The organism is Leptospira perdikensis (genome assembly GCF_004769575.1).
GTDB classification, from domain to species: domain Bacteria; phylum Spirochaetota; class Leptospiria; order Leptospirales; family Leptospiraceae; genus Leptospira_A; species Leptospira_A perdikensis.
Window position 1 is genome coordinate 1 of sequence record NZ_RQGA01000001.1, and the last position, 115,343, is coordinate 115,343.

Sequence of the window (115,343 nt, forward strand, 5' to 3'; positions counted from 1 at the left end):
AATATTACCACCATTTAGAATGTATTTGATATTGTATTTATCCGAGAAATTATAAAGCACTGCCCCGAAAGCATGGTCCTGAGGAATATCTATATGAGGCACTCCCGACTTAAACCAAGCCAGTTGAAAGTCTCTCATTTCATTCCAATTGATTACTTCCGTGAATAGATCTAAGTTTAACTTGTCTACAAGCTTACTTATATTATTTACAGCCATTTCGGAATTCCATCCTCCGTCGACATGGAAGACAAGTGGCCTTAATCCAAATTCTTTGACCATAGTATGAAGCATATAAGAACTATCAACTCCACCGCTAAGGCCAAGAATACAATCAAAGTCTTTGTTTTTATTCTGCTTCTTAATCTTAAAAGCAACAGACTCAAGGTATTTTTTTCCAGCTTCATCCGGGAACCAATTCGGTTTCACATGATTTTCAAAATCCCAATATATGTTCGAAATACCATTTTCATCAAAGGTAACATCTGGAAGAGTTGAATCGATTACTGTTTTTGAGCAAATTTTATAATTAGAGTTCATGTATTGTTTTATTTATAGAGAATCTATTTCCTGTTATTTTTCTTTAAATTCATTCACAATGTGTTCCAAAAATTGAAACGTCTCTTCCGAGCATTTATTCCATGTATATTTTAAAGCTAACTGTTTCGCTTTCTTCCCAACATTCAATCTTAATTTATCATTTTGAATGAGCCGCTCTATTGCAGAATATATTGATTCTACAGATTTAGGGTCGAAATAAATACCTGCATCTTCCAAAACTTCAGGCATCGGTCCTTGATTTGAACAAACAATCGGTAAACCCATAAGCATTGACTCCATCAGCGTAATGGGCATATTCTCTACACCTGAAGCAAATACAACCACATCCGACTTAGACTGAATTTGAGGTAAATCATTATGTTCGACTTTTCCAAGAATGAAAATGAATTCCTGATTTGGATCATATTCTTTTGCTTTCTCTATAATTAATTTACCAAATTCTGATGAACTATCCCCAACTAAGGTAATGCCAATTTTGAATCCTTTTTTACGCAAGAGATAGATTGCTTCTAAAACTTGAAAATGATTCTTATACTCCAAAATTGGAGAAATATATATACAGTTAATTTCATTATTCTTTAGCGATTTCTTTTGAACTAAATTTTTATTAAATTTTGAATCAATTCCATGATGAATGATTTTTATACGAGGTAATCTTCCCGTATGTTTTTGGATTATTTCACTTGAATAATTTGTTAAAAAGATAACTCCATTAGCATTTAGAAAAGAAACTTTCTGCACATAATAGAGAACCTTAAGGCGAAGCCAGGCAAATCCAATTCGATACGAGCGAGTCGAACCTTCTTCAAAATTCAATAAATCCTGGCTCATTGAAACATATGGTTTAAATGCCGAAATCGATCCTGCATCAGAATCAAACATCAAATCACATCCGAAACGATGTGCTTCCCTTATTAGGGAAAATCTTTGCCATACTAATTGGAATAAAAGAGATCTCTTTAAAACCGGTGGGGAATGTTTTATTAACCACGGGAATTCAGGAATATTATCTAACAATTCTGGGTAAGACCAAAGGTGTATTCGCTCAATTCCATGTTTTTTGAAATTGAAATGAGTTAAAATTCCAATGATATGATTTACTGCCCCTCCTGAACGGTTTCGAGAAGCATCGATACCTATAATCATACTAACGACAATCCATATATATTAACAAATTTTAAAGTTATCAAATTTATTTCTCGTAACAACCAAGCCAACTTTCTCCACCAATTTTAGAAATTGTGGCAGAATATTTCTGATTGCGATTCAATGGAATTCTGGTCTCCTTGGAAATCCCCAACTTTGATTCTAAAATCATCGAGTCATCAACCAAAAACCGGTTACTATAATTAGCATCCCTAACCAAAAAATACTTTACTCCTTTTTCTCGCAAATAAGTGGTAAAGTAAGTAAACCCGTCACAAGAATCAGCAAAACGCATCCAGTCGTCAGAAAATGGTCTTCTCTTCGAAAATACTAACGAAGTATGATTAAATAAAAGCTTAGAATTATCGGGCATACTTTCATACGACATCTCAGACAATCCATAACCAAATGCATTTTCCCTCATCATATTTTTCCGATTTGATAACGAGAACAATCCAGTTACTAAATTAATACCAAAATATAAAGAAATAAGTAACACAATCAATCCTTGAAAAAAAATCGGAACTTGAATGAATCTAATTAATTTTTGATTCTTATCCGAATGTGAGATACTTAATAAATATATAGAAAGTAAAACATAACTCTCTAAATAAAAACGTGAACTTTGCTGCAAAAAAAATCGAGTTAAGAGGAGATCCAACAAAAAAAGCAGAAACAATCCATGTATTCTTTTATTTTTGAGAATATCAAAAACTAAAAGCAAAACTAAAAGAGATGCGCCGATAAAGGTTGTTCCAGGCGATTTGTAATTTGGAAAAAACAAAAAAAAAGGAAATCCAAGAGAGGTATCCTGATAGGATTTCAAATAATCTTTAAATTTCCCTAAACCAGGGATGGTTCCATTTAAAGGATCAATCGCACTATAGAATACACTTACCCCTAAGTATCTCACCCGATAATAAGCAAACGGTAAAATAATGAGCAGATATATTAAAAGGAAAAAAAACGAAACTAAAAGGAAATGTTTTTTCGATTTTAAATTAAATACTAAAAACAAAAATATAACTGCAGCATAAATCATAAAGGAAAACTTTAATGATATCGAATAAACAACTGGAACTAGTAATATTAAAAGGATTAAACTATTTTTGCTTTTTAGCTTTTGATATCGATATATAGATACGAGTCCATAAGACATGATTCCAAGTGGAAACATTTGCATTTTTGAAGAAGATACAAGAAAAATCAAAACAGGAATACTTAAAAAACTTACCTTGATTAACTTCAAAACTTCTCTATTTAATTGCCCCAAGTTTGCAAATCCTCTTAGAATTAAGAGAATCCCCACAAACTGAAGTAAACTTGAAAATTGTTCGGCCCCAAGATTTAAATAAACTAATCCAAAAATCTCTCCAGAACCTAACAAACGCTCATGGAAAAACCCTAAGTCTGGAACTATATTATTTTCATTTAAGAAAATTAAAGGAACCGATAAATGATAGTTCAGGGAATCCGCATCCGTCGGAGGTGAAATAGCTAATAAAAAATAACCAATCAAAATGCCATAAATTAAAACATCAAAGCGCTCAAAGTTACGAATTTTTTTAAGATAAAACTTTCTAAGTTCATACAACTTTTTAAGAAGTATGGGTAAATATACAAATCCAAACAAACAGGTAAATAAACCAATTAACTTTACCTGCGCCGGACGAATCACCTCAAACAGAATGAAATAATTCACTAATATCGATAGAAAGATAAACCCAAAAACAAGTTGATTTAGAAACCTTTTCGTTAGATTAGAAAAACAGCCTTTTTTGTAGATTTTTCCTAGAAGAAAAAACAAAACTAAACCAAAAGCGGCAACACCAATTAACAAAACTACCGACGTTAAAAATGATATAAAGGGGTGAATTATCAAATCGTTTAAATTTTTGTACATAAATTCTTATTGGATAATTTGTTTATGGGGACAAAAGAAAGACGGACTGATTCAGAATTAATTATACTGACTTCAATTTAGTGATTTAAAATCAGAAGAGACTTCATGGCTTATTTAATTAAACTGAGATTCTGCACTCCAACCGTTGAAATCGCTGCTACACCTATCATCACAACGCCAATAGCCCAAAGAGAAAAACGTTCGAGGTTGGTGATATGTTTTTTACCTCGAAACAAGATAAAGATAGCGATTGGCGCTATTGGTAAAAAAATTCTCGGGTAAATTGCTGCGATCCAAAATGTTGTATTGTAAGAAACCAGAAAAAGAAAATATACAAAGCCAAATACCAGTTCCACACGATAGGCTTTTAGGTCCCTATTGTTTTTATGATTCACAAGCAAATAAATTAAAGGGACAAGTGAAACCAGAAAATATGCCCAAAGTTTTACTTTATTTAACAAACCAGTATCCAATGAAACTAAACCTTTCAGAAGTATAAAAAATGGGAAGGAGACGGGTAACCGAGAATCCCAATCTTTTTTCTGATAGTTATTGTAATTAGCAAAAGAATCACCTAACATTAGATTTAAATATAAATGATAAGCAAAAAAAACTAAACAAAAAGAAAGAGTTATAAAAAAGATTTCTTTAATCTTTCGATTCAACAATAAATCTAATCCAATTGCAAACAGGAGAAAAATACCCAAGGGTCTTACAGTATAAGATAAACCAATCAAGAAACCAATTAAATATAGATTATAATTTCTACGATAAAGGAATATAGAAAGAAAAACGAATAATAAAAACGTCGGTTCACTGCCACCAATTAATACTCTTTGAATCCAATCGATAGAATATATATTAAAACAAATGGCTACAAATTCATTGTATAAATTCTTCAGAATTGAGAACAACAATCCCGCGGAAATCAAATTTACAAATATTAACGATAAATCAAAATTTACAGTTGTGACAGTTGAAAAAAATAAACATATGATCGGATAACCCCAAAAAACAACAACATCCTTAACTTCTATAAAACTCCCAGATAATATCGCATTAAAAATTTTACTAAAGGGTGAGTTGTCGCCGAACCGCTCCATTTCATAAAAAAAACTCTCCCCCCAGGCCCTATATAATATAAAATAATATAAAAAAACGGCTGCGGCTACTAAAACAAAGAAGGTAAGTTTACTTTTAAATTTCATGTTTATATACTTTTAAAATCCGACTTTTATCAATCTTATCAACAATCTACGACAAATGTAAAAAATGCAAAAAAACCAGGACGATTAACTTAACAAAAAAAATAGGTTTTCTAACAAAAAGACTAACCAACTCCATCAACGGAATATGTCTTCCTTTAACAATAAACTGCTTAAAGAGCAAATATTTTCTAACTAAAATCAAATTTTGGATTAGGTGTTTTTGTTTTTTATAAAAATCCCTTTTCTCTAAAGTTCTTTCCATTACCTTGATCTCTCTAAGTAACTCTAAACTTTTCTTTGAAGAAAGATTATTTTCATGAATGCGATAATATGCCAAAGTCCGACTATCATAATATATTTTATTATCTTCAGATAGTCGTAAAAATAAATCAAAGTCACCAACATGGTTAAAATTTTCGGAAAATGGCTTTTCCTCTGATTTCAGTAATTTTCGATCCAAAACGACAGTGAGAATTCCTATATAATAATCATTTATTAATTCTCCAGTGATATGACCGGATTTTTTGTTAAACCGTATTGCCCTTTTTAATATCTTGGACTGGCGATTAATCAAATAATAATTCGAACTTACTAAAGAGTATTCCTTCTTGTTTAAAATTGCAATGTTCTCATTAAGTTTGTCTGGATGCCAAACGTCATCGGTATCCAAAAATGCAATATACCTACCATTAATCTTCTCTAAAGCTAAATTTCGACCGGGATATAATTTTGTATGTATAGGCGAATAATAATATTTAATCCTATTATCTGAATAGGATTTTACTATCTTTGAGCTTTCATCGGTAGACTGATTATCCCAAAATATAAGTTCCCAATGAGGATAAGTTTGGTTTATTACGCTATCAATTGCCTCTCTTAAATACTCCTGACCATTGTAGCAGTTCATTATAACGCTTACTACAGCGTTTTCATTATGTTGGCTAAGCATTTTTATAAAACTGAATTGTTTCCTTTAATCCTTCATCTAAAGAAACTTTGGGCTCCCAATTTAGAATTTCCTTTGCCTTGGTGATATCTGCATAGAGTTCCATATTTTCTCCCACTCGATAAGGAACTTGTCCATAGATCGGCTTACCTTTGCCAACTAACTGTACAATTTTATCAATCATACTTCGTATGGAGATTTTCCTTCCTGATGCTAAATTGAAAATCTCTCCAACAGCCTCATCCGAATCCAACATACTAAAAATACCATCCACTGTATCTTGAATGTAACAAAAATCGCGAAGTTGTTCACCATAAGATGTTGGAAATTCTTCATCCTTTAAACATCCTTTAATGATCATCGGTAGAAATCGATTATCATCTTGTCCGGGCCCGTAGGTTAAAAATAATCTGGCAATGGTTGCAGGAAAGTTTTCACTTTTATGGAGCATTTGCAAAAAATGGGAACCTGCAGTTTTGGCAAACGAATAAGGGGAAATCGGTTTTTCCCTTATAGATTCCATCTGCGGAGCTTTTGCGTTCCCATACTCATCACTACTTCCTAAAAAGATAAACCTTTTTAGTTTGGTTCTATCTAAATTTGAAACTATCGAATATAAGGAATTTAAGTGTTGTTGAATGACCTTTTCTCCACCATTTTTATAATGAGTATGGTCAATATATCCTCCCGCATGAATGATATACTCAAATGATTCTTTTGACAGTATCGATTTGATTGACTCCGTTGAATTCAGGTCTGCGAGAATAGACGATAAATGTTCGTTAGTTTGGATTTTTTTCTTATGGGATACACATGTGACATGAAGGCCTCTTTTAACACCTTCAGTTACAATATGGGATCCGATAAAGCCGGTCCCACCAAAAACTAAGAGTTTAGGATTGTCCAAGGAGCCTTTCCATCTTGGTATAATTTTTCTAAATGATCTTTGTCTCTTTTCGTATCCATACATTGCCAAAAGCCATCATGTTTGAATGCCATTAGTTCATTATTTTTTGCAACAGTCTCTAATGGTTTTTTTTCAAGAATAGTTTGATCATTTTCAATAAGATTCAAAAACGCCGGTTCCATTACAAAGAAACCGCCATTAATCCAACCCTGAGTTGTTTGCGGTTTTTCCTGAAAACTTTTCACGCTACCGTCATGAATCTCCAATTCGCCGAATCGCGCGCCAGGATGGACTGCAGTTACTGTTACCATCTTCTTATGAGATTTATGATAATCTTGGAGGTTCTGCAGGTTAACATTTGATAAACCATCCCCATAGGTAACCATAAAAGTTTCATTGCCAATTATATCTTTCATTCTCAGCAACCGACCACCTGTCATTGACTCTTGTCCTGTATCAACAAGAGTCACATTCCAATCAACGGCTGGTGAATTGTAATGTGTGATTTTTCCAGTTTCTAAATTTACAGAAAAATCTGAATTTAAGGAGCGGTAGTTGAGGAAATACTCTTTTACAACTTCAGCTTTATATCCAAGAGCTAAATAAAAATCTTTAAAACCATATAAAGCAAAATGGTTCATTATATGCCAGAGAATCGGCTTTCCGCCAATAGGAACCATCGGTTTCGGAATCACGTCAGTATATTCTGACAATCGTGTTCCAAAACCACCTGCAAGGATAATTACTTTCATTCGTTTACCAACTATAGTTAATTTTTGAGAGATCTAATCTGTCAGCTTCCAAAGGATCGTGCAGAATACTAGAGATGTTTAAAACTAAATTCTTTGGTGAATCAATTCCTTGAAACCCAAACCAAATACCAGTTGGAACAGTAATTCGGGAATAATTACTTTCCCCAATGGTTTCAGAAACAAACTCTTCAGAGTCTGAATTATAAAAAACAAATTTTACATTCCCTATTGGAACAATCAAATTCATAATCATCTGATTGTGACGTTTCCATGCTTTAATCGCACCAGCTTCAATCCAGGAAAAATAAGCTTCCCCAAATCCAAAAAAACTTGGATCTGAATTTTTTAAACCATGGAGAACATTACCACCTGCGGTCGGAATTTCTTTTAAAGTTGTAACTTGAATTTCAGATAAATTCACGTAGCCCACTCTAAACCCTTATTTTTCGCAAACTCTTGGTACTGTTTAATTTGTTCCACTGTAGTATCGATAATGTTATCTGGTTTACTGTAATAAGTTTTGTACCACTCAGCAGTAAACTTAACTGTATCTTCGAAACCCATAACTGCAGTCCAATTTAACAAAGCTAAAGCTTTATCACAGTTCAACTTTAAAAGCCCTGACTCATATGGACCTTTAAACTGGCTGGAAACATCATTCCACTTAACTAAATCCCAATGCAAAGCCATCTTTTTCACTAACGTAATTACGCTATGATTTTGATTCGATAAAGGACCAAAATTAAACGGTTCACCATGTAACTCTGAATTTGAATATAAATATGCACCTAACGTTAAATAACCGCTAAGCGGTTCCAGAACATGTTGCCACGGTCTTGTGGCATTCGGATTTCTTAAGTCAACTGTCTTCTTCTGAGCCCACGCAGTAACACAATCCGGAATAATTCTATCCTCTGCCCAATCTCCACCACCAATCACATTTCCTGCTCTTGCGGAAGCAATCCTTACCTTACTTGATGATTTTGGAAAATACGACTTTATATGAGATTTGATTGCTAATTCGGCTGCTCCCTTTGAAGCACTATAAGGATCTGGTCCACCTAAGGCATCGTTTTCCCTATAACCCCAAATCCATTCCACATTATCATAACATTTATCACTAGTTATAATTACAGCAGCACATGGACTATCATACTTCCGTAACGCTTCTAATACATGAAGGGTTCCTTGAACATTTGTATTCCAAGTTTCCATCGGATCATTGTACGATTTTCTTACAAGAGACTGAGCAGCAAGATGAAATAGATAATCAGGTTTAAAATCAAGAATTGCTTTTTCAATAGCCGAGCGATCCCTAATATCTATCCTTAAATCGGTAATTGATTCTCCAATATGCCCTACTTCAAAATGGGAAGGTGACGAAACTGGATCAAGTCCTATTCCACAAACCTCTGCACCCATTAATTTTAACCATGTAGTTAGCCACGCACCTTTAAAACCGGTGTGACCAGTTACAATAACTCTTTTGTTTTCATAATGTGATTTTATATTCATATTCAATTTATAACAGATTTAGAGCTCTCTCCTAATTCAAATGTATTGATTATCATTTTTTCCGTCGGTTCACAAAAAAAATCGGATCTTACTTTTTGTATCATTTTGATTCTTTCTTTCGAATTTGATTTTACCTGTCGTAAAAGCCTTTCCTTTGCTTCAATAAAACTATTAACATCATAAGCAACATCCCAAAGTATTCCCTTACAGAATTCAGGAAGGTAGGTATAATCAACGAACCCATTTTCGGCAGCTACAATTACCGAAAGTCCACATGCTACTGCCTCAACTAAGGATCCTGATGAGGAACCAATCACCAAGCCGAAATGAGGGAACAAATCATATAGATTCTCGTAAGTAATATAATGCGGTTCAGGGAGCAAGTTTTCAAATTCTTTAACATTAGTTGAAGGATGGAATTTTAAAGCCCATTTATCATTTTCTTCAATGGGTATTTCTTTCAACAATTCAAGAATGAAAGAATTACTGTCAGGAAAATAGGAAAATAATGTTAATACTTTAGTGTTTGCAGAAGGAAGAATCCCTAAACTAAATAGCTTAGCGTATCTCAAAGAAGCTCCAACTTTAAATAAAGATTGATGATCCAAATAAAACTTTCCATTGACCAAAATTTGGTCCGCCAAATGTTCTTTTATTTCGTTCGGATCAAAATATATATTCAATAACTCAGGAGGATAAAGGAATAACTGACAGCCATAAATTCTAACTTCAGCTTTTGACTCTCTCAGTGCCCTATTGATACATTTTTCGTATGGTTGGCCTTCATTCCATTGAATGAGTTTAGATCCCGGAGTGATTATTTTAGCTAATTTTTTCCCAAATAAATAACGAACCGTTCCAAAAAAATTTGAACCATTCAAATCAGACCAAAAAAAAAATCTTGTCGTTTGATCCGTTTCTTTACCCAACTTACTGAAATATAAAAAATAAAACATATAAAATGGGTAAAAGAGTAAAGAGCAAAACAATTTTATAAAATCGAAAAACCCCAATAGTTGAAATTCTGTTAGAATATTCTCTTCAGACTTATCGAGTGTATTAAAAACTTTCCAATACAATGTAGGACTAAAAGAACCATAGAATCTTGGTATGATTACATATTGAATGTTTTTGGATTCAAAATGTTGTAATAAATTTGGGAAATAATCCGAGAGGATTTTTTGTCCTTTTTCAACATTTGCCAAAACAACATAAGAATCAATGTATACTGTCTTTAGATTTGTAATTTCAAATCGTAAACTAGATAATAAATGGACGAACTTAAGAAGAAGAAAGGCTAGAAAATAAAATCCAACAACTAGGTAGTATTTTATTATTTTTATAACGAGACCAAAGGAAGATATTCTTTGCCCAGAACTAAATTTGAGTTTGGATTCATAGGCACCTATTTTAGAAAAAAAGAATGACGTAGAAAAAATCCATGACCTTTTGCAAAAAACAGATAATTTACTTAGATTTTTAAATACTTCTTCTAGGTGCGACGGAATCAAATCAGAATTCATAACTTTAAAAATGCTTATAAAACGAAATCCAGCCGGAATTTTTTTTAAGAATCATAAAACAATTCCTAACAACTGGATTTTATAGTTCGATTAAATTTATTTTAGAATTCGGAAACTATCATAGCGATGTTCCAACTCCTTCATTTTCTCCATTCCCAAAGAATTCATAATCGCTCGATCGTTGGAAAAATAATTCCAAAAAATGTCTTCCTTAAAAGTTTCCTTATAAGAATCCTTTATCTTAGATGACTTCGGAAACTGATCCTTAATGATCGACTCAGCCAAAACATAATAACATTCGCCTAAGTTCTCCGCAGGCTCTCCAACTGGAGGTAAACCTAGTTTCTTTCGAAAAACATTAATATATGCAATGTTCTTGTGGCGATATCGATAGTTAGCATCGTCTAGTGCAAAAATCGCCTTATCATTAACTAATTTTAATGCAGATTCCAATTCAGGAACTAAAACATCCGAAGTATGTTCAGAATCGAAGAAACCAAAATCGATCGATTCTTTTTTTTCGGCGAGCATTGGTATTCCCAATTCGTTTGACGTACTCAAATATCCGATATAAATCCAGTTGTCGTGTAATGCTTTCTGAAAAATCCGCTGATGCGTATCGCATATAATAGATCGAATATAAGAAAGTTTGTTTTGGTTCGTATCCCAAGTATACAGCTTCTTATTGTACTTTAAAGCAAAATAAGATAAAACGATTGTACTTGCACCACAACCAGTTTCCACTATAACACCCGTTGATTCTGACCTAACAATATTAGATGAATTCAAATCATCGTATATTGCCAAAAATTCCGAATCTGGAATTGAATTGCACCAGCGTGGCATCATCCTTTTAACCGTTAAAAGGTAGTTTTTCTCATCGCTGAAAATTTGTTCTTTTTCTCCAAAATAAAAGTCGTACATAGTATCCCCTATTAAATAAAATCTCCACCGTCAATTTTTATGTTTTCGCCTGTTACAAAATCGTTCTCAAAAGCTAAATTATAAATTACTCTTGCAACGTCCTCCGGAGTCCCGATCCGCCCAAGTCGTACAGACTTAGCTCGTTCTTCCATTTCAACTTCAGTTTTCTTTAGCACCTGCGTATGAAACTTCGATCGAATAAATCCTGGAGAAACACTATTAGTAAGTATATTTTTATGAGTATAATACTTCGCAAGATGTTTCACTAAATAAAGAATTCCATGTTTTGCCAGTCCATAAGAAAAACTATTTTTTCCACCACCATATCCAGCGGAGGCCGTCGACATCAAAACAATCCGACCGTAACCTTGAGATTCCATATTTGGCAGTATCGCCTTTAAAACAAAGGCTACTGATGTTAAATTGATTTCGAGAGTTTCACTAAAATCTTTATCAGTAATTTTCTGAATACTATCTTCAGAGTATGCGAATCCATGAAATTGAATGAAATGTGTGATTCCCTCGCCGGCAATTACATCATTAATTTCGCTTAACGATGAGTGATTTAGAAAATTAACGGAGTGAACCTTTACTTTTTCATTACTACTTCGATAATCAGTGTGTGTAAGTAAATGTAGACTTTTTAAGTTAGGAATTTTTAAAACTTTTTCAATGAATGCCTGTGCCAAATCACTATTTGCTCCACTGATCAGTACATGATAACTATCCATAGTATAAACTCAAACTTTTAAAGGCAGAAGCTAAGTATTCTTTTTTTTCAATCTGCATAGGATTTATGATTTCACCAGCAACGAACCCATCGTATTTTTTACGTTTTAATACATCGGAAATTTTTTTATGAGTTTCACTATATTGGTTTGATGGTATTAGCAAACCAGGATCACTTACCTGGCAATGGCTTATGTATGAATAAAAATCCTCAACCAAATCCGATGGTTCATCATTTTCAATAAAACTTCTAACATCTAACTGAATTTTGATGTTTTCAAAATTGTTTTTTTCTAATAAAGATAATACTTCAGTAAAATAATTCAAATATTCACATGAACTTGGATGTAATGGCTCTACACTTATATTAACTCCAGGTGAGTAGGAGTCAATTTCACTTAAAAACTCTAAGAAAATCTGATTGCAGTCTTCCTTTTTTTTTCCGTTTTTTTTTCTCGCCTTGGGAGATCCTAATACTATATCCTTGCAACCTAAACCAACTGCTAAGTCTATATACTTTTTAAGATAATCCAACATCTCTGCTCTTTTTGCTTCTGATCCAAATAACTCTAAATCTTCCCGCGTAAAAGTAAGCGAATGTAAGGCGGAAACTCGCAAAGAGTTGACCTTAAGCAAATCATTCAACCAATCAAGTTTCGCCTTAGAGACAGTAGTAGGTTCCTCCCAGAAACAATTTAATGCTAACTCCACACCTCTAAAACCTAGTTTGGGCAATTCGCTTAAAAATTCTCCAAGAAATTCCTCGCCCTTAGGCCAGATAATATTTGAAATCGATAAGTTCACGAGTTTTAAACTACTGCACAACCTTTACACGGATGAACTAATTGACGATTTCCACTTTTATGAGCACTGCGTAGGTTCTCGTATCTTTCCATTCTCCATAACTGCGAAATGTTATGATCTGGAAATTTTCCAACTTGAAGATTCGATTTATAATCACTATCACATGGATTAGTCAATCCATCCTGCCATATAAACATTCGGCGAAATAAATCAGAACATGCTTTGGTCTGGCCATTGGGTTTCGCCTCATAAATATTCTCCCAAGGATTATAGTTTACAAATGCTACTTGATCAACAAGGCCACCCCAAACTCTTTCCATAGAGTCAATATCTTGTTTTTCCGTCACCTTTACACCGGATACACGGGTAATAACAGGTAAATCAGAATAATCTTTTTGTCGAATTGATTGAAACATTTCGATATTTTTTAAAACCTTATCAAGTTTTCCATTCACTCGTAGTTGGCTATACAGCGGTTCCTCTGCGGCATCTGCTGAAAATACAACTGTTTTAACCCCTCCTGACAAAAGAGCATGAACCTTTGATTCAGTTAAAAGAGAAGCATTTGTATTCACTTTAAGGTTTAAAAATTTTCCCTTAACGTATTGTAACATTCCTTCTATTTCTTTTGCTAAAAGTGGCTCACCTCGTGAGGCAAGAGAAAGAAATTCGATATTCCCATATGCTTCATCAACAATTTGCCGAAACAACTCGAGCGACATTTGGCCCATCCCTGGAGTTGTTTTTTTAAAAAAATTAACATCTGTTTGATAACAGAAAACACAACGATAATTACAAATAGAAGATGGTTCGATTTGTAAATAAGGTGGGTAATTATCAATTCGTTCTAATTGAGGGAATACATCATAACGATAACGGTGATAAAAGAATCGCAACAGTTCTTCATCACTGTATGTATACATTTCTTCCGCAATGAACGGAGTAATTTTAAAAAGAACATCATCTAAATCTGATTTTAGATCAACTAAAACAAGATTTAAAACCTCTACAAAATTTTCCTTTTTGTGAACCGAGTGGGTTGTATTTAACTTCCCTTCCGACCACTCACTGAGAACTCGAACAGCTCGCGTTTTTTGGTAGTCGATGATACCTGTTTTATGACTTTTAAAGTCTTGAAAGCTATGATGTTTTTTGTAAATCTTTGGGTCTATCTCTTTCATATTATTTAATTAAACTCCCCATACTTCTTTAACCACCATTCAACAACAGGAATCTGCCACTCATAATCCACATCACAACCCGCTTCTTGATAAAGAGGCAAAATCTTTTGACCCATCCATTTTTGTGGCAACATTCCATCTTCCAGATTGATTAGATTTTTAGGTCTAACAATCGACAAACCCATATCGGCAAACAATACATCACCTTGGGAGTCTCTATCACAATTTAAAGTTTTAGGATCACCAAAAGTTTCGAACGGAACAAAAGGCTGAAGAAAACCATGATCATCTTTTTTTCTCGCTCTTAAAGGAGACCACATATTATACTTTGAAACTGTAACCGCAGAATCAGCAGAACTATTTTCTCTGAGTGCTTTAATCCCCTCAGCGACTGTTTTAGATGTTAATGTTGCTGCATTGCAAAAAAGCAAAACAACAAGTTCAATAGTTATACCGGGATTTCGTTCTTTAATCACTTCGAATCCGTGTTGGTATGCATGTTCCCCTAAGGCCTCTTTGGTTGCTAAGTGCGGTGGCCTTTCGATAACCTCAACGTTTTCCTCGCGGGCAATTTTCATAAGTTCGGGATCATCTGTTGAAAGATAAATTTTATCAATTTCTTTTGTATTTTTTGCAACATTCATAGGATACCAAGCCAAAGGTTTCCCATTGATTGGATAAGTGTTTTTTCCAGGAAATCCGATACTTCCCTTTCGACCGAGTAATAAAGCTACTATCATAACATTCCCTTAAAATTCCTAATTCTTATTCCTGTATATTTTTTCGAAAATCCTGACTCTTCTGCATTATCTACAAAAATGAAGTTACTTCCGCTAATTTCTGCTGCTTTGAAATCAGATTCGCTATCTCCTATCAATAACGTATCCTGCGGTAAAGTTTTCCAGTCGCTTAATGTGAGTTGAATGGCTCTATCCTTTTCTGTTGGCGCACCATAAACTCTATCAAATAAATCTATAATATCTAATCTTTTTAGAATCACATCAATTTCTTCTTGCGGAGTGCCAGTAACAATAACAAATAACTGGTTCTCTTTTTTACTACGAAGTATAAGTTCAACACCTTCTATCCATGCTGAATCGATTACAGCTTGAATTACAGACTCAGCAAATCTACTTTGATAGACTTCAATAGTATTTTGGTCGCATGGAAGGGAATTCCAATCCAAATACAATGGTATTTTTTTGAATCTGGACATCCCTCCATTTTCTAAATGATGATTTTCAATTTTTTGCAAAATTTCCTGATTTGCATCTGGAAATAAACTCTTATAAGCGGTCAATTTGACTCTTACTGAGTCTTTGATGACTCCATCGAAGTCCCAAAAAATAATTTTATACTTAGAAAAAGTATTCAGGTTCATATTATAAAGATTTCAGAGTAAACAAATGCACACTCTAAAGGGTTTAATCTGGTTTCATATCCGGTAGTAGATTAAACTTTTTTGGTATCCTTTAGATCTTGGTTCTGCTTTACCTCTTCAATCAATTGTAACAGCCCTTGACCTAAATCCATATGAAGAGGTGGGATGTATTTACGTCCAATTTTTGGTAAGTATGCATAAGGAGTTCGTATGTAATGACCCACTTGGTCTTTCTCACTAAACTCAACGGATTCCGGTTTACCTAATATTTCGGCCAACATTTTTAGCAGATCCAAAACCCTCATTGGTTCTTGGCCTGTAAACACGACACTTTCGTTTCGGAAGTCTTCACCCATTGCCACTACACTAGCCCTGGCCGCATCTTCGACATGAATGTATTCTCGTAAACTATCAGGACTACCCTCATAACAGATCTTTTCAGACTCAAGGGCATTTTTAACAATCCGATACAATCCATTCGAATCATCTGATCGCGGTCCATAGAGCGAACCGTAACGCAAAATGGTATAATCTAATCCATAAACCTTTTTATATTCTTCAATATAACTTTCGGATGCTTGTTTACTACACCTGTAAAAACCACCTTCCCTACTATAAACATAAACTGTGCTTGCATACATAAATCTTTTAATCTTATGTTTTCTGCATGCTTCCAAAATATGCGCATTACCTAATATATTAATACGAACAGTATCTAACGGTTTATCCAATGCCTGGTTTAAATCAGCTAGAGCTGCAAAATTATATACAACATCAAAACCTTTAATCGAATCATTTACTGCATCGGCCAACAACAAATCGCCAACGATCATTTTCTGATCCGATCGCAACCAAGGAGAATTAACTTGATCAAATATTGTCACCTCATGACCTGCTATACTCAAAGCATCAGACACATGAGAACCAAGAAAACCAGAACCACCAAATACAATTATCTTCATATTAATCCAGAGAATAAAAAATCTTTGTACTAAACCTTCCCTTCACTTTCGATGCAGGAAGATCCGTATTTTGTTTAAGTTTTTCGATCACATCTTTTTTCGATTCACCAGAGGCAAGATAAACAATGTGACTCGACCGATTGATACAATTTACAGACAACGAAATACGTTCCAAGGGCAACTTTGGAGAATTGAATACCGGAATTACATCTACAGAATTTGTGGAATCTCCAAGGTCATTACCAGGAAATAAACTTGCTGTGTGACCGTCTTCGCCAATGCCGAGAATAGAAAGATCAAAGTGAGAAACCGATTGAATTTCCTGCTGGTAAAATGCAGTCATTTTTAGCGGTTCTTCTCCCGCCATCGAATGAAAAGTGATTTTAGAAAGTAAATCCTTTCCTAATGCATTCTTAATCACAACATCATTTCTATCTAAGTGATTCTCAGGAAAACATCTCTCATCAGCTTGCCATAAATGAATTTGTTGCCAAGGAAATGGCAATTCATGAAATCTTTTATAGATTCCAATCGGAGTGGTTCCGCCAGAAACTAAAATATTTAGTATTTGGTTTCCATTTTTTTGACCGACTCGCAACTGATCAGAAATTGTTTTGGATATATAATCCAAAACCGTATCCGTCCATTCTTCTTTTTTACAGACAACCAAATCAAAAGACATTTAACTACTACACCCTAAATTCGTTTAAGAAAATATTCCACGAATAATCATTCTCTGAATCTAAAGTTTTTATGAATGAATCTTTGTATTTTGTATAATCCAGTGGTTTGTTTATTAATTTATAAAAATCAAATTGGCTTAAATCAGACTCGAGCCCTATTTCAACAGAATTTGCGTTATGCCACTCAGCAAACAGATTCGTCATCTGTTTGTATCTATCAGTCATAGTAGACGTATAAAAGAATATTGCCGGTTTTTGATACAAATTCACAAAATTAATACTTGTACTAGAATGTAAAAGAGCAAAGGATGATGATTGAATCAAATCATTTGTCCTTCCTCTTATCACAATAAATTCCTTAAAATGATCTTTATCGGTATATTCAGAACGCGGGTGTGCAGCAACTACGACCTTTTTCTGAAAAATAGTTTCTAGATGGGCAAAGAACTTCTCAAGGGTAGGATAATAAGTCTCAGGTTTATCAGCATAAGCAATTCCAAAAAATGCGTTATCAGGATGGTATGGAGAATACTCATCTAAAAATACAATCGCATCAGAAATACTTTCTACAGGATATTTTTTTCCGTAAATATCATAGAAATCGGGGGTTGGCCCTATTTCTTTACCGCGGAGATACTGATCATAATCTAAACTATGCGCCCATACGATTTTTGCACTCTTACGAATTTTTTCAGATAACGATAGTATTGAATACTTTCCGCCAGCAATAACGTATTTAGGATTTAAAATTCCTTTTTTTATTCTATTTTTTATGAAATTAAGCGCAAATAACGGAACCTTAAACACTGCTCCTATAAATCCATTTTCACTCAGAAAAACTTTTATTTTATCTGCCACTGACAGATCTGATTTCACAGACACAGAAGGAATCTGATTAGTAAAATGCAAAGAATAATCAACTGATATTTGATTTAATAATTTAAGTAAAACTAAATATTGAGTCATGAGAAGGATAACAATTTTTTCAGTTTTACCACTGGTAAGAGCTTTCCGAAGATCTGCTAAGTTAGAAAAATCATAAACAAGTTTCTGATCGTTATTATCAATTTCGCGATCCTTATATTCTTCTTTATGAAAAATCTGAGATAATTGATAAACAACTACCTCTAAACCGTTAGATCGTATCTCTGCAATTCCAAAACGCTCCTCATCCCGCTTAGTAAATGGAGTTTCAACTAAGAATACAATAGTCTTATATTTATACATTTACGAAACGAGTTAGACTCTTTTGAGTATATTACGTAACTTCTCTAAATTTCTTTCAATGATTTCACTATCGTGTTTAACCATGATAGGAATTGCAATACTTCGATCTAATTGGTTTGCAGACGGTTCTGTAAATCGAATCAACTCATCTTTAGTTTTTCCGAATGCTACTGCCATGTGATCCCAATATTTAGCAAAATGCCATTCGATAGCATCAGGCACATTTTTAGTTCCCAATCCTTCTTTAGCCATTTCTGCAACGATCTTATGAGCTCGTTCACGACTTTCTACTTGGAAAATTAGACAATCACATAAAGGTTTGCTTAAAGCTGGAATTTTTCTAAACTGAATTCCTTTTATCTCTTTAAGGCCATCATACCAAATCCCATAATTTTCCCTATTCTTCTGAACTATAAAATCTAATTTTTTCAATTGGGCCAAGCCAACGGCTGCCTGCAATTCAGACATCCTATAATTAAAGCCGTAAATTCTTCTAGTATCTCTTCCTCTAGGGAAAGCTGGATTACTTTCATGGCCATGGTCATGGTATTCTTTTGCAAATTTGTAAATATCTTCACTGTTTGTTGTAACCATTCCACCTTCGCCGGTAATGATTACTTTGCCCGCATCAAAACTCCATGCACAAACATCAGATTTTGTACCAAGATAACTGCCATCCCATTCTGCTCCCAAAGACTCACAATTATCCTCAACAATAAGTATATTATGTTTTTTTGCAATTTCCGAAATTTTATCCATCTCGCAAGCAACACCTAACATATGCACAGGAATTACTGCTTTTGTTTTTGGAGTAATTGCTTTTTCGAATTCTACTGGATCAAGGTTTAATGTCTCGTTTATATTTACAAGCACTGGCTTTGCACCTAAGTCAATGATTGCTTCGACAGTTGCTATAAATGTAAATGTTTGTGTGATCACTTCGTCACCAGGACGTATTCCCGCAGCAAACAGAGCAACTTTTAATGCCGCAGTACCTGATGAAACAGCTTGAGCATATTTTACACCGACTTTTTCTGCAAAAGCCTTTTCAAACTCTCTTACACGATACCTTCCATTACGAAGAGCATCAAAACCGTGAGCAAATAATATTCCACCATCATCAAATAATTCATTAACAGAATCTCTTTCTTCTTTTCCTACTAATTCGAATCCAGGCACAATAATCTCCTATTTTTACAAAAATATATCCGTGATTTAGAATCTATTTTTTTCTACAAAACTCTTAGCGAACATATCAGCAAGTAACACAACCGATGAATGAATATTACTCGCAACATAACGGTCAAAGATACTAGCATCACAGACATATAATCTTTTAATGTTTTTAACTTCAAAATTCGAATCGATGTCATCCTGCAAACCGCCAATCAAATGATGACCACTATACATCAACTCTTGAATGTATTTTTCTGGATCGTTTAAAATTGTTTCCTCATCATCAATTTTCAAAACATAATCACTCAGTGGTTGTGATTTTAGCAAATCAACACAATACTTAAGTGCCAATTTTAATATTTCGATGTCTTTTTTTGAGGAAAGAAAATTAGGATCTACAATAACTTTTTCACCATTAAGTTGAATGGAACCGGTAGACTCCGGATGTATTGCATTAATTGAAATAGAAAAACCTGGTTTAGAACTCTTAAAAACGGAACCTTTACTTCCATGACGACCGGCTTCAGAGAACTGCAAAATTTGAATTCTCGTATCAATATCACCGTCTTTGTCTAAATCAAGGTAAGCCCCCGATGTAGCACCTGTGCCTCTCATCACGGTCGGGATTCCTAGGAAATGTTTAATCCCCAAGAACAACTTTTTAAAAACACTGCTATAAACTTCATTCAAAGAGTTAAGAGGTTTATTGGCAGAAACATTCACTCTTAAATTTGTATGATCCTGAATTTTTTTACCAACACTTAAACTTGAGAATCTACCCGAAGTATCCTTGTTTTTTTGATTCAAAATAAGGCTACAACTACCAATGACACCCGCTGACAATATAACATAATCAGCATTTCGGATCCCCTTATTTGTTCTGACCCCGGTAACTTCACCCTCATCGTTAAGTATAAACGAATCAACTTTTTCATTAATAAAAACATCAAACCGGCGTTTCTTCAGAATTGACAGTACCGATGTCCGAAAGTATTTCCTAACCGTATTCTGAATTGCCCCACATGCTTGTTTCTCAGAATGGCTCATATCATCAACATTGATGTTTTGTTTCTGGAGGGTTTCTATAAAGGCATTATCTACTTCATTCAGTTTAGCATTGGCTAATGTAATTTTATTTTTTTCATTTCGATCAAACGAATATATTTTATCATTACTTTCATTCAAATCCTCTATCGAGAATTTAAATTTATCCAAAATCAACTTCCACTTAGACTTAAATCCAAAAACATGAACGGCACCATTCATAACAGATGCCCCACCAAGTAAATTCGATTCATAAAATGGAATAGTTCGCCCATTTTTTAGAAGGAATTCTGTTTTATTTATATACTTAGTTTTTTTTCTTCGGAACAAAATACCAATAAGCAACGGCACTTTAAAAATAAGGGGATACTTATTGTTTTTACTCTTTTCAATAACCGAAACTTGGAAATAATCCTGCAAATAGTTTGCGATTGTTATTCCTGCAGTTCCACCGCCGATGATAATTACTTTTTTTCTTTGATTCATTTGAGTTTTCTATTTTAAGGAAATTTTAACCATTTCCCGTTTTTCTCATTATGTTAACTTTTTCAGAGCCTTTCGGTATTCTTCCCACTCACCTACATCAATCCAAGAGTTCTCACTAATAGGATACACTCCTACTTTCAGTCCTCTTTTTTGACCTTCAGCAATTAAATCCGTCATATGGAACATTGTATTCTTGGGAATTAATTGAATCATATCGGGATTGACAATATACATCCCAGTGTTGATTAGAAAATTAAACTCTGGTTTTTCTTTCATACCAACAAGATTTGCATTGGAATCTATTTCACAAACACCGTAAGGAATTTTATAATTTTTCATCGAGGTTACCATCGTAATTTGATTTTTTAACTCGATATGATGGTTCAGAATATCCGAATAATCAGCTTCAATAATTATATCACAATTTGTTAAGATGATCGGGTCAGTAAATTTCCCCTCAATCAGTTTTAACGAACCCGCTGTGCCAGTAAACTCTTGTTCATCTACATAATGAACATTATAAAGCTTCTTTAATTCATCAAAATACGATTTTATAAAACCAGCCTTATGATTAACGGTAAAATAAAAATCTTTTACTTCATAATCCAAAAAACGATCAATGATAATTTCGAGTATAGTTTTTTCACCTATAGGTATAAGCGGTTTGGGCAGAATTTTTGTGAAGGGATCTAGTCTTGTTCCTTTTCCTCCCGCCATAATGACAACGGGATTGGTGATTTGATTTTTTACTTTTTTTTTGAATTTTCCTTCAAAAAACTGATCCCAAATTAGAAATTCCTGAATTTTTTTATCTGCACTCAATACAGGGACTATGTTGATCTTTCGAGCAACCATTTCTTTTTTCACTTCTTCAGGATTATATTTCAACTCAACACTATAACAATGAATATTTCCAATTTCAACTAACGAACCATCAATTTTGCCAGTTTGAAGAATCCACCTGCGTATATCACCATCTGACAATGAACCAACCAATTTTTCATCTTCATCAACGACAAAGAGAATCTTTTCAGCAGTTTCATCCAATTGTTTCATAGCAGCACGAATCGACTGATTGGATGCAATTTGGAGTGTATTTAGATTTTTTATCATAGTCTGTCTGTTTACCGCTCAATCATTCATATGATTTAATAACACGAAATGCTTCTGCATATTTACAATTTGATTGTGAGCCTCTCAATATAGCAAGTGCTCGTATTGATTCCAAACTTCTTGGAAAAGGATGTTCTCCTATTTCACCATTAAACTTAGATAAGATCTCAACTTTCTTTTCAAAAAAATCTGAAATATCTACGAATAGATTAGGCTGGATTGAATCAAAAACTCCGAAATTAGTTTCAGATAATATTTCCATTTCCAATATTTGTTTAATAAAAGGATTTCTAAATTTTTTTGATACAGAGATACCTACTTGATAGGCTATTTTATGATCGGAATGTGGATCATTATCGGACGGTAACAAAATTATTTCCGGCTCTTCAGTTTTGATAATTTTATTGATAGGAGTTAAAAGTTCCGATAAAGAATATTTATCAAGACCTGTCGGTTCCAATTCTAGATTATAAACTTTATCGAAGGGATATAATTTTGATACTTCGTCAATTTCTTGATTTCGCTTATCGACCTGCTCTGGTGTCCAACCGAACTCCTTTTTCATATTGGTCAGTATTAACCAAATAATCTGGTAACCCTCTTGTTTCTTTTTTAAAAGAAATCCTCCAGCGCCTAATGTTTCATCATCAGGGTGTGGAGTAAAAACCAAAACTTTTTTACTCATATAAAATAACTGCCTACAGAAATATTATTAGAAAAATCATGTTCTTCAATTAAAACTGCATCCGTTGATAGACCACATTTAACTAAATACTTATTTTCATTAGCGGCCAAAACCTTACCAGGTTCTAGATTCACTAAACTTGTTTCAGCTATAGAAACTTTCCATACGACAAATTCGTTACCATCCGAAACAACAGTAGCCCCTGGATAAGGTTTCGTCAAAGCACGAACTAGATTGTAAATGCTTCTTGAAGACATACGAAAATCAATTTTTCCATCGACCTTGGAGCGTTTTCTCCAAACGTTGGAAGCCGAATGATCTTGTTTGATTGGAACCAAAGAGTTATCAATTAACTGATTGGTAAACATGATGACTTGTGATTTGGACGATTCAATTAATTTATCGTAGAGCGTTGCTGAACTATCTTCCTCTAATATAGGAATTTTGTTCTGAGAAACAATATCACCATCGTCAGCACCTTCCCCAATCATAAAAAAAGTAGATGCTGTTTCTTTTAATCCCAAAACCAAAGCCCAAATGATCGGATGCCTACCCCTATTTTGCGGAAGACTTGCTGGATGGTATCCAATCACTCCACGAGGGATCAAACTAATAAAATCAGAACCAATTAAACTGTTCCAACCAAAACAGTAGGTAACATCTGCATTTAAAGATTTTACCCAACTTAAGATATGTTCTTCGTTTACATTCTTTGTTTTTAGAAATGGGATATTGTTTTTCAGGGCGATAGAGGATATATCGAAATAGTCAGCATTAAACCCAGTATCATCCTTAGTTAACACACCAACTATTTCGTAGTTCTCATTTAGCAAATGTTCAAGTATAACTTTTGAATAAACTACACATCCAATAAACAGTATTCTCATATAAATAATAGTAGATCTCTAAATGGTTTTTTTACGGAAATTTTCTGAAAATCAATACCTTGAAGAATTTTAAATATTTCTGCCGAAGCCCCACCATTGCCATAAGGGCTAGTTACCTGTTTTAACTTGTTTTGAAATTCAACACTATAGAGAGTTTCAACAGCCTTACTAATGGAAATTTCATCGCTTTCACACTGAATCACACTTTCAGCCATTACCCTCCCTTTTTGACGTTCCCCTACATTAATCGTTCCTTTTTGAAAACTCGGAACCTCTAACAAACCACTAGATGAATTTCCCAACACTCCATCAATGTATTGTAAAACAGAAAGATACCTCAAAGCTCCTAATGATTCAAATGCTACACAATTCCCGTTATTTGAGACAAATTCATCAATGATTTTATTAATGATACGGCCATCGGTATCTGAATTAGCCTTTGTAAAAATAACTCCATTACCTTTACTAACGTAATTAGAAAGGACTTTGCATATTTCTTTGAACTGAAATTCGGAAGTATTATTCTCCAAGGTCACCGGATGAAATGTAACCAAAAGGTTTTTGTTTTTAAATTGAAAATTTAATGACTTCTCTAGTTCATCCTTTTTCATCAAATTAATGTTTTTTATTAAATCTACCCCGAGACCACCACAATTAAACACCCGTTCCTCATCTTCACCAAGCTGAACCACTCTCTTTCGATATTCTTCTGTAGCAACAAAGTGAAGTAATGACATTTTGGTGACTGAATGTCTAATTGCTTCATCAATCAAACCTTCAGTTCGTTCTCCACCGTGTAAATGTGCGATGGGAATTCTTGCAATCATAGCGCAAGAGGCACAGGCAAAGATTTCAAAACGATCGCCTAACAAAATCAATAAATCTGGTTTTAATTGTTCGAGCGCTTCAGAAATGGATATCATTGCCAAACCCATCGACTTCGAAATTGAAGTGGGTGAATCAGAACTTAATAAAATTTCAATTTTTCGATCAATATTAAAACCATCTTTCTCAATTTCTTTATATGTAAGTCCAAACTCAGGAGAAAGATGCATTCCAGTTGCAATGACTTGTAAATTAAAAGAAGAAGAACTTTGCAGTAACTTCATTAGTCCCTTAAGAAGTCCATATTCTGCACGAGTTCCAGTAATAACGCAGATTTTTGTCATATTAAATTTCGATGATATCATCCATTTTAAAAGCTTTGTTTGCAGTTCTTCCCATAACGTCATTCCATCTCATTGGACTGATTCCTTCAGCAGGCCTTTTGACCGTGCAATTTTCTTCAGAAAAAATTTCACCTGCTCGAATATCTCTTAAAGCAATGATCGATTTTCTTACAATTGGTATATTTTTTACTTCTGACTTAGATGGTCTTTTAATTCCATCACCAAGAGAAAGTTCTACGTTTCGAATTGATTCTATCAAACGAGTTAATTCACCGGGATCAAGACTTGCCTTATGATCAGGGCCTGGTAAATTTTTATCTAAAGTAAAATGTTTTTCAATAACCGTTGCACCTAAAGCAACTGCAGCGATGGATATCTCAATCCCAGAAGTATGGTCAGAATAACCAATTTTTGTTCCAAAAGCATCCCTAATGGAGAGCATAGCTCTTAAGTTAACATCCTCAAAAGGAGTAGGATATTCAGTATTACAATGAAGTACGGTAATATCGGATCTGACTAAACCATTGGAAGTCAATACATCAAGAGCTTGTTCGATATCACTTAAATTTGCCATTCCTGTAGAAAGTATAATTTCTTTCTTAAAAGTCGAAATCATTTTTAAGTAAGGGTAATTCGTGATTTCACCAGAAGGGATCTTAAATAAATCCAGGTCTAAAGTTTTTAAAAAATCCAAACTTTCCAAATCAAATGCGGTAGAAAGAAATTTTATTTTCTTTTGTTTAGCATAGTCTATTAATTTGTAATGAGCCTCTTTTGATAACTCAAGTTTTTTCAACATATCAAGTTGCGATTCTTCTGAATCCGTTGTTACTTTTTGGTATGCAGCTTTCTTAGCAATTTTACTACTCAACTTTTCAGAATTGAATGTCTGAAATTTCACATAATCTGCACCTGCTTCCGATGCAACATCAATCAATTGGAATGCTTTCTCAATAACTCCGTTGTGATTCACACCGGCTTCAGCAATAATGGTAGTTTTAGTATTCATTTATATATTTGATTTGCCTTTAAAAAATAATGACTTGGGATTTTTGCCCCCTGAACAACAACAGATCCACTTCCAATAAATACGTCATTTTCTATGGTAACATTTCCGTTCACAATAGCACCAGTCGATATATGACAGAAATTTCCTATTTTTACATCATGTTCAATTAAAGAATGATTATTCAGAATTGTAAAATCACCAATCGTTGCATCTGCATTAATTGTAACATTATGCATGATCACAGATCCTACTCCAAGGTTTGCGTATCTTGAAATATGTGCTTTAGGTGAAATGATATTTGGAAATTTTGCTCCAAGTGAAATCATTTGATTGGCAATTTTATTTCGAATAGGACTAGATCCAATTTGGCCAACAGTGATATGAAAGTTTTTAAACCGACTAGCTAAGTCCGGCAACAGAGAATCATTCCCTAAAACCTTTACATCTAAAACAAATTCACCAACAGCAATCATGGGATCGACAATTCCAATTATATTATATCTTCCTTGCTCACGGATGACATCGATAACAGATTTACAATGTCCACCACCACCAATTAGAATTAATTCTTCCATTTAACTCCGCTGGGAATATTTACAAGACGATCTGCTAAATACTTAGAATGAGATAATGAGTCCGAAATACAGTGTTCAAACATTGGCGAAGTGTTTAATAAGTTCCAAGCAGGTCTTGTCATTACTTTCATATCATTAGTTTGCTTCAAAAACTCATCACGTTCTGTTTTATCTTTTAAACAAATAGTATTAAGCCAATAATTTGATTTTGTTTCCGAAATCTCTTCTTGAAACTTTATATGTGAATTCTTAAAAAAACCAATGTATTTGTTCGACAATTCTCTTTTTTCAGAAAGAAAGGAATCCAATTGCTCTAGTTGTGCACATGCTAACGCTGCATTGAGATTGGGCATTCGGTAATTAAAACCCAATTCATCATGCGAATACTCCCACGGATGTGGCACCTTCGCAGTAGTCGTTATATGTTTAATCCTTTTTCCTAATTCGATATCGTCCGTCACAACGGCACCGCCACCGCCACAAGTAACCGTTTTATTTCCGTTGAAACTAAAAACACCTAACTTTCCAAAGGTTCCGGTATGCCTTTTTTTAACATAGCTACCTAGAGACTCAGCAGAATCTTCGATTACGGGTAATTGGAACTGGTTTGCAATAGCAACGATTTCCTCGATCCTAGACGGATTTCCAAAAGTATGCATAGGAACAATTGCCTTAATTTTTTTCCCAGAAACTTTATTGTATACAATTCCGTCTCGGACTTCGCAGGAAGATTCCAAAAAATTGAGTAATGCTGACGGTGAAAGACCCATTGAGTCTAAGTCAACGTCTACAAATACCGGATCTGCTCCAGTGTAACGAATGGCATTGGCCGTCGCCACAAAACTAAGGGCCTGGGTGATTACCTCATCTCCAAATGTAACACCAATGGAGTGAAGGGCAATGTGCAGAGCAGCAGTTCCATTAACGGTGGCAACTGCATATTTAGCGCCAGTTAAATCCACCATTACCTTTTCAAACTGATCAACAAAAGCTCCGACCGAGGACACAAAAGTAGATTGGATGGTCTCGGTAACGTATTTTAATTCGTTACCTTTAAAGACAGGTGCATGGAGCGGAATAAACTCGCTCGGCGAATCATAATGTTTTCTTACCAGCTCAATAAAATCGTTAATCATTTGTAAGTTAAATTATAATTTCCGTGAAAATCATTATCTTTCTCTAAATTGTTAAAGAGATTCAATTTAAATGCCTCGATTAATTCAACAACACCATCTTCCACAGAATACTTAGGCTCAAAACCTAATACTGATTTTACTTTCGAAAAGTTAACTTTATAATTTCTTGGATCGGTTCCGTGTTCTTTAAAATTAATTTTGGAATTAGGCAAGTATTTCAAAATTGTATCAAGAATTCCTTGTTTGGTAAAATTATTAATCTCTCCGCCGGCATTAAAAACCTGTTTATTGACTACGTTTTTTGGCGCATTAAATACTATTTCAATCAATCTAGCGAAATCTTTTACGTGACAATAAGGTCGCCAAGTGTGTGCGTCATAGACCAACAATTCTTTTCCCAAAACTAGATCTTTCGTAAATTCGCTTACGGTTAAATCAAATCTCATTCTTGGCGACAAACCAAAGGCAGTAGCAAACCTCAATACAACAGGTGAAAAATCAAATTGATTGTCGTTAGAGAGTAAACTTTTTTCGGCTGCCACTTTTGCTTTTGCATAAAGAGACAATGGTGAAAGTTCAAAATTCTCATCAGCTAACTCATCATTTTTAATGAGCCCATAATTGGAACACGTAGAAACAAAAACAACTTTATCCAAACCTTTTCCATTTAACGACTTAAACAAATTCAACATTCCTTCATCGTTAATAAGCCTTGATTCATCTGGATATTTTTTTGTAATGGGATCTCCAACAAGACCCGCGAGTATCACAACATCTGTAATACCATTTAGAGCTGAGTTTAGTTGATCTTGCTTACAAAAATCGCCATATATAAACTTATAGTTTTCATTCAGAATATAAGGCATTACTGTTCTTTGATTGTCATATAGAAAATAATCTAAACAGGTAACTTTATAATTATTCCTTAGTAGAAAGTCGGTAATCACCGATCCTACGTAACCTGCCCCACCGATCAAAAGTACATTCTTCATTTATCTTCCTTCTTTTTTAATATTGATTCTGCGATTTCCAAATCTTCAATTTCATCGATATCGATAGAATATTTTAATTTGGACTCAAATAAAAACGTTTCACCTTCTCTTACAAAAGCCCGTTTTTCCTTTAAAAAACTCAAACTAGCGATGTAAAAGGAGCCATCCAAAAAGTAATACTTACCAGTATAACTTTGCCTACCACTTACTTCCTGCTTAGGCTTCGCCAAAAATGACCATCCTGATGTATCAGATTCAATACATTCAAATGGATGTTCTCTCATCACAGTAACACTTACGAGACTAGAAAGTTTTTCTTTTTCAAAAAAAAGAATCGCCTCTTTTAATTCTTCCAATTTTCGTATCGGTGAAGTTGGCTGGAGTAGTAATACAGCATCTATAGCTGTTTTATTCTCCCTTTCATACCAATCGACACCATGTAAAACTGCGTCTAAAGTTGATGATGTGTCCGTTGCCAAAATCTCTGGTCTCAGATATTCATCTGTTAATCCCAAAGAGTTAGCATATTCTTTAATTTTTTTGTCATCAGTGGATAGAAAAGGCAAAACAAGATCACCCAACTGTTTGGCGATATCAATCGTATAGTACAATAAAGGCTTTCCTGCAACAGGATGCAGGTTTTTACCGATAATTCCTTTTGATCCACCCCTTGCAGGAATAAAGGCTAAGATTTTCATATTTTAATACTCATACGATCAAAAATAATTTCCCGGTTTTCTTTTTGACCTGATAGTTCGAGAAATACTTACTTCAAGGAATCTATTTTCAACTATTATGCCTAACAGAGTTTGTATCCTTGATTACCTAAAAAACATGAGTGTTTTGTATACGATTACGTGAATGATTCCGTAGAGAGAATATCCTTAATCACCGAATGCACTCGCGACTTTACATTTCCATCAGCGTAGTTTCCGTAAAGTTGGTTCGAAATCGTTTTGATTTCAGAGAGGATTGTTCGTTCTTTTTTTAGTATTCTTTTAGAACGAGTCAAAAGCTCTTCATAATTTTTGCAAAGAATTTCACTACCATGATAACCGTAAGTATCTGCGATAATGGTTTTTGAATTATGTGTAAAATCGTAAAACAATACGGGTTTACCGAATGACAAAACTTCATCACCGAGCGACGTATGTTTTGCAATCACTAGATCAACGTTTTTTGCAAGTGAATAACTAAAAAACGGAATCGAATACTCCGAAGATATCTCAATATTCTTTATAGAATTAATCTTCGATACTACTTCGGAAAAAAAATGAAGTTTTAGCCAATCCAAGTTTTTATATCTTAAAATCAAAATAGAATCATTCAGTTCTTTACTTAACCGAAGGATGTCTTCAAGAAAAGCCAAATGAGCTTTCCAATTCAAAAGCGGATCAACCTGTTCATCTTCCCAAGAATCGTGTGTATGATATCCAAGAAAAAGAATACTAAACTTATAACCATTTTTCCTCATCCTCTCTTGAAGTTTTAGCTCATTTTTATAATTGGAATAGAGTGCATCTGTCCGGTATTGGCCGACAGGAATTATATGGTTAACTAGATAATTCTTTGACTTTTTTAAAAGATTTACAACTTCAGCTGACGCAACTAAATAATAATCCAGTATCACTGCGATTGATTTATAATTTGCATAAACAAATCTTTCCTGAACGGCTAAAGTTTTTACTCCCTTCGATTCAAATGCAAATAACAAGGCCTTCGGGCAGAGTATTTCATAATCAATTAAAGCAAGTTTCAGATTCGGAAACGACTTTAAGTCCAATAAATAAGCGTCAAATTTTAATTTTAAAATAACAATCAACAAAAAACAAACCAAACGGCTTGGGCTCAGCAATAACCGCCAATTACTAAGTGTTAATTGAATGAAAACAAGTAGAATCCGAGTTACTTTTAACGACTTAGCCGATCTAAATTGCCACCAAGGAATGTGTGGCCCAGGAGATGGAATTCCAGAATAATCATAATGAACAACATTCTCAATTTTAAAAATCGGATCTTTCTCACTGTGATACAATTTTTTTTCAAATAAACTGCCGTAAGATAATCCGGCATGGGTCACGTAACCCAACTTGAAACCAGCCCAATCGAATTTCGGTGATAAATCGGCTGTTACCCTGGGTAGACTTTCTAATTTTTTAGCCTTAAGAGAAAAAATTTGTTTAAAACGATTGATGACGTTAAACACTCCACGAACCAATACGCCAAAAAATGAAATAGGAAGAATGATTCGCACGCAGTTCTTTGGCACCAATGGAACCGCAATATCATCCATTCTAAAACTTAGATAAATGATTTTTTTATTATTATTGTTCTCTGACCAAAAAGTTAACTTACTCGCTATGAGTGATTGTTTCAGAGAAAAATTATCTAAAAGATACAAACGAATTTTTTGATTCAGATCACGAACATTTGGAAACAATGATCTCAAGGAATCGAAATTTACACCTTTTAGATGTTTATGGACCCACTGCCATGTATACTCTTTTGGGTCGCTATCAGCATCTGCGAAAGAAGATATAGAAGGTAAGTCTGCTATGGGAAGTGGTTTGATGTTTTTTCTTTGAAGAACCACCACCCTGTCGTTTGTTTTAGCACCGATTAATTTAAGATAATAGACTTCTCTGAAAATAAAACTTGTAAGTATAGCAAACTTGTCACTTATCTCTGATAATTCACCAAAAATAAGCACGACCGGAATTCGAAACATTCTATTTATAATATCCCTTACCTATTAGAATGTATTTTTGATCCTGATATTCGGGTCGTTTATTCTTTGTCAAAACAAACTCACACTTCGATTCGTGATTCTTTAACCTAACCTGATCAACACCTTCGTTGTCTTTATCGCTAAAAAAAACATTTTCTCGGGGTGCCCAATCCCAATTCTGGTTTCTATACCAAATTTTTTTGTTTCGATGTTGATCTAATATAAAATGGAATCCATTTTCTGTCATTCCGATCCAATCTAAAAAGAGTTTTAGATTTTTGGGTTTCTCTTCACTAAACTTTTTTACTAGTTCAATTCCTTCTTCCCGAGTCATCCTCTTTAAACGAATTTCCCGACAAACATGATCCGTGACCTTTCCGTATCCATGTTTTATAAATTTAATATAATCATGAACGTCTGAATAATTAAAACAATCAACATCGTTATAAGTATCGAATGTTCTAGTTTGAAGAGAGGTTTCATAATCGAAATCACGAATCATTGATTCATGTTGAGCTTTACTATCCCATCGAATATAGTTATTTAAATATATTCCTCTTACTCCTACTCGTTCCAATTCTTTATCATCTGGGTAACGATATTGCACAACGTCATCTTCGCTAATATCATCGAATTCATCGATTAAGTCTTCTGCTTCAATACCCATCAAATCATGTTCTTTTCTATATTTACGAGTCATCTCTACCTCGTTTAGATGAGAGAACATACCCACTTGATCAATTCCCTGGTGTGCACCCCAAATGATTAGAGGGATTTTGAATTTCACGGCAACTTGTACAGGATATACTGTTTGGCCAGCAAGACAATGCCAATAAAGGCTACCTAGTTTCCTTAATGTAGCCCGCGTAACTTTTTTTACCGTTTCAGGATTTACGGTCAAAGTCATGATATCGCAATTAAATCGAATCCGTAAATTTGCTAAATTTCTAATCCCGAGATCGGTATTGTATTGTTTATTATATGTAACCAGTAGAGGGTTCATACCTAAAACATTTTTTACAGTATGAACAATGTAATACGAGTCCCTTGCCCCACTGACTGGAATGATGCAGTCATAATTATTCCCTGAAGTATTTCTATAAGATTCCAATATCTTCTTTAGTTTATCTAATCGGAACTGCCAATCCAGAATGTCTTTTTCTTCATGAACTCGACAACCACTACAGACACCTTCCCCATCAAATGTGATGTTCAATGGATGTAGTTCCGAGTATAAACAGCGTTTACAATATTTCATATAACTTCTTTCTCTATTCTCAAATAGAGCATCTCTTCTAAGATTTTGTCTTCTTTCTTTAAAAGTCTTAGGTCCTGATCAAAATTCGACTCTTTGTAATCCGCATGTGTCTCAACACGGATATCAGTAACTTTAGAGACAATAGATTTAGTGATGTTTACGCTATGTTCGGTAAAATGGAAAAAATTGGCTGCGGCAGCCGCAGAGACCTTTGATTCCGAAAAGATTTGAACAAAGTCATTTGCATTTTTTGCTCCCCCACAACAAATTACAGGGATAGCAACATTTTCACAAATTGATTGAATCAATTTTGTATCAAATCCTGAATACTTTCCATCTCGATCGACAGAATTGATAAAAATTTCACCTGCTCCCTCTTCGCTGAGAGTTTTAGCAAACTCACTTGGTAAAAGTTTAGTAGTTTTTCTTTCAACGTAATCGTAAACCCGGTAACCATCATCCGTAAGAATTGCATCAACCGAAACAACAACAGATTGGTTTCCAAATATATGCGCCGTTTTCGAAATTAACGTTAGATCTTTTAGGCAGGCTTGGTTCAACGAAACCTTATCTGCTCCAACATGCATTAACTGAGTCACTTCATCAATATTTGTAATACCACCGCCAACAGTTAACGGCACATAACATTTTTTAGATGCTTTCCGAATCATCTCATAATTTGGTGGGAGTTGATTCTTGGTTGCTGAAATATCCAAAATTATGATTTCGTCAATACCCCAGGAAGTTAAATACTCCAAAGCAATCTCCGGCTTACCGATCGGTAGGTATTTTTCGAAACCTATACTTTGGACGACTAGTCCGTCTTTTAAAATGACTACGGCTACGATTCTTTTCTTTAACATAGTTTATATTGAACTAAAAAAACTTCTAAACAGTTTTAATCCGCTAATATGGCTTTTTTCGGGATGGAACTGAACACCAAAAATATTTTCCTTTTGCACCGATGCTGTGACTCTAATTCCGTAATCACACCAGGAAGATATAAACTTTGATTCACATTCAAAATGATAACTATGATCAAAATAAAAATTTACATGGTTCGAATTTCTTTTAAAAATGGGTTCCGAATGATCGACTGTAACATCATTCCAGCCAACATGAGGAACTGGTAAATGATTTTGTGTTACTATTTTTTTAACAGTTCCAGGTATCCAATTCAAACCTTCATGATTGCCATTTTCTTCAGAAACCGAAGCCAATAGTTGCATCCCTAAACAAATCCCAAGTATCGGTTTCTTTTTCACCAATACTTCTTCGCCAAGAATACGATCTAAATTTCTATCTCGTAAATTTTTAGCAGCGTTATCAAAAGCTCCTACACCTGGAAGGATATATGCTTGTGAGGATTTAATTTCAGACTCAGAAGAAGATATCTTAACTTTTGAATATCCTAAATAAGATAACGCATTCATTATAGAATGTGTGTTACCCACTCCATAGTCCACAATGCATATATTTAGTTTATTACTCAAAGTCCTATACCCACTTCAAATTTAGGGATATACTCCCCTAATTTTTTCTTTTCAAACAGTTCCGTATTTACCGATTGATCAACTTGCAACCAAAACTCTTCGACTGTAATACCGATGTAATTGGAAAATTTTTCAATATATTTAGGAGAACATGTTCCGTCGAATTTTTTTACGAGATCTATACCTTCCTCTCTCGTGATCAAACCATTACGTAAATCTTCATTTACATAATCAGTAATTCTGCCGAACCCGTATTTCAAGTATTTGATCATTTGATTGAAAGTGACGAAATCCTCATCAAGAGAAGTAATCCCAAGTGGATCTCCGATCTCCCATGGTTTTTCATTGCGAATCTCAAGCCCACGTAAGATCGAAAATACTCCATTGTTGACAAGAGACCAATCTTTCCAAAAATAACCAAGGAATGTAATTCGTAAATTTGCCTGATCCATTTCTTCAGGGGATGGATAACAGTATTGTAATACTTGATTTTTTTTAACTTCGTCGCTAAGTAACCAAGTAATATCACCACCGTTCAATGTGTTCATTTTACGAAGATTATTTCCATCACTACCAGTTTTCCCCATTACACTTGACTCACCTACTTGTAATGCAGAATTTTCCCCCCACCATATCAGTGGGATCTGGTAAGCAATCGCTAGTTTGGGAACACTACTAAACAATGCAAGTTCAGTGGACCGGAAACTATTTGTGTATTGTAAAAAACCTTTTTTTTTCAATGATTTCCAAATGGCCGGTGCTGGATTCACTGTAATACAATCAAAACCTTGATTGATCATATTAGAAAGATTGTCTACTCCACGTTCTGTTACTTGTTCTGGTGGATAACTCAAACAAACCAAAAGTGGTTTCATCTTAAGTCTTTCTTTCACAAAAAGAGCCTGTCTTAAACTATCTTTCCCACCACTTACACCAATAATACAATCATATCCAGAACGATTGTTAGCTTTGCCAAATTCGACAATTGCCGTTAGCTCTTTTTGCCTTTCTTCCCAATCCACATATTTCAGCGATTCATGGTATTTACATGCCGGACAGATTCCATCAGAATGAAATACCGTATTGGGTCTTGTATCAGGTTGAAGGCAAGATTTACAAAATTTCATATAGAGTGATATTTTTCTTTCATTAAAACTTCAGCAACTTTGAAATCGATTACTGAATTGATATCGTGACCAGAGATAGAATCTGTAACATAAGCATATGAATCGTCAGTAAATATGGATCCATTTTTCACAAAACAGTCCCACTCAATCACCGAAGTTGATCCGCTTGGTTGGAAATAAGTAGGTAATTCTTGTCGGTTTTTTAACTTCACATCCTCGGAAAGAAAATTTGCTAAAGAATTATCCGCTGGAATCATATTACAATGGAGAGGACTTGTTTTTGCTTCAATCATTGTTACATATGCTTTAGCATTAGGATTAGCCGCTAAACTCTCTATAACTAGGTCTAGTTCGATTTCATCACGTAATGGGTGGGTAGGAGTGAGGATAACAATATAGTCATATTTAATACCTTCTTGTTTTTCCAAATATTCCATTGTATGAAAAATTGCATCTTCCTGTTTGGCTTTATCTCCTGAAATACTATCAGGCCGTTTAAATGGTGCATCAGCTCCAAACTCTTTCGAAACTTTTATAATTTCTTCGGAATCCGTAGTTACAATCACTCGATCAATGTACTTCGATCTTTTAGCAGCTTCCACTGTCCAAGCAATCAAAGGTTTTCCTTGTATTAATTTTATATTTTTACCAGGAACTTCCTTCGAACCACCTCTGGCTGTGATGATACAAACAATTGATTTATTATTTATCATACTTCAATCTAAACTTTTTCTTATTTTTCTCATCAATCGTATAATAAACAAGATTTTCCAGATAACTTGAAACCTTTTCATTATATTTACTTAATCTCGGACATACTTCTTCAAGAACTACGTCTATATGATACTGGTCAAGATCCAGAAAAACCCAACTCAAAGTGTTGTCTAATTTATCTAGCGCCTTAAATAACAACAGGTCTGGCGAATAAAACTCAATTTGATCATAAAATTCTTTTCGATAAACTTTGTCTTTTTCTCGTTTTCTATCAATGGAAATTGTTTGAATTTTTTTTAAATTCTCAGAACTAATTTCTAAACCATCTTGAATTTGTAATTCAATTACATTGTGGCTTAACCCAAACAAAACTTCTTCAATCGTTGGTTTTGATAACAATGCAACATAGGACATTGTTACACGAAGTGGGTGATTCATATAATTCTGATAAGGTTCATTAGTTAATTTTGCATCTATGGAACCAATCAACTCATCTAATAAATCAAGTTTTGTTAACCCAAACTTCAGTAATTCAGCCTTTAGTGACCCATAATATTCATGTGTATCAAAACTTGCTGAATGAAATTTATATTCAATTTCTTCATCAAAAGGACGGAATTGGAAAAAACTATTTCTATGATCTACCATAGATATCAGTGACTTCTTAAAAGTCCCCCATCAATGGGAAGGCTCAATCCATTCAGGAAACCAGAGTTGGCTGAAGTTAAAAAAGCAATGATTTGGCCAAACTCATCCGGTTTAGGAAAATAACCGGTTGGGAAAAGTTGATTTGAATGATTAATAATTTCTTCAACTGCTACGTTTTTCTCGAGGGCTTCCTTCTTAGATAGTTCAAAAGTACGATCAGTTAAAACTCCACCAGTAAGTATGGAATTACTAGTGATTCCATACTTTCCGTATTCTCTAGATACCGTCTTACTATAAGCACCGACAGCAGCTCTAGTTAAATTTGAAAGGATCATACCCTCTTCCGGTTCTTTTGCTGTTGTAGAAGTTAAGTGTATCAACCTACCCCACTTTTTTTTAACCATAAATGGCAAAGCTAGTTGTGACGTTAAAATCTGAGCTTTTAAATTCACATCCAACGAACCCTGAAGGTTTGCCTCAGAAAGTTGATCGCAATGAATCGGAGCTGGACCTGGTGAATTGGTAACCAAAATATCCACTCCATCTAAGGAATTGAATAAATCAGAAACTTTCTTTAAATATTCATCTAATTTTTTAGCATCAGCTTCTAACAAAGTTGGTTTTACTTTTGTTTTAGAAAAAATCTCATCGGAAGCAATTTGTAAATTTCCTAGATTCGAAGATGAGATGATTACATTAGCGCCTTCCGCGGCCAAAGCTGTTGCAATCCCTTTACCGATTCCTTTGCTTGAGGACATAACAAAACACTTTTTATTCTTTAAACCAAGATCCATTAACAAAACATCCTTTTAAATTCAATTAGATTAGAAAATTTCTTATTTAAGTCATACATGTATCTTCGATCATTCTTTAGAAAATAATATTCTGTTATTAAAATTAAATCGAAATAGATCCTTGCGATACCATAACTATTAAAATCCGGCAAAACCTTTCGAGAGAATTCATGTTGTTCCAAAATTGGTTGAATCTTACTCACAAATTGTTGTTTGAATTCCCTTAAGTTCATTTGTTTTGTAAAAATACTGTGCCGGCAAATTTTAAAGATACAATGAGATATGGAAATGCCCAGGTTCGAAAAACAAAGATCTTCAAGATCTAGAAATTTAACGTAATCTCCGTCAATTACCAAGTTAGAATGGTTTAAATCTGCATGAACCAAAGCATCAGAAGAAAACATATTCCTATTTTCAATTATACTTTCCAACTCTTGAATGATTTCATTATAGTATGTTTTTATATAAGTGAATATCGGAGTTGATACTTCGCCAGAAATTTTATCTATAAAAAAACTTTTGTCTTTCCAAAGAGTAAGAACGTCTTTATTCCAAGTCGAATAATCGATTCTATTTAAATCGGTATCTAAGTTTTGTTGGCCCAATAACTCCAATAGATTCATTGCAGAACTAATAATTGTAGTTATTTTTTCGGGATTCCCATCAAATGGTTGTCCGTCCAAGTATGGGTACGTGATAAAACTAAGATCAGAAGCATTATAAACATAATTACTTTGGCCTAAGAGTAACTTTGGCCGGATCATAACTTCCTCAGGCAAGAGATTTAACAGCCGGGACCTGTTCTCGACAGTTTTTGAATCAGCCGATGAAAAAGCGCGAAGAACATACTTTTGTTTTTTTTGTTCTAGAATGTAGATGGCACTTTCTTGATTCTTTTTAGAAACCTTCTTAACAGAAAAAACATCTTCCGGTAAATATTTTTTTACAACATTGGTAAACTGCGATTCGTTCTCTACACTAGTCTCCGCAAAACTCAAATTGGTTTCTTCGGAAAAAACGACACCGTCAAATAACTCCAAACCGATCCGTTTCCTCAAAAGGCCAAAAATATCATTCTCGAAAATTAGCCTGATAAAACAGTTTCGCAACAATTCTGCATCATACAAAGCATTATGTTTTTTACCCACTTTATCCAACATTGCATATTTCTCTTTATCAAAAGAGGAAATGGGAATCCCTGTAGCCACTAACAGAGTACAAAAATCAATATGTTCAGCGTGATTTAAATAAAAAGGAAGATCATAAAGAAAATGAAATTGAGAAGGATCCTCTTTGAAATTTTTCCAGAGATCATACAATAAAATAATATCATTTGCCTTCCCAAAAGAAACAAGGGAAATCTTTTCATCACCAGCTTGGCCGTCTAACCAGTCCCGAACATTTTCTGCGACTATTTTACTAGATAAACTTTTCGAACTATCGATCATCGATAGGACATTTTCTTTTAGCCAATCGGTAACTTGAGACTCATCAAAATCATTTAGAGTATAATATACACTTTCACCTGAAAGCGCCACCAATCCGATAGACACTAAAGTCGTATCGGATCTTTCTCCTGTAAATTCTGTATCGAGAAAAATCAACTTCACAAAAACTTATTTCAGATACTTTAGGGATTCTTTTTGCAACTCATCGAAGCCATCAAACTTCATTTCACCAATATTAACAATGGGGCAAGATTCCTTTAAAATGGAATTGCCAGGTGTAAACATTATATCCATAGACATTCTGTAATTCTCTTCAGTGGCATACATTCTATGTAGCCCACTTCCACCATCAAAAACATAAACAGTACCTTTCGGACCGACACAATGTGTTAGCTCATAATTTGTTTCAACGTATTCTTCACTGGCAATTCGGTAGTGTAATCCAAAATGTTTTTGTTTAGACTTTCTGGCATACAACATATGCGGGTCATCCATACCTACATCTTTCAACAAGATATGATACTGTCTCAGGTTTGGGGTATCTAAATGATAAAAGTTTGCAAACCCACCATCTCGATACTTGGTTTCACCAATATTTTTAGAAGTAATGTCTGCAAATCCCGGATAGGTAATATTTAATCCTGGTGATGCACGAAGATATTGCTGAGACTCACTATATTCACATAACAATTGCAAGAGATTAGAATCAAGCACTCTTCTAAACAAATCTTCCTTAATAGAAAGGGAAAAAATTCTTTTATAGTCTTTATCATCTTTCTTAATATCTTTAAAAAAATAATCATATTCTTTCAAAAGTTCATCGGCCTCTTGAGCAAAATAAGAATCGATAACGATGATCCCATTGGCCTTAAATTCAGCTAAATATTTATTATATTGTTCACTAGTCAGTTTTGCATTTAATGGAACTTTCCTAAAAGCCTTTCTTTGGGAATACCTTAGGTGGATTTTATAGAATTCCTTTTTTAACAAATCCAAAAGAAAAATTTCGAATCTATTTCCTGCACCGGCCAAAAAGTCCCCGTAAAAAAGTTTAGTATCCTTTTTTCGGAAATAGTTGTTTATAAAATCGACAATCTTTCTCTTCATATTACCCCAAACTCGCATCCAATATATTCTTCATTAACCTATCATATCCCAATGCAAACCAGTTCCGCGTGATATATCCTGGTTCACTCTTTTGCCTAAAACCTTATCATAAAATTTAGGTGGCATACCCAATCCAGGCCTTATACTTTTTATATTTTTATCAGTAATCACGTCCCCGGCTTTCATATCCGCAACCACATACAGTGATCTTCTAAACACTAGAGAAGCTTTTTCTTTTTCTGTTGGGCCGTAAGAGATTTTACCTAACGCCTGCCATGCTCTCTCCGTTTCAATTACGAGTGCTTTCAACTCTGCAGGCTCCATCGAAAAACTGGAATCCACCCCACCATCTTCACGATTTAAAGTGAAATGTTTTTCGATAACGGTTGCACCAAGGACTATACTTGCTACTGAGACACCAATTCCCATTGTATGATCCGATAACCCTACTTCACATCCAAAGGTTTGTCCCAAATGAGGAATGGTAAGGATATTTGTATTTTCTGGGGACGCAGGGTATGTACTCGTACATTTCAACAAAATCACTTGTTCATTTCCTGTAGAACGAATTGTTTCTACTGCTTCCGAGATCTCTTGGATGTTTGCCATACCCGTGGATACGATTACGGGTTTTCCTGTTAACGCAACTTTTCTAATGAGTGGTAAATCTATATTTTCGAACGAAGCAATCTTATAAGCAGGAACATTTAATTCTTCTAAAAAATCTACTGCAGTAAAATCAAAAGGACTACTAAAACAAATTATCCCTTTTTCTTTACACCTGTCCATAATCGGTTTATGCCATTCCCAGGGAGTATATGCTTGTTTGTATAAGTTATAAAGTGTTTCACCCTTCCAAAGGCTCTTTGCATCCGATATAAAAAACTCACCATCAGATTTGTCGATGGTGATGGTATCAGCCGTGTAAGTTTGTAACTTAAGGGCATGTGCACCAGCTTCCGCAGCTGCATCAACAATTTCCAAAGCCCTCTCCAAGGAATGATTATGATTCCCTGACATTTCTGCGATGATAAATGGTTTATGATTTTTGGATATGACAGCATTAGCAATTTTAATCATTATTTATAACCTTTCTAAAAACATAAGACTCTAAATCGTGCTCATCCTGACTAAACCCATTGCTAGCAAAACACTTGATAGAGGCTAGATTATTTTTTTTTACAAATCCCAGGATGGTTGTTTCCCTTTCTAGTTCTAAAGAAATATGATTCAAAGCTAGAGAAATGATTTCTTTCCCTAGTCCTTTTCCTCTCCACCTTTCATCAATACTATAATTTACTTTTAACTGATCCTGGTTTTTATCAAAACGAATGATGCCGACAGGTATCTCATTAATTTCAGCAATAAACCAATCGATTTTTTCTTCTATTTTCTGATGAAACCAACTTCTATGTTGTTCATAAGGAATCAGATTCGATGAATAGGATTGGTTTCTTGTATCTGGATCATTTGCCCATTGGAATACTAAATCAATATCCTGAGGAATCACATTCCGAAGTTTCATATAATACGAAGAATACCTTTCGAAAATTCGAATTTTGCGTAGAATTTCCTGATTTCATGTCTTTTCTTTATATCTTTATATTCTTCAATGAATTTCGGTAGATCGAAAATTTGTTTAGCCGTATTCATCACACGACAACCTTCTTTCCAGAACCTTACATTTTCGTTTTGATTATCAGCAGTTTGTATGACAATCATAGGTACACCGCATTTAGCAAGTTCGTATGTAGTCTGTCCCCCTGCGGTAATTGCCAAATCTACATTTAACATCAAGTCTTTCATTGAAGTGGCATCTAGGTTCTTATGTAAGTTGCTGTTTTGATCTACTTTGGTTTTAATTTCTTCAAAATTTTGAAATGCAGGACCAACAACCACTTCTTTGGTTGCGTTTGGGAAAACATCGGAAAGGATTCCGATAATTGAGGGAGTTAAATTTAACAAATCCGCTCCACCCATAGAAATAAAGATGGACTTTATTTCAGATTCTAAGTCTGAAATTTTTAAATCGCCACGAAAAGGTTTCCTAAGCAGAACGAATTCGGACCCAGTGAAAACAGGATTTCTCGTTTGATCATAATCTAAAAAAATGCCACCCAAACCAGGATTCAAGATACTTGCTCCCTGCGGGTAATTCATTCTTTTGTTATCATCAATACAAATGAGCTGATTAGCAGAATTATTTAGAATTTCATAAATGGATGAATCTGCTAAATAAGAATCTACGATCGTTACATCCGGTTTTCGCAAGTCCAGATAAGTAACTAATTTGGATTCTTCTTTCCAATTTAAGGCAATGACTGGCAATTCCGTTTGAATTAATGGAATTGAGCCATCTTCATCCAGGACTAAAGTAACCGCATGTTTCTCTGACAAAATCTCGGCTAAAGCTATACACCGGCCAAGGTGCCCCAGTCCCGTGGAACTTAAAACTTCAGTGAAAATAGTAACATTCAATATAATCTAATGTCCGTTACAAAAAATTTGTTTATACACAATTCAGATAATTTAAGTCGTAGATGATTTTGACTGATTCAGTAGTTTGTATAAGACCTCAGCCCTATCCCAATCTTCCAAGGTATCGATATCTTGAACTCTCCAACGAGGAAGATCTACAATTGTCGAACCGATATCAAATATTTTCTTTCCACTAAGCCAAGCATCAGGTTTCCCAAAGTAAAACTGGCCTGCATCATGATAAGCTTCCGGCAGATCTTGTGAGCGAGTATTAAAATGTTCAGGATAAAACATTTCGATACTTCCATCCGTGTTTTTCTTAATGGATCTAAAAATTGGGAATCCAAAGGTAGTTGCAGAAAACACATATTCCCAATTCCCTGAATGAAAAATTTTCTCCGCCTGAACGAGATCACTAACCTGAATGAAGGGTGCCGTTGCGTAAATACAACAGACTGCTTTAATATCTAAATCGGTATTTCTTAACCAGTTAATGGAATGAGAGATTACGTCGGTTGTATTTGTATAATCGTCAGATAACTCCGCCGGACGTATAAAAGGAACTTCTGCTCCAAACTCTTTAGCAACAGAGGTAATTTCTGGATCATCTGTCGAAACAATCACACGATCAAATATACCTGAACCAATGGCACTGAGAATAGAATGACCAATCATAGGTCTCCCTGCAAAAATTTTTATATTTTTCCTGGGGATCCGTTTACTTCCCCCTCTCGCAGGAATAATACAAACATTTTTCAAAATAAAACCTGGTGACCAATCGGTTTTGACATAGCATCTTTCACTCGATCCTGATCTTCCTGATTCAGTTCTGGATAAATGGGAATACTGATCGTATTGGAATAGTATTTCTCTGCTTCAGGGAAATCAGAGTATTTGAATCCATATTTTTTTTGATAATACGGCTGGCGATAAATTGGAATATAATGAACGTTAACTAAAATACCTGAGACTCGAAGTCTTTCAAATATTTCTTTTCTATCGGCATTCATTTCTTTTTCTATTACCTGAATTACATATAAATGTAGGGATGATTTTGCATAATCCATTTGTTCCGGTAATACAACGCCTACATCTTTCAAAATTTTATCATAATACTCTCTAACTTTGTGCCTTTTTTCAACAATTGTATCAAGGCGTTTGAGTTGCGAAACCCCAAGTGCGGCCTGAATATCATTCATCCGATAGTTAAAACCCAAATCAATTTGTTGATAATACCACGGTCCATCCGGTTGTTCTGTCATTTCCTTTGGATTTCTTGTGATCCCATGACTACGGAGCCTATAAATTAAATTTGCAATTTCTGAATCATTTGTAGTACACATACCACCTTCGCCGGTAGTAATTATTTTTACTGGATGAAAACTAAAAATAGTTACATCGCTATATTTACAATTACCTACTTTTTCATTCAAATAGGATCCACCAATTGCATGAGAGGCATCTTCAATGACTCGGAAATTGTATTCCTTTGCAAGTGCAGCGATTTTTTCCATATCGCAACTTTGACCAGAAAAATGAACAGGAATGACAACCTTAGGAAGTTTGTTTTCAGCTTTTGCTTTTTCTAACTTTTCCCTCAATCTATCTACGGACATATTATAGGATTTGGAATCGATATCGACGAAATCAACATCCGCACCACAATACAAAGCACAATTTGAACTAGCCACAAATGAAATTGGACTGGTCCAAACATAATCACCTTTGCCTACTCCGAGAGCAATACATGCCAAATGTAAAGCAGAGGTTGCGCTATTGACTGCAATTGCATGTTTAGCAGATACATATTCGCAAACTGCTTTTTCAAATGCAGGAACTTGAGGACCTTGGGTTAAGAAGTCAGAATTTAAAACTTCCAAAACACTATCGATGTCTGTTTGGTCGATGAAATGTCTACCATAAGGAATCTGTTTCATTATTTTTTTATCCTTATACTACCGTTATTTAGTTCTAGAATTTGGTCGCACATTTCAACAGTGGAAAGTCTGTGTGCAACGATAAAGAGAGTGATTGATTTGTCTAAAGATTCAATTGACTGGATGATTTCTCTTTCTGTTTCGTTATCTAACGCACTTGTTGCTTCATCAAGAAATATCACCGATGAATTTCGATATAGTGCTCGAGCAATGCCTATTCGTTGTCTCTGCCCTCCAGACAACTTCACTCCACGTTCGCCAACAAACGTGTCATATTTTTCATCTAACGATTCTATATGCTCAGCAATTTTTGCTTTTTCAGCTGCCTGTTTCACCCGTTCTATATCAATCTTTGATTTATCAATACCAAAAGCAATGTTCTCGATTATTGATGAGTCAGAGAGATAGATATTTTGTGGGACATGGGCAATCATATTCTGCCACCGAGGGACATTTAGTTCATCGATAATTTGTCCATCAACAGACAACGTACCACTAGTAGGCGAAAAAAGACCCATAAGGAGATCCATAAATGTACTTTTTCCGTTCCCCGTCTTACCAATGATACCAACCCTAGAACCCTTTGAAATCCGAAGGTTTATATCCGATAAAATGAATGGGCCATCTGGATTGTATCTGAAATTGACAGATTTTAGATCGATATGATGTTCGAAGGAAATCGGATCTGTGATGGCACTCCCTGAGTTGATATCTATAGGCTGGTTTAACAAATCCAAAACGAGAAGTAAGTTCTCTTGGCCAGCTTTGATATTAGTCCATCCGGTATAACCTTGTTGTAAGATTGGCAAAACTCTCTGTGCAGCAATGGCAAGTGAACCTAATACTGGGACCGCAGAAACGATAGATTCATTGGACCTTCCAATATAAAATGCAAACAGCCCCAATGCAACCATTCCTAAAGATTCCATGATATAACGAGGACTAGCTCCTATATAATAATTCTCTGCGGCTGATTTCCGATAGGCAGAATCTGAATCTCTATATATAGCTAAAAAATAATTCTGTAGATTATTCAAAAGAATATCACGAACGCCACCAAGACCTTCTTGTAAGGTTTTCTGTACAATCGTGAGGTTTTTCGTTAAAATTTTCCCATTTCTAAAAAGTTTTCCTTTATAATAGGAAGCGACAATTATATATAACGACAAAAACAACAAGAAGGATGTGAGAGTAACAGTAACATCAACTAACAGCAAACTAACCAAAATTAATAATAGTATAATTAAAGAAGACGTAATGGTAAGAATGGGAGTCAGGATTTGTGTCACAACACTACTGGCGTGAGAGGTAATCCCACTTATCACCTCAGCACTGTTTCTATTTATATGAACCGAATATGGCTGAAACAAAGTTCTTCGATAAATTTCAAAACTAATATCTGCTCCTGCAGCAAAAGCAAGCCTTGTCATTGCGTAAATCAAAAGTAAACGCATTGCTCCGGATACTAGTGAAGCAACAACAAAACAAATGGTAACAAAAGGAAGAATTTCTGAAGATGAATGAATCGAAAGTATATTCCAAAGAAAAACGAGTTCCGGAATTTGATACACTTTATCGGGATTTGTCAAAACAGCAAGGAAAGGAAAAATCGCACCAATACTAAAGATCTCAGCAAGGGAAGCACCCAATGTCAAAAGTATTAAAAGAAAAAATTGATTTTTCCTTCTTCGTGAAATGGAATTCCATAATCTCTTATAAGGTAAGGGGATTTGTTTATAAAAAAACTTAATCAATGACTACTCCATCATTCCAACAACTTCTTCAGCGATCGCTGGGGCCGAAGTTAGTCCAGGGCTTTCAATTCCCAATAAATGGATCCAATTTGATTGTTTAAGGATTGTAAAATCCTTAATAGCAGCACCTTTATAAAACAATCTAGGCCGAAGTCCTACATAACCTTCGCTCAGATCCTCTTCTTTATAAAAATTTAGAATTTTTCTCAACGATTCAAAATATTCAGAACGTGGTGTTTGCATCTTATAATCTTCTTTGGATTCAGCCCAATTAGAGTTTGGACCTGCATAAGCATCTCCAGCAAGATGAAAGGTATAGTGAACACCAAGTGCGGTAGATGTTTTCATAGGGAGAGGATAAATTAATGTTTCATACGGAAGTGTTTTCTTTAGTCGAAAGTATTCTCCTTTGTTAGGACGAATTTCATAGTCCTCACTTCCGGCCTGCTTTATCAATTCATCCGAATACAATCCGCCTGCATTGATAAAGTGGTCTGCTTCAATCTCTTCTCTCACTTGAGTGGTCTCATCAATAGAAAATACAGATCCTTGGTCGATGACAATTTTCTTATTTTTTAAGAATTGAACTCCCTCTTCTTCACATGCTCTCCAAAGCATTTTGAGGTAAGTAGGTACATCCACAACACCTGTTTTCGGAACCCATAACGCTGAGTTTCCTTCCACATGTTTCCAGTGGTTGCCCGGATTTTGTTTGATTTCTAAATCGGGGATTCCTATATTTTTTCCATTCTCTAATAACTTTTCAATTTCAATTTGTTTCTCAGTTTCTTCTTCTTTAGAATTAGATAAACCTGAAGTAATCACTTTTCCACAAAGTAAAAAAGGAACCTGATGTTTCTGAAAAAAGGAAATCGCAAGTTCATAACCTCGAAGACAAAGTTTAGATTTTAGTGAGTTTGGATCGTAATAGATACCAGAATGTAATACACCAGAATTTCTGCCACTGATGCCATCACCCGCATTTTCTGATTTTTCAATTACATACACTTCTTCGCCAGCTTTCGCAAGCTGATATGCAATCCATGATCCAATAATTCCTGAACCTACTACAACTTTCATAAAAAATATCTAAAAGAAACGATGACCCGAATCTTCAGTAAAACTGAATAAAATTAGTTAAAAACAGCAAATGGAATATGCCGAGAAAAACCCTCACACAACTCTCTCGATTTTTTCCTCTTTCCAAAAACCAACAACATTTTCCGCCGCTTCTCTTTCCATGTCTTCTCTACAATCATTGGAACAAGACCCCATATGTTGTGTTAATATCACATTTTGTAATTCACACAATGGTCCGTGATACGGTTCTTCTTCAAATACGTCCATTGCCGCACACCCCAGTGGTGCGCTTTTCAAATATTCAAATAAATCTTTTTCATTAACGATTTCACCTCTGGCTGTGTTCACAAGAACTGCCTTAGGTTTCATTAAGGAAAACTTTGAATGGTCTAATAAATTTCTCGTTTGGGTTGTAAGGGGAACGTGCAGGGTAATCGCATCAGAGTTTTTGAGAAGTGTTTCGAAACTCACTTGTTTAATGGATGTGGAACTCCAATTTTTTCCCAATGTATCATTTACATTTTTAATGGAATGAGCAAGACCTGAAAGGGAGGCAATGGCTTCCGTTTGATCCATTAAATCGCAAACTAAAATTTCTTTCGGTAGATAACCCAATAAGTGGGATGCGACTCTTTTCCCAATACGTCCAAAACCGACAATACCAATCGTAGCACCACCAATACGTTCTCCGTATGGCCTTGTCCACTCACCCTTTCGAATTTCAAGGTCCGCATAACTCACTTTCCGCATCCCATCAACGATAAGACAAACGGCAAGTTCAGAAACCGCAGGAGAAACCGCATCGGGAGTGTAAGCCACTGCGATTCCTTTTTCTTTACAAAGGTCCAGTGGAACACTGTCAAGCCCCACTCCCACTCGAGAGATTATTTTTAAATGATTGGTTTTGGTTACTAGTTCTGTTAAATCTTCTGTTCCAGCAATGAGCGCATCAAAATCTTTTGCATGACTGGCAACTTCCTCAGGTTTCATCTTTCGACCAAGAGGATTTACTGTCACCTTATGCCCGTTAGATTCAAGTAAATCCAATGCAACTTTGCTAGTTCGACAAAAAGGGAATGTGGATACAAAAACATTTGCCATAATCGTTTTTTTAATGACTCGCACGGTTGAGATCGACAAAATCTCGGTAGGCCGCTTCAACTCCAACCTTCAATTCCACTTCATGTTTCCAGCCCATTTTATGAAGTTTAGAAACATCCAAAAGTTTTCTAGGAGTCCCATCTGGTTTTGTTAGGTCAAAAATAAGATTACCTTTAAACCCAACTACTTCCTTTACCGTCTCCGCAAGTTCTTTGATACTGACTTCAATTCCGGACCCAACGTTGACATGATCCCCACCTCTTGGGTCACCAGTGACATCATAATTCTGCATTAAAAAAACGCAGGCCCTTGCCATATCTTCTGAGTATAAAAATTCCCTTAGCGGTTTTCCGGTTCCCCAAATGACAACTTCAGCTTGGTTTGTCAGTTTTGCTTCATGAAAACGACGAATGAGTGCAGGTAAAACATGAGAGTTTTCTGGATGATAATTATCACCAGGTCCATATAAATTAGTAGGCATAACAGAAATAAAATTCGTACCGTATTGGCGATTGTATGACTGACACATAACAATGCCGGCAATTTTAGCAACCGCATACGGTTCGTTTGTTGGCTCCAACTTCCCATCCAACAGTTGTCCTTCGTCCATAGGTTGTTTAGCAAATTTTGGATAGATACAAGAAGATCCTAAAAAACAAAGTTTTTTAACCCCATAACGGTAGGATGCATCAATGATATTATTTTGAATTTGTAAGTTAGAAAATATAAATTCAGCAGGGTAACTATTGTTTGCATGAATCCCGCCAACCTTAGCCGCAGCTAGGAAAACATATTCCGGTTTTTCTTTTGAGAAAAAATCCAAAACCATTGTTTGGTTTGCTAGATCCATCTCAGCATGTGATTTTCCGATTATATTTTGGAACCCAGCTTGGTTTAGAGTTTTTACCAAAGCTGAACCAACTAGTCCCTTGTGACCCGCGACATAAATTTTAGATTGTTTATCCATTATATGTATTTCCGAAAATTTATTTCAAAATTTCTTTAGGAGAGATTTTAATATAGACTAAGTAAACTCTTCCGCTATATCACCTAACTTCTCAACTTCGGTTCGTAAAGCTTCGTATTCTCTTTTTTTGATTTCAAAAAAATGGAGAGTCATTCTTGCTTTTTCTTCAATGCCCTGAGGTGTGAGTAAGTAAGTATAAGAAAGTTTATTTTTATTATTACGAAAGTTATTCATTTTGATCAGGCCTTTGTCGAGGAAGGCTTTCAAAATATAGTTCACCTTACCAAGACTCAAACCCAGAACATCCGATGCATCCCTTTGGGACAAATGTGGGTTCTCTTCTAAGAGTTGCAGAAGTTTGAGATGGTGGTCGTTGTATTGGAAGTTTTCTTTCATGACAAAAGGTCCCGAAGGGGAGCGCGTAGATAGGTCAGGCATAGCTTCGCCCCCTGAGTCCCATACTTTTTACAAAATGTGTTCAGTCTTTGAACGAAGTAAAGAAATTTTTGTTCAAAATTTGAACAAAAAAACGCAGTAACCCAAATCACTTAAATCGGAGCAAATACCCTACTCCTTGACCTAACAACGAAACTGACTAAACGAAAGCCCAAACCACAGGAAATACATAAAGTAACAAATACAGCAACTCCAATTGGGTTTCGATACAATCGGTTTCCGATTCATATATAAGTACAAATCGTACGGTTTTAACAAAGGAACCAGATATTTTCCGACAAACCATTCAATTCATTTTTTATGATTATCCTCTGTCGGTTCAAAAACAGCAAATTTAGGTGTGATATGACTGGTTTGCCACTGCTGATATCGATACAGATTAGAATCTAAAGCGAAAAGATAAATTTCTGAATTCGGATCTTCTTCTTTTTTCAAAGGAAGGAATACATAGGAAGAGGTGTGGCAATTGTCCCGTCTCTTATCGTCTTTTTATTTTCTAGAATCATAACAATATCTTTCTTAAAAAAAGAAAACGGAAAAGGTTGTAAGAATGAAAATGGTCCATTTTGATTGGAATCCTTTCAAAAGATAAGATAAATAAATCACCAATCCTTGATAGAACCAAGTGACTCCAAGAGCCAGAGGAAATTTGAAGTTCTTCCAAAGCCAAATGGAAAGAGAGATCCATGCTCCCAGTAAAATACAATCCCAATAACCTGAAAGAAAAAGAACTTGTTCAAGTCATGAACAAAGCTACAAGCCCGTTCAGAAGGAAAGGAATACCAAAAGATTTCAAATCAGTTTCCAATTGACTTAGAAGTCACCTAGAGAGATACCATTCGCAATGAAACCAAAAAAGCGTACGGTTCTCTATGACTTCCTTATCAAATTAGTGAGCCTGACCAAGGGAATGGTTTTCCATTCTATCGAAGAGAATTTTTCCGATACAAACGAACATTTAGAAACACCCTACCCTTCTGCCATACTTTGTAATCATGTCTCTGAAGCAGATATCGTTTCTCTTTCTCTTGTATATCCAAGACTAAAACCGAAAATAAAAATGATCATCCCTGCCAGAGAGGACATTTTAAAACCCGCATTTTTACAAAAAGAATTCCGAGCCAAAGGAATCATCAAATGGATTTTTCAATTCATTGATGCAACAAAAATCATCCCATTTTTATTACGTTATATCGGAGCCGTTCCCATCAAACGACCGTTTCGTGACAATGCGAGAGAGTTAATTAAAAAAGGAGAACTACGCGAAAAAGTAGATAGCGAATGGACAGAACTTGTTGCTAACATCAAAAGAGGAAGAAACTTATTTATGTTTCCTGAAGGGACTTACAACCATGACGGTTTTCTAAATCAAATCAAACGAGGTGCCTTCTATATCAAATCAAAGATAAACAGCCTTCATTTTAATAGTTTCACTTTAACCTACGACCACCTTTCCTATCAAAAAACAAAGTTATACATCAAATATGGGAAACCATTTCAATTTGATTCAGATCTTACTGCCGATCAGGTAGTACGTCTTGTCGGTGAAAAATTAGGTAAGAACTATACAGTCACCCTCGGGAATTTAACATCCTTTCTGTTATTAAAATTTGGTAAAGAAACCAAAATAAAAAAACACCAATTAGTGGAACTGGTTCTCAAATTCAAAAAACAAATAGAACTAACATTCCCAGATATTACAATTGCATCTGAACTGAGAAAAGAAAACTTCCATCCCCAATTAGAATCGATCTTTCTAAAACTAAAACAATTCAAACTTATCGATTGGGAAGACCAAACCATTCACACCAAAGAGTTACTGTATCACATACCAAAGTCCTTACACAATTTAAAAAAATCAAATATTGTCCTATATCATAGAAATCAACTCACAGCCCACTTAAACCATTTAGAAGATATCTGGAATAGTCAGTTTTCAAACCCAGGAGTCACCAATGAAACAACTTAAACCGATTCGTATTGTTTTATTTTTTAGCTTATTTTTGGTAGGTTGCGGAACCATTTCCCGGGGTTGTGCCAAATACTTTGGATATGACGAGGTTTGTGTGGACGGAGTGAAATACATCCAATTTACATCGGGGGCCAGCGTAAAATACAATCCGGATGGAACGATTGCTACTTGTCGTTAAATCAAAGTTTAACGAGAATTGTCATCTAATTTCTTTGCGACTTCCCAAAGTAAAATAGAACCGGCACAAGAAACGTTTAAAGAATTCACTACTCCAAACATAGGGATATTGACAATCGAGTCACAAAGGGACTGTAAATGAACACTCATTCCTTTAGCTTCGTTTCCCAAGATAACAAGAATGGGAACATTTAAAGTTTGACCTCTTAAGGAATGGGGTCCATTGGAGTCAGTTCCCACAACCTTTAACCCACACCTTTTTTTTTCTTTATTTAGAAAAGCTTCTAAATGAGAAAGTGATTCCAGAAAAATCAATTTTGTATGAAATACACTCCCAAGACTTGCTCGGATCACCTTAGGGTCATAAACATCAATGGAATGTCCTAAAATAAAAACTGCATCCACACGGAAGGCATCAGCGGAACGTAAAATAGATCCAAAATTTCCTAAATCACTCGGACGATCAAAAAGTAGATAAAATGGATTTGGTGGACTTATAAGATCATTAAAACTTCGCGAGATTGTTTTTGCCGTTACAATTAATTCAGAAGGGTTTTCTTTTTCCGAAAGTTCTGCATACAAATCGGGAGAGACTTCGATTTGTTTAGCTTTGGTAAATTTTTTAAGAACTGACTCTCCCCATTGGGATAACGAACCTCCATCGCGATAAAGGATACGAGTGATTTCCCAGCCGGCCTCTATCAGTTGTTTGATTCCTTCCGTTCCTTCCACAAACACTTCCTTTTCTTGACTGCGTTTGGAACGGTTGGTTCGTAAAGCTAACAGAATTTGAAATTCTGCATTCTTAACACTGATTTTTAGAGGCCTTTTTGATCCCATAACAAAGGCTAAATGGTTACAGCAAGCCTAGTGCCTTGATCAATCGCTCTTTTGGCATCGAGTTCAGAAGCTAAGTCAGCACCACCAATCAAATGAACGGGAATTTTTGCTTGTTGTAATGGTTCAAGTAAAGTTCGATTTGGATCTTGACCTGCACATACGACGACAGTATCGCAAGGAATTTTTTTAGTTTCTCCCTTTACTTCGATGAGAATTCCATCGGCTTCAATGGCTTTGTATGTCACACCGGAGATTTGAGTTACCTTACGATCTTCCAACGACGTTTTATGAATCCAACCAGTTGTTTTCCCAAGAGTGGCTCCAAATTTACTATTGGATCTTTTGAGCATCGTCACTTCCCGGCCAGAATGTGGAGTGTCTTTGGTTCCGAGTCCCCCATCCTTTGCAATCAATTGATTGATCCCCCATTCCTTTAAGTAGTTTTCTTTGGTGAAAGAATGGCCTGCATCAGTCAGTAATAAACTCACATCAAATCCAATTCCGCCAGCTCCCATCACAACGGCTCGTTTACCGACAGGTTTTCCTTTGAGGACTACATCCACATAACTTAGGACATTTTCGCCGTTAATTCCAGGAATTTCGGGAGTTCTTGGTGTGACACCAGTAGCAAGAACAACTTCGTCAAACCCTTGTTTAATGAGGTCTTCTGCAGAAACATAGGTATTCAATTTTAAGTCCACACCATGTTTTTTAACCATCTCTCCAAAATAACGAATGGTTTCTTTAAATTCTTCTTTTCCTGGAATCCGGCGAGCTATGTTTAATTGACCACCAAGTTCAGCACCTGCATCAAACAATGTTACAGAATGTCCGCGTTCGGCAAGGGTTGTGGAACAAGCCATCCCTCCAGGACCTGCACCCACAACGGCTACTTTTTTTGGTTGATTCGTTTTTTCTATGATTAAATCCGTTTCATGACAAGCTCTTGGATTCACCAAACAACTACAAATTTTTCCCTGGAAGATATGATCCAAACATGCTTGGTTACAAGCGATACATGTATTGATCTCTTGTGATTTGCCTGCAGCCGCTTTATTCACAAATGCGGAATCTGCAAGGAACGGTCTTGCCATAGAAACCAAATCCGCATCACCAGAAGCAAGAACAGATTCAGCAATCTCCGGTGTATTGATTCGATTGGAAGTCACAAGTGGAATGTTCACATGACCCTTTACTTTGGCAGTCACCCAAGTAAAAGCAGCTCTTGGAACCATCATAGCAATGGTTGGAATTCGTGCTTCATGCCAACCAATTCCTGTATTGATGATCGTTGCCCCAGCTTTTTCTATTTCTTTAGCAAGGATAAGGACTTCGTCTATATTACCACCATCTTCTACAAGGTCTAACATAGAAAGGCGGTAGATGATGATAAAATCAGTCCCCACTCGTTTTCTTACAGCTTTTATGATTTCGATTGGAAACTTAATACGATTTTCAAAACTTCCACCCCAACCATCTGTTCGGTTATTGGTTCGTTTTGCGATGAATTGGTTGATGAGATAACCCTCACTCCCCATAATTTCTACACCATCATATCCAGCTAACTTTGCAAGTTCCGAACAACGTGCAAAGTCTTCAATCGTTTGCAGAATTTCTTCTTCTGTTAAAGGATGAGGTTTAAACATATTGATAGGAGCTCGTAGATTGGATGCTCCTACAATTTTATCGTGATATCCATACCTTCCTGTATGGAGAATCTGCAAGGCAATTTTTCCACCTTCTTTGTGTACAGCCTCAGTCACGATTCGGTGATGTTTGGCTTCCTCTTCGGTGTCCATGACACCCCCACCTCTCGAAACACGTCCTGCTTCGTTGGGTGCAATGCCGCCGGTGACAATGAGTGCCACGCCTCCCTTGGCTCTTTCCCCATAAAAGGCAGCCATTCGTTCATATCCATTGGGAGCTTCTTCAAGGCCTGTGTGCATGGAGCCCATAATGGTTCTATTTCTGAGTGTAGTGAATCCTAAAGATAAAGGAGACAAAAGATTTGGATAGGGTGTCATATGCTACAAGAAAAGAAAATATAAGATTTTGGCAAGATTTACTTGCAATCCATTAGCGAACATGTATAACAATCTCCTGTGGGAATTGTGACTGAGAATAAGAATACGGAAACGAAGAATGCAATTCTATTTGTCGATGATGAATCGATAATATTAATGAGTATGAAATCCCAAGTAAGACACCACTTCGGAGAACAATACAAATATCTAACCGCAGAAAATGCCAGAGAAGCTTGGGAATTACTTCTGGAATTAGAAGAAGAAGGAAACACTGTATCTATCATCATTTCCGACTGGTCTATGCCAGGAATGAATGGAGACGAATTTTTAAAAAAGGTACACTACACCTACCCTGATATTGAAAAAGTGATTGTTACAGGTTTTGCTGACCAAAAATCCATTGAAGACCTTAAATCAGAAATTGGTCCTATTGTATTTTTAAAAAAACCTTGGGATGAAAGAGAACTGATTTCCACCATATCCCATGCCATGTCAGATTAATTGTTTTTCGGAAGATAAATAAAAAAGATCGTTTCGCCGGGAACAGAAGAAAGTTCGATCCTTCCTCCATGTCGTTTTACAATTTTGCTTACGATATCAAGACCGAGCCCGCTCCCTTCTCCAGGGGGTTTGGTTGTAAAAAATGGTTCAAAAATTTTGGATTGAATGTCTAGAGGAATGCCTGGACCAGAATCCTTTAAAGATACTAAAATTTCATCTTCACAGTCCTTCACAACAATTTCTAATTCGCCAACAAAGGACATCGCTTGCAAAGAATTATAAATAAGATTTGTCCATACATGCAACAAATCATCCGGATAACACTCAATTGGTGGCACAGAATCAAACTTTTTCACTAGATTGATTCCACGTTTCAATTGGTTTTGATAGATTGTGAGCACAGTTTCAATGGTATCAGGAATTGAGGCTTTGTTTTTTTTGCCCGAAACATCTAAACGAGAAAAATTCTTCAGTGCATACATGATTTTAGAAATTCGATCCACTGCAAGTTGGATGGAACGAGTGTTCCTTCTGAATTGGATTTCCAAAGACAAATAATCTAAAAAAACTTTTATATAATGCGATTGGAATAATGGCAAATAACTAGGATCAATTTCCCCAATCCCAAGCTCCACCCAAATCTCTGCAAACTCCTCTGCCACAGCTGGCGAAAATTGATGTGTCAAAAAAACTTCTTTATTTCGTTTTTTACGAAGACGTTCTTCCTTTCCGGTATAAAATTCAATGGGTTGGTCTAAGTTGGCAAGGATCGTTTTTACAATCTTTTGTTCTGCAATCGACACAGAAAGAATTGCTTCCCGATACAGTTGTGAAGCAAGCCCATACCTTTTTTGCCAATCCATCATATTTTGATTGGATGCTTTGACAGCCCCAATCGGATTATTGATTTCATGTGCGATTCCCGCAATTAACTGACCTAAAGCCGCTAATTTTTCGGATTGAATTAATTGGTCTTGAGTTCGTTTTAAATTTTCAAACGCCATTTCCAATTCCAATTTTTGCCTTTCAATTAAACGGTTTTTATCTCGAATTTCTGAATTGATGAGGCGGAGTTCCTCAACTTCTTTCAAGGGACTCAAATCAAAAATACTATAAGCAATGGAATTGGTTTCTTTGTATAAAAAACGTTTTATGGAAACAAGTGCAGGAAACAAATCTCCATTTTTCTTTTTACAAACGATTTCGAGAGAACCAGTGAGACTAGAGCCAATTTTTTCCCGAATTTTTCGAAGTGATCCAGTTGTGAGAAGGTTTCGAATTTTTAAATTTGGTGTGTCTTCTAACTCAAAGCCAAATAACTTTTGGAAAGCAAAATTAGAATCCTTGGCGGTGAGCCCATTGGCATCAAAAATCAAAAAAGCTTCTGTAGAGAATTGATAAAAAGTTTCAAAACGTTCATCAGATTTCCGAAGAGCCTCTTCACTTAACTTTACTTCGGTGACATCTAAAACGGTTCCTAATAGTTTTAATGGTTTTCCAAGAGAATCCCTGATGATATTCCCTCGCGACTCAATCCAATGAATTTTTCCATCTGAATGGTGAATTCGATTTTGCATACGATAAGCAGAACGTGTATGATCTTCCATCAATATCTGTATTTCTTTACCAACTAGTTCCAAATCCTCTTGATGAGTCAGCGCTATGAATTTTTCTACGGAAATTTCAAAATCTGTATGTGAATATCCATAAATACTATATGTTTGAGGAGACCAATAAATTTCTCTAGTTTCGATATCCCAACTCCAAATACCCATCTTCACAGCATCCAGTGCCATAACAAGTCGTGACTCTGATTCTCGAAGTGCAATATTTGCTTTCATTTGTTCGGTTCGGTTGATCATGGCACCAAACATACGATAACTTCTATTATTACTATCGTATAAAAAGATACCGTTATCTTCTATATAAACATAGTTACCTGACTTAGTTTTATATCGATATTCTGCAGAAAATTTTTTATGATTTTCAGAGGATTCTAGAAAGAGTTTAGCTGCGTTCTCTCTATCATCAGGATGGATCGCACTGAGCCACTCTTCGTAACCAACTTTCTGGAATTCTTCAGCAGAGTATCCTGTAATTTCTTGAATGGCACCACCCCAAATATTTTCTCCGGTTTTGATGTCCATATCATAAACCATACTTAACGAAAGTTCGGTGATCGTACGATATTTCGATTCATTGTATTCTAAAGCTTTCTGTTTTAGAACGTTTTCAGAAATGTCTGTAATGAGAAATACGAGAAAGGATAATTCTCCTTTTTTGTCGAAAACAGGAGAACCATTAACAGAGAGATACTTTTTATTTCCTGCTGAATCTTCTATAGCATGCCGAATATCTGTGACCGGTTTTTTGGTTTTTAAGACAATATTGAATGGTTGGTCTTCTGCTTTCCAAGGACCTCCATCAAGAGAAGTATTTTTCCATTCCGGTGCATTATACTTTCGAGAAAGGATGTCGTTGAGTTTGATCCCGAGAACAGATTCGGAAGCTGGATTGGCATAAAGAATTTGTCCTTCCGGATTTAAGACTGTCATGGCTGTGGAGCTGACATTCATAATCGTTGTCAAAAGCTCTGCTTCGACAAACTTTTCATCAGCGGAGAGACGTCCTTCGACCTTCTCTCCTTTTGATTCCTCACTCTGTGACACCCTAGAATCCACTCCCTTGTAGACTTACTTTTTCAAGGATTCCAATTTTTTTGCTTCGATTTTTTGATACACCGGTAGAATAAAAAACAAAAACCTGTCGAGCACTTGGATAAAACGAAAGAGTAAGGATGGATACACTTCTTTGGCACCAGACTCGATTCCCCTTACCACTTTCTTTGCGACGGTTTCGGGAGATTGACTCGGAAAAGGAACCGGGACTTTTTTTCCGGCAGCATCAAAGAACTTCGTTCTTGTGGCAATCGGATACACCACCATCACTTGATTTCCCGGTTTTAATTCATACCGGTAGGCATCGATAAACGAACGTACAGCAGCTTTTGTAGAAGAGTACTGAGCATATCCGGGAAGCGCTAGGTGGCTCATAGCCGATGCTGTAACAATGAATAAAAACGGAGATTTTCGAGTAAGATTTAGTGCAATCAAACAATACAAAGGCGAAAATACATTGGTACTGAAGATACGATCGATTCGATCCCAGTCAGCACTCGGAACCACCTCATAGTAAGCAAAACCAGCGTTGGCATAAAATATATCGATTCCACCCAATTTTTTATCCGCATCTTTCAATAATTTATCCAAATTTTCCTTTTTGGATACGTCGCATTTGTAAGGAATCACATTGGGATGGACAAGAATGTTTTTTTCATTCAAATCGCAGGCGAGAACTTTTACACCTTCATGCTTTAACACTTGCAAAACGGTCTCTTTGCCGATTCCAGAGCCTGCTCCGGTAATCACGATTCTTTTGTTTTTTAGTTCCATATGGCTGAAACCTATACAGGAGAGATTCCGAATAAAGTTCTTTTTAATAAGACATCTAACTTTTTTATAACAATTCTATAAAAAATCTTTACTAAGTGATTTTTATCACTAACTTTTGTTTTCCTTGAGGAATCCGTATGAGTATCTTTTTTGATCGTATTTTCAAATTCTTCTACAAATACATTTCCTATAGCTTTGCGATCGTCTTTTTCTCTCTTTTGGGTGCTTTTTTTGGGGCTTTTTATGCTTACTTTTTCGGATCTGCACTCATCCCTGACTTCACTGCCGTGAACCACCCAGAAGTCGTTTTGGTTTTTGTCATTGCTACTTTATTTGCTGCCCTTGGGCACAGTGTCGAGTTTGGAGTCCTTGCCCCTTTAGGATACCAAGGCCTTCGGCCCGATACCAAAAAACTAAACAAAACTCTAAGACCGAACGAAACCATCCGGCACAAAGATATTTTGGAATTGGAAAGTATCTTAAATTCTATCATTGATTTTCCAAAAGAGAACATGTTCGCGGCTTTGCGTTATGCCTCCTTAGTTTTTATTTCTGTATCCATCACTCATATCATTTACAAACACCCGTTTTATGAATTGGCTCTGATTTTTATCGGTTGGCTTGCTGCTGTTTTTGTTTATGGAGGATTTTCTTATATTATCTCCGATTATTTTACGGGAGCCAAACGAGTAGAGATCAAAAAAATTCTAGCCTATCGAGATGTAACCATCCATAAAAACCACGGGATCATGAGCCTTAAAGGTAAATTTATTTTTTTACTGATCCTTATTTTGTTATCACTCAGTGTTCTTGCCGTATTTATATCTTTTGAAAATGCAAGCCTTGTTAAAATTTCCGCCTTCATCACAATGACTTTTTTTGAAGCAGTGATTTTAATATTTATGTTTTTCCAATCGATCAATTTAACTTTAGAACAAATCAATGAATCCGCAAATAGTTTGGCGAGTGGCGGTCGAGGTGCCCTTCCCATTCTTTCTATTGATAAAGAATTCATTCAGTTCGCAGAAAATTTTGAAAAAGCAACGAGAGAAGTCGGAAGGATCCGCGAGAACTTACAAGAATTAGTTGAAGCAAAAACCTCGGAACTAAGAAACAGTTTGGAAACGGTAGAACATCTAAAAAAACAACAAGACGGAGATTATTTCCTAACCTCTTTACTCATCAAACCTCTCAGTTTAAATAAAACCCTTGGAACCAATGTAAAAACAGATTTTTTTATCAAACAAAAGAAAACCTTTACCTTTCATGGAAGAGAAAATGAAATTGGGGGAGATATTTGTATCACACGAACAGTTTCCCTACGTGGCAAAGAATACACATTCTTTCTCAATGCGGATGCTATGGGGAAATCCTTACAAGGGGCCGGTGGGGTTCTTGTACTGGGAGCGGCCGTTCAGTCCATTTTAGAACGTTCTCTTGCCGTCCAGTCAGTTAAACTTCTTTATGCAGAAAGATGGATCAAAAATGCCTATCAGGAACTTCATCATATTTTTGAAAGTTTCGACTGCTCCATGTTAGTTTCTATGGTTATGGGTCTTATTGATGACGAAACAGGTCTCGTTTATTATGTAAATGCAGAACATCCATGGTCTGTTCTATTTCGAAACGAAAAAGCGGAATTCATCAAAAACAATTCGGAACTTCGAAAATTGGGTACTCCCGTAAAAGAAAACGCTTTGGAAATAGCAACTTTACAACTGCAACCCGGTGATATTTTGGTTTTGGGTTCTGATGGTCGGGATGATATCGAATTTGTAACTGGGGCCGATTTAAGAAAAATCAACCATGACGAAGAATTATTTTTACATCATGTAGAATCTGGGAAAGGAGATCTAAAATCAATTTACCATTCCATTTTAGAAACTGGGGAGCTCACCGATGATTTGAGTTTGATGCGGATTTCTTTCAAGGAACACCAATCCCTCCCTCCAAGATCGATCAGAAAAGAATCCTATGAACTGATGCGAAAGGCAAGATCCAATATAAAAGAAAATCTATTGGAAGAAGCAAAAGAAAATTTAATTGAAGCAAATAAAATCAATCCAGAAAACCAAGAAATTCTAAGGGCCCTTCTTCGGCTTTTGGTTCGAATGAAAGACTACACGCAGGCTTCTGAAAAATTCAATGCCTACATAGAAGAATTTCCTGGAGATACCGATCTCATTTATTTGGCATCCTTTACATACAAACAAACAAAAGAATACGGAAAAGCCATTGATATGGGGGAGAGGATCCGGCTTAGAAACCCAGGCCACTTATCCAATCTGTTACGACTTGTACAACTGTATCTATTAGTAGGCAATTTGCCTAAGGCTGAAAAAACTTTGGGACTGGCTTCTTTCCTCACCGCTGATTCCAAACGTGTAGAAAGTTTCAAAACACAGATTGAAGACTTACGAAAGAAAGTTCTTGATTAAATCCCTAAGGAATTGGAGGAAGGATCATCCTTCCCTTTCGAGTTTTCATGGAATCAAGAACCATAAGAACAATCTGTATTTTTCTGGTTCTATCTTTGTCATTTTTTTGTCAAAGGTCAAAGTTTAATAACCTCTGTGATCCCAAATCAGAGGATTACCTCGAAAGTTTGATCGTTCGGTATATTAACTTTGATGAGACACCCCATTGCGGAGTTGTCTTAAAAGTAGATCCTCCTACCTTTTTAATTTGTCCCCCGATCATTCCCAAGGTGAACGGAAGTTTTTTTCTGGAAGGGTTTGAAACGGACGGAACACGTTTGAGTTTTTCTTCCTCACCCCCGCTTCCCCAAGGAATCTCCTTTTCTCCTTTTTCCAATTCCCTCCAAGGAAGTTATTCCGGCTGGAAGGCAAATAGGCAGTCCTATACGATTACGGCAAACAACACCAAAGGGAGTGCTAGTTGTACTTACAAACCAGGTTGGATGGGAAAATTACCCATAAAAACCAACATCACAACTTGTTATGATGGGGCCAATGCACTAGATCCCACCTGCACGAGCATTCCCGGACAAGATGGTCATTTACAAAGAGGCCTTTCCCAAAGTTTCCTTGGCCCAAATACAGTCGCAGGTGTAGACATTACAACCGACCTAAATACCGGCCTTGTCTGGACCAGTTGCCAAAGAGGAAAAACGGGAGGTGGATGTTCTACAGTTGGAACAATCAACTTTTCTCTTTCCACAGCACAAGCCGACTGTACAAGTCTTAATGTTGGATCTGGATTTGCCAATCGTACCGATTGGAGAGTCCCGGAAATAGAAGAATACTTAAGTACCTTTGATTACTCCCTATCCAATCCGTCCATCAACCAAACTTATTTTCCTGCCTCAGATAGTTTTAATTATAAAACGAATACTTACTCTACCAATGCAACCAATACTTTCTACCCAACTTTTATTGAATCTTCGATAGGCGCCGGTAATGTGGGTGACGGACACCGATTGCGTTGTGTCTCCAATTCCCCTCCGACAAGTGCCAAACGATTCATTAACAATGGGGATGGAACTATCCTTGATTTGGATACTTCGCTTGTCTGGCAAAGGTGTACTGCCGGTCAAACGAACCTAACAACCTGCACCGGAGGAACAGATCTTATCACCACTTGGGCCAGTGCCATAAGTTATTGCCAATCCTTAAGTCTTGCGGGCAAAACTTGGCGTTTGCCGAATGCAAATGAACTACGCAGTCTTCTCGACTTTTACTTTACCCTCGGGACTCCCGGTTTTGATCCTATTTACTATCCGAATACGGCTTCCTCCAATTATTGGACATCGACAACAAGACTATTAGCTCTTGGGGAAGCTTTTATCGTCCATTTCGGAAGCTCTAGTGGTGGCCCCGATCTAAAATCCAACAATACAACCAACCGCACTCGTTGTGTTTCTGATTTTTAAAGTTTGTCGAGAAAACGAACCAAAAGAAAATAGAACTCTCTTCTCAAATGTTAAAAACGATTCCTTATCTTCTACTCCTACTTGTTTTTCAATGTACAACAATAGGATTCCATGAAACAAAAATTCGGGAAGGGATGTCATTTGGTGAACCTGCGAGTTTTCGTGTTTGTATTCTTCATGAACCAAACATTACCCAAGAAGAAATTCAAAATTTGTTTGTTGCTTGGAATGAAGAACTTTCCCTTTACAACCTAAAAGCCGAGGTTTTGGTGTTGGAGGAAATGGAAAGACCAGGGTTTTGGGGAACAGATATTCTCAGTTATTTAATGACTTTACCCCTAACAAAAGAATGTGATCGTCTTTTGTATCTAAAAGGAAGGACTTGGGGAGACATTGCCTTTGAAGTCCTAACCCTTGGAATCTTTGTCGGAGTGGGTTTAAAACTAGAAGTCCAAGGTGCGGTAGAAGGAAGGTCCAATACCAGAGGGTATATCAAAGCTAAATACCAATCCACCATTCAGATTCTATTTACAAGTCCCAAATCAACTCTCATTCACGAAGGATACCACCTGCTTGGTTGTGGGCACCAACTCTTTATGAAAGAATGTTATGAAAAAATTAGAGATGTGAAACTTCTACTCACAGATCCAAACCGCGATCCCAATTTTTTTCCCAATATGACAACATCTGGTAAAAAAATACTGAACCGCACCCAGGTTCCAACCTACTCCCAGCAAAATTAGTTTTTATTCATACGGTTTGGAACAAGTTTTAGACTGAAAAAAACAATGGACTCTTTTTTTATTGGGAAAAATCATTTGGCGGTCTCCGCTTCCCCTCCAGTTCACAATACGAACTCCGCCTCGGTCCCACTGTTCTTCGTCTTCACCAATGGTCCAAGTTTGTCCTTCCGATTGAATTTGATAAGCAGCTGACTTCAAAAGAAAAACAGATTCCATCTGATCTTTGTTAGAAGATCCAACAAATCCACCCTCATACAAGCCACTTAACCCTGAAAAATCATACACTTGGTTTCTCATCATACAAGGAATGTCTGCGAACTCAATGATCGCTGCCGGATCTTTCGGGACGACGACAGATGTCGAATCACAATGATTCGGAAGTTCTCTTATTTTCTTTTGTAGTTTCGGTTTTCCAATCATCCGCCAAACAATGAATTGGTTTTCGAATCCCGATTGATTTTTCTGAAAATAATCATACATCTCTGTTGTTGCTTTTTCCATAGAAAGGCCAAATACCATTTCAAAGGAAGAGTCTGTCGATTTTCCAAAACAAGTCTCTTCATAAAATGTACGGATCTTCTCGTTTCCGTAAACAAGAGAGAGGTATTCCAAAAACATGGTTCCAACCAAACGGTAATCTGGAAGTTTCGGATTGTTTCCCTCTTTCAGAGAAGTGCGTTTACGGAGAAACTTTTGAAAAAACCTTTCATATGTATTGGCTTTATGTTCCGGATCTGTTTGGATGACTGCTAACTCGGCAATACCTTCCAAAAACCAAGGTTCCGTTAAACCTGAGGATGACCCACCCAACTGTTCACACCGCTGGGATTGAATGTAGTGGAGAGTGTCATGTTTCCAAGCACGTAGGTCATAATTCTTTTTTAAGAAGGAATCATAAATGGGATTTCCTTTTGATTCTAGAATGATTCCCATCAGGGGACAGAGTGTAAAAAAACTACCATTGGAGAACCCAGTACAATCTTCTTTTGTTTGCGAATCCTTTCCGGCATAAATCCAAAATTTTTCTTTTGATTCATGAAGGACTACTTTGATTCGTTCGGTATGAAACCCAAATTGTTCTTCGTTATATTTTAAAAACTCAGAGATCCGATTGTTTTCACGCAATGATTCAACCACCATATTCCAATTAGGTGAGTAAGTAATATCAAAAACACCAATTTGTGTTTTTTCCATTCCCCAATCTTTGGGGTGAACCATATCAAAGTAGATAAAACTACCACCGCGGTTCTTTCTTTTATAACTGTATTGGAAAGAATTAGTTTTAGGAATTTTGTGTTTTGTGACCGTGGATCCGTCGGGGAACTGGACGGAATAAAAAGATTCCCATAAGGCATGAGAACCCTTCGCCGAACGGACAGTATGTGTGTTATTTTTCCACTCCCAATCCCCATCCCTTTGTATAAATACAGAACCATTGTTTAGTTCCCATTGGTAATTCTTCGCCGATTGGACCATAAGCCTACCGCCGTCAGGAGCTGTAGACTCACCGACCGGTGTCTTCTCCGGCAAACGAAAGTCCCTATCAGTCGGAACCTCCATCGATTCCCATTCTAAATACGTTTGGGGAGCAGAATCCGGAAATTTAAATTCATAACCAAACCGGGCTTTTGCGTCCGAATCCTTTACCTCTTTTGCAGCAAGCCCGCCAAAAGAGAACAGTAGAAAACCAAACAAAACATAAATATACATCACTGCACCTACTTAAGGACGGTTCATTAGAAATCGTTTTGGGAATGGGTCAATTGCGAAACCTAAGAATATGATTATTTTCAAGTTTATTTCGAACCAAGTTCAGATGGTAAACTAGACAGAAATTAAAAAAACATAACAATCGCTATTGATAGACACATTCATGAAACCCACAAGTCCCGGCCTTATTTGTATGGTAATAGTCTTAAAAAGCGATCGGTACGTGGGTATCTTCTGTTCGGAAGTACCTTAATTGAGAAGCAACTTGTGTCTGTTTCGAAAGGAATGAACACAAGTTGTACTAAAATAATTTTTTTACCAATTGGTTCGTGATTCATTCATAAGGACTGATTGGTAAAAATGTAACCCCCCGGTTTTCGCTACGGATTTTACCGTATTATTGCAAAATATCTTTCTCGCTTGCTTCTGCAGTCTCGTTTTCCATACCATGCTTACTTAAACCTTTATGAACCGTTTTCTTTTTTCGTGTTTTGTTTTTTCCTTAATGTTTTCTTGTGCGGAACCCAAAGCAGATAATGCTTGTGACTTAGAAGATTCTATTTTTCTACCCAACATTTTTTACAGACTTGTTACAAAGGATAAAAGTAACCAATGCGGGTACAATCTATCCGCCAAACTACCAGCCTGTGAACTTTCCTACGAAGAAACCCATTTGGCTGAAAATTGGGCGCAAGTCAAAACTGAGATGGAAACACAATTCGCACTTGGATCCGGTGCAAACGAATCCATATCACAGTATAACTTAGCTACAGTCGGTACAGTAACAGGAAATAGTACAACAGCCTTTCAAGGGGCTCTCAATGCACCCAATGGACAGATCTATTTTCTGCCTTATGACTCTACGATGTTTTTATCAATTAATCCTTTTACCAAAACTTATGCAAACGCAGGTTCAGCAGGTGGCGCGGTCGAATTCATCGGGGGCTCTCTTGGACCATCAGGAATCATCTATCTTTCACCTCACCAATCCAACAATTTTCTTTCCATTGATACCACAAATGTGAACCAACAAAAAACAGTTGGAAATCAGTCAATGGGAGGCGCTGCCTATAACGGAGCCATATATGCGCCTAACGGTAAAATTTATTTTGTACCCAGTAGCCAAACAATCATTCGTTATTATGATACAATAAACAAAACTCTTGGATCTGTTGCTTCACCGACCTCAGGAGGTTTTTCTTCTGCCGTCCTAACGCCAGATGGTAAAATTTATTTCATTCCATTCACAACAACCACTATGTACATTCTAGATACCAATAATGATTCTGTGACAACACATCCCCATGTATTTGTGTTATCAGGAGGTAATGGCTATATCGCAGGGATTCTAACCCCCAATGGCAGGATTTACATGATTCCATTTAACAACTTACCGCCCATTTATTTAGATACGGCATCAGGGCAAATTGTACCACTTTCTAATATCCCTTCTGCAGGATCTGCTATGTTCAATGGGGCTGTATTAGCACCAAATGGTAAGATCTATCCAGTTCCTTTTGCTTATAACAACTTCATTTCAATTGATACGAAAGATAATACCATTTCTACCCTTTTTGCAAATCCAGGTGGCACAACTGCCTATCGTGGCGGTGCACTCAGTGCTGATGGAGATATTTACTTAGCGCCACATGGAGCCAACAGGTTCGATCTCATTCATACAAATTCAATTGGAAAATTCTGCAATTCCCTCCGTCTTTCTCCCTATTGGAACAAATTATAAACAAACCAACTGACATAATTTAGAAATTTTTATCGTCAAATAGGGAGCAGGAGTTCTACTCCGAGTAAGATTCAACGTTTAATGGATTCTCTAACCCCTAAACTACCTGCGACCTTTGTTCAATTTGCAAACCAACTCCCCTTTGCCGTTTTTGTCTTCCAGTCTCCGATAAATGAACTCAGCCTAGATAGTAAACTCATCTACAAAAACCAACTTGCGGACGCACTTGTCGATGAGAAAACCCAAATGGATCATCCTCCCACCCTACAGGACTTGTTTCCAACAATCAAAGAAGACGGTTTTTTCCGCCAAATCCTCTCTTCACTCCAAGAGGGGAAATCGTCTCGTATTGTAATCAACGGTGGCACAATTTCGAACAGACAATTAGATAGTAAAAAAATCTTTTCACTCCAAACCTCAGATCTATCCTCTAATCAGTTTTCTTTTCTTTTAGAGGATATCACAGATGAAGTTGAGTCCTCACAAAACACGGACAAGATGTTACATTTTACAGGACTTCAGAACAGCCGCTTACAAAACTTTGCCTATATAGTTTCCCATAACATGCGCCAACATTCGACTAACTTTAAATCTCTCGTTAGTTTATTAGAAGAAAATCCTACCGACGAAGAAAAAAAAAGTATCATGCATATGTTACATACTTCTGCGGATAAACTGAACGAAACAATCATCCATTTAAACGATATTGTTTCCATCGGACAGATGTTAAACAAACCTGTGGAGGTTTGTTGTTTGGAAGGTGAAGTTCAAAAAACTTTAAACATCCTGAGTGGGTTTATCGAATCAAGAAACATTCAAGTATTTTTAGAAATAGAAAAAAACTTAAAACTGACAATCATTCCTGTATATTTAGAAAGTATTCTACTCAACCTAATCTCCAATGCAGTGAAGTATGTACGTTTAAAAACGGGTGCTTTCCTTCGTGTCACGGCGAAAAAAATAGAAAACCAAGTGACACTGACAGTGGAGGACAATGGTCTCGGAATCAATTTGGAAAAACATGGCGAAAAAATCTTTGGTATGTTTAAAACCTTTCATAAAAACGAAGATGCAAGGGGTATTGGACTTTTTATTACAAAATCCCAAGTAGAGGTCCTCGGAGGAACCATTACCGTTCAAAGCACGGAGGGAAAAGGATCCGTGTTTACCGTCTTACTTCCTGACAGTTCCGAAGACTCCTTCTCTATCTAGTTCCCAATTGTTCTTTTTCTGTACAATGAAGAAAGCCTCCTGTTGTCAGAGTTTGAACCGTTAGAACCTTCCATTCGGTCTTGACAATCTCCCCCAACCCCTGAGGCTTACCCTAGTGATCCGTCGGCATGCCCAACGGACGTACCAATGACATAAGGAAATCCATGAAAGTCCACGAATACCAGGCCAAAGAAATCCTACGTAGACACAATGCCAACGTTCCCTTCGGAAAGGTCATCGACATAGTCGGTGATTTCGAAAAGGCATATAGCGAAGTTGTCCAAAAATCACCCGTAGTGGTGGTAAAAGCCCAAATCCACGCTGGTGGACGAGGAAAAGGTGGCGGTGTCAAAGTTGCCAAAACCAAAGAAGACGCCAAAGCGGCAGCTGAGAGAATTCTCGGAATGCAACTCATCACCCCTCAAACCGGTGAAGAAGGAAAAAAAGTTCTGAAAATTTATTTGGAACAAGGTCTTGAAATCGCAAAGGAATACTACCTTTCCATCCTACTCGATCGTGCTTTCCGCAAAACCATCATTATGGCTTCTACCGAAGGTGGAATGGAAATCGAAGAAGTTGCAGAGACTCACCCAGAAAAAATCATCAAAATTCAAATTGATCCAGGTATCGGTATCCAAGGTTCTCAAGTGCGTGAACTCGCATTTGCTCTAGGAATCCCGGCTGAAGCACAAAAGTCCTTCACGGCTCTAGTGAACTCAGTTTACAATGCATACATAAAAGAGGATGCGGCGCTCCTCGAGATCAACCCCCTCATCCTGACCAAACAAAACGAAATCGTAGCAGGTGACTGCAAGATGGACCTGGATGAAAACGCTCTTTACCGCCATCCAGAAAACGAAGCTCTTCGTGATATTTCCGAAGAAGATCCGTATGAAGTAAAAGCAAAAGAATACAACCTCAACTACGTTAAGTTAGATGGAAACATCGGTTGTATGGTAAATGGTGCCGGTCTTGCGATGGCAACTATGGACATCGTTAAGCTCGCTGGTGCAGAACCTGCAAACTTTTTGGACGTCGGAGGTGGAGCGAACCCTACTACAGTAGAAAATGGTTTTAGACTCATCCTCTCAGATCCAAACGTAAAAGGAATCTTTGTAAACGTGTTTGGTGGAATCGTTCGTTGTGACCGAGTTGCAGTTGGTATTATCGAAGCAACAAAAAAGGTAAACGTATCCGTTCCAGTAGTGGTTCGTTTGAAAGGAACCAATGCGGAAGAAGGAAAAAAAATCCTGAACGAATCCGGTATGAACATTGTGGGAGTGGAAGGACTCCGTGACGCGGCAGACAAAATCGTCTCCCTAATCAAAAAATAGGAATTAAACATGACTGTATTAGTTGATGCAAACACAAGAGTAGTCGTCCAAGGGATCACCGGTAAGGAAGGATCCTTTCATGCGACTCAAATGTTAGAATATGGTACAAAAGTAGTTGCTGGTGTGACTCCAGGCAAAGGTGGACAAATCTGGACTTCCGAGTTTGGAAAAACAGCTCCGGTTCGTAACACAATCAAAGATGCAATGATCCAAGATGGTGCAAACGCTGCCGTGATTTTTGTTCCACCTCCATTTGCAGCAGATGCCATTTTGGAAGGAATCTTTGCGGAGATCCCACTTGTGGTTTGTATCACAGAAGGAATCCCAACTCACGATATGCTAAAAGTATATAGTGTACTTCGTAATTCCAAAACGAAACTCGTAGGACCAAACTGCCCAGGTGTCATCAACCCTCTTCACAAAGTAAAAATGGGAATTATGCCAGGTTTCATCCACACTCCGGGAAAAATCGGAATCGTTTCTCGATCCGGAACTTTGACTTACGAATCGGTTGCATCTCTCACTGCGGCAGGCCTTGGCCAGTCCACTTGTATTGGAATCGGGGGAGATCCAGTTCCTGGTATGAACCACGTAGAAGCGGTTCGTCTTCTCAATGAAGATCCAGACACAGAAGGAATTGTAATGATTGGTGAGATTGGTGGAACTTCGGAAGAAGAAGCTGCGGCTTACATCAAAGCTCATGTCAAAAAACCAGTAGTTGGTTTCATTGCAGGACAAACAGCTCCTCCTGGAAAACGTATGGGCCATGCCGGTGCGATCATTTCCGGGGGAATGGGAACTGCCACTTCTAAAATTGCTGCAATGCAAGATGCTGGTGTCAGCATTTGCGCGCATATTGGCGAAGTTGGTGATAAAATGAAGGCTGCCCTTAAAAAATAAGGGCCAGCTTTAAAAAAAAAACAGCTATTCAAGGGGAATGAGGAGTCTGAATTAAGAGTATGGAACAACGTTCATGGGTTTCAAGTACATTGATTCTCCTCGTTTCCGTGGGCCTTTTGGCTGCGGAATCTGGAGATAAGGGATTTACACTTAGCTTACAAGACGCAGTCAAGTATGCCATTGAAAACAATCGCGAGGTCATGCAGGCCCGCCTGGAGCTCGCAAAAGCAGACTCGAACCTCATGAAGTTTGAGGGAAAGTATTCTTGGCGCGCTTTATCCAAAGCGGAATTGGATCAAAAAAAATTCCCATTTAACCAAAACAATATCTTCACGGGAACCAAAACCCAAACCACGACTTACAGTGCTGGTTTAGAAAAACTATTCACAACTGGAACTTACTTCAAATTAGAAGCGAAGTCACAACGTTTTGACTCGAATGCTTTTGAAAATCCAAATCAAACCCCAGCTGGGTTTACAGCTCTTGGACTTCCTCCATTATATACAGATACCCTTTCTGTAACCATAGCCCAGGATTTACTAAAAAATGCCTTTGGTGCTAACGAAAGGAATATGGAAAAAATCCTGGAAAACCAGACAGAAATCATGCGAGAGCAAATGGAAGACCAAGTCGCAAGCAAAGTGGTTGCCACTCTTGTTGACTATTGGAATTACTCTGTAAAAGAATCTGGGCACCAAACATTCGAACAACTTTTAAAAAACACAAAAAATGTTCGCGACCTAACCATTCGTAAACAAGGACTCGGACTTTCTGAAAGTTTTGAAGTCAACCAATGGAATGCCCTTCTCTCCCAAGTGGAAGGACAGATGGCTCAGGCCGTTGCAGAAAAAGAAGAAGCACGAAGAAAACTCATTCGTTCTTTAAACCTACCAGAAGATACCGTTTTCCAAAAAACAACTCCTCTTTCGGAAACCCTTCCTACAAAACTCGATTACCAAGCGGATATCGACTATGCTTACAAACATAGAGCTGACTTTAAAGCCATTGTTCGTAAAAAAGAAAATGCAGAACTCTCAATGAGAACTGCGAAAAACGAAGCACTTCCCTCTCTGAAAGCAGCGGGAACTTATGGTTACCAAGCACAAAATACCATCAGCCCTCAAAACAATTATGCAGACAAAGGTGCGGGAGTTTTTTCTTACCAATACCCTGTGATGCAAGGTTCCCTTGACCTAAGTTACCCAATTATGGACAAAGGTGTGAAGGCAGGAATCCGTGATGCGGAAATCCAAAAACGCCAAGTTTCTTTAGAGGAAGCTGATCTTACAAAAGCAGTCTCTGATGATGTCAAAACAAGAATCGATATTCTAAAAGCATCTTTCCAAGTGATGGAAAATGCAAAACGAACAGAAGAAGAATCTAAAAAGTATTACAATGGGGTTTTACGATCGTTCCAACAAGGACGGTTCAATGCACTAGCAGTCAAAAACGCTTTGGACACTCATGTGCAAGACCAATTGTCACTTGTTCGTGCTAAAGTTGATTACAACATCAATTTACATAGATATTATGTGGCTAAGAATGCTTTGTTTGAAGAATACGGAGTGGACAGGTCCAAACTCCTACCTGAAAATCTCTAATCCAAAAACGGGAGAATCTTTTTGATACGCTCCCGTGTATTTCTAGTTCTTGGTTTCATTTTTCTTTTCATCACCTTGATTACCTATGCCTTTGTGGACTTTCGAGAGAGAGAGGACAAAGCGTATGATCTCTATCAATCGGAAGCCTATCTCAAAGTCCTAAGTCTTTATACAGATACAGAAATTCCCTCTGGCGAATTAGAACTAACCATTCTTTCCCAAACGATTTCCCAACTAGAAAAAAAACTGAATGGAAAGGAAACTTCCAAGGATATTCTCTCCTTCTTTCAGTCTCGCAAAGGATCCAAACTCACAGAATGGGAAACCACAAGGGGAACATACTACCATATAGAAGATCCCTATTTATCCCATTTAAAAAAACATGGTGATGGTTATAAAAGAGCACTCATCACCAAAATTGGAACCTTAAACAAACCCATTCCCAAATCAGAAGTCACAAACCTACTCCTGAAACTAATTTTGGAAGATCCGCGCGGTATGGAAGATAGTTTTAGCCGTGCTCTGGCAAATCTACTGAGTTTCCCCTTTGAATCCATTGGAGAAATTGAATCTGAATTTTTATTACAAAGTTTGCATTTTTTAGCGAACACTACGAACACAAGTCTCTTTCATCAAACAGCCATTATACGTGGGAAAAATGTAAACCTCCGGAGTGGCCCAGGTCGCGAGAACTCTGAAGTGGGAAAAATCAGTGAACCGGAATCTACCATTTGTTTGGAGGAAGATTCAGGAACAGAAACCATTGCCGGAAGTTCTGGACACTGGAAACGATGTTATTTCCCAACTTTACAAAAGTCTGCCTGGATCTTTTCCGGTTTTTTAACTGAGACACCACCAAATTCCAACCTCATTGCTGAATTTGAAAAACGTTTTAAGTCTGTGGACAATGAAATTCGAATCGATTTTGAAGGTTGGAATGGGAACCAAATCCCAACCACTTTCTTTGGAACCTACATTCCCAGAGACTCGATTCGTGTCTCTGGGGAAACGGGATTTCCCATTTATGGATTGGCCAAAAATTCGAAAGTCATCCAAAGGATTTGTAAAAAACTTTCCGGTGACAAAAACTATTTTGAGTTTTCCTTCCAACCCACAGACTCCGACCTTCCGATTTCCTTTTTAGAACTCCATTTAAACTACGACAATCAGGAACACCTAGCCTATTCCATTTCCCTCGACAAAGAATCCATTTGGGTAAATAAAAATCGATATGTCCTCGACGGAGAAAAAAGGAGAGAAAACCTGTCCTTACACATTGGATCCCGCGAAGGGGACAAATGGAACGCAAGCCTTTGGAGGCGAAATACAGGACTCATTCAGTCCATTCGTTCCTTATCCTTGGATGAATCAACCCTCCAATCAGGAAGGTATTCCTGGGAAATCTGTCTTCCTTTGGCAAAAGAACCAAATCGGGAACAAGTGTTACTCTTTGAAATTAGAACGGGAATCCATTAGAGGGACACCATGGCAACATACGATTACCACTGTAATACATGCGACAAAGACTTCGAACATGTTCAGTCTATGAAAGATGATGCACTCACCCAGTGCCTCTGTGGAAAAAACGGATCAGTCGAACGCAGGATTTCTGCGAGTGCAGGGATCATTTTTAAAGGATCTGGATTTTACGTAACGGATTATAAAAAAACCGGATCCACACCTACATCTGGCAGTTCTGATTCAGGAACTACTTAAGGTCTCCATTGGCACCGAAAGGCCGATTAGCCATTATCGCTGGTGGTGGGGAACTTCCCCACATTGGAATGAAAGAAGCACTTCTTGCAGGTGAGGATGCATTGTTTCTTGGACTTATCGAGTCTGACTTTACTCCGAGAGAGCACAGTGCACGGACGATTCCCGTTCATATCACACAAGTTGGTAAAATCCTAAAACTCATCCAAAAAGAAAAAATCACTCGGATTCTGATGCTTGGGAAAGTTAGAAAAGACCTACTCTTTCAAAAACTCAAATTTGATCTCAAAGCTCTCGCAATCCTTGCACGCACCATCAACCGTAATGACTATCCTATTTTCCTTGCGATCGCTGATGAATTCGAAGCCATGGGTGTTAAAGTCATTTCCCAAAAGATCTATTTACAATCTTTACTCCTTCCCGAAGGACGTTACACTCCTAAAAAATTTAACTCCCAGGAACTTAAAGATATCGACTTCGGGATGTTCTACGCAGAAAAGATGGCCGATTTAGACATTGGGCAAATGGTTGTGGTCTGTGATGAATCCGTCATTGCGGTAGAAGCTGTGGAAGGAACGGATGAAACCATCAAACGTGGCGGTTTGTATACCAAAAAGAAGGGAGATGCGGTTGTTTGTAAAAGCCCCAAAGCAAAACAAGACAACCGTTTTGACTTACCCACGATAGGAATCCATACATTCCAAATGATACTCGAAAGTGGGTGCAAAACACTTTGTATTCGAGAGGGAGAAACCTTGGTGGTGGATCCAAAAGCAGCAATTGAATTTGCCACAAAACATAAGTTAAACTTTTGTGTTCTAGGAAAAGGCGGAAGTAAGGTTCTCAATGGTAACCAAAAAAAAATCCCATCTACATGAGTCTGACAAAAATATTTTAGTCATTGCCGGCGAACATTCTGGAGATCTGCTGGGAGCTGATCTTTTACAAGAGTTAGCCATTTTAGAGCCAGAATATAAGTTCTATGGAATAGGTGGAGAGGGTATGATTGGTCATGGACTTGAATCCATGGAAGAGTTGGAACAACTCAGTGTGATCGGATTTTCCGAAGCCCTTAAAAAATATAGTTTCTTAAAAAAGATTTTCTACAAAGTTTTAGATGAAACAACTCGTAGACCCACAAAACTTGCCATTCTAATTGATTATCCAGGTTTTAACCTTCGTTTAGCGAAAGAATTAAAACAGAGAGGAATTCCTACTGTTTTCTATGTATCACCGCAGATTTGGGCGTGGAAATTCAACCGCATTTATTTTATCAAAGAACAAATTGCACTAATGCTTACCCTCTTCCGATTCGAAGAAGAGATTTATACCGAGTATGGAGTAAATGCAAAATTTGTAGGCCATCCGATTACCAAACGAATTCCTGAAAAATTAAAAAAGGAACCGGCAATCACAGAAAAACTCCCCGATTCCCACCATGGGTATACGGTAGGACTTCTTCCTGGTTCCAGAAAAGGGGAAATCCGTAGACTCATAGACCCAATTCTTGGCACTGCTGCCCTTCTTCACGAACAGTGCAAACTAGAGAAAAAGAAAGTTGTTTTCCTACTTCCCAATATCAATGCTAAAGAAGAATCTTTTATCTTAGAAAAACTGGAAACCCTAAAACAAATCCATCCTGATATCCAAATTCATTATCTTTGGAATGCATCTCTTCGAGTGATGGAAACCAGTGACCTCCTCCTGATTGCGTCTGGGACTGCCACCTTGGAAGGATTGTATTTTGAAACACCGATGGTGATTTTGTATAAGGTAAGTTTGTTTACTTACTTACTTGGATCTTTGCTCATGAGGTCCAAATTTATAGGTCTTGCAAATATTTTGTCAGGCCAAGAAGTTTGTCGGGAAATTACTCAAAACGAATGCCAGCCAAAATACATTTTCCAAGAGGCATGGAAGATTTTATCCAATACAAGACTAAAAAATAAAATAAAAGGGATTCTTAGGGATGCAAAAGAAAGGGAACTAGGAACGACCAATGCATCTAAAAAAGCTGCAAAGGAAATCCAATCACTCCTTAGAACTTTTTCGAATTAAACGGACCACTCGGTTGTCCCAAGTCCCAATCCAAGACTTGGGTTTTAAATCGGAATATAAAAAATAACCTTTGATCGTCTCTTCATCACTTGGACGAATCCGGATGCCTACAGAATCCAGTTCCATACTGAGATCCCCAGATCCGTTCCAAAGAACCTTGTTTTCTTCTGGCTGGATGTTTATCGAATGGCTTTTGTTTTCCCATTCCAAAACCCACTCTCCACCAAACGCTGGTAAACTTGCAATTTCCGGAGCAATGTCAGCAGGATTTTTCTTTTCTGTACAAAAACCAAATAACAATACAAGGGAAAACAAACTAAAACTAACTATTTGAGAACGCATTTATTTTCCTCTTCAGTAAGACTGAAAGTCCCTCTCGATTCTCCAACAAGTCCATAAGTTGTGAATGCATAGTTCCCATTTTTGTTATTTCCGTATCCCTTTAAATCCAAAGATTCACTGGAAATCACTAAATTAGAAATATAATCCATATCGGAATACCGACTCAAATCAAATTCCATCTGAAAAGGTTTTTTCAAAGGATTTAAATCCATTTCTAATTTAGAAACCAAATCTGCTTCCTTAAGGCTCACACCAAAAAGTTTTAGAAAATACGAAGTACGAGCATCTTTATGAAGAGTGTAATAATCACTCCCCATACTATTAAAACTATAATCCAAACTGACGTGAGTTGGTTTTAATTCCGCACCACATAAATGCATCCAAGGATCAGACCATGGATATTCGTTTAAAACCAAACTAAAACCAAAGTTGGGTGTTTTACTCGCATAATAAGAAACCATAGAAACCTTAGAATTGGAATTTCCTAAATTCAAACCCAGATTCATCCTTCCGTCTTTCACCTGTAGGTTTCCTTTAGATTCTCCCAGTGAGTTTGCTCCGGCAAAAGGATAATAATTGGAAATTTGAATTCCGAAATCCAAATTCATTGATTCCAAAAAGTATTTGTAAACCTTAGTTTGATAAAAATATTCTTCTGGAATTAGTTTTTCTTGTCTCTCCCTGATTTCTTCCAAGGTTTCCCGATTCCAATCCTCATACAAAGGTTTCCAATCACTTCCCGTTAAATCCGGTGTTTGGAAACTCAATTTAGTTTTGGAACTTAGTGGATAATAGAAGGAACCGTCTGTTTTTTTGGAACGACCCCAAACATTGGTTCCACCCCCACCAAGGTGGGAAGGTTTTCCAAAAAGTAATGAATCAAATTTCAAATTCCACTCATTTCCTTCTGTGAGGTTTAAAGATAAATTTCCTTTTTCTAACTGAAGGAGTTTCGAATCCCATTCAAGCTCAGAACCATTTAAATTCCCTTTAAGTTGAAACCATTTATTTTTATCTCCCGACTCTAAAAGATCGAGATTACCTGTCAAAACACCAGACAAAGGAAGTGTGAAGTTTCCAGAGATATCAGAGATTCTTTCTGCGATCCCTTCTAAAGATTCGATTTGAAATTCAAAATGGCGATCAAGGAGAGGTTCTTTGATCGTTTCGGTTTTTACAGAGGTTTTGATTCGAAAATCTGTTCCTAAAAATTCTCTCTCTTCTTTATTGGGTGTGAATAGAAACAATTCCCGAAAGCGAAATCCATCCAGGATATAATTTTCAAAAAAGGGAATCGGAATTAATGAATTCTCAAACTCAACATCTCCACTGGCAGTAAACCCTGAAACCGGATCACGAACCACCTTCCCCTCTCCCGAAAGAACAGCAGAATGAACATTGGACCCAAAGAGATAATTAGTAAGAATGATGGCTTCTTCCGAAGGATAGTTTTTCCATTGGAATTCAAATTGGAATTCCTCCAAATTAGTTTCGGAGAACTGACCTTCCCCTTTGATCCTAGTTGTATTGGGAATCCAAAACCAACCATTGTTATACGAAAGATATAAACGTTTACTCTTTCGTTTCATTACAATGTCCCAACCCTCTTTCCAATCCACTAAAGTGGAATCGTTTTGTTTGACGGTGAGTTTGGCGTCGTGAAAACGAATGTCTTTTAATTTACTCGTTTGTGCATATTGAATGAGTTGGTTTCGTAAACCCTGGTTTTCATTTAGAACCAAATGAGGACTGTAAAAATCAATTTGTTCCACTGTGGGAGAATCTTTAAAATAACTCGATAATCGAAAGGTAACTTTTTTTACCTTCAACATATGATCGTTAAAGGAAAAATCTTCTTCGTTGGAAACAACTAAGTCTTCAATGATAAGGCCTTCTCTGAGCGAAAAATCGAGGACTCCAATATCTACAGCCTTTCCTAGTTCTCTGTTGATGGTAAAAGTAACAACCTTTCTCAGTTGGACTAAGGGAATCCGATAGTTTCGAAGATAGAATTCCAAACCATAATAACAAAGAACAAACAAGAAACAGATGAGACCTAGTGCTAAAAATGAAAATAGAATCCGTTTGTTTTCACGGATTCTATTGAAGAGGGTCGAGAGAGACTGCCTATAGATAAATAGGCTTTGGAGAGAGAAGATCCGTTCCAAAAGAACTTAGAGTTTGCCCTCCGGCTGCAACACTTCCAAACAGTCTTTCTGAATGGACTTCAGAGTTTCGTTGTTTGGAAATTCTTCCAATCCTAAATTGGCAACTTGCAAACCTTTTTGGTAAAAACCTGTGTTCTTGTATTCGAAACCCATTTTTAAATAGGTCTTCGCAGCAGTTTCATAATAGAATTCGTCTTTCTTTTGGTTCCCTTTGGTGTAGGTTTTCGTGAGAGTCGCAAGAGCTGGATAGTATTCCCGTTCTGCCACAAGGGACTGAACCACTAGTTTTTTGCGTTCCATTAGGTTTGTGTTTTTATCCAATCTTTCGGATTGGTTTAAAAATTGAATGGCTTTGGAATATTCATTTTTTCCCACATAGGCCTTGCCCATAGTGAGATTCCACTCAGAAAGTTGGACCGGGTTGGACTTGGCCTGGTTCACTTGGTTGAGAGTGGAAATGGTCTCATCATATTTTCCAAGATCGAGTAAAAGTTTTCCTTTTCGGATCACTAATTTGTCTCGGGATTCGTCAGATAGAGAAGAGGATTTGAGATCAGCATCGATGGATTCGATTTGGGCCAAATGAGACCCTGTATTGATTTTGGAAGCTCCTGTTCGGAGGGTTTCCTGATTTGATGCACAATTTTCAAATGCCACAACCATCGCTAAAATGAGGGTTAGTGGGAGAATCGATTTCATTAGCCTACCTTTAGTTTGTCTAATTCCTCTAAGAAATTCTTAGTTTCTGTGTCTCTATCCTTTGTTTCCATAGGGAAAAAAAGAACAGCGTCCTGAGACAGCTCGTTTAAAAACCGAGAGGGGGCACTCTCGATTTGCTCCCCAAATTTGCGTCTTGTACGAGCCGAAGTCAAGTACAATTTTCGTCTTGGGCGAGTCATACCCACGTAGAGAAGGCGTCTTTCTTCATCGACCACTTCCCCTTCTTCTTCTATAACACGTGAGTTCGGTAAAATTCCCTCTTCTAGGCCCACTAAAAATACTAAATCGTATTCCAATCCTTTGGACTGGTGCATGGTCAAAAGCTGCACCCGGCGATCTTCCTCATCCTCTTTGGGTTCATCTTCCATGAGAAGGACGAGTCTCTGCAAAAAATCGAAAATCGTGGCTTTCCCCTCACGGCCCTCTTCTTCTTCAAAAAAGGACAACATATTCACAAGTTCACTTAAATTGTAGATCCGAGCTTTGACCACCTTCTCCTCGGTTTCTTCCATCGAGATTTCTCGCTCGAATCCGATTTGGGTGACCATTTCCCGAAGTACAGGTGCCAGTTTCGGTGACATCGCAAACTTCTTTTTAAAAGCATCCACAAGTTCAACAAATTGGTAAATTTCTTGTCTGACCTTAGCTTTAACTTCGGGTAAATAGTCGGGACTCTCAATCATTTTATGAAAGACTTCGTATAAAGACAGTTTGTGGGTGAAGGCTTCCTCTTGGAGTTTTTGCATGGTTCCAGGCCCAATCCCACGTTTGGGGTAATTGATGATTCGTAATAAGGAATAATCATCCTTAGGATTTGCCACGTAACGTAGATAAGAAATACAATCTCTGATTTCTTTTCGATCAAAGAAATTATATCCGCCCACTACTTTATAAGGAATACTCCGATTTCGGAGTTCTTCTTCAAAAGGACGAGATTGGAAATTAGTGCGAAATAGGATGGCAATTTCTTTTCCCTTAAATTCATTTTTAATGAGTAAGGTCTGGATCCTTCCTGCCACAAAAATGGCTTCCTCTCTTTCATCTGCAGTTTCATAATATTCCACTCGTTCTGCTGAAGGGATACGGCTGTATAAAGTTTTTTCTTTACGGCCCTTGTTGTTTTGAATGAGCGAGTTGGCCGCTTGGATGATGAGCGAAGTTGATCTATAGTTTTCTAAAAGTCTGACCACTTTGGCATGTGGAAATTCTCTTTCGAAATTAAGAATGAGTTGTACATTCGAACCACGAAATGCATAGATACTCTGATCGTCATCACCTACCACACAAAGGTTGTCACTTTTACCCCGAAACAAAGATAAAAACTCGTATTGGAGTTGGTTTGTGTCTTGGAATTCATCCACAAGATAATATTCATGTTTTCTTTGATAGTAAGCTGCAATTTCGGGAAACTCAGCTAACAAACGTTTAGGAAGTAAAATCAAATCATCAAAGTCAATGGCATTTTTTTCTTTAAGTCCATCTTCATACATAGAAAAAACTTCTGCCGCAATGAGATCAAACTCACCAGTTTGGCCATTGTCTCTCGGGTGAACTTGTGTGTTTTTAGCATAAGATATGCGTCTTAAGATTTCTTTGGGTGGAACCTTTTTAGGATCAAGGCGTTTTGATTTCAAAAGGTCGGAAACAAATGCTTCTTGATCGGTTCCGTTGAATAACAAAAAGGTTTCGTTATACCCGAGTTTGGTAATATGTTCTTTTACAATCTTTAAACCTAATGAGTGAAAGGTGGAAAGTGTAATTCCCTTTAGTTTTTCCCGTGGCACCATCTTACGAAGGCGTTCGGCCATCTCTTTCGCACTTTTGTTGGTAAAGGAAAGGGCAACAATTTTGCCCGCAGGGATTTTTACCCCTTCTACCATATGTGCGATGCGGTTTGTGATGACCCGAGTTTTTCCTGACCCTGCTCCTGCGAAGACAAGAAGAGGGCCTTGGATGGTGGAAACTGCTTCCATTTGCGCCGCATTTAATTTCATAGGGAGACCGGTAAGGGACATAATCTTGGTAAATCCGATCCGGTCGAGTGAAAAACGGCTGTTCTTTATTACTTAGGAGCAGTTTCCTTCCAAGATTTATTTTGGCCATGAAAGTTCAAAAAACTAGCAAAAATGGGATCCTCTTCCACTGGCAAAACGGAACGAAACCGAATCCAATCAAGAGCCGTAAAAAGTGCCATTTCAGAAAGTCCCGTTTTCCCATCGGTAAAGAAAAAATGACCGTTTAACTCTTGTTTGATATAATCAAGAATAGAGCTGATTCGGAGTGCATTTTTTGTGAGATAAGGGGCCGCATCTGGTTTGATCCCTTCTTTATTCAGGTAAAATAAAAGAATTCCATTATCAAGTGCCTGATCAATGGCAGTTTGTATGTTGGCCTCTCGGTAATGGTGAGGGCCATTTTTGGGTCGGAAGTTTCCGAATCCTTTGGTTTCAAAAAGATAGTCTGTGATTGTATGGCTGTCCCAAATTTTTACATCGTCTATTTCCGCATAAGGAATCTTCCAAAGCGGATTTTTTTCACGTAACTCTTTTTGACCGGCCTCGGTCATTGTATCCACTAGGGTAAATGGAATTCCTAGTTCCAAACAAAGAAAACGAATTCGTCTTACATAAGGAGAAGTGATACTACCATATAATTTCATATAGAGATAGTATTCCTACCGCTCCACATCCTTCAAGAGTAAGATTTTGATAATTTTAAAAAAGTGAGAAAATCTCTATACAATTCTTAGAATCAGAATATCCCTTGTTCGAAGGAAAAACAAAATGAAAGAACGAAAAAACTGGAAAGATCTATTCCCTACTCCGATTTACACCCTAGCCAGTTTTGATATCAAACTTCCTCGTTCTGAAGAAGAAAAAACCTATTATTTATTAAAATCCAAAAATTGGGTCAATGTAATCCCTATCACAAAGTCGGGTGAAATTTTACTCATCAAACAATACAGACATGGAATTGGTGAGGAGAGTTTAGAAATCCCGGGAGGGATTGTGGATGAAGAAGGACCCGGTTCCGAATTAGAATCGGCCATCCGAGAACTCAGAGAAGAAACAGGTTATGCCACTGACAGTTCAAAATACAAACTTCTTTCTAAGTTTTCCGGCAACCCGGCTATGTTTACCAATTGGTCTTATTCCTATGTAGCCTATGATGTGGAGTTAATTCACGATGTGGAGTTTGATGAAGGGGAAGACATTGAAATCATTTTAAAAAAACCAGAACAAGTAAAACAACTGTTACTCGATGGAACCATCCACCACCCTCACATGGCCGCAGCCCTTGGGATTTATTTTTTACAATCTAAGTAAGATAACCGAAGTCATGTAGAGTTTTTTACTAGGGATCATTCGGAAAAATAGATTCATACTTGAATCTATTCTAAAAAAAGACAAGGATCTACGTTTAGAAAAATCCCCAAGATTTTCGAAATTGCTGGAAAATTAAACATTAGTTTGAGACACTATGTTTATGAGAAAGTCCATCGCCCATTCAATCCTAGTACTTATCATAGTATTCAGTCAATTTCCGCTTTTTGCTGAAGGTGACGAAACATTAGAACCCATTACCATCACAGTTCAAAAGGGAGAAACTCTCTCTCTCATTTCAGAAAGGCATCTTTCTGATCCTAAACGTTGGCCAGAACTTCTCAAACATAACAAAATTCCCAATCCTGATCTTATCAAACCAGGTTTATCATTAGTTGTTCCCGTTTTTCTTCGAAAGGCAGTCGTTGGAGTCACAGAATTTGTGATGGGGCAAGTAGAATGGAATGGAACTGGTGGAAAAGGTCCTTGGGTTCCCCTCAAATTAGGACAAGAACTCCACCCAAATGATCAAATTAAAACTGTAGGCAAGGGAAAAACTGACCTTCATATCAATAACGTAGGTATGGTGCGAATTTTAACGAATAGCCATTTTGAAGTGAAAGGTGCTGAGAAAAAAGGCGGTGCCGTAACGGTTGCCCTTTTTAAAGGAAGTTTGGATGCCAAAGTCACAAAATCCAACCCACCAACCACAGAACACAAGTTCAATATTGTGAGTCCGTCTTCCACTGCGGGTGTTCGGGGAACTGAATTCCGTGTAGAGTTAGATGATAAACTCAGCTCGACCATTTCCTGTTTTGAAGGGGTGGTAGACGTAGCAGCACAAGGAAAAACTGTTGAGTTGAAACAAGGGATGGCAACTTTTGTAGAGAAAGGGAAGTCACCCGTACAACCTTATAAAATTCCAGAAGCACCACGCCTCAAAGAAGAATAGAAGGAATATGAATCGAAATTTATTACTGATCCTTGGAATTGTTTTTTTAACATTTAGTTCTCTTTTTTCCAAACCAAAAAGAGAACTTCGGATTGCAATTGATGCCGAACCAGAAGCCAATTTTGAATTGGAACTTTGGCAAGAAAAACCAAATGAAAATGGGGATAGCATAGCTCCAAAGCCACCCGAATCCATTCAGTTTAAGGGAAACAGAATCACTGTGACTCCAAAAGATGATTTCGAATACTTTCGTGTGCGCAGGTTAGGTGAATATGGAGCCAAAGGATTTTGGACCCAAGTATATTCTACAAATGTAGATCCGGGATCCCCACTTTCTGTTCCCAAGGAATATGTGGGTAAAAAAGTTTTTACACCCAAACAAGAACCTAAAAAAGCAACCTCCGTCATTTCCACCGATAGTTTTGTCATTGTAAAAACAAAAGAGGAATCCATTCGTTATTTAACCAAGGATCAGTTGACTTTACATCCGAGTGATGATGCATCAGGTGTTGCCGAAGTTCGGTTTCGCATCAACGGTGGTCATTGGAATTCAAGCAAAGCCATGACATCCATTCCTATTCAAGAAGAAGGCAGTTATAAGTTTTTATACTTCTCTCTTGACCAGGCGGGAAATAAAGAACCGATACAAGTTTTAGACTTTATTAAGGATGTAACGGCCCCAGAAACAAAACTCGAATGGGTCGGACCTAGTTCAATGGGCAAAGGAAGAACTCAATTCCTTTCGCCAGAAACTAAAATCAAACTCACTGCAAACGATAAATTAAGTGGGCCAAAAGATATTTTAACAGCTTATACCTGTCAGTCGGGAACTCAAACAGAATTTAAGGCCTATACGGCGGAGATTTCGATTACAGACCTAAAGTCTGTTTGTAAGGGATCATTTCAACTTTTTTACTATGCCGTTGATCAGGTAGGAAATGAAGAGGCAGTCAAAACTTTAAATTTTCAATTGGGTAGCGAATCCAATTGATAGGACAAACTAGATTGTCGATTGCTCTCCATTTTCGACAATAAACATTGGTCAAAGAGATGAAGAAAAACCTTTCTTTGGCCATTTTCAAACACAGAGACTTCCGATTTTTTATTGTAGCAAGGTTCTTTATGGTCCTTGCAATTAACATCCAAGCAACCATTGTTGGTTGGCAAGTTTACGAACTCACAGGTAGTGTTTTAGACTTGGGGCTTGTTGGACTTTTTGAAGCAGTTCCATCTATTGTTGTTTCACTCTATGCAGGGCATTTAGCTGATCTTCGCGATCGTCGTAATATCATTGTTATTTGTTTATTCTTTTTATTGATTTGTTCTCTCACTTTATTTGCATTCACAGGACCTCTCTCCTTTTTATTAGAAACCTATAAAGCTTATCCTATATTTTTAGTCATTTTGGTTTCTGGAATTGCCAGAGGTTTTATCTCCCCTGCTATCTTTAGTTTTGTTACACAACTAGTTCCAAGAGAACATTACCCACATTCAGCAGCATGGATGGGAACTTCTTTCCAAGCTGGTGCCGTGATTGGTCCGGCTCTCGGTGGAATTGTCTATGGAAGTTTTGGAATGCAAGCAGCTTATGCACTTGATTCCGTTTGTATTGGACTTCCGTTTTTACTTTTCTTTTGGATCGCAAAACGCAGTTTACCGGAACGAAAGGAAAAAGAGGCTCTAAAAGATAGTCTTCTCAAAGGCCTTCGTTTTGTTTTAAAAAATGAAATCATGTTAGGTGCAATGGCCCTGGATATGTTTGCCGTTCTTTTTGGAGGAGCAGTGGCTCTTCTACCAGTTTATGCCAAAGACATTCTCTTTGTTGGTTCAGAAGGACTTGGCTACCTACGTGCTGCACCATCCCTCGGTGCTCTCCTTATGGCTTACTACCTAACTTACAAACCACCTCTTGAAAAATCAGGGCGCGTTTTGTTATTCTGTGTTTTTGGATTTGGGGTTTGTATGTTGGTTTTTGGCCTTTCCCATTCCTTTCTTTTGTCCCTATTGGCGTTATTCCTATCCGGGGTTTTTGATAGTGTTTCGGTTGTGGTTCGTTCCACCATTATGCAAACCATGACTCCCGAAGATATGCGCGGACGTGTGAGTGCCATCAATAAAGTTTTTATTGGCTCTTCCAATGAAATTGGCGCTTTTGAATCAGGGGTTTCCGCAAAGTTTTTAGGTCCCGTGGGGTCTGTCGTTTTTGGTGCCACAATGACCATTCTCATTGTATTCTTTACTTTCCGGTTATCTCCTAAGCTGAAAGAATTAGAACTGAAAAACTGGGTTTAAAAATGCTTGGAAAATCTCTTTTCTAGGGAATACTGGACAAGCCATGTCAGATTTGATCCATGATTCCAAACTTCCAGAAGATAAAAAACATACCTTAGTTCTTCTCATTCAAACGATGTTAAACGATGTGAATAAACAAATCACTCATTTAGGAATCAATAACTACATGAAACTCCAAGATGATATAGCGAAAATTTTGGTTCCAGTCATTGAAGATAAAATGGAATGACTAGTCATTAGAACAAATTGGTGGAATTTTCCCAGTAACCTCGAATCGATTCATGAGAAAGACCATCCATTCCGGTGGTTTGTTTTTTTCTTTTGTATGGCAAAAAGAAAGGACTTGGGTTTTTGTATGAACCCAAAACCATAAGTTCTTTCCCTTCCAAAAGTCCGTCTCACCCAAAATGGTAGAATTGGCATCCAGGACAAAACTCTGTTTGGGATGAGAACCGTCCCAAATAGATAGAGAATCCACCTTCTCCCCATTCGAAAGACCAACTCTAGTTCCCAAAAAGTAATTTTGTAAAAGTAATTGCAAATGGCTTCCTTCACTTTCTTCCCAAATGGGATCGGGTCCATTAACCGTAAAAAGAAACCTTTCCCCCTCTTTTGACCGGATCACTCCCGTTAACCCTAAACTTTGTCGATAAGCACTGGCCAGAGCATTCGAATTGGTATCAAATCCTCCTTCACTATTGAATAAAACATTAGTTTGGAAAATTGAGTTTTGAAATCTTTGGATGGTAAACAGTCGCAATTGACTTTCTAAATTCAAATTTGTTGCCCCAGGACTCACTGCCAGATTGGTTAAAGGAAGGGCTAACCAGAGAATCCGTTTCCACTCCATTAAAAATTCATTTGCGATTTTTTCATGATCCAATTTCACAAAGATTTCTTTGTTTTTATCTCTGGCAGAAACAGAATAATTATAAGATCCCGTATATACAATGCGATCATCAATTAACATAGTTTTGTGGTGTAACAATCCCCCAAGATATCGATCGTTTTTATAAACAAAATCAACATTCCCATCTTCATAAATTTGTGAAGGATAAGCCAACTGTTGACTGAGATACATCCCTTCTGGATTTACAGTCATTGGTGCATTATAAATTCCTTCGACCCGAACTCCTCTTCGACTTGCTTCTACGAGTTTCAAACTAAGGATGGGGTCATAATGAGAGTAAATTAAGTATTTGATGGAATGTTTGGCAGAGTCCACAGCATCCAGTAACTGCTGTTGGATCTCAAGGCCTGCTTCTGGCGAAGTCCAATAAAGAAGTGGTCCAATCCTGAAAAAACCCTTAGGATTTTTTCCTTCGAGTGTGGATGTGATTGCCGAAACCTCGCCTAAAGGAATGTCTTGAATCCAAAAGACATTATTGTCTGTCTCCAGTCCATGTGTGGTAAAGTTACCAGTCCCTGTAAAAAAACGAACTCCATCAAAAATCCAGATTTTAGTATGATGGATTCCAGACCCTGACCATCTTTGAATATCTAAACCAAGAGACTCGAGTTCTGTATATTCTTCTTGTTTATCACCAAACAGTTGAATTTGAACACCCATTCTCTTTTTTAAATAAAGTTCAGTAAGGATTTCATAATCGTCTATGGAATACAAATAAGCTCGAATTGATACTTTGGCTTTACGGATTTCTGTGAGTAAAATATCCTTTACGATTCTTTTTTTCTCTGCGGCAACTTCACGACCGGGATAAGAGAAGTTGATTTCTGAAAGAGGAGAGTTGGGAAATAAAATTGAAGAAAGGTCCTTATGGGATTTTGATTTTTGACAAAAAAGTAGAGATGACAAAACAAAAATCAAAACTAGGAAACGATTTTTTTTCATATTTGTATTCTCCCAAATACATAACCAAAATTTGATTTGATACCAATCGATTCCGGTAATAAGAGTTGAGAAAATCCTACTCCTAACTCAAAAGAAGAATCCTCTTTTAAAGAAAGTTCCAAAACTCCTTCGCCAATAAAAAAAGCTTCAAAGTCTTTTTTCTGAAAACTAATTCTTCCATCTGTTGGCCCTCCCAGATGATAAGGCAAAAAATACGAACCGACTATTTTTGCGACGAACTGACGATAGGTGAATTGAAGAACAAATTCGCTCAAATACCCAAAACATTTTCCTTCTCGCAGACCAAAATTTTTTTCATATCCAGATTCGGTAACTGCCGCCGATGGGAAGATCCGAAAAATTTGTGAAATATAAGGAGTTTGTGCTGGGTGTGAGCCAAAAAAAACATAACCTTCTCGAATGATTTGGTTCTTTGTATTCCTTTCTTCCCGGTCCGAAAGGAAATGGGAATTTCGGAACAAAAAATCACCTAATCTAAGTTCTGCTCCAATCTGAAAAGCTTCTCCTGAAATAGGAATCGAACCGGGACTTATCGTTGATTTGGAACTTGTACGATCGTTTCCTTTGGCCCACAAAAAATCGAATTGGAATTCAAAAATCTCCGCATCAAAACCAAACCCAACATTTCCATTTAAAAGCGAGTCCCCATCAGCTCCTGACTGCTTTGTTTCTCTCTGATTATCTTTTACATGCCGCCCCCAACTCCCGAGTTCCAAGTATTGTATACCCAATCGTAATTGGAGATAATCTCCATAGAGAAGGCCAAAAGAATGCCTCCTGTGATGACTTCGTCTGCCTGCGTTTGGCTCTGAATCTTCAGGAAAACCTTGTCTGCCCTGCTGTTGACTCGGAAGTAATGAATGGAACCTGTCTTTTTCGAATAAAAGAGCACCTGAATGATGGTCCCAAAGAAAAAATTGTAAAATTAAATTTGGTAAGGGCAGAAATTCTAAAAAGATTCCTTCACCTCCGTCAAAACTCGTTTGAAAACTTTTTGGCCGAAACAAATGTTCCCGTCGACCGATTCCGATAAGAAATCTCGAGGTCTCATAACCTATATAATGGTTTTTCCCTAGATAAAAAGGTTTTAGTCCGCTTTCTTTTCCTGTGGTCAATTTGATGTTTAAATCCCAAACGATCCTTTCTTTTTTTCCTTTACCATTGAGACCAACAAACATTGATTCACCGGATATTCTATTCAAATAAGAAACATTCTGAAAGTCCGTACCCAATCGATTGATTTGTAAATCCCAACCAGGAGGGGGAGATTCTTTTTTCGCATTGGATTCTTTTAAGAACAATTCATATCCCAAAATCCCCACCTCAACTACCACAGCATCGATGGAAGAGGTTCCGAATAAAATGCTCATGATGAGAATGTAATAAAGTTTTGAAGGATTCAAAATCCCTCACGAAAGATTTCAAAATCAGAAGTGGACATTCCAGAACTTCCCGACTTCAACCAAAGGAACTCTCCTGTAGCCACAGGAATGCGAAATCCGGAATGACTTTCTTTATGACCGAAGGAAGAAATGAGTAAAGAATTCTGTCCTTGTTTTTTACGGATTTGGATGGACTCTCCGGAAGAAATTCCGTTTCCAATGGTTTGAGTGTTTTTGACAGTAAGGAGTAAATCCAATTCTGATTGGAAGATGGGAAAAAACCAATCCTTCCCATCGGGATCCACAATCCATGCGCAATTGTTTGGAAGAAGAATTGTCGTATTGTACTGAAATTTTTGGCCGGCTTTCCCTAAAGGTGAAAGACTGGGAAAACGAGTTTGGTAGGAAACCAGTTCATCGGTGTTTCCTTCATCTTCTACCAAGTACAAACTTAAATCCTCTTCTTTTTCCGAACGATTGCAGAGATAAATCCATTCATTTTGCGATTCTTGCGGGTTTGGATATATGGCTTCGATTTGGATGGGGCCTTTGTGTTCCAAAAAACTTTTGGATTGAATGAGAGAGGGATTAGAAAAGTAAGAATAGATTTGTTCTTCAGGAAAAAATGGCAGAGGATTTTCTAAATTTATTGAATACAGATTACCACCTAATGTTTGCCATTTGACAGGGATGGTGCCACCTCCATTTCCTAGTTTTACATCTGTTTGGTTGCGAAAAGGAAGGTTTGAATGGTAAGTAAATGCAGAAGTCGACCTAACTATTTCTAAACTGCGGTGTTTGGTAACACCAGGGCTTCGAAATTCTCCCGTACAAAGTGAAGCAGGATACACTGAACGTGAAAAAAGAATGGGGAAAGGTTCTGGATGTAAGGAACGAGTTCCTCCTATACTTTTCTCTTCGATCAGTTTTGGATCGAATGAAAGAAGAACAGATTCCCCCCTATCTCTGTCTTGGTAACGAAGTGAAAGGAAAGTTTTCGAAAAGAAGTCGTCTGGTAATTGGTAGAAATTTTCTCCATTACAAATGGAAGGAGACGTTGCTAAAGTCTGAATTACTGTTCCACTTGGTTTCCAGAACCAATATCGATTTCCATTTTCTCTTTCAAAAGAACCAAAACCTTCCTCAGGACCCAAAAAGCCAAAGTCCAAAAAAGGAGACTGACCGGAATTGTATTCTAAGAGTTCAGTAGAAAGATTTTCCACCAAATCAGCGTTTACTGATCCAGGGCTGATTTGGAACCCATACTGTAAAAAATAAGTAGAACTTCCTTTGCGACTATGTGGGTGCTCTTTTCCTTTCCCTATGACAATCGAATATCGATTTTGTTCCTTAACGCGAAGTAAATGATGGAAGTTTGGATTTGTTTGGAATGGAATTCTTTGTTTACTACTCCTTTCTTCCCAAAAGAAATTCGGAATTTGAAATACAACTTTGGGAATCGAAAAAGGTTTTTCTTTTTCTAAAAGGTCCCAACCTGACCAAGTTTTTCTTGTTATTAGAAAGTTTGCGTCAGTTGGTAAAATCCATTCGCCAGCTGACAAAGGATAGATGGTATCGTCAAAAACCCAATTGAGAGAAGATCCATCACAAGTTTCCCCTGTATTTTGAAATTCAAAGTAGGATGGAAGGGGCATTTCGGAATCAAAATGGTTCCCAGGATAGAATTCTGTAATTTGAATTTGGTTAGAACGGCAACCAGGAATCGCACCTTCCTTTTCCTTATTTACAAATTGATTCGGTAGGCCAGGATTTCCACAAAACGGATCCTCTGATTTCCAAAACTGAAATTGGTCCCTGCAAGATACAGATCGAATTTGGTTGGAAAAAAATTCATCTCCTTGGCGAAAGAAAAACTCTGGATCGTTGTATTCCGAACCACCCCACCGAACGAGTGTTTTTTTTCCTAATTCAGAAAGAAATTCTTTGGGAATGAGAATTCCCTTGTAGTTTGGATCATCCGATAAGATGACAACTCCATGAGGTAATAGCAACTTAGTTCGTTTTGTAAATACGTCTGAATGAAAGGATGTTTTTTTTCCACCAGTTTCCCATTCTAAGTTCTGCGATCTTGGACAAATTACATTGTCTTTTGGATTTTCCCACTCCATAAACCTTTGGAATGAAGATTCAGAGTGACGAAAGACTTCTGAAACCACAGGTTCGTCCGGCTCACACTGTGTAAGCCAATGATCGTTTTGAGTGATAATTCTTTCTGTAAACTCTTCTAAATCAGGACAGGGAAACTCCAAGGAGAGAATCGGACGTTTGTTTTCTGTGCCGACAAAACTCTGCGAGCGAAATACAACCTCACAACTCTCCTTAGTTCTCTGTAAAAAAATGGGATGTGGGACAGCAAATGTCTGGTAGGTGACAAGGCCACCAGAGAATACTTGTGAATCCCATTCTAACAGTAAACCCAGTTTATCAGATTCCTTTTTCCACTTTCCCCATTCAGAGAGAGAAGCTACCCAACCTTTTCCTTTCAAATTCCAAGAAGAGTATTCGTTTGTTTTGGTTTCTAGAAGCGAAAAACCTGATTTCCATTTTTCAAAAACGTTTTCATCCGTTTTCCAACAAATTCTAAATTTTCCACCTAACTCTCGTCTGTATAAATCAATTGGCAAAGAAAAAAGACAAAAAATACCCGAATCAAAAAGTGTACGTTCTGTGTTTTCAATCGAGTCTCCCAAATCCTCGTTATTTCCGTAAAAGAATTCCAGTTTCGGTGTTTCACTATAACCATCGCCAAACAATAAAAAAGGGGATTCTTCTTTGTTTTGGCAAGAACCAAGCAACAATAATAGGAAAAGAATGGTTCGTGTTCGCATCTCCCACCTCAAAGGTTTTAGGTGGGAGATGGATATTATGGTTCTATTTTTTTAAGTTTTTGGATGCTTAAATAGATTTTTTCGGCAAGTACAGGTCCAATTCCAGGAACCTCTTTCAGTTCTTCTCTCGTAGCATCGGTTACCTTCTTTTTAGTATGGAAATAAGATAAGATACCTTTTCGTCTGCTCGCACCGATGTCTTCGATATCATCCAAAATAGTCTTTAACGCTTTTTTCTTTCTTTGGACTCTTTGGAAAGTCACTCCAAAGCGGTGTGCCTCATCTCGTAAATTACGAAGGAGGCGCATCATAGGAGAATGAATATCAAAACTATAAGGATATTTTTCTCCCGGGAAATAAATTTCCTCTCTTTTTTTTGCCAAACCCACCATCGGTATATGACCAAGTTCTAGAGCATTGGCAGCTTCAGCGGCACGTGATAACTGAGTGAGTCCTCCATCAATCACGATCAGATCAGGAAGTGGTTCTTCTTCGTTTACTAAATGACTGAGCCTTCTCGCAATAACCTCGTGAATCATACCAGGATCATTGATCCCTTCATATCCACGCATTTTATAATGTCTATAACCAGCTTTATACGGTTTACCATCCACAAACATCACACCACTTGCGACAGGAGACGAACCTTGGAAGTGAGAAATATCGTAACACTCAATGGTCCGAGGTAAAACAGGTAAATTCAATTTTTCTTGGAGTTCCTTAATGGCAACCGATTGGTCGCGCAGTTTTGTGGCAAGGATACGTTCGGTTAAACTCAAATCCGCATTTTTCTCTGCTAAACGAAGCAGTGATTTTTTTGGTCCCATCTCCGGAAATTTAAGTTTGAGTGAAGATCCAAATTTTTCTGTCATCGCTTCAACAAATACATCATAATTTCCTTTGGCTGATGGAGGTAAAAAAACAATACTAGGAAGGACTGTGGCATTTAAATAGTAGTCACGAAGAAAGGATGTAAACACCTCTTCATCATCCGAAAATGAAAGTCCTGTCAGTGGAAATGATTTTTTACCTTCGAGTCTACCACCTCTTACTTCCAAAATAATCATTTGTCCTTCGTCATCCCGCTTACTAATGCCAAGGATGTCTTCATCTCCTCCATCCATACTAACTACGGTTTGTTTCTCTCGCACTTGATTGATTTTATCAATCCTTGCCTTTAAAAAACCGGCTCTCTCATACTCTAACTTTTCAGATGCCTGGACCATTGCCGTTTTTAATCCAGTAACCAATCGTTCTTTTTTTCCTTCCAAAAAGTTTAAAATTTCATCCACTAACTCCGCATAGGTCTCTTTTGTAATATTTCCCTGACAAGGACCAAGACAACGTCCCATATGAAAATTAAGACAGGGCCTTTGTGGTTTTGCAAGTGGTAGTTTGAGTTTGGTTTTACGAATTGGAAAGATTCTATGTATCAATTCCAAAGTATCCCGAGCTGCTTTTACATCAGTAAAGGGTCCAAAGTAACGGTCGCCATTGTCTTTTACCTTTCTTGTGAGAAATACCATCGGGAAATCTTCGCTTGTAGAAACACAAAGGAAGGGATATTTTTTATCATCCTTTAGCCGGACGTTAAACTTAGGATTGTATTTTTTGATGAGAGTGGCTTCGAGAAGTAATGCTTCCTTTTCTGTACTGGTAGCAATCCAGTCTAGGTCATACAATTCTACATAAAGTGCACGTGTTTTGCGATCTTTTTGATTCGGATTTAGATAAGACCGAACACGTGATTGTAACTTTAGCGCTTTACCTACATAGATGACTTGTCCATCTTCATTTTTCCAAAGATAACATCCTGGTAGACTTCCTAAATTTTTTATCTTTTCTTGGATGGTTTTTAGAACGAGTGAATCTTTCATTATAGATACTTCAGGGAATTTTACGTTTACAATTCTTAGACAGTCTGTATCCCTAGGGTATGGATATGCGTAAAATGATCAAATTTATAATTTTTGGTCTAGAAGGTTTTAATTACGGAATCGGTGTCCCCACTCTCCTCGGTTATATTTATTTTTTTACAGAATGGTCGGGAGAAGAATTTCAAATCATTCTAATTTCTACATCCATTGCTGTTTTTTTCATTCTCGGGTTTTGTATTAGTTTTTATTGGATTCGGTTTGCCCCAGTGGCCAGAATTGGAAAACCAGATGTTACCAAAAGAGATCATAAATTGGCCTATTTCTGGTTGGATCATTTAGGTAAAGTCGCGATCATCGATATGATTGTTCGTTATGCCATCGGATTTTTATTTGTTATTTCTGCCCTTCTCTTCTATTTAAAATCCAAAAACTTTGTGTTAATGAGTGAGATGGCAATTGGCCTTTTTCTCACCCTTGCAGTGACAGTCATTTTCCAATCTATCTTTATTGATTATGTTGAAAACAAATTCAATATCAAAGGAATCCTTCTCAACATCCGCAATGATCATACCCAAAGAATTAATACCAGGAAATTATCTAGAAATCTAGGTTTTCAAACAGTTCTCGCCTTTTTTGCAGCTATCTTAATTTTATTTATCGTGAACTACCGGCTAAACTTCAAACAAGAATTGGATTTGATCAACACCAGTATGGAACAATCAGTAATGGACTCAGAAACACTGATGCGTGTGACTCTTGTTGATTTCCGAGACCGACTCACTCTCTCTATTTTTGCAGAGAATAAACTAAAAGACCAAATTGTAAAAAAAGACATTCAAGGAATCCGAGCTGTCCTAAACGACATCCAATTAAAAAGTACAAACCACGCTGTCGAAGCCCTCTTCTATTACAAACCGGAAGAAGGAATTTTTGTTTCGACCAATGAATATGATCGTTCAAAAACAGGATCCATATTTTTCATTGAAGATATCGAATTGGCGAAACAAGGACCTCTCCGACATACGAGTATCCGCTCCAAAATTTCGGGCGATATCATTTCACCTTATACTCTTCCCGTTTATCAAAACAACCAGTTCCTCGGATACGTTGGTGGATTTTTAAACATCGGCAAACTTTCCAGTTTCATTTTAGGGAACCTTAAAATTGGAACTTCAGGAAAGGTCGGTTTTTTTGATGGAGATGGTGCCATTGTCTACTACACAAACAAAAAAGAAATTGGCAATAACGCCAAAACAAAGTTAGTTTTAGATATTCCCTTCCAAAAAGAAGATGCTCTTGGATTTGCTGACTCCACCGAAGATGGAACTCTAAAAAGAATTTTCTTTGTTAAAAATCCCGAATTCAATTATGTGATTTTTTGTATTTTCGAAAATGCTGAATTGTATGAAAAAACACTGACAAGTTTATTTACTACACTTGGAATTTCGATCATTGTCGTTCTAGTCATCGGTGTCATCACTGTCCTCGTGATTGAATCTAAATTGAAACCATTGGAAAGAATCAAAATTAGAATCGCGGATATGGTGAAAGGAAACCTACAATCCGATTTTTATGATTCAAGCAGAGACGAAATTGGAAGTATGGCAAACGCCATGTTTGATTTCCAAACTAAATTACGCCAAATTGTAAACAAAACACAAACAGTTTCAAATGAGCTCACAAACACTAGTTCAAATATTTATGAGTCAATGTTATCGTTATCGGATGCGGCACAAAACCAAGCAGCCAGTAGCGAAGAAATTTCTGCTTCTGTAGAAGAAATCACGGCTGGAATCGAAAGTGTAGCCCAACGTACGGAGACCCAATCTTTTACGCTTGTTTCTCTTATGAAAAAAATGACTGAGCTAAACGGAGCGGTTTCTGAAATTGATAAAAAGTTTCAAATTGCGGATACCAGGGTCGAAGAAATCACAAACGATGCCAAGTTAGGTGAAAAATCTTTAAGTGAGATGAAACTTTCCATGGATAAAATCTACGAGTCGTCTTCAGAAATGACAAACGTTGTAGAAATCATTCACAATATTTCGGAACAAATCAATTTACTGGCACTCAATGCCGCGATCGAAGCGGCAAGGGCCGGCGTCAGCGGTCGAGGATTTGCCGTTGTTGCAGACGAAATTTCAAAACTAGCTGATAAAACGGCAAAGTCCATAGATGATATTGAAGAACTCATCAAACAAAACGAAGGTGAAATCAAACAAGGCCAGGAAAAAATTGACCAGTCTATTGTGATTTTAAGTGAAACCATTTCGGGAGTAAACTCCATCAATCAAATGACAAAAGAAATTCGAATTGTAGTCCAAAAACAGATTGAAACAAACGAAGAAGTCAATGAAGGTGTCACTCAAATTCGCGAACTCTCCGAAATGATCAAAGAAGCAACCGACGAACAAAAAATGGCGATGCTTGAAATTTCAAGATCAATGGCGGAGATCAATAATCACGCACAAACAACAGCTATGTCTAGCGAAGGTACCAAATCCAGTTCCCAAAATATGAACCAACTATCCGAAAGTTTAAGAAGAGAGATCAATTATTTCCATGTCTAAATCCAAAAACAAAATACCATTCAAAACAAGACTCTATACATTCATCATTCCTTTATTTTTCGGGCTCACCTCAGCAGTTTTATTCAAATACTATGCCATAACGCCCGTTCATGTCCCCAATCAGTTTATGGAACCTACGTTAAAAAGTGGATCCACTGCTTATTTCAATCGATTGTTTCGCTCTAAACATTTGGGGATTGGAGATATTGTACTTGTACGTTCCCCTCTTGATCCTGAATCCGTTTTTATCGCTAGGATCGTTGGAAAACCAGGAGATACCATTTATGTACAAAAAAGAATGGTCTTTCGGAATGGAACCTTACTTGATCCCACAAGTTTTCCAGAATCTGGATCCAATGACGTACCCATGATCCCACAAGGAAAAACGGAATCAGATGATATGCCAAAACTAACCGTTCCTGAAAAATCTTTTTTCTTACTTGCTGACAACCGAGAACTTGGAGTCGACTCTCGAACCTTAGGAGTGGTACAAGAAAACCATGTGATCGCCACATTATGGTAAAAAGGAATTTTGAAGATTGGATTCAATTTTTTGAATCCTCTTTACTCATAATAGGTTCCGCCCTTCTGCTTTCCGGGATTTTTTTTCTTGTAGCATTTAACTGGAACAACCTGGATAGATTCACCAAACTAGGATTTGTTGGCGTTTTATACACCATCACCTATCTTTTAACCATTTTTTTTCGAAAGAAACCACTTTATTTTGAAATAGGACTTACGATCACCTTCTTTCTCACGGCATCAGCTTTGTTTACCTTCGGCCAAATCTACCAAACTGGTGCGGATGTTTATGATTTATTTTTTGGTTGGACATTACTCACTTTCTTTCTTATCCTAGTTTCTCGTTCAGGGTTGATTACAGGACTTTGGTTTGTTTTAGTTGCAACAACCGTATATTTGTATTCCGAACAGGTATCTTTCAGAAAAGAATCTTACATCCTATTCACGATCACCTCACTTCTATTTGGTGGAACCGTCTCCTTTTTTGATTGGCTAACAACAAATCCATATTCAGATAAAACGAAAGTTTTTCTTTCGGGACTTGGTTTATTCATTACTTTATCTTTTCTCCATTCCGCAGCATCCGCGCTATTATGGAGTCAGGATGAAACTACATCCATTCTGAAATATGGATTTTATCAAATCCTCATTCCCCTGATTTCTTTTGGATTCTATTATTGTTACTACCGATGGGTTCGGTTTCGATTGTTAAATCTAACCATCATTTTACTTTTTGGACTTGGGCAAATTTTTCTAAAAACATTAGATTTATTCCACATCTGGGCCTATAGTTCAGGTGTTAGTTTTTTACTTTTTTCCCTTTGGATCACAGGTTATACACTTTGGGCCGTCTCTCACCTAAACCACCTAAGAAAAGCTAAACTAAGTCAAGGAGACTCATTGTGAGATCCATTTGGTATATAGAAATTCTCAGTTTTTTTGGATCTCTTCTTGCGGGAGGATTTTTTTTACTCTGCCTTGTAGTTCTCGGGCTTCTGAATTACGAATATTTGAATTTATTTTTGGGTCTTCTTGTTATGATCTTTGTATCTATACTTTCTTTTATCCCACAAAAGGATCAAAAAGTAAGTTTTAGACCTGTAATTTTTTCTTTTTTAAACCAAGGTTTTGTTTTATTTCTCTTTGGAGTATACGAGGTTTTTAAACCAACAGATATATCCTTTCTCTGGACCATCCTCAGTTTTCAGACACTTTTCTTTTTTTTCGTATCCAATCCTATCCAGAGATTCCTATCTCCTATTTTATTTTTTGTATTTTCGGTGGTTTTACTATTCGAATATAAAATTCTAATTTTAGTTCCCATACTAACAGCCGTATCGGTGGCGCTATTTTATCGTTTTACACAACCAGAAAATATTCCCGAAAACTTCGAAAGTTTACCTTACTCTTTATGTATCTCTCTACTCTGTTTGGCTGGTTTCTCATTTTTCCCAGAGCTAAAACAATCTCCAAAAATTCCTCAGTTACAAACCGTAGTATTTTATCTAGCAGGTTGTTTTTTCTTGTATCAAGAACTCATTCCCCAAACAAACTACAGAATACTAACAACCCTCCTCTTATTTTTTGGACTTATTTTTTTCCCTACACTGGAAACACCAGGGGTCATTGCTTCTTTCTTAGTAATCCTCGTTAGCTTTGCGAAGGGTTATCCATTTCTAACTTATTTAGCCTGGGCCTCTCTAGTTTTATTTTATTTCGGTTTCTATTATGACCTAGATAGTACCCTTCTAGAAAAATCCCAAATGATGTTCGGCTCCTCCCTTCTCTTTTTTCTCTCTTACTTTGGTTTGCGATTCTCTCCCTTTAGGAAAAAACGATGAAAGGAAAAACAATCCTTATCCTCACCATCAACCTAGTATTGTTTATGGGAACAATACTCTATTCAGTTTCAAAAAAAGAAACCATCCGCAAAGAAGGTCGATTGATTTTTCTACCCCTTATCCCGAAAGACCCTAGATCTCTTTTTCAGGGAGATTATATGGTTTTATCCTACGACTGGAACCGACTAAAAACAGAAGGATACTCCGAAGCTCCGAAACGGGGTTGCCTTGTTTTTCAAATTGAAAACGACCAAATCCTACCCATCCGATTACAAACCTCCTTCACTGACATCCAACCCTCAGAACATTGCCTTCAGTATTATAGAAATGAATTTGAAATCAAAGTCGGAGCCGAATCTTATTTCTTTCAAGAAGGTGATGCAGATATTTATGTGGAAGCAAAGTTTGCGGGACTTCGTTTGATTGACGGGAATACAGATGGGGACAAATTACTTGTAGGTTTGTATGATAAAAACAAACAAAGATTAGGTCCCAAGGAACAAAGGTAAATCTACAAAAAATTTAGTTTTTCCAGGTTTGGATTCAAAATGGATTCGACCATTATGCCTCTCAACAATCTTTCTACAAATATCAAGACCAAGCCCACTACCTTCCCCGGAAGGTTTGGTTGTAAAAAATGGTTCAAAAATTCGTTCTTGGACTTCCAATGAAATACCAGCCCCACTATCTTCGACTGTCACTCGAACCATTTCATCAAAAACTTCGGTTCGGATTCTCATTTCTCCTGAGAATGTCATCGCCTGTAGGCCGTTATAGATAAGATTTGTCCAAAGATGTAATAACTCCTCCGGATATCCTTCAACCATAGGAATCGGATTGTATTCTTTAATGAGAGTCACCTTTCTTTTGAATTGATTCTGGTAAAGAGTGAGAACTGTTTCTATATTTTCTTGAAGGTTGGTTTTTACCGGGCTGGAAGAAACTTCAAACCGCGCAAAATTTTTTAAAGCAAAAGTCATTTTACTCGCACGTTCTACTGCCAACTGCATAATACTTAAAGATTGAAATACGGTAATTTCTTCAGCTAACAAAGAAACTAGTGCAAATACATCGGAGTCTTGAAATAAAATTTCGAATTCTTGAAGAATATTTAAATCAAATCCGGAATCAATTAAGTTATAAGAAAAGGATTCTGGAATATTTTTAGTCTTAAGCCAAGATTCAATTTCTTTTCGCCGCCTCATCCTTTCCTTTCCAGAAACCATATCTACTCGAGATTTCAATACCTCCAAACAACTTAGAAATAACTTTTGTTTTTCAAGACTTGGCACGAGATCTCGAAGTTCTTTCTGGAACAATGAAATCTCTGATTCAAAAAGAGCTTCTTTGAGATTTTGTGCGGAAGCATGGATGGCAGCAATGGGATTGTTGATTTCATGAGCTATCCCCGCAACAAGTTGCCCAAGGCTTGCCATCTTTTCAGAGAGAATGAGTTGGGATTGAGTTTTTTTAAGACTTTTGATGGTCACCTCTAGTTCCGCATTTGTATTTTTTAGATTTTTGGTTCTCTCTTCTACTTGTAACTCTAAACTTTCATTCAGTTCTCGCAGTTCCTGTTCTCTGGATTTTAACGCTTCGTAAATTTCATTTTTTCTTAAATTGCTTATGGTAAGTGCAATTTGATCTCCCAGTTGGCTACAGAAAATAATTTCATCTTCTTCCCAGATATGCGATTTTCCAACATGTTCAAAACATAAGGTTCCTATGAGTTCTTCACCCATTCGAATCACACCATCTAACATAGCTGTGATGCCATTGGGTTTTAAATAAGATTCAACAAACCCTTTGGTTCTTGGGTCGGTATAAGGATCACTCGCATCCACATACTTTTCTTTCACGAGATATTGAAACTCTTCCCGAAATTCCATTTCTTTCAAAATGGCTCCAGAGTTGTGTTTCGCTTCACTCAATAAATAAGTATCTACATTATGTAATTCATTTTTAGTTTCATTGAATAACCAAACCCCAACTCTCTCGATCCCAAGAACCTTGGACACAGACTCCGTGATAAAAGAGGCAAATGTAAAGATCTCTCCTGATCGCACTGCAGGATGGGAGGAGACCTCGGCCAAAATTCTTTGTTCGGCCCTAGCGCGGTTTAGCTCGTTTTCTAAGCCTTTCATGGGTTTTTAGAATCCTATTCGACGGATTCTACCGGCAATTCTTGGCAGGACAGGTAGGAAATTCTCAATTTCTTAAGGGTTCTATGCGTACTTCCCTCTTAAAATGAGTGACAGAGACCCCGAATTCGAAATTCTGTAATTAAAAAATCGTTTCATCTCTCGATACGAGCCTTTTAGGAGAAACTCATGGTAAAAATCGCAATCAATGGTTTTGGTCGCATTGGACGACTTGTACTTCGATCCGGAATCAAAGATCCCAATTTAGAATTTGTCGCAATCAACGACCTTGTCACACCGGACAACCTTTCTTATCTTTTCAAATATGACTCCACTCACGGTCGTTTTGACGGTGAAGTTTCTCACACAGACAACGAAATCATTATCGATGACAAAAAAGTAAAAACCTTCTCCGAAAGAGACCCAGAAAAACTTCCATGGAAAGAACTTGGAGTGGACTTCGTCATTGAATCTACCGGTCTTTTCACTGATCGAGTGGGTGCCGAAAAACACATCAAAGCAGGTGCCAAAAAAGTGGTGATCTCTGCTCCTGCAAAAGACAAAGACATTCCTACTTTCGTAATGGGTGTGAATCACGAAAAATACGATTCTGGAAAAGACAATGTAGTTTCTAACGCATCTTGTACAACAAACTGCCTAGCTCCGATCACAAAAGTGGTCCTTGACAACTTTGGAATCGTGGAAGGTCTTATGACAACCATCCATGCGATGACAGCAACCCAACCAACTGTTGACGGTCCTTCTAAAAAAGACTTCCGTGGCGGACGTGGTGCTGCACAAAACATCATCCCAGCTTCGACTGGTGCTGCAAAAGCAGTAGGACTTTGTATCCCTGAGGTGAATGGAAAACTCACTGGTATGAGTTTCCGTGTTCCAACTCCAGATGTATCTGTTGTGGATTTAACTGTTCGCACAGAAAAACCAACAAACTTAGCTGAAATCAAAAAGAAAATGAAAGAAGCAAGTGAAGGTTCTATGAAAGGAATCCTCGGTTACACTGAAGATATGGTGGTTTCTAATGACTTCCTAGGAGACATTCGTTCTTCTATCTTTGATGCGGATGCTTGTATTGAACTTAGTCCTACTTTTTTCAAACTTGTATCTTGGTATGACAATGAAATGGGATACTCTAACCGAGTGCTCGATCTAGTTCGTTACATGGCAAAAAAAGGTTAAGATGAAATTACCTCTTCTAGAAGAACAAAATCTAAAAGGAAAACGAGTTTTTGTTCGTGTGGACTTCAATGTCCCCGTTGAAAACGGAAAAGCTACGGACAAAACTCGAATTGAAAAAACCCTCCCGACTTTGGAATTACTCATTTCCAAAGGGGCAAAGATCATTCTTGGAAGTCACTTAGGTCGCCCCAAAGGTGGCCCTGAGGCAAAATACTCCATGAAACCCGTGTTTGATGTTCTTTCTACCTTAGTCAAAACCAAAGTCAGTTTTTCTGACTCTGTTGTTGGTTCTGCTGTGGTGAAGATGACAAACGAACTTGGGGAAGGGGAAATTCTCCTTTTAGAAAACCTTCGTTTCCATAAGGAAGAAGAGGAAAATGAAGCCGGTTTCTGTAAGGAACTGGCCAAACTCGCTGACGTTTATGTCAACGATGCCTTTGGAACCGCTCACCGTGCTCATGCCTCTACGGAAGGTGTAGCTCACCTTCTTCCTGCATTTGCGGGACTCCTCATGCGAAAGGAAATTGAAGTACTCAGTGGACTTCTCGCAAGACCAGAGCGCCCTTTTGTGGCGATCGTGGGTGGATCCAAAGTCAGTTCTAAATTTGCAATTTTAAAGAACCTTCTCGAGAAGGTAGACCATCTTCTCATCGGTGGTGGGATGGCTTACACCTTCCTAAAATCCAGAGCTGTTCCCGTTGGTAAATCCCTCGTGGAACCAGACTTTGAATCCCAAGCCTTCCAGTTGATTGACAGAGCCGGAATCCAAGGAGTTGACCTCCAAATTCCGGTAGATCATATCATTGCCGATGCTTTTGATCCCAATGCTAAAACCAAGTCGGTTGATAAAATGGGAATCATCGATGGTTGGATGGGAATGGACATTGGCCCGAAAACGGTAGATAATTACATCAAAGCCATCAAAGAAGCCAAAACCATCCTTTGGAATGGACCGATGGGTGTGTTTGAGATGGACAAGTTCTCCAAAGGAACTATTGAGATTGCCAAAGCCATCAGTAAATCCAAAGCCAAAACCGTTGTGGGTGGAGGAGATTCCATTGCAGCAGTGAATAAAGCTGGTGTGGCAGACAAAATCACTCATATATCCACAGGTGGTGGAGCTTCTTTAGAATTTTTAGAAGGACGCACTCTTCCTGGTGTACAATGTTTACTCCCTAAGGAAGAAAAATAAGATGAGAAAGAAGATCATTGCTGGAAATTGGAAAATGAATTTAACATTGGCGGAAGCTGTAACCATAACCAAAGGTTTGGTTTCTGCAAGTGAATCGTCTACTCATGAAGTGATGATTTTCCCAAGTGCTCTGCATTTGGAATCTGTTGCGAATCTTGCCAAAGGATCGAAACTCATCGTGGGAGCACAAAACGCTTACCAATCCGGACTCACGGCAATGACTGGAGAAATTTCGCCAGTGCAACTTGCTGAGCTTGGCATCACCACAGTTCTTGTCGGCCACTCCGAAAGACGCCAATTCCTTGGGGAAACTTCGGAATTCGATAACCAAAAGATTTCGCATTTCCTAAAAGCAGGACTTCGCGTGGTTTATTGTGTGGGAGAAACTTGGGCAGAACGAGAAAAAGGAAACACCTTTGCTGTGTTAGAAGACCAAATCAAAAAAGGTTTAAAGGACATTACGAGCGACCTATTCTCGAATCTTGTCATTGCCTATGAACCCGTTTGGGCCATCGGAACAGGAAAGGTGGCAACTCCCGTGGAAGCGGAAGAAGCACATGCCTTTATCCGTAAGGAAATTGGTAATTTATTTGTAGGTGCTTCTGCAATCGCGGAGAAAATTCAAATTCTCTATGGCGGTTCGGTAAAACCGGACAATATCAAAGAATTACTCACAAAACCAAACATAGACGGTGGCCTCGTAGGAGGAGCCAGTCAAAAATTAGATTCATTTTTAGGACTATTGAAATAAGGAAACACTATGGGATTTTTTGCAGGAACCATCCTCACACTTTTTATTCTACTTTCACTCTTTCTCATCCTTCTCGTCATGATCCAAACCGGAAAAGGCGGAAGTGCAGGAATGTTAGGTGGATCAACCGCGAGTCAATCTGTGTTTGGCGCATCAACAGCTGACGTGATGACAAAAACTACAAGAGTGGCTGCGATTCTATTCATCGTTCTCTCTCTGGCTCTTTCCTTTGTTTTCGCGAAAAAAGACGAAGTTTTGGTTCCTGATGTGGAACCAAGTTTAGAAGCTCCGGTAGAAACTGATGGAACACCTTCCGAAGTACCGGCTCCTACTACTCCTTAATTTATTCTTCTTTAGTGTCAGTCTCTTCTCTGAGACTGGCATTTCCGAAAAAGAAAATAGATTAGATAAGGAGATCCTAAACCTTTACCGAGAAATCGCTAAAGCTAGGGAACTTCTTAGCTACGAACAAGTTACATCTTTACCCGCCAACACAACCATCAGTTTTATTGGAACCTATCCCAACAGAACAGGGATTCGCATTCGTAAATACAAAGTAGATCCAGACCCACAAAACAAAAACAGAATCAAACATTCTGAAGAAAAATCGATCCTTCTTGAATTTAATGGTTCCGTTCTTTCTAAACTGGAAGTAACGGTGGTTACGGAAGATACAGAAATCGAACAAAAAACAAAAACTAAAATTTCAGATACTTCGCCGTTGGATGAATCTTTAAACGATATGGTGATTAGTTTTTCAGGTATTGATGGAAGTGACAGTTTTCCGCTCTCTTCACTTCGCAACGATGAAATCAAACAGGAACGAAACGATTTTAAGAAAGACTTTTATATCAAATTTCTTTTGGATTTTCATAGCCAATTGGCAGCCATTACCGCCTTACAGAAAACTGGTGGAAACAAAAATCAAAAATCTATGTTCAAACAATTGAACCAGTCTCTAGGGTATTAATTTGCCTGAGAATACACAAAATAACGATTCTGGATCCGTTGAAAAAGTTGCCGAAAAAGCACGTGAACTTGAAGCCATTTATGATGTGGTTCAAGACCCACTAGTACTCATTGATTCCGATTTTAACATCCAAAGAGCCAATCTTGCAACAATCTTATTTGCAAAAAACAATAAGTATGATGAACTTTTAGATCGAAAATGTTACGAAGTATTGTATCAACGGACCGATATTTGTCCTTATTGCCCCAAACTAAACGTCAAAACAAAAGACAAAAATCAAAACTATTCCACACCGATTACAAGAGAGATATTCTTTCGTTCGGAAGATAAAAAACAAACTTTACTACTCGAATTTTATCCCTACCCCAAACAAGAAGATCTCTTTTGGATGGTGGAAAAAATCTCTGATGTAACAAAACAAAGGGATAAAGAAGAAGAATCCTTTCGGATGCGTAACCTTGCCTCTCTCGGAATTTTGATTTCCGGAATTGCTCATGAATTGAACAATCCGCTAACTGGAATTAGCTTAACATTACAAAACCTAAAAGCAAATTGGCAAAACCAACCTCCAGAACTCATTGAAAAAAGATTAGATATGATCAAAAATGATATCTCAAGGGCAGCCATCATTGTATCCGATATCATCTCCTTTGCAAAAACTGACAAAGTAAAAGTAACTCTTGGAGATATTGTAGAAACAATCAACCGAGCAAAAGATACAGTGATTCGCCTTTACCCACACTTGAGTAAAAACATTGTTTGGCGGATATCTTGTGATTATGATTACCAGTTTCCCTTCCATCCAGGAAAAATGGAACGTTTGTTTATGAATTTATTTCGTAACTCACTGCAAGCCTTTGATTATAGACCTGGCGAAATTTCCATTGAACTGAGAAAAACAAAAAACTGGCTCCACATCATTATCGAAGACAATGCAGGCGGAATCCCCGACGCCATCATTCAAAAAATCTTTGATCCATTTTTTACGAGTAATAAATCTGGGACAGGAACTGGGCTTGGACTTTCCATTTGCCACTCCATAGTCAAAGAACATGACGGTAATATTTCGGTGAAATCTGCCGAACAAAAAACTAGGTTCACCATTTCCTTTCCCCTCACCAATGATATCACGGAGCAAAATCCATGAAAAAATCGATTCTAATTGTTGAAGACATCCACTCCATTCGCGAAGCCATTATGGATTTACTTAGTACCAAGTTCAATGTGTTCGGCGCAGAACATTTTGAAGAAGCGGTTTGGTATCTCACTAACGAAAAAATTGATTTAACCATCACAGACATCCGCCTACCCGGAAAATCGGGGATTGATCTTGTGACCCTCATCCAAAGAGAATTTCCTCACATTTTGTATGCGCTGATGACAGCTTACAATATCAATGAATATATAAAGTATGCCAAAGACCTTCATATTTGGAATATCATTCCAAAATATAGTTTTTTGGACATCCATCTCATCGAAGTTATGGTAGAGAAATTACTTTCAAACGATATTTTTGGAATTGAAAAATATTTCACCGGTGACTTTAAAGTTTATAACCAAAACATCAATAGCGAATTTGAAGATGCCCCGAATAACGGGATCATTTACAAACAAATCAAATCAGACCAAGACCGTTCTATACTATGTGGAAAAATTTCTAAAAATTTAATCCAATTGGGAGCACCTAAGGCCATCCAACAAGTGTTAGAAGAACTTACATCCAATGCAATGATCCGAGCTCCCCGCACTCACGAAGGCGAATATAAATATCAATTTGAAATTCCAAGCCATGACATGGTAGTTCCATTGGATAACATCCAACTAATGCCTGACGATTATTTTTTAATTGGATACGGGGCTACAGAAAGTACAATATTTATCGTAGTGCGCGATCAGTTTGGATCATTAAGAAAAGAAGAAATCTTACACAGACTAGATAGACATATCAGTATTGATGAATCTACTGGTTTTCCGAAAGGTTTAGAAGACAGCCATGGACGTGGGCTTTATATTTGCCGAGAAATCTCTGACCAACTCATCTTTAACATTGAGGCTGGAGTTTGCACAGAAACCATCGCGATGATTAACAGAGAAGGAAGGACTGGATTCAAATCTCTTTCCATTTACGAAGTAGATCCAAAACAAAAAACCAATCCTTAAATTCCAATATCAGTTCAGAAGATTTGAAATTGCATCAAATCGGATTTGGATTGCATATAAAACGCAAGACTTGATTTTCCTGGGAAAAAACGGATTGGTAACTCTGATGGAGGAATCCGTTTAGAACGAATCAAACTTCCTTTTGTATTATAAAACTGAATTTCCGATTCAGATAAAACCACATATATAGCATCTGTTGCGAAAATAGTTTGGTACACTCCACCTGACTTTTGTTTGCTTTTTTCCCAAACCAACTTTCCATCTTGATAAAAAGCCAAAGAATCTGGCAGATTGAACAAAATGGATCCATCATTTCCTGTAGCGAAATAGAGTTTATGTGGATAGAATTTTGGAAGTGAAAACTCTTCAACAACTTCCCCAGTTTCATCCAGAACTATAGTAAAATCTTTATCGAGTAGAGAATAATGAATTGCAGAGTATTTTCCATCAGGGGAAAGAGAAACCGATTTAAAAAAGGAATCTTTTTTATCCTTGGATAATTCTTTCTCAAATAGAACATTCCCTTTCTCATCCAAACGATACAACTCACCGCCCGAAAAAAGGACAATCACACCTTTGTTTTTAGAATCAAATTGGTAATCAGTTAAAAATCGACCATTTAACTCTGATTTGCCGATTCGATTTCCACTTTCATCCATTAAAAATACAGTATTATTATCTCCCGATAAATATAAAACGGGAGAAGCAAAGTATCCACTTCTCGGGTAGGAGTTGATTGGTTTTTTCCAAAAGAGTTCCCCTGTATCCGAGAAAAAATTCACTTCATCACCAATTTTTTCGTATAAGAGGTATCCATTGGAAAGCAAAGGAAAATCAACTAAGTATTTGGGATCGACTTCTAGAAATTTTCCCGTTCGAAACGAATAGTATTTACCACCGATCTTATAACCATTGATCGTTTTTATTGGATCCTCCCCTATCTTTGGAGAGTTTGTTCCAAACCGACCTTCGCTGTTCCAAATCCAAGTTTCGCGGATACTTGGAACAAGATTTAACTCCACATCCCAACTAAAAAAGAATAATAGAAAAAAACCAAATGAATAGAGGATCGTCTGCCACATGTTAAAGGTTCCTTTGTTTTAATGACTGGTATAATAAAAATAGAGCTGTATTGCTTGCATTCTCTCGGATGCCTTCCCTATTCCCAGGGAAAATATAAGAATGTGTTTGAATATTACCATCTGGTGTTTTGAGTCCAATCCAAACTGTTCCCACGGGTTTGAACTCAGATCCGCCCTCTGGTCCAGCAATCCCTGTAATGGAGATACAATAATCGGCTTTCGTTTTTTCAAATATCCCTTTCGCCATAGCTTCCGCCGTTTCTCGACTCACAGCACCAAACTTTTCTAATACATCATTTGGAACACCGAGTAATGATACTTTCATTTCATTGGAATAAGTTAAAAATCCACCAACAAAGTAGGAACTTGATCCTGGAGAATCCGTAAGTTTTTTTCCAAGAAGGCCGCCTGTACAACTTTCTCCCACAGCAATGGTTAGTTTTTCAGCAAGTAAAATCTCATGATCATAAACAAAGACATCGTCGGAAATAATTTTCGGATACTCTTTCTCCAATCTTTGGATGATTTTATCCAATTGTTGAGATTCTGTTGACTGAAAGATACATTTGATATAACCTCGGTTTGCTGTTACACCCCATTCTACATTATGAAACAACTCTTCTCTATTGGCTTCCACAAAGTCTTTTTGGTATAATGACTCACCGATATTCCACAACCACTTGGTTTTTTGCACTAGATTTTCTCGGGGATAAATTCGTTTGAGTTCTGGCACAAGTCTACGAGTAAACATCTCCTTCATCTCCGAAGGAACTCCAGGCATACAGACAAGATAGGAATTTACCCCAATTGGTTCCACAAATCCAACAGCAATACCCACTGCATTATCTAAGGTTTTACAATCCTCTGGAACATGTGTTTGGCGAAGAACCGTTGGCAAAATATCGCTATATTGTTTTCCTCTAGATTCATAAATTCGTTGTAACCGAATCTTAGCCTTCTCAACTGAGTAAGATTTTTTTCCATTCAGTTTTAGAACCGTTTCTAATGTATAATCATCTTCCGTAGGACCAAGACCACCGGTCATAAGTGCAAGCACTGGTCGCGTTTCTGCCAATTGTTTTAATGTATTCAATTCAGAAAGAATCAGATCCGGATCGTCAGGAAGTCCGATGAATTTTTTAACTTTCCAACCAAGTTCAAACAGTTGATTTGCCATCCAACCCGAGTTTGTATCCAAACTGCGTCCTGCGGTGATCTCAGATCCCGTCGCAATGATGACGATATATGGTGCTTCCACTGATTCCTAAACCTCTTCTTTCGACATCTTTTCAGGTGAAGAAATCCCAAGAAGTTTCAGCCCACTTTCCAATGCATACTTTGTATACAATACAAGCGCAAGCAGTGTATCTCTTTCATTTCCAACCTTGTCCTTGATTCGGTTGTCTTTTTGAGAATAGAACTTAGTGAACGACTTACTCAGAGATTGAAGATAATTCGTAAGCCTATGTGGCTCGAAACTCGTTGCCGTATCATAAACTTCTTCCTGTAACCGTGCCACCCAGAAAAGCAGACGAGTTCTTTCTTCTTGTTTTAGAAATTCCAAAGAAATTCCTGACTGAAGAGGTTTTAATTCCATAGGAACTTGTAATTCACGAAAAATAGAACAGATCCTTGCATGTGCATATTGGATATAAAATACCGGATTTTTATCAGATTCATCTTTAGCTAAATCCAAATCAAAGTCAAGAGGTGCATCAGAACTTCGCATAAGAAAAAAATACCGACCGACATCCCTTCCTTGTTTTCCCAGATAAGAAAGTAAATCTCGCATGGTCTGGAAAATTCCCAAACGTTTACTCATTTTTACTTTTTCTTTGTTCTCAATCAAATTCACCTGTTGGGCGATGAGAACTCGAAAACTCTCATCGGATTTTCCAAAAGATTTCACTGCTCCTTTCAGCCTTGCAATATATCCATAATGGTCTGGGCCCCAAATATCAATGAGTGTATCAAAACCTCTTTGAAACTTATTGTAATGATAAGCAATGTCAGCCATCAAATATGTAGGACGACCATCTTCTCGTCGAATCACACGATCTTTATCATCACCGTATAAAGTAGAAAGGAAATGAAGTTTTCCATCAATTGTGGTTACATCTTCTTTTTTTAAGATCGTAGGAACTTTTTCTACATCCCCTGCTTCATGCAGACTTCGTTCACTAAAAAACAAATCAAAGTTTACGCCAAAGAGAGCCAAATCTTCTTTTTGTCGGCCTAAATTGTATTCCACCGCATAACGAGAAAGAAAGTCGATGACTTCATCCCAATTCTCTTTGGCTACAGAATCAAATACAAAATTGGTTCTTGTTTGGTCTTCTAAACATTGAATAGCGATGTCTTTGATGTATTCACCTCGGTAACTTTCCTTAGGTAGAATCCTTTTTTTGATGAGTGTAATCACAGATTCATCGGATTCTTCTTCTTGGAAACTGATGGTATCACCCTTTGTTTCAAAAATTCGAAGTAAAACCGCCACACCCAGTAGATATACTTGGTTACCATAATCATTTACGTAAAACTCTCGTTTGACGTTATGACCAAGGCTTGATAATAAATTTGCAAGTGCGTCCCCATAAGCCGCAGACCGAGCAGAAACAATATTCATTGGGCCTGTGGGATTAGCAGACACAAACTCTAGTAGAATATTTTCGTTTTTAGGAGTTTTAGCAAATTGAACACTAGGTGACATGACAGATGCCACATACTGGTTTAAAAAATCAGAATGGATTCTAAAATTAATAAAACCAGGTGGAGAAAAAGTAATAAATTCAAACATCGAATCATTTTTGATTTCCGTAAGGACTGCTTCGGCAATCTCTTTTGGATTTTTATTGAGTAGATTTTTATTTTCTAATGCAAAGGGAGAAGAATAATCCCCAAACTTTTCATCCCTTGAATATTCGATTCGAATTTTTAAGTTATCTTTAACAGCACCGAGGTTGTTTTTTTCCAGATAGACATTGACGGCTTTCTCTAATTCAGAAAGCACTTGTTGTTTTAATAATTGATTTACATTCATTTCTAATATTTAATTTCCATTTTCAGTTTGTCGGACTTGTGCCAAAGTTCAAAACTTCTTTGTTTGAACCTAGAAACAAAATGAGGGATTGACTCGGTTTCTTCTCTGAGGGTAACCTGAAAAGTTTCAGAAGATTCTTTTCCTAACTTACTTTTCTCGTTCTTTCGCAAATTCTCACCCTTAAGTAAAAGTTGGAACAACGCAAAAAAAACAGATAAAGTCATACAAAGTAAAATTGTCTTCGTAATGGAATTCATAGGTACCCTAATGTTTTATAAAACTCGAAGTAAGATTTTAGCTCTTTTCCAAATAAAGAACGTAAAAACTGATTCAAAATCAAATCCCCGTCCCGGTATTCCGCTTCCTTCGGAAAGATTCCAAGCACATTCGAAAATTTCTTTGATAACATAGTATGAAATAGTTTCAAAACAGGCAAATGATCTTTGGGGATAGGATGGCAGTCAGAACATAAAAATTCACGTTCAGCCACAGAAAAATGTGCCGCCGGTTTGGAGAGAACCTCTTCTCCGCAAGTATGGCAATAGAACTCTGTTGGGAAATGACCCATATGGGCGAGAGCTCTTAATTTAAAAAAAGGGAGGACTTGTTTTTGAAAACCCTTTTCGTTCGCGTTATCCAAACTACCAGAAAGAAGCTGAAATAAAAACGGATGACTTTCCCCTTCTGGATAAATCATCGATGTAAGTTCAGTCAGGTATAACACAAACAAAGTACCTAAGTAGTCAGATTTCAATTCATCATATCGATTGACTAAATGTACTTCTTTAATGGACTTCCAATCTTTTTCAGCCTGATCATAATAATCTAATTCCACAAGGGATCCAATCTCTGTGGTGATGATGGCACGGCGTTTGGATTTACGAATCCCTTTACTTAAAAAATTCATCCGCACCTGCGATTCGCCGGCAAGACTGATGAGTCTGTCACTGTCTCCAATATCTCTACTTTGAATGACAATCCCTCTCTCTTTTCGGATGGCCATTTATCTTTCAAACACCAATTCTAAACATTCATCTTCTTTTTTGCGCATACGAATTGCATCTTCTTCATTTGTTTCATGATCATAACCAAACAAGTGCAAAATTCCATGAACTAATAAACGATAAAATTCATCAACATTGCTATGCCCAATTTCTTTTGCTTGGAGGAGGCAAGTGTCCATAGAAATCACTATTTCACCTAAAATCTGAAAAGGAATGGGGGGAAACTCTGAATAAAGAGGAAAAGAAAGAACATCTGTTGTTTTGTTGAGCCCTCTTCTCTCCAGATTAATTTCCCGCATGAACACATCATCTACAATGAGAATAGAAAGCTCTAAAGATTGTAAAAATTTTGGGCTTATGTATTGGAGAATTCTTTCACAATTTTCCAATACCAATTCAGATCTAATTTCTGAGTCCCCCCACTGATTATTCCAATGGGTCACCACGATAAGAGACGAATTCATTTTTTGATTTTTTTGGAACCAGCTGTTTCCAAAGCTTTGGTGTCTTCTGGTTTCGGATATTTAGGCCTTTGGTGTAAACTAGAAAGTAAAACTTCCTTGAAGCTGGCTTTGATGATCTCCAAATCTCCGATGGTCAAACCACTTTCATCCAATTGGTTTTCTGCCAATTTTGAATTGATGATTTTACGAATGAGTTCATCTAAACTCTCTGGGGATACTTCATCTAACGAACGCGAAGCCGCTTCCAAAGAATCAGCAATCATTACTATCCCGGTTTCTTTACTTTGTGGTTTTGGGCCTGGATATTGAAAATCGCGTTTGTTGATATTCTTTCTAGCAGAAGGGGAAATTTCCTGTAATGCTTTATGATAAAAAAACGCCATCGTGGATGTTCCATGGTGTTCCGGGATAAAACTAATAATTTCCCTTGGTAACCTTGCTTTTTTCGCCATTTCAATCCCATCTAACACGTGATCAATGACCGTCTTTGCAGCAAGAGCAGGATTATTTTTATCGATATGTTCTGGTTTTGGAATCAAATGTTGGTTTTCGACAAAAAAACCGGCATTAGGAATTTTTCCTATATCATGAAAATAAACACCTACACGAACAAGAAGTCTATCCAAGTTTAGATTTTGAGCAGCACGTTCCGATAAAGCTGCTACCATAAAGGTATGTGTATAAGTCGAAGGTGCTTTGGTTAATAATTGTTGTAATAGCGGATGACCCGTATCAGCTAGTTCAATTAGTTTGAACCGAGTTGGAATATTAAATATATATTCATACATGGGAAGCAAAAACTGAACTGCCGTTGCACTTGCAAATCCATTCACAAAACACATAACTGTGATTCGGAATAAGTTGGAATTACTCAAATCTCGAAAAAAACCAGAACCGGTAGATACAAAAAATTCTCGCCCGTCGAATAAATAACCGGCCGTTGTGATCAGAATTTGTACAAAACTCAGTAAAAATCCAGCCTTCAAAAAATCGATTCGTTTGAGAAGTCTCCGTCCATAAATGGAACTCATCACCGCAACGGTAAAGGCCAACATAAAGGACGTCGGATTGTATCTAGATGCAAAAAACACAGCAAAGGAAAGAAAGAAACCAATCGCAATGGACAATTGTTCATCATAAACAAAACCAAGGAGTAAACATAACATTCCCACAGGAACAAACATTCCGAAATAATACACACCCGACAAATCACTGTCAGTTGCATAAAAGACCTTTGATAAAAGGTAAATGGAAGCAATTACAATCCAAAGGGTAAAAAAGATAATTAAGTTACTGGAAAGGTCATTCAGTCGGTTTGGACGATACCGAATGAGATAAAAACCAACGATCACAATCAGAACACATTGTGTGAGAAAAATAGAACCAATCGATGCTAAATTGGCTCGAGTTGCATATAAATTCATCATGTCCAATTTCAATTTAACTTCAGGAGTGATGACATCACCTGCCCTAACAATCACTTCATTGGCTTGGATTCGACTTTTCTGAATGGGAATGGAGTTCGTTGCTCGCATACGGGCATTTTCTGTTTCTTCCGGGTTGTAATTACAAGCAGGGTAGGAATACACATAATAAAGTCCAATACGAGAAACAGCTTTCAGTAAGGATTCAGATACATTCGGCAACTTTTCAGAAGCTAACTTAGACAATACGGAAGCAACAGGACCTTCTTTATAAATTTGAGATCTAGGAATCACCAAATTACCATCAATGATTGAGGTTTGATCTTGAGTTCCAATGTTTCGAATTCTTGCCCCGGCTTTGTCCAAATCTTTGGCAAAAGGAAGGTCTTCTTTTACAATACAATATTTAGAAAAAATTAAATTAGTATATTGTTGTATGAAATTCTTTAACTTTTCTTTTTTTGGATAATCCAATATGGCTTGGATTTCTTCATTAGTTCGATTGCGCCATCTAGGAATTCGATCCTTAACAATGGCAGGAGTTCCCTTACCTTCAGCAAGGATCGAACGTAAGAGTTCCACATCCTCTGAAAGATTGGTGTCTATCCCTACAACTAAAATTCCAAAATCTTTATCAAAAGCAAAAGGTACACTTGCCGCAGCTTTCTGTTTTTCCCCGTTTGTTTTCTCAGTGTCTTCATAAGAAAACTCTTTGACCGATTGGATGGTTTCAGGTGCTATTTTTCCTTCTGAAAATAATCCATCAACATCCGTGTTGACACTGGTTTGTCCAAAAAAAGGAATCGAAAGTACGTAAGTAACAAAAAGTAGAGTGAGAGAAACCAAAATGATTTGGATATTCCTCACCACGGAAACTGGCCTAACTTTTGTTAGGAAGTCCGTTACCTGGGTCATAGAAGAATCTAAAATAGCTTTCATGGTTTTTTGGAGAATAAACTCTCGTTTTCTTCAAATCGTCTGACTATAGATTCGACGATGGGGTGGCGCGTAATATCTTCTCTACCAAAGAAAATCGTTTCAATTCCGTTTAGATTTCTTAACGTATAAACTGTTTTTTCGAGTCCCGACCGACCATGTGCCAAGTCAATTTGGGTGGCGTCCCCGGAAATTGCCATTTTAGAATTTTTACCGAACCGAGTGAGGAACATTTTTAATTGTGGTAAAGTACAATTCTGTGCTTCATCTAAAATAATAAAGGAATGAGAAAGAGTTCTTCCTCTCATAAAAGCAATGGGAGCAATTTCAATTTTACCAACTTGTAAATACTCACTTGTTTTTTCGAATCCAATACATTCATGTAATGCATCGTAGATGGGACGAAGATAAGGATTTACTTTTTGTGTTAAGTCACCCGGTAAAAAACCCAAGTTTTCACCAGCTTCTACAGCGGGACGAGTGAGAATCAAACGATCCACCTCACCCGTTTGCATCATCCGACAAGCTGTGGCTATAGACAAAAAAGTTTTACCGGTCCCTGCAGGACCCATAGCAATGGTGATATAATTTTTGTGAAGGCTATCTACAAAATTTTCTTGGTTTTTAGTACGAGGAAAGATGGGTTTACCTTTGAAGGTAACAAAAATTTTATCTCTCGGTGTCCAAGTC

At 37.1% G+C, this 115,343-nt stretch carries 105 protein-coding genes (1 of these 105 running past the window's edge); 32 read left to right on the plus strand and 73 right to left on the minus strand.

Going from position 1 to position 115,343, the window contains the following annotated elements; all coding sequences use genetic code 11:
• The 50 genes from EHQ49_RS00005 to EHQ49_RS00250 all read right to left on the minus strand — a co-directional run.
• On the minus strand, nucleotides 1-426 hold a 426-nt coding region (locus EHQ49_RS00005; RefSeq protein ID WP_279638109.1), incomplete at its 3' end, for an adenine nucleotide alpha hydrolase family protein.
• Between the two features lie 144 nt (nucleotides 427-570).
• The gene (locus EHQ49_RS00010) at nucleotides 571-1,704 is read right to left on the minus strand and encodes a glycosyltransferase family 4 protein (protein ID WP_135575105.1); all 1,134 of its coding nucleotides are present in this window, start codon (nucleotides 1,702-1,704) and stop codon (nucleotides 571-573) included.
• A 46-nt stretch (nucleotides 1,705-1,750) separates the two neighbouring features.
• Nucleotides 1,751-3,406, minus strand: coding sequence for a DUF1420 family protein (locus EHQ49_RS00015; protein ID WP_167482968.1), 1,656 nt, complete (start codon nucleotides 3,404-3,406; stop codon nucleotides 1,751-1,753).
• Between the two features lie 311 nt (nucleotides 3,407-3,717).
• Nucleotides 3,718-4,815 carry a hypothetical protein gene (locus EHQ49_RS00020; RefSeq protein WP_135575107.1) on the minus strand — a complete coding sequence of 366 codons (1,098 nt, stop codon included), beginning with the start codon at nucleotides 4,813-4,815 and terminating at the stop codon, nucleotides 3,718-3,720.
• A 46-nt stretch (nucleotides 4,816-4,861) separates the two neighbouring features.
• Nucleotides 4,862-5,764, minus strand: a complete 903-nt coding sequence (locus EHQ49_RS00025; protein WP_135575108.1) for a glycosyltransferase — start codon at nucleotides 5,762-5,764, stop codon at nucleotides 4,862-4,864.
• Nucleotides 5,757-6,668 (minus strand): NAD-dependent epimerase/dehydratase family protein, encoded by a 912-nt coding sequence (locus tag EHQ49_RS00030; RefSeq protein WP_208732131.1) that lies wholly within the window; start codon nucleotides 6,666-6,668, stop codon nucleotides 5,757-5,759. The genes EHQ49_RS00025 and EHQ49_RS00030 overlap by 8 nt, the downstream gene beginning before the upstream one ends.
• A complete protein-coding gene (gene rfbF, locus EHQ49_RS00035) occupies nucleotides 6,647-7,420 on the minus strand; it encodes a glucose-1-phosphate cytidylyltransferase (protein WP_135575110.1) in 774 nt (257 codons plus the stop codon). The genes EHQ49_RS00030 and rfbF overlap by 22 nt, the downstream gene beginning before the upstream one ends.
• Nucleotides 7,421-7,424: 4 nt before the next feature.
• Nucleotides 7,425-7,841, minus strand: a complete 417-nt coding sequence (locus EHQ49_RS00040; protein WP_135575435.1) for a dTDP-4-dehydrorhamnose 3,5-epimerase — start codon at nucleotides 7,839-7,841, stop codon at nucleotides 7,425-7,427.
• Entirely contained in the window at nucleotides 7,838-8,935 is a 1,098-nt protein-coding gene (gene rfbG / locus EHQ49_RS00045) for a CDP-glucose 4,6-dehydratase (protein WP_135575111.1), read from the minus strand. Before rfbG ends, EHQ49_RS00040 begins: the two co-directional genes overlap by 4 nt.
• Nucleotides 8,936-8,937: 2 nt before the next feature.
• Complete coding sequence (locus EHQ49_RS00050; protein WP_135575112.1) at nucleotides 8,938-9,864, minus strand: hypothetical protein; 927 nt, start codon at nucleotides 9,862-9,864, stop codon at nucleotides 8,938-8,940.
• 690 nt (nucleotides 9,865-10,554) lie between these two features.
• Nucleotides 10,555-11,382 (minus strand): class I SAM-dependent methyltransferase, encoded by an 828-nt coding sequence (locus EHQ49_RS00055; RefSeq protein WP_135575113.1) that lies wholly within the window; start codon nucleotides 11,380-11,382, stop codon nucleotides 10,555-10,557.
• A gap of 11 nt (nucleotides 11,383-11,393) precedes the next feature.
• A complete protein-coding gene (locus tag EHQ49_RS00060) occupies nucleotides 11,394-12,113 on the minus strand; it encodes an SDR family oxidoreductase (RefSeq protein ID WP_135575114.1) in 720 nt (239 codons plus the stop codon).
• Nucleotides 12,106-12,915, minus strand: a complete 810-nt coding sequence (locus EHQ49_RS00065; protein WP_167482969.1) for a sugar phosphate isomerase/epimerase family protein — start codon at nucleotides 12,913-12,915, stop codon at nucleotides 12,106-12,108. Before EHQ49_RS00065 ends, EHQ49_RS00060 begins: the two co-directional genes overlap by 8 nt.
• Before the next feature lie 5 nt (nucleotides 12,916-12,920).
• Nucleotides 12,921-14,096, minus strand: coding sequence for a radical SAM/SPASM domain-containing protein (locus tag EHQ49_RS00070; RefSeq protein WP_135575116.1), 1,176 nt, complete (start codon nucleotides 14,094-14,096; stop codon nucleotides 12,921-12,923).
• A 5-nt stretch (nucleotides 14,097-14,101) separates the two neighbouring features.
• Nucleotides 14,102-14,836 (minus strand): acylneuraminate cytidylyltransferase family protein, encoded by a 735-nt coding sequence (locus EHQ49_RS00075; RefSeq protein ID WP_135575117.1) that lies wholly within the window; start codon nucleotides 14,834-14,836, stop codon nucleotides 14,102-14,104.
• Complete coding sequence (locus tag EHQ49_RS00080; protein WP_135575118.1) at nucleotides 14,833-15,477, minus strand: HAD family hydrolase; 645 nt, start codon at nucleotides 15,475-15,477, stop codon at nucleotides 14,833-14,835. The genes EHQ49_RS00075 and EHQ49_RS00080 overlap by 4 nt, the downstream gene beginning before the upstream one ends.
• A 71-nt stretch (nucleotides 15,478-15,548) precedes the next feature.
• A complete protein-coding gene (locus EHQ49_RS00085) occupies nucleotides 15,549-16,439 on the minus strand; it encodes an NAD-dependent epimerase/dehydratase family protein (protein ID WP_135575119.1) in 891 nt (296 codons plus the stop codon).
• A gap of 1 nt (nucleotide 16,440) precedes the next feature.
• On the minus strand, nucleotides 16,441-17,121 hold the full coding sequence (gene pgl, locus EHQ49_RS00090) for a 6-phosphogluconolactonase (RefSeq protein ID WP_135575120.1): 681 nt from the start codon (nucleotides 17,119-17,121) through the stop codon (nucleotides 16,441-16,443).
• A gap of 7 nt (nucleotides 17,122-17,128) precedes the next feature.
• Nucleotides 17,129-18,349 carry a hypothetical protein gene (locus EHQ49_RS00095; protein WP_135575121.1) on the minus strand — a complete coding sequence of 407 codons (1,221 nt, stop codon included), beginning with the start codon at nucleotides 18,347-18,349 and terminating at the stop codon, nucleotides 17,129-17,131.
• 12 nt (nucleotides 18,350-18,361) lie between these two features.
• A complete protein-coding gene (locus EHQ49_RS00100; protein ID WP_135575122.1) occupies nucleotides 18,362-19,528 on the minus strand; it encodes a DegT/DnrJ/EryC1/StrS family aminotransferase in 1,167 nt (388 codons plus the stop codon).
• 36 nt (nucleotides 19,529-19,564) lie between these two features.
• Nucleotides 19,565-21,055, minus strand: a complete 1,491-nt coding sequence (locus EHQ49_RS00105; protein ID WP_135575123.1) for a GMC oxidoreductase — start codon at nucleotides 21,053-21,055, stop codon at nucleotides 19,565-19,567.
• A 48-nt stretch (nucleotides 21,056-21,103) separates the two neighbouring features.
• Nucleotides 21,104-22,168: a nucleotidyltransferase family protein gene (locus EHQ49_RS00110; protein ID WP_135575124.1), complete on the minus strand. Its 1,065-nt coding sequence runs from the start codon at nucleotides 22,166-22,168 to the stop codon at nucleotides 21,104-21,106.
• Between the two features lie 22 nt (nucleotides 22,169-22,190).
• Complete coding sequence (locus EHQ49_RS00115; RefSeq protein WP_135575125.1) at nucleotides 22,191-22,853, minus strand: PIG-L deacetylase family protein; 663 nt, start codon at nucleotides 22,851-22,853, stop codon at nucleotides 22,191-22,193.
• A complete protein-coding gene (locus EHQ49_RS00120) occupies nucleotides 22,850-23,740 on the minus strand; it encodes a methionyl-tRNA formyltransferase (RefSeq protein WP_135575126.1) in 891 nt (296 codons plus the stop codon). Before EHQ49_RS00120 ends, EHQ49_RS00115 begins: the two co-directional genes overlap by 4 nt.
• Nucleotides 23,737-24,909 (minus strand): UDP-N-acetylglucosamine 2-epimerase, encoded by a 1,173-nt coding sequence (gene neuC, locus EHQ49_RS00125; protein WP_135575437.1) that lies wholly within the window; start codon nucleotides 24,907-24,909, stop codon nucleotides 23,737-23,739. Before neuC ends, EHQ49_RS00120 begins: the two co-directional genes overlap by 4 nt.
• A gap of 1 nt (nucleotide 24,910) precedes the next feature.
• The gene (neuB, locus tag EHQ49_RS00130) at nucleotides 24,911-25,918 is read right to left on the minus strand and encodes an N-acetylneuraminate synthase (protein WP_135575128.1); all 1,008 of its coding nucleotides are present in this window, start codon (nucleotides 25,916-25,918) and stop codon (nucleotides 24,911-24,913) included.
• Complete coding sequence (locus tag EHQ49_RS00135) at nucleotides 25,915-26,493, minus strand: NeuD/PglB/VioB family sugar acetyltransferase (protein ID WP_135575130.1); 579 nt, start codon at nucleotides 26,491-26,493, stop codon at nucleotides 25,915-25,917. Before EHQ49_RS00135 ends, neuB begins: the two co-directional genes overlap by 4 nt.
• Nucleotides 26,481-27,629 carry a LegC family aminotransferase gene (locus EHQ49_RS00140; protein WP_135575132.1) on the minus strand — a complete coding sequence of 383 codons (1,149 nt, stop codon included), beginning with the start codon at nucleotides 27,627-27,629 and terminating at the stop codon, nucleotides 26,481-26,483. The genes EHQ49_RS00135 and EHQ49_RS00140 overlap by 13 nt, the downstream gene beginning before the upstream one ends.
• The gene (locus EHQ49_RS00145) at nucleotides 27,626-28,621 is read right to left on the minus strand and encodes an NAD-dependent epimerase/dehydratase family protein (protein ID WP_135575134.1); all 996 of its coding nucleotides are present in this window, start codon (nucleotides 28,619-28,621) and stop codon (nucleotides 27,626-27,628) included. The genes EHQ49_RS00140 and EHQ49_RS00145 overlap by 4 nt, the downstream gene beginning before the upstream one ends.
• Nucleotides 28,618-29,319 carry an acylneuraminate cytidylyltransferase family protein gene (locus EHQ49_RS00150; RefSeq protein ID WP_135575136.1) on the minus strand — a complete coding sequence of 234 codons (702 nt, stop codon included), beginning with the start codon at nucleotides 29,317-29,319 and terminating at the stop codon, nucleotides 28,618-28,620. The genes EHQ49_RS00145 and EHQ49_RS00150 overlap by 4 nt, the downstream gene beginning before the upstream one ends.
• A gap of 155 nt (nucleotides 29,320-29,474) precedes the next feature.
• Nucleotides 29,475-31,349: a hypothetical protein gene (locus tag EHQ49_RS00155; protein ID WP_135575138.1), complete on the minus strand. Its 1,875-nt coding sequence runs from the start codon at nucleotides 31,347-31,349 to the stop codon at nucleotides 29,475-29,477.
• A gap of 1 nt (nucleotide 31,350) precedes the next feature.
• Entirely contained in the window at nucleotides 31,351-32,607 is a 1,257-nt protein-coding gene (locus tag EHQ49_RS00160; protein WP_135575140.1) for an N-acetyl sugar amidotransferase, read from the minus strand.
• On the minus strand, nucleotides 32,604-33,470 hold the full coding sequence (hisF, locus tag EHQ49_RS00165; RefSeq protein ID WP_135575142.1) for an imidazole glycerol phosphate synthase subunit HisF: 867 nt from the start codon (nucleotides 33,468-33,470) through the stop codon (nucleotides 32,604-32,606). The genes EHQ49_RS00160 and hisF overlap by 4 nt, the downstream gene beginning before the upstream one ends.
• A gap of 3 nt (nucleotides 33,471-33,473) precedes the next feature.
• Complete coding sequence (hisH, locus tag EHQ49_RS00170) at nucleotides 33,474-34,100, minus strand: imidazole glycerol phosphate synthase subunit HisH (protein ID WP_135575145.1); 627 nt, start codon at nucleotides 34,098-34,100, stop codon at nucleotides 33,474-33,476.
• Nucleotides 34,097-35,227: an N-acetyl sugar amidotransferase gene (locus EHQ49_RS00175; protein ID WP_135575147.1), complete on the minus strand. Its 1,131-nt coding sequence runs from the start codon at nucleotides 35,225-35,227 to the stop codon at nucleotides 34,097-34,099. The genes hisH and EHQ49_RS00175 overlap by 4 nt, the downstream gene beginning before the upstream one ends.
• Nucleotides 35,224-35,940, minus strand: coding sequence for an acylneuraminate cytidylyltransferase family protein (locus EHQ49_RS00180; RefSeq protein ID WP_135575149.1), 717 nt, complete (start codon nucleotides 35,938-35,940; stop codon nucleotides 35,224-35,226). The genes EHQ49_RS00175 and EHQ49_RS00180 overlap by 4 nt, the downstream gene beginning before the upstream one ends.
• Nucleotides 35,930-36,589, minus strand: a complete 660-nt coding sequence (locus EHQ49_RS00185) for a hypothetical protein (RefSeq protein WP_135575151.1) — start codon at nucleotides 36,587-36,589, stop codon at nucleotides 35,930-35,932. The genes EHQ49_RS00180 and EHQ49_RS00185 overlap by 11 nt, the downstream gene beginning before the upstream one ends.
• A gap of 5 nt (nucleotides 36,590-36,594) precedes the next feature.
• Complete coding sequence (locus EHQ49_RS00190) at nucleotides 36,595-37,347, minus strand: SDR family oxidoreductase (RefSeq protein WP_167482970.1); 753 nt, start codon at nucleotides 37,345-37,347, stop codon at nucleotides 36,595-36,597.
• Between the two features lie 35 nt (nucleotides 37,348-37,382).
• The gene (locus EHQ49_RS00195) at nucleotides 37,383-38,993 is read right to left on the minus strand and encodes a 3'-5' exoribonuclease domain-containing protein (protein ID WP_135575155.1); all 1,611 of its coding nucleotides are present in this window, start codon (nucleotides 38,991-38,993) and stop codon (nucleotides 37,383-37,385) included.
• 6 nt (nucleotides 38,994-38,999) lie between these two features.
• On the minus strand, nucleotides 39,000-39,821 hold the full coding sequence (locus EHQ49_RS00200; RefSeq protein WP_167482971.1) for a hypothetical protein: 822 nt from the start codon (nucleotides 39,819-39,821) through the stop codon (nucleotides 39,000-39,002).
• A 150-nt stretch (nucleotides 39,822-39,971) separates the two neighbouring features.
• Nucleotides 39,972-41,018 carry a pseudaminic acid synthase gene (gene pseI / locus EHQ49_RS00205; RefSeq protein WP_135575159.1) on the minus strand — a complete coding sequence of 349 codons (1,047 nt, stop codon included), beginning with the start codon at nucleotides 41,016-41,018 and terminating at the stop codon, nucleotides 39,972-39,974.
• Nucleotides 41,011-41,463 (minus strand): GNAT family N-acetyltransferase, encoded by a 453-nt coding sequence (locus EHQ49_RS00210; protein WP_135575161.1) that lies wholly within the window; start codon nucleotides 41,461-41,463, stop codon nucleotides 41,011-41,013. The genes pseI and EHQ49_RS00210 overlap by 8 nt, the downstream gene beginning before the upstream one ends.
• Complete coding sequence (locus tag EHQ49_RS00215; protein ID WP_135575163.1) at nucleotides 41,460-42,335, minus strand: glycosyltransferase; 876 nt, start codon at nucleotides 42,333-42,335, stop codon at nucleotides 41,460-41,462. The genes EHQ49_RS00210 and EHQ49_RS00215 overlap by 4 nt, the downstream gene beginning before the upstream one ends.
• Nucleotides 42,336-42,467: 132 nt before the next feature.
• A complete protein-coding gene (gene pseF, locus EHQ49_RS00220; protein WP_208732132.1) occupies nucleotides 42,468-43,175 on the minus strand; it encodes a pseudaminic acid cytidylyltransferase in 708 nt (235 codons plus the stop codon).
• Nucleotides 43,172-44,353 carry a UDP-4-amino-4,6-dideoxy-N-acetyl-beta-L-altrosamine transaminase gene (pseC, locus tag EHQ49_RS00225; RefSeq protein ID WP_135575167.1) on the minus strand — a complete coding sequence of 394 codons (1,182 nt, stop codon included), beginning with the start codon at nucleotides 44,351-44,353 and terminating at the stop codon, nucleotides 43,172-43,174. Before pseC ends, pseF begins: the two co-directional genes overlap by 4 nt.
• Nucleotides 44,353-46,107 (minus strand): ABC transporter ATP-binding protein, encoded by a 1,755-nt coding sequence (locus EHQ49_RS00230; protein WP_244241281.1) that lies wholly within the window; start codon nucleotides 46,105-46,107, stop codon nucleotides 44,353-44,355. The genes pseC and EHQ49_RS00230 overlap by 1 nt, the downstream gene beginning before the upstream one ends.
• Before the next feature lie 3 nt (nucleotides 46,108-46,110).
• Nucleotides 46,111-47,187, minus strand: coding sequence for an NAD(P)/FAD-dependent oxidoreductase (locus tag EHQ49_RS00235; protein ID WP_135575169.1), 1,077 nt, complete (start codon nucleotides 47,185-47,187; stop codon nucleotides 46,111-46,113).
• A gap of 93 nt (nucleotides 47,188-47,280) precedes the next feature.
• Nucleotides 47,281-48,288: a phosphoglycerate dehydrogenase gene (locus EHQ49_RS00240; protein WP_135575171.1), complete on the minus strand. Its 1,008-nt coding sequence runs from the start codon at nucleotides 48,286-48,288 to the stop codon at nucleotides 47,281-47,283.
• 10 nt (nucleotides 48,289-48,298) lie between these two features.
• Complete coding sequence (locus EHQ49_RS00245; RefSeq protein WP_135575173.1) at nucleotides 48,299-49,255, minus strand: GDP-L-fucose synthase family protein; 957 nt, start codon at nucleotides 49,253-49,255, stop codon at nucleotides 48,299-48,301.
• A gap of 57 nt (nucleotides 49,256-49,312) precedes the next feature.
• Nucleotides 49,313-49,693 carry a MarR family EPS-associated transcriptional regulator gene (locus EHQ49_RS00250; protein ID WP_425269820.1) on the minus strand — a complete coding sequence of 127 codons (381 nt, stop codon included), beginning with the start codon at nucleotides 49,691-49,693 and terminating at the stop codon, nucleotides 49,313-49,315.
• An 862-nt stretch (nucleotides 49,694-50,555) separates the two neighbouring features.
• Here EHQ49_RS00250 and EHQ49_RS00255 point away from each other — a divergent pair.
• Both EHQ49_RS00255 and EHQ49_RS00260 read left to right on the plus strand, forming a co-directional pair.
• Nucleotides 50,556-51,680: a lysophospholipid acyltransferase family protein gene (locus tag EHQ49_RS00255; RefSeq protein WP_135575175.1), complete on the plus strand. Its 1,125-nt coding sequence runs from the start codon at nucleotides 50,556-50,558 to the stop codon at nucleotides 51,678-51,680.
• A complete protein-coding gene (locus EHQ49_RS00260; RefSeq protein WP_135575177.1) occupies nucleotides 51,667-51,861 on the plus strand; it encodes a hypothetical protein in 195 nt (64 codons plus the stop codon). Before EHQ49_RS00255 ends, EHQ49_RS00260 begins: the two co-directional genes overlap by 14 nt.
• Before the next feature lie 8 nt (nucleotides 51,862-51,869).
• On the opposite strand, the gene EHQ49_RS00265 is transcribed toward EHQ49_RS00260, so the two are convergent.
• Nucleotides 51,870-52,700, minus strand: a complete 831-nt coding sequence (locus tag EHQ49_RS00265) for a TrmH family RNA methyltransferase (RefSeq protein WP_135575179.1) — start codon at nucleotides 52,698-52,700, stop codon at nucleotides 51,870-51,872.
• A gap of 8 nt (nucleotides 52,701-52,708) precedes the next feature.
• Complete coding sequence (locus EHQ49_RS00270) at nucleotides 52,709-54,724, minus strand: oxidoreductase (protein ID WP_135575181.1); 2,016 nt, start codon at nucleotides 54,722-54,724, stop codon at nucleotides 52,709-52,711.
• Nucleotides 54,725-54,802: 78 nt separating this feature from the next.
• Here EHQ49_RS00270 and EHQ49_RS00275 point away from each other — a divergent pair, with 78 nt between their 5' ends.
• On the plus strand, nucleotides 54,803-55,225 hold the full coding sequence (locus EHQ49_RS00275; protein ID WP_135575183.1) for a response regulator: 423 nt from the start codon (nucleotides 54,803-54,805) through the stop codon (nucleotides 55,223-55,225).
• Here EHQ49_RS00275 and EHQ49_RS00280 read toward each other — a convergent pair.
• Nucleotides 55,222-57,894, minus strand: a complete 2,673-nt coding sequence (locus EHQ49_RS00280) for a PAS domain-containing protein (protein WP_135575185.1) — start codon at nucleotides 57,892-57,894, stop codon at nucleotides 55,222-55,224. The genes EHQ49_RS00275 and EHQ49_RS00280 overlap by 4 nt on opposite strands.
• Nucleotides 57,895-57,918: 24 nt before the next feature.
• The gene (locus EHQ49_RS00285) at nucleotides 57,919-58,677 is read right to left on the minus strand and encodes an SDR family NAD(P)-dependent oxidoreductase (RefSeq protein ID WP_135575187.1); all 759 of its coding nucleotides are present in this window, start codon (nucleotides 58,675-58,677) and stop codon (nucleotides 57,919-57,921) included.
• Between the two features lie 137 nt (nucleotides 58,678-58,814).
• On the opposite strand from EHQ49_RS00285, the gene EHQ49_RS00290 reads away from it, so the two are divergent.
• Genes EHQ49_RS00290 through EHQ49_RS00300 form a run of 3 tightly spaced genes read left to right on the plus strand, consistent with a single transcriptional unit; the run spans nucleotide 58,815 to nucleotide 63,312 of the window.
• On the plus strand, nucleotides 58,815-61,115 hold the full coding sequence (locus EHQ49_RS00290) for a PP2C family protein-serine/threonine phosphatase (protein WP_135575189.1): 2,301 nt from the start codon (nucleotides 58,815-58,817) through the stop codon (nucleotides 61,113-61,115).
• Between the two features lie 47 nt (nucleotides 61,116-61,162).
• The gene (locus EHQ49_RS00295) at nucleotides 61,163-62,569 is read left to right on the plus strand and encodes an Lcl C-terminal domain-containing protein (protein ID WP_135575191.1); all 1,407 of its coding nucleotides are present in this window, start codon (nucleotides 61,163-61,165) and stop codon (nucleotides 62,567-62,569) included.
• 47 nt (nucleotides 62,570-62,616) lie between these two features.
• The gene (locus tag EHQ49_RS00300; protein WP_135575193.1) at nucleotides 62,617-63,312 is read left to right on the plus strand and encodes a hypothetical protein; all 696 of its coding nucleotides are present in this window, start codon (nucleotides 62,617-62,619) and stop codon (nucleotides 63,310-63,312) included.
• Between the two features lie 3 nt (nucleotides 63,313-63,315).
• On the opposite strand, the gene EHQ49_RS00305 is transcribed toward EHQ49_RS00300, so the two are convergent.
• Complete coding sequence (locus tag EHQ49_RS00305; protein ID WP_135575195.1) at nucleotides 63,316-65,025, minus strand: hypothetical protein; 1,710 nt, start codon at nucleotides 65,023-65,025, stop codon at nucleotides 63,316-63,318.
• Between the two features lie 463 nt (nucleotides 65,026-65,488).
• Here EHQ49_RS00305 and EHQ49_RS00310 point away from each other — a divergent pair, with 463 nt between their 5' ends.
• The 9 genes from EHQ49_RS00310 (at nucleotide 65,489) to lpxB (ending at nucleotide 75,581) form a co-directional block, all read left to right on the plus strand.
• Complete coding sequence (locus EHQ49_RS00310; protein ID WP_135575197.1) at nucleotides 65,489-66,763, plus strand: NHL repeat-containing protein; 1,275 nt, start codon at nucleotides 65,489-65,491, stop codon at nucleotides 66,761-66,763.
• 81 nt (nucleotides 66,764-66,844) lie between these two features.
• Nucleotides 66,845-67,975 (plus strand): sensor histidine kinase, encoded by a 1,131-nt coding sequence (locus EHQ49_RS00315; protein ID WP_135575199.1) that lies wholly within the window; start codon nucleotides 66,845-66,847, stop codon nucleotides 67,973-67,975.
• A 164-nt stretch (nucleotides 67,976-68,139) separates the two neighbouring features.
• On the plus strand, nucleotides 68,140-69,309 hold the full coding sequence (gene sucC, locus EHQ49_RS00320) for an ADP-forming succinate--CoA ligase subunit beta (protein ID WP_135575200.1): 1,170 nt from the start codon (nucleotides 68,140-68,142) through the stop codon (nucleotides 69,307-69,309).
• 9 nt (nucleotides 69,310-69,318) lie between these two features.
• On the plus strand, nucleotides 69,319-70,209 hold the full coding sequence (gene sucD, locus EHQ49_RS00325) for a succinate--CoA ligase subunit alpha (RefSeq protein WP_135575202.1): 891 nt from the start codon (nucleotides 69,319-69,321) through the stop codon (nucleotides 70,207-70,209).
• 59 nt (nucleotides 70,210-70,268) lie between these two features.
• On the plus strand, nucleotides 70,269-71,810 hold the full coding sequence (locus EHQ49_RS00330; RefSeq protein ID WP_135575204.1) for a TolC family protein: 1,542 nt from the start codon (nucleotides 70,269-70,271) through the stop codon (nucleotides 71,808-71,810).
• A 21-nt stretch (nucleotides 71,811-71,831) separates the two neighbouring features.
• On the plus strand, nucleotides 71,832-73,286 hold the full coding sequence (locus EHQ49_RS00335; protein ID WP_135575206.1) for an SH3 domain-containing protein: 1,455 nt from the start codon (nucleotides 71,832-71,834) through the stop codon (nucleotides 73,284-73,286).
• A gap of 9 nt (nucleotides 73,287-73,295) precedes the next feature.
• A complete protein-coding gene (locus EHQ49_RS00340) occupies nucleotides 73,296-73,526 on the plus strand; it encodes an FmdB family zinc ribbon protein (RefSeq protein ID WP_135575208.1) in 231 nt (76 codons plus the stop codon).
• Between the two features lie 8 nt (nucleotides 73,527-73,534).
• On the plus strand, nucleotides 73,535-74,401 hold the full coding sequence (locus EHQ49_RS00345) for an LpxI family protein (RefSeq protein ID WP_135575210.1): 867 nt from the start codon (nucleotides 73,535-73,537) through the stop codon (nucleotides 74,399-74,401).
• Nucleotides 74,370-75,581 (plus strand): lipid-A-disaccharide synthase, encoded by a 1,212-nt coding sequence (gene lpxB, locus EHQ49_RS00350; protein WP_135575212.1) that lies wholly within the window; start codon nucleotides 74,370-74,372, stop codon nucleotides 75,579-75,581. The genes EHQ49_RS00345 and lpxB overlap by 32 nt, the downstream gene beginning before the upstream one ends.
• Here lpxB and EHQ49_RS00355 read toward each other — a convergent pair.
• The 5 genes from EHQ49_RS00355 to EHQ49_RS00375 all read right to left on the minus strand — a co-directional run bounded on the left by EHQ49_RS00355 (nucleotide 75,555) and on the right by EHQ49_RS00375 (nucleotide 81,470).
• On the minus strand, nucleotides 75,555-75,923 hold the full coding sequence (locus EHQ49_RS00355; protein ID WP_135575214.1) for a hypothetical protein: 369 nt from the start codon (nucleotides 75,921-75,923) through the stop codon (nucleotides 75,555-75,557). The two genes, lpxB and EHQ49_RS00355, sit on opposite strands and share 27 nt — an antisense overlap.
• Nucleotides 75,908-78,091 (minus strand): LIC_12586 family protein, encoded by a 2,184-nt coding sequence (locus tag EHQ49_RS00360; RefSeq protein ID WP_244241282.1) that lies wholly within the window; start codon nucleotides 78,089-78,091, stop codon nucleotides 75,908-75,910. The genes EHQ49_RS00355 and EHQ49_RS00360 overlap by 16 nt, the downstream gene beginning before the upstream one ends.
• A gap of 6 nt (nucleotides 78,092-78,097) precedes the next feature.
• Entirely contained in the window at nucleotides 78,098-78,790 is a 693-nt protein-coding gene (locus EHQ49_RS00365) for an LIC12587 family lipoprotein (protein WP_135575216.1), read from the minus strand.
• Complete coding sequence (locus EHQ49_RS00370; protein WP_208732136.1) at nucleotides 78,790-80,805, minus strand: ATP-dependent helicase; 2,016 nt, start codon at nucleotides 80,803-80,805, stop codon at nucleotides 78,790-78,792. Before EHQ49_RS00370 ends, EHQ49_RS00365 begins: the two co-directional genes overlap by 1 nt.
• Nucleotides 80,806-80,873: 68 nt before the next feature.
• The gene (locus tag EHQ49_RS00375; RefSeq protein WP_135575220.1) at nucleotides 80,874-81,470 is read right to left on the minus strand and encodes a glutathione S-transferase family protein; all 597 of its coding nucleotides are present in this window, start codon (nucleotides 81,468-81,470) and stop codon (nucleotides 80,874-80,876) included.
• Nucleotides 81,471-81,594: 124 nt separating this feature from the next.
• On the opposite strand from EHQ49_RS00375, the gene EHQ49_RS00380 reads away from it, so the two are divergent.
• From EHQ49_RS00380 to EHQ49_RS00400, 5 genes are all read left to right on the plus strand, one after another.
• Nucleotides 81,595-82,137, plus strand: coding sequence for an NUDIX hydrolase (locus EHQ49_RS00380; RefSeq protein ID WP_135575222.1), 543 nt, complete (start codon nucleotides 81,595-81,597; stop codon nucleotides 82,135-82,137).
• A gap of 160 nt (nucleotides 82,138-82,297) precedes the next feature.
• Nucleotides 82,298-83,086, plus strand: a complete 789-nt coding sequence (locus EHQ49_RS00385) for a FecR family protein (protein ID WP_135575224.1) — start codon at nucleotides 82,298-82,300, stop codon at nucleotides 83,084-83,086.
• Between the two features lie 7 nt (nucleotides 83,087-83,093).
• A complete protein-coding gene (locus tag EHQ49_RS00390) occupies nucleotides 83,094-84,077 on the plus strand; it encodes an LBF_2017 N-terminal domain-containing protein (protein WP_135575226.1) in 984 nt (327 codons plus the stop codon).
• Between the two features lie 59 nt (nucleotides 84,078-84,136).
• Entirely contained in the window at nucleotides 84,137-85,378 is a 1,242-nt protein-coding gene (locus EHQ49_RS00395) for an MFS transporter (protein WP_135575228.1), read from the plus strand.
• A 43-nt stretch (nucleotides 85,379-85,421) separates the two neighbouring features.
• Nucleotides 85,422-85,607 (plus strand): hypothetical protein, encoded by a 186-nt coding sequence (locus EHQ49_RS00400; protein WP_135575230.1) that lies wholly within the window; start codon nucleotides 85,422-85,424, stop codon nucleotides 85,605-85,607.
• Here EHQ49_RS00400 and EHQ49_RS00405 read toward each other — a convergent pair whose 3' ends face one another.
• Genes EHQ49_RS00405 through uvrC form a run of 4 tightly spaced genes read right to left on the minus strand, consistent with a single transcriptional unit; the run spans nucleotide 85,608 to nucleotide 93,359 of the window.
• Nucleotides 85,608-87,230, minus strand: a complete 1,623-nt coding sequence (locus tag EHQ49_RS00405; RefSeq protein WP_135575232.1) for a phospholipase D-like domain-containing protein — start codon at nucleotides 87,228-87,230, stop codon at nucleotides 85,608-85,610.
• A complete protein-coding gene (locus EHQ49_RS00410; RefSeq protein WP_425269821.1) occupies nucleotides 87,227-88,621 on the minus strand; it encodes an LA_2168 family protein in 1,395 nt (464 codons plus the stop codon). Before EHQ49_RS00410 ends, EHQ49_RS00405 begins: the two co-directional genes overlap by 4 nt.
• 29 nt (nucleotides 88,622-88,650) lie before the next feature.
• Nucleotides 88,651-91,482 carry an LIC11755 family lipoprotein gene (locus EHQ49_RS00415; protein ID WP_135575236.1) on the minus strand — a complete coding sequence of 944 codons (2,832 nt, stop codon included), beginning with the start codon at nucleotides 91,480-91,482 and terminating at the stop codon, nucleotides 88,651-88,653.
• A gap of 35 nt (nucleotides 91,483-91,517) precedes the next feature.
• Entirely contained in the window at nucleotides 91,518-93,359 is a 1,842-nt protein-coding gene (gene uvrC, locus EHQ49_RS00420) for an excinuclease ABC subunit UvrC (protein WP_135575238.1), read from the minus strand.
• Between the two features lie 74 nt (nucleotides 93,360-93,433).
• Here uvrC and EHQ49_RS00425 point away from each other — a divergent pair, with 74 nt between their 5' ends.
• The 5 genes from EHQ49_RS00425 to EHQ49_RS00445 are packed head-to-tail and all read left to right on the plus strand — an operon-like array spanning nucleotide 93,434 to nucleotide 98,801.
• Entirely contained in the window at nucleotides 93,434-95,929 is a 2,496-nt protein-coding gene (locus EHQ49_RS00425; protein WP_135575240.1) for a methyl-accepting chemotaxis protein, read from the plus strand.
• Nucleotides 95,922-96,452: a signal peptidase I gene (gene lepB / locus EHQ49_RS00430; protein WP_135575242.1), complete on the plus strand. Its 531-nt coding sequence runs from the start codon at nucleotides 95,922-95,924 to the stop codon at nucleotides 96,450-96,452. The genes EHQ49_RS00425 and lepB overlap by 8 nt, the downstream gene beginning before the upstream one ends.
• Complete coding sequence (locus tag EHQ49_RS00435; protein WP_135575244.1) at nucleotides 96,446-97,357, plus strand: DUF2157 domain-containing protein; 912 nt, start codon at nucleotides 96,446-96,448, stop codon at nucleotides 97,355-97,357. Before lepB ends, EHQ49_RS00435 begins: the two co-directional genes overlap by 7 nt.
• Nucleotides 97,354-98,292: a DUF4401 domain-containing protein gene (locus tag EHQ49_RS00440; protein ID WP_135575246.1), complete on the plus strand. Its 939-nt coding sequence runs from the start codon at nucleotides 97,354-97,356 to the stop codon at nucleotides 98,290-98,292. Before EHQ49_RS00435 ends, EHQ49_RS00440 begins: the two co-directional genes overlap by 4 nt.
• Nucleotides 98,289-98,801: a GDYXXLXY domain-containing protein gene (locus tag EHQ49_RS00445; protein WP_135575248.1), complete on the plus strand. Its 513-nt coding sequence runs from the start codon at nucleotides 98,289-98,291 to the stop codon at nucleotides 98,799-98,801. The genes EHQ49_RS00440 and EHQ49_RS00445 overlap by 4 nt, the downstream gene beginning before the upstream one ends.
• Here the strand turns inward: EHQ49_RS00445 and EHQ49_RS00450 are convergent.
• Nucleotides 98,778-100,436: a GAF domain-containing sensor histidine kinase gene (locus EHQ49_RS00450; RefSeq protein ID WP_135575250.1), complete on the minus strand. Its 1,659-nt coding sequence runs from the start codon at nucleotides 100,434-100,436 to the stop codon at nucleotides 98,778-98,780. The two genes, EHQ49_RS00445 and EHQ49_RS00450, sit on opposite strands and share 24 nt — an antisense overlap.
• Nucleotides 100,437-100,622: 186 nt before the next feature.
• Between EHQ49_RS00450 and gap the strand changes: the two genes are divergently transcribed.
• The 7 genes from gap to EHQ49_RS00485 are packed head-to-tail and all read left to right on the plus strand — an operon-like array spanning nucleotide 100,623 to nucleotide 106,703.
• Nucleotides 100,623-101,630: a type I glyceraldehyde-3-phosphate dehydrogenase gene (gap, locus tag EHQ49_RS00455; protein ID WP_135575252.1), complete on the plus strand. Its 1,008-nt coding sequence runs from the start codon at nucleotides 100,623-100,625 to the stop codon at nucleotides 101,628-101,630.
• A 1-nt stretch (nucleotide 101,631) separates the two neighbouring features.
• On the plus strand, nucleotides 101,632-102,822 hold the full coding sequence (locus tag EHQ49_RS00460; RefSeq protein ID WP_135575254.1) for a phosphoglycerate kinase: 1,191 nt from the start codon (nucleotides 101,632-101,634) through the stop codon (nucleotides 102,820-102,822).
• Nucleotide 102,823: 1 nt separating this feature from the next.
• Nucleotides 102,824-103,573 carry a triose-phosphate isomerase gene (gene tpiA / locus EHQ49_RS00465; protein WP_135575257.1) on the plus strand — a complete coding sequence of 250 codons (750 nt, stop codon included), beginning with the start codon at nucleotides 102,824-102,826 and terminating at the stop codon, nucleotides 103,571-103,573.
• 9 nt (nucleotides 103,574-103,582) lie between these two features.
• The gene (gene secG, locus EHQ49_RS00470; RefSeq protein ID WP_002974121.1) at nucleotides 103,583-103,915 is read left to right on the plus strand and encodes a preprotein translocase subunit SecG; all 333 of its coding nucleotides are present in this window, start codon (nucleotides 103,583-103,585) and stop codon (nucleotides 103,913-103,915) included.
• Nucleotides 103,875-104,543, plus strand: a complete 669-nt coding sequence (locus EHQ49_RS00475; protein ID WP_135575259.1) for an LIC_12096 family protein — start codon at nucleotides 103,875-103,877, stop codon at nucleotides 104,541-104,543. Before secG ends, EHQ49_RS00475 begins: the two co-directional genes overlap by 41 nt.
• A 1-nt stretch (nucleotide 104,544) precedes the next feature.
• The gene (locus EHQ49_RS00480) at nucleotides 104,545-105,690 is read left to right on the plus strand and encodes an LIC_12097 family sensor histidine kinase (protein ID WP_135575261.1); all 1,146 of its coding nucleotides are present in this window, start codon (nucleotides 104,545-104,547) and stop codon (nucleotides 105,688-105,690) included.
• On the plus strand, nucleotides 105,687-106,703 hold the full coding sequence (locus EHQ49_RS00485) for a response regulator transcription factor (RefSeq protein ID WP_135575263.1): 1,017 nt from the start codon (nucleotides 105,687-105,689) through the stop codon (nucleotides 106,701-106,703). The genes EHQ49_RS00480 and EHQ49_RS00485 overlap by 4 nt, the downstream gene beginning before the upstream one ends.
• A 14-nt stretch (nucleotides 106,704-106,717) precedes the next feature.
• On the opposite strand, the gene EHQ49_RS00490 is transcribed toward EHQ49_RS00485, so the two are convergent.
• The 8 genes in view from EHQ49_RS00490 to EHQ49_RS00525 are tightly spaced (at most 6 nt apart) and all read right to left on the minus strand, a layout consistent with a single transcriptional unit that may run on beyond the window.
• Complete coding sequence (locus EHQ49_RS00490; protein ID WP_135575265.1) at nucleotides 106,718-107,785, minus strand: PQQ-binding-like beta-propeller repeat protein; 1,068 nt, start codon at nucleotides 107,783-107,785, stop codon at nucleotides 106,718-106,720.
• 1 nt (nucleotide 107,786) lies between these two features.
• Entirely contained in the window at nucleotides 107,787-109,043 is a 1,257-nt protein-coding gene (locus tag EHQ49_RS00495) for a nicotinamide-nucleotide amidohydrolase family protein (RefSeq protein ID WP_135575267.1), read from the minus strand.
• Nucleotides 109,044-109,049: 6 nt separating this feature from the next.
• Entirely contained in the window at nucleotides 109,050-110,825 is a 1,776-nt protein-coding gene (gene argS, locus EHQ49_RS00500; protein WP_135575269.1) for an arginine--tRNA ligase, read from the minus strand.
• A gap of 2 nt (nucleotides 110,826-110,827) precedes the next feature.
• Nucleotides 110,828-111,082: a hypothetical protein gene (locus EHQ49_RS00505; protein WP_135575271.1), complete on the minus strand. Its 255-nt coding sequence runs from the start codon at nucleotides 111,080-111,082 to the stop codon at nucleotides 110,828-110,830.
• On the minus strand, nucleotides 111,079-111,828 hold the full coding sequence (gene recO / locus EHQ49_RS00510; protein WP_135575273.1) for a DNA repair protein RecO: 750 nt from the start codon (nucleotides 111,826-111,828) through the stop codon (nucleotides 111,079-111,081). The genes EHQ49_RS00505 and recO overlap by 4 nt, the downstream gene beginning before the upstream one ends.
• On the minus strand, nucleotides 111,829-112,293 hold the full coding sequence (ybeY, locus tag EHQ49_RS00515) for an rRNA maturation RNase YbeY (protein ID WP_135575275.1): 465 nt from the start codon (nucleotides 112,291-112,293) through the stop codon (nucleotides 111,829-111,831). It lies immediately after the preceding gene.
• Nucleotides 112,290-114,656: an HD family phosphohydrolase gene (locus EHQ49_RS00520; protein ID WP_135575277.1), complete on the minus strand. Its 2,367-nt coding sequence runs from the start codon at nucleotides 114,654-114,656 to the stop codon at nucleotides 112,290-112,292. Before EHQ49_RS00520 ends, ybeY begins: the two co-directional genes overlap by 4 nt.
• Nucleotides 114,653-115,343, minus strand: the 3' portion of a protein-coding gene (locus EHQ49_RS00525; protein WP_135575279.1) for a PhoH family protein. The gene runs 317 nt beyond the window's last position; 691 of the gene's 1,008 nt are visible here — the last part of the coding sequence; its start codon lies off the right edge, out of view; its stop codon occupies nucleotides 114,653-114,655. Before EHQ49_RS00525 ends, EHQ49_RS00520 begins: the two co-directional genes overlap by 4 nt.

Excerpts from the sequence above, each read along its gene's own strand:
- EHQ49_RS00010 (WP_135575105.1), bottom strand. The coding sequence starts at position 1,704 with ATGATTATAGGTATCGATGCTTCTCGAAACCGTTCAGGAGGGGCAGTA.
- EHQ49_RS00020 (WP_135575107.1), bottom strand. The coding sequence starts at position 4,815 with ATGAAATTTAAAAGTAAACTTACCTTCTTTGTTTTAGTAGCCGCAGCC.
- EHQ49_RS00025 (WP_135575108.1), bottom strand. The coding sequence starts at position 5,764 with ATGCTTAGCCAACATAATGAAAACGCTGTAGTAAGCGTTATAATGAAC.
- rfbF (WP_135575110.1), bottom strand. The coding sequence starts at position 7,420 with ATGAAAGTAATTATCCTTGCAGGTGGTTTTGGAACACGATTGTCAGAA.
- rfbG (WP_135575111.1), bottom strand. The coding sequence starts at position 8,935 with ATGAATATAAAATCACATTATGAAAACAAAAGAGTTATTGTAACTGGT.
- EHQ49_RS00055 (WP_135575113.1), bottom strand. The coding sequence starts at position 11,382 with ATGTACGACTTTTATTTTGGAGAAAAAGAACAAATTTTCAGCGATGAG.
- EHQ49_RS00060 (WP_135575114.1), bottom strand. The coding sequence starts at position 12,113 with ATGGATAGTTATCATGTACTGATCAGTGGAGCAAATAGTGATTTGGCA.
- EHQ49_RS00070 (WP_135575116.1), bottom strand. The coding sequence starts at position 14,096 with ATGAAAGAGATAGACCCAAAGATTTACAAAAAACATCATAGCTTTCAA.
- EHQ49_RS00075 (WP_135575117.1), bottom strand. The coding sequence starts at position 14,836 with ATGATAGTAGCTTTATTACTCGGTCGAAAGGGAAGTATCGGATTTCCT.
- EHQ49_RS00080 (WP_135575118.1), bottom strand. The coding sequence starts at position 15,477 with ATGAACCTGAATACTTTTTCTAAGTATAAAATTATTTTTTGGGACTTC.
- EHQ49_RS00085 (WP_135575119.1), bottom strand. The coding sequence starts at position 16,439 with ATGAAGATAATTGTATTTGGTGGTTCTGGTTTTCTTGGTTCTCATGTG.
- pgl (WP_135575120.1), bottom strand. The coding sequence starts at position 17,121 with ATGTCTTTTGATTTGGTTGTCTGTAAAAAAGAAGAATGGACGGATACG.
- EHQ49_RS00095 (WP_135575121.1), bottom strand. The coding sequence starts at position 18,349 with ATGTATAAATATAAGACTATTGTATTCTTAGTTGAAACTCCATTTACT.
- EHQ49_RS00105 (WP_135575123.1), bottom strand. The coding sequence starts at position 21,055 with ATGAATCAAAGAAAAAAAGTAATTATCATCGGCGGTGGAACTGCAGGA.
- EHQ49_RS00110 (WP_135575124.1), bottom strand. The coding sequence starts at position 22,168 with ATGATAAAAAATCTAAATACACTCCAAATTGCATCCAATCAGTCGATT.
- EHQ49_RS00115 (WP_135575125.1), bottom strand. The coding sequence starts at position 22,853 with ATGAGTAAAAAAGTTTTGGTTTTTACTCCACACCCTGATGATGAAACA.
- EHQ49_RS00120 (WP_135575126.1), bottom strand. The coding sequence starts at position 23,740 with ATGAGAATACTGTTTATTGGATGTGTAGTTTATTCAAAAGTTATACTT.
- neuC (WP_135575437.1), bottom strand. The coding sequence starts at position 24,909 with ATGACAAAAATCTGCGTTATTACTGGAACTCGTGCAGAATATGGACTT.
- neuB (WP_135575128.1), bottom strand. The coding sequence starts at position 25,918 with ATGAATACTAAAACTACCATTATTGCTGAAGCCGGTGTGAATCACAAC.
- EHQ49_RS00135 (WP_135575130.1), bottom strand. The coding sequence starts at position 26,493 with ATGGAAGAATTAATTCTAATTGGTGGTGGTGGACATTGTAAATCTGTT.
- EHQ49_RS00140 (WP_135575132.1), bottom strand. The coding sequence starts at position 27,629 with ATGATTAACGATTTTATTGAGCTGGTAAGAAAACATTATGATTCGCCG.
- EHQ49_RS00145 (WP_135575134.1), bottom strand. The coding sequence starts at position 28,621 with ATGAAGAATGTACTTTTGATCGGTGGGGCAGGTTACGTAGGATCGGTG.
- EHQ49_RS00150 (WP_135575136.1), bottom strand. The coding sequence starts at position 29,319 with ATGAAAATCTTAGCCTTTATTCCTGCAAGGGGTGGATCAAAAGGAATT.
- EHQ49_RS00155 (WP_135575138.1), bottom strand. The coding sequence starts at position 31,349 with ATGTTTCGAATTCCGGTCGTGCTTATTTTTGGTGAATTATCAGAGATA.
- EHQ49_RS00160 (WP_135575140.1), bottom strand. The coding sequence starts at position 32,607 with ATGAAATATTGTAAACGCTGTTTATACTCGGAACTACATCCATTGAAC.
- hisF (WP_135575142.1), bottom strand. The coding sequence starts at position 33,470 with ATGTTAAAGAAAAGAATCGTAGCCGTAGTCATTTTAAAAGACGGACTA.
- EHQ49_RS00175 (WP_135575147.1), bottom strand. The coding sequence starts at position 35,227 with ATGAAATTTTGTAAATCTTGCCTTCAACCTGATACAAGACCCAATACG.
- EHQ49_RS00180 (WP_135575149.1), bottom strand. The coding sequence starts at position 35,940 with ATGATAAATAATAAATCAATTGTTTGTATCATCACAGCCAGAGGTGGT.
- EHQ49_RS00185 (WP_135575151.1), bottom strand. The coding sequence starts at position 36,589 with ATGGTAGATCATAGAAATAGTTTTTTCCAATTCCGTCCTTTTGATGAA.
- EHQ49_RS00190 (WP_167482970.1), bottom strand. The coding sequence starts at position 37,347 with ATGTCCTCAAGCAAAGGAATCGGTAAAGGGATTGCAACAGCTTTGGCC.
- pseI (WP_135575159.1), bottom strand. The coding sequence starts at position 41,018 with ATGATTAAAATTGCTAATGCTGTCATATCCAAAAATCATAAACCATTT.
- EHQ49_RS00210 (WP_135575161.1), bottom strand. The coding sequence starts at position 41,463 with ATGAAACTTCGGAATGTGATTCCTCAGGATATTGATTTAGTATTCCAA.
- pseC (WP_135575167.1), bottom strand. The coding sequence starts at position 44,353 with ATGAAACAGATTCCTTATGGTAGACATTTCATCGACCAAACAGACATC.
- EHQ49_RS00235 (WP_135575169.1), bottom strand. The coding sequence starts at position 47,187 with ATGAAAGTTGTAGTAGGTTCAGGAATTATTGGATCATGGATTGCATAT.
- EHQ49_RS00240 (WP_135575171.1), bottom strand. The coding sequence starts at position 48,288 with ATGGCAAATGTTTTTGTATCCACATTCCCTTTTTGTCGAACTAGCAAA.
- EHQ49_RS00245 (WP_135575173.1), bottom strand. The coding sequence starts at position 49,255 with ATGGATAAACAATCTAAAATTTATGTCGCGGGTCACAAGGGACTAGTT.
- EHQ49_RS00250 (WP_425269820.1), bottom strand. The coding sequence starts at position 49,693 with ATGCCTGACCTATCTACGCGCTCCCCTTCGGGACCTTTTGTCATGAAA.
- EHQ49_RS00255 (WP_135575175.1), top strand. The coding sequence starts at position 50,556 with ATGAAACCAAAAAAGCGTACGGTTCTCTATGACTTCCTTATCAAATTA.
- EHQ49_RS00260 (WP_135575177.1), top strand. The coding sequence starts at position 51,667 with ATGAAACAACTTAAACCGATTCGTATTGTTTTATTTTTTAGCTTATTT.
- EHQ49_RS00265 (WP_135575179.1), bottom strand. The coding sequence starts at position 52,700 with ATGGGATCAAAAAGGCCTCTAAAAATCAGTGTTAAGAATGCAGAATTT.
- EHQ49_RS00270 (WP_135575181.1), bottom strand. The coding sequence starts at position 54,724 with ATGACACCCTATCCAAATCTTTTGTCTCCTTTATCTTTAGGATTCACT.
- EHQ49_RS00285 (WP_135575187.1), bottom strand. The coding sequence starts at position 58,677 with ATGGAACTAAAAAACAAAAGAATCGTGATTACCGGAGCAGGCTCTGGA.
- EHQ49_RS00290 (WP_135575189.1), top strand. The coding sequence starts at position 58,815 with ATGAGTATCTTTTTTGATCGTATTTTCAAATTCTTCTACAAATACATT.
- EHQ49_RS00295 (WP_135575191.1), top strand. The coding sequence starts at position 61,163 with ATGGAATCAAGAACCATAAGAACAATCTGTATTTTTCTGGTTCTATCT.
- EHQ49_RS00300 (WP_135575193.1), top strand. The coding sequence starts at position 62,617 with ATGTTAAAAACGATTCCTTATCTTCTACTCCTACTTGTTTTTCAATGT.
- EHQ49_RS00310 (WP_135575197.1), top strand. The coding sequence starts at position 65,489 with ATGAACCGTTTTCTTTTTTCGTGTTTTGTTTTTTCCTTAATGTTTTCT.
- EHQ49_RS00315 (WP_135575199.1), top strand. The coding sequence starts at position 66,845 with ATGGATTCTCTAACCCCTAAACTACCTGCGACCTTTGTTCAATTTGCA.
- sucC (WP_135575200.1), top strand. The coding sequence starts at position 68,140 with ATGAAAGTCCACGAATACCAGGCCAAAGAAATCCTACGTAGACACAAT.
- sucD (WP_135575202.1), top strand. The coding sequence starts at position 69,319 with ATGACTGTATTAGTTGATGCAAACACAAGAGTAGTCGTCCAAGGGATC.
- EHQ49_RS00330 (WP_135575204.1), top strand. The coding sequence starts at position 70,269 with ATGGAACAACGTTCATGGGTTTCAAGTACATTGATTCTCCTCGTTTCC.
- EHQ49_RS00340 (WP_135575208.1), top strand. The coding sequence starts at position 73,296 with ATGGCAACATACGATTACCACTGTAATACATGCGACAAAGACTTCGAA.
- lpxB (WP_135575212.1), top strand. The coding sequence starts at position 74,370 with ATGGTAACCAAAAAAAAATCCCATCTACATGAGTCTGACAAAAATATT.
- EHQ49_RS00355 (WP_135575214.1), bottom strand. The coding sequence starts at position 75,923 with ATGCGTTCTCAAATAGTTAGTTTTAGTTTGTTTTCCCTTGTATTGTTA.
- EHQ49_RS00365 (WP_135575216.1), bottom strand. The coding sequence starts at position 78,790 with ATGAAATCGATTCTCCCACTAACCCTCATTTTAGCGATGGTTGTGGCA.
- EHQ49_RS00370 (WP_208732136.1), bottom strand. The coding sequence starts at position 80,805 with ATGAAATTAAATGCGGCGCAAATGGAAGCAGTTTCCACCATCCAAGGC.
- EHQ49_RS00375 (WP_135575220.1), bottom strand. The coding sequence starts at position 81,470 with ATGAAATTATATGGTAGTATCACTTCTCCTTATGTAAGACGAATTCGT.
- EHQ49_RS00380 (WP_135575222.1), top strand. The coding sequence starts at position 81,595 with ATGAAAGAACGAAAAAACTGGAAAGATCTATTCCCTACTCCGATTTAC.
- EHQ49_RS00385 (WP_135575224.1), top strand. The coding sequence starts at position 82,298 with ATGAGAAAGTCCATCGCCCATTCAATCCTAGTACTTATCATAGTATTC.
- EHQ49_RS00390 (WP_135575226.1), top strand. The coding sequence starts at position 83,094 with ATGAATCGAAATTTATTACTGATCCTTGGAATTGTTTTTTTAACATTT.
- EHQ49_RS00395 (WP_135575228.1), top strand. The coding sequence starts at position 84,137 with ATGAAGAAAAACCTTTCTTTGGCCATTTTCAAACACAGAGACTTCCGA.
- EHQ49_RS00400 (WP_135575230.1), top strand. The coding sequence starts at position 85,422 with ATGTCAGATTTGATCCATGATTCCAAACTTCCAGAAGATAAAAAACAT.
- EHQ49_RS00405 (WP_135575232.1), bottom strand. The coding sequence starts at position 87,230 with ATGAAAAAAAATCGTTTCCTAGTTTTGATTTTTGTTTTGTCATCTCTA.
- EHQ49_RS00410 (WP_425269821.1), bottom strand. The coding sequence starts at position 88,621 with ATGAGCATTTTATTCGGAACCTCTTCCATCGATGCTGTGGTAGTTGAG.
- EHQ49_RS00415 (WP_135575236.1), bottom strand. The coding sequence starts at position 91,482 with ATGCGAACACGAACCATTCTTTTCCTATTATTGTTGCTTGGTTCTTGC.
- uvrC (WP_135575238.1), bottom strand. The coding sequence starts at position 93,359 with ATGAAAGATTCACTCGTTCTAAAAACCATCCAAGAAAAGATAAAAAAT.
- EHQ49_RS00425 (WP_135575240.1), top strand. The coding sequence starts at position 93,434 with ATGATCAAATTTATAATTTTTGGTCTAGAAGGTTTTAATTACGGAATC.
- lepB (WP_135575242.1), top strand. The coding sequence starts at position 95,922 with ATGTCTAAATCCAAAAACAAAATACCATTCAAAACAAGACTCTATACA.
- EHQ49_RS00435 (WP_135575244.1), top strand. The coding sequence starts at position 96,446 with ATGGTAAAAAGGAATTTTGAAGATTGGATTCAATTTTTTGAATCCTCT.
- EHQ49_RS00445 (WP_135575248.1), top strand. The coding sequence starts at position 98,289 with ATGAAAGGAAAAACAATCCTTATCCTCACCATCAACCTAGTATTGTTT.
- EHQ49_RS00450 (WP_135575250.1), bottom strand. The coding sequence starts at position 100,436 with ATGAAAGGCTTAGAAAACGAGCTAAACCGCGCTAGGGCCGAACAAAGA.
- gap (WP_135575252.1), top strand. The coding sequence starts at position 100,623 with ATGGTAAAAATCGCAATCAATGGTTTTGGTCGCATTGGACGACTTGTA.
- EHQ49_RS00460 (WP_135575254.1), top strand. The coding sequence starts at position 101,632 with ATGAAATTACCTCTTCTAGAAGAACAAAATCTAAAAGGAAAACGAGTT.
- tpiA (WP_135575257.1), top strand. The coding sequence starts at position 102,824 with ATGAGAAAGAAGATCATTGCTGGAAATTGGAAAATGAATTTAACATTG.
- secG (WP_002974121.1), top strand. The coding sequence starts at position 103,583 with ATGGGATTTTTTGCAGGAACCATCCTCACACTTTTTATTCTACTTTCA.
- EHQ49_RS00475 (WP_135575259.1), top strand. The coding sequence starts at position 103,875 with ATGGAACACCTTCCGAAGTACCGGCTCCTACTACTCCTTAATTTATTC.
- EHQ49_RS00485 (WP_135575263.1), top strand. The coding sequence starts at position 105,687 with ATGAAAAAATCGATTCTAATTGTTGAAGACATCCACTCCATTCGCGAA.
- EHQ49_RS00490 (WP_135575265.1), bottom strand. The coding sequence starts at position 107,785 with ATGTGGCAGACGATCCTCTATTCATTTGGTTTTTTTCTATTATTCTTT.
- argS (WP_135575269.1), bottom strand. The coding sequence starts at position 110,825 with ATGAATGTAAATCAATTATTAAAACAACAAGTGCTTTCTGAATTAGAG.
- EHQ49_RS00505 (WP_135575271.1), bottom strand. The coding sequence starts at position 111,082 with ATGAATTCCATTACGAAGACAATTTTACTTTGTATGACTTTATCTGTT.
- recO (WP_135575273.1), bottom strand. The coding sequence starts at position 111,828 with ATGGCCATCCGAAAAGAGAGAGGGATTGTCATTCAAAGTAGAGATATT.
- ybeY (WP_135575275.1), bottom strand. The coding sequence starts at position 112,293 with ATGAATTCGTCTCTTATCGTGGTGACCCATTGGAATAATCAGTGGGGG.
- EHQ49_RS00520 (WP_135575277.1), bottom strand. The coding sequence starts at position 114,656 with ATGAAAGCTATTTTAGATTCTTCTATGACCCAGGTAACGGACTTCCTA.